Consider the following 114,474-nt stretch of genomic DNA (forward strand, 5'->3'; position numbering starts at 1 on the left):
GGACGAGAGCTGGGATTCCAACTTCCAAGTGGGGCTGGAACTGCTTCTGATAAGGTAGCTAGCCAAATCCTTCAAGCATATGGAATGAAAGGGCTCGGCTTCTGTGCAAAGCTGCATTTTAAAAACACTGAAAAAGCTAAGCAACTTCTAGAAAGGTAAAAGTATGAATTATTTTAAAATATTTTTAAAAGAGTGGGGAATTTTCTTCCTGATTATTGCATTAGTAGGTCTCAGCCGTCTCTTTCTTTGGAGCAATGTTCGTGTAGAAGGACACTCTATGGACCCTACTCTAGCTGATGGAGAAATTCTCTTCGTTGTCAAACATCTCCCTATCGATCGCTTTGATATAGTTGTCGCTCATGAGGATGAAGGGAATAAAGATATCGTGAAGCGAGTCATCGGATTGCCAGGTGATACCATCCGTTACGATAATGATAAGCTCTACATCAACAATCAAGAAACCGATGAGCCTTACCTAGCAGATTATCTCAAACGCTTTAAAGAGGATAAACTCCAATCAACCTATACCGGAGACAGCTGGGATGGGAAAAAAGGCGAGTACTTCAGAAATCTTGCTGAAAAAGCTGATGCCTTTACCTTAGATGTTAACTTCAATACTAGCTTTACCTTCACTGTTCCAGAGGGACAATACCTCCTACTTGGTGATGACCGTCTGGTATCTAGTGATAGCCGACATGTTGGTACTTTTAAAGCAAAAGATATTATTGGAGAGGCAAAATTCCGTTTCTGGCCACTCAAACGTATCGGAACATTTTAAGAACTCTAAGAGGCCGAGAAATATAAATCTCAGCCTCTTCTCATTCTATTCTGAATGATAGATTTCATTCGGGAATGTAAAGGAATTATATGGAAGTCTATTTTACAGGTACGATTGAACGTATTATTTTTGAAAATGTCAGCAACTTTTACCGTATTCTCCTTTTAGATATAGAGGATACCAACGCTGAGGACTTTGATGATTTCGAGATCATTGTTACAGGGACCATGGCTGATGTTATCGAGGGAGAAGAATACACTTTCTGGGGACAGATTGTCCAACACTCCAAATACGGAGAACAACTGCAGATTTCCCGTTACGAAAGAGCAAAACCAACTAGTAAGGGATTGGTAAAATATTTCTCAAGCAGCCATTTCAAAGGGATTGGTCTTAAAACTGCCCAAAAGATTGTAGAACTCTATGGGGAAAATACTATCGATGAAATCTTAGAACATCCTGAAAAACTTGAGACTATCTCAGGGCTGTCTTCTAAAAGTCGTGAGGCCTTTGTATCCACACTCCGTCTCAACTACGGGACTGAAATGGTCTTGGCCAAGCTTGCCAACTACGGAATCCCTAATAAATTAGCTATTCAAATTCAGGATACCTACAAAGAGGAAACTATCGATATCGTTGAAAATTATCCCTACCAGTTGGTAGAAGATATCAAGGGCTTGGGTTTTACCATCGCTGACCAATTGGCACAAGAATTGGGCATTGAAAGTCAGGCACCTGAACGTTTCCGAGCAGGACTCATTCATAGCCTTTTAAACGCTTGTATGGAAAGTGGGGATACTTATGTTGAAGCTAGAGACTTACTAGAAAAGACTCTAAATCTACTGGAATCCTCACGTCCTGTAGAACTGGAACCAAGTCAACTTGCTCAAGAATTGTCCAATCTCATCGAAGAAGAAAAAGTCCAACAAATTGACACCAAAATCTTTGATAACAGTCTCTTTTTTGCAGAAGAAGGGATTCATAATCACCTCATTCGTATCCTTGAAAAAGAAGAAACTGATAAACAAGAAACAGAACTCATCCAGGAGCAGATCGCAATTGTTGAGGAAGAATTAGGCATCCAATACGATGCCATTCAAAAACAGGCAATCTGCGATGCTATCCAAAACAAGGTCTTTATCCTGACTGGCGGACCTGGAACTGGCAAAACCACTGTTATCAATGGGATTATTGCCGTCTATGCTCTATTAGAAGGACTGGACCTTCGAAAGAAAAGTAATCTACCGATTCTCCTTGCTGCTCCAACTGGTCGTGCGGCTCGTCGCATTAATGAACTAACAGGCTTGCCGAGTGCAACCATTCACCGCCACTTGGGAATGACTGGAGATGATGACACTAGCCATTTGGAGGATTATCTAGATGCTGACTTTATCATCGTAGACGAGTTCTCTATGGTAGATACTTGGCTAGCCAATCAACTCTTATCAAATATTTCCTCTACTAGTAAAATTCTCATCGTTGGAGATAGTGATCAGTTGCCATCGGTTAGCCCAGGTCAAGTTCTGGCTGATTTGCTCCAGATTCCAAGTATTCCTCAAACACGCTTGGAACGAATTTATCGTCAGAGCGAAGAATCAACCATTGTCACACTTGCGAGTCAGATTCGTCAGGGAATTTTACCTGCAGATTTTACTCAGAAAAAAGCAGACCGTTCCTATTTTGAAATCGCTAGTAACCAGATCCCAGCGACCATTGAAAAAATCCTAGATGCTGCCATTAGAAGCGGTATCCCTGCTCATGATATCCAAGTTCTAGCTCCTATGTATCGTGGAGCAGAAGGAATCGATGCCATCAATCAACTCATGCAAGAACTGCTCAATCCTCTTCAAAAGGGACAGAATAGTTTTGAAGCAAGTCAGTTTCAGTATCGTAGTGGAGATAAGGTCATTCATTTGGTTAACGATGCAGAAGTCAACGTTTTTAACGGAGATCTAGGCTACATCACGGACCTCATTCCTGCTAAATACACTGAATCTAAACAAGATGAAATGGTGATTGATTTTGATGGGAACGAAGTCGTCTATCCACGCAACGAATGGTACAAGATTCGTCTTGCCTACGCCATGAGTATCCATAAATCTCAAGGGAGTGAATTCCCAGTTGTGTTTCTTCCCATCACCAGCGCTAGCAAGCGTATGCTGGAGCGTAACCTCATCTACACTGCTATTACTCGGGCTAAAAGCAAACTCATCCTACTCGGTGAACTTCAAGCCTTTGATTATGCGACTAAACATATCGGAACAGCTCGAAAAACCTATCTGATTGAACGTTTCAGCGACTTAACTGAAAGCTCTGAAGAAGTAAATGAGCCAATTCTCGAACCCACAAATCAGATTAACCCTCATCAACCTTACATCCTAACTGAAGATAACTGGACTAGTATCCCAGCCATGATTGGGATTAGCCAAGATGACCTTGATGAGTTTTTCGGAAAATAAAGCACAAAAAAACCACCGAATCCGATGGTTTTTTTATCTTTTCAGATTATTTTACTGTTGCAGTGCTTGTGATCAATTCAACAGCTTTTTTGATTGTGATATCGTGTTTCAACATGTCTGCTGAAAGCAAGCTTTGTACTTGGGCAACTTCCATGTTGTAATCTGCAGCCAATTGCTCGATTTCTTTTTGAATTTCTTCTTCAGTAGCGTCAAATCCTTCAGCTTTCGCAACTGCTTCGATAACAAGATTAGTCTTAGTGCGTGACTCAGCTTCTGCTTCGTATTGTTTGTGAAGGTCTTCTTGAGTAGTTCCAGTGATTTGGAAGTACATGTCAGGGTTGATACCTTGACGTTGCAAGTTTCCAAGGAACTCATTTACTGAGCGGTGAACTTCTTCGTGGATCATTTCTTCTGGAAGTTCTACGATTTCAGCGTTTTCAACTGCTTTATCGATTGCTGCACCTTCAACGGCATCATTGTAAGCTTCTTCTTTAGCAGCAGCTAATTCTTTGCGGTATTTTTCTTTCAATTCGTCAAGAGTTTCAACTTCTTCGTCGATATCTTTTGCAAGTTCATCGTCAAGAGCTGGAACTTCTTTAGCTTTAACTTCGTGGATAGTTGTTACGAATTTAGCTTCTTTACCTGCAAGGTCTTCTGCTTGGTAGTCTTCTGGGAATGTTACGATAACGTCAACAGTTTCACCAGCTGAATGTCCAACCAATTGGTCTTCGAAACCAGGGATGAATTGACCTGAACCAAGTCCAAGTGAGAAGTTTTCACCTTTTCCGCCGTCAAATTCAACACCGTCGATAGAACCAACAAAGTCGATAACAACAGTGTCGCCTTCTTCAGCAGCACCATCTTTGATAACCAACTCAGCCAAGTTGTTGCGTTCACGTTCGATACGTGCATCTACATCAGCGTCAGTTACTTCTTTATCTACATCAACTGATACTTCAAGGTTTTTGTATTCACCCAATTTTACTTCAGGTTTTGTAACAACTTCTGCAGTGATAACCCAATCCTGACCTTTTTCCATAGAAGTTACGTCAATTTTTGGTTGAGCAACTACTTCAAGACCAGCTTCTTTAACAGCTGCTTCATAAGCGTCTGGTAAAAGAGCGTTCATTGCATCTTGGTAAAGTGCTTCTTCACCAAATTTTTGGTCGAAGATAGGACGTGGAAGGTGACCTTTACGGAAACCTGGAACGTTAAGAGTTTTCTTTACTGAGTTAAAAACACGGTCCAATTCTGGTTTGATTTGGTCTTGAGAGATAGTGAAAGTCAAGACACCACGGTTTGTTTCTTTGTTTTCAAATGATACAGACATTCTGTCATTTCTCCTTAAAATTTTTAATACAGTCCATTATACCACATAGTAGCGAACTTTTTCAAGTAATGGATGCGCTTTTCGTCCATGCTTCAGTTACATCCTATGTCCCCTAAAATTCATCAGAACCCACCAGATGGTGTTGAAAAGCATAAACAGCTGCCTGGGTACGATCACTAACTTCAAGTTTGGCTAGGATATTGGAGACATGGGTCTTGACTGTCTTAAGGGAGATAAAGAGCTCATCTGCAATGCGCTGATTTTCATAGCCCTTGGCAATCAGTTGAAGGACATCGCGTTCTCGCGCAGTTAATTCTTCGTGCAGTTCGACGTGATTACGGTTATATTCTACCTTCTTGCTGACCTCTTGTTCAATTGCAAATTCACCGGCTGCTACCTTACGAACTGCGTGTAGCAACTCATCTGCGCTCGAAGTTTTGAGCATATAGCCTTTAGCCCCAGCATTTAAGACTGGCATGATTTTTTCATTGTCTAGATAAGAAGTCACAATCAAAATTTTAGCCTCCGGCCATTCTTTGAGAATAGCTAGAGTTGCGTCAATTCCGTTGACTTCAGGCATAACAATATCCATGACGATCACATCTGGACGAAGCTCCAAGGCCATGGAAATCCCTTCGGCTCCATTAGTTGCTTCTCCAACAACCTCTACATCATCTTGTAGTTCAAAATAACTTTTTAAACCAAGACGCACCATTTGGTGGTCATCTACTAATAATAGTTTCATTTTATTTCCTTTTGTTAATCAATCAAGCAAGGGGATCCGAATATCCACTGCCAAACCCTGCTTCGGTGCTGTTAGTAGTTGTACGGTCCCTGCCATATCTTCCACTCGTTCTTTGATATTCCGTAGTCCATAGCTTAGTTCATCAACATCATCTAACTGAAAACCGAGACCATTGTCTACTACCTTCAACTGCAATTCAGTTTCCGTTTGATAAAGATAAACGTCTAGACAAGAAGCTTGGGCATGACGGAGAGTATTACTAATCAATTCTTGGACGATACGAAAGACATGCTCCTCAATCTTTTTAGGCAATTCGTCTACCTGATATTTAAAACTGACTTTGAGTTCACTTTTTTCTTCCAATTCTTTGAGAAGCAACTGAATTCCCTCAACCAAACTCTTTTGTTCCAGTTCAATAGGACGCAAATGCAAGAGTAGAATACGCAAATCTCTTTGGGCTGTCTCCAAAATAGCTGTTACACTCTGGAGTTGTGTCTGCATCTTCTCTTTGTCTAATCTGGAAGCTTGTTGACTGAGTCCTGATAAAATCATATGGGCAGCAAAAATTTCTTGGCTAACCGTATCATGCAAGTCACGCGCGATTCGCTTGCGCTCCTTTTCAATAATCACTTCTTCCTTGACCAAGGCTTGATTGTCCGCTTTTTGAATGGCTTCTGTCAATAAACCAAGCTTGCCTGACAGGTTTTTAAAACTTGCGTCTAAGTCGTCATCCCCTAGACTTTTAATATCTTTACCAGCCAGCAGATTCTTAAGATTTGCTTGGATTCTTCTTCTTGAAATTTCGTCAACCATTGTCCAAAATAGGACCAATAAAAAAGCAAGGGCAAGACTAAACATCAAAGCTAGAAATAGGACTTTTTCTGTCTTTTCTATATCTTGGAAGAGAGAAGTCCACTCCAAATCTAAGACCTTAAAAATACTTCGAAACAGAAAAGCGACAAAGAGAAAAGAGGTGACACCAATTAAAATATAGGGTTGCTTTTTCATCCTCTCACCACCTCAACATCTCCAACCATCGTTGTCAAAAGAATCTTAACACTCTTGGGACTCTTGAGATAATCTCTGGTTTCTTGATGAAATTGCTCATTACGCAAAGCACGTTTAGGCTGGTCAAAAAAGGTTAAATCTCCGTACAGAGAATTGACGCTTAGGCTGACTTCTACATCCACTGGTACGATAATTCTAGTCGTACCAACCAGTTTTCTCAAGATAATGACATTATCATGATTGCTCAAAATCACGTGCTCTAGATGAATGGTATCCTTCCCCATAAGGCGAAAGAGATTGATATCATCAAAACGACAGGTCTGGTAACTTGAAAAATGGTGGAGATTTCCAAACCAGCGATTTTTCTCCCTCTTTACTGTCACAACTTCTTCAAAAACCAGATTGGTATCTTCTCTTTCCTGGTTCATCATAGGGTAAAGCAGGAACAGGCTGTAAATCAAGGCTACAAAGATGGCTAAAATGACAAAGGGATTGAGCATGATGATAAAGAAAAATAGGATGCTCACTGCTACTAAAATAAAATTGTTTCCCTGTTTTCCAGTATAATATCGAATCAGCAGTAAAAACAAGAGCAACATCAGTAGAAAACGGGAAAAATGCTCTGATACCATCATAATCAGAGCCCCTGTTAATAAACAAGCTTCAATAAATAGAAAAATTTGAAATTTTCGCATGTATCCGTCCTCTCTATTTTATTGTATCACAAAACCAAAATGTCACATCAGTCTGGGGAATGATAAAAAGACCGGGACCAAAATCCCGATCTCTTTACATTTGATCTTTTGCTTCTTTCAATTTTCCATATAGGAGATAGTCAACCTCTTGCAAATCCTCAATTTTTTTACAATTAAGGGCACACATAATCAAGCGTAGGTCTTCCTTCCAACCTTCAACAATGGAAATAACGACATCAACAGAGTAATTTTCAACCAGCTCTAACATAGTGCGTGATAGACCAACTGCCTTGGCTCCAAACACCAAGCATTTGATGATATCTAGTGGATTGCGAACTCCTCCACTAACCAAAAGTTCCATCTTGTCTTTCCAGTCTTGGGCATTGATAAGAGCTTGCATGGTCGATTGACCCCAGTCATTTAGGTAATCACGCTGTCCACTGCGACGGTTTTCGATATAGGCAAAGCTCGTTCCCCCACGCCCAGACAAATCAACGGTTCGTATTCCCATCTCATAAGCCTTAGCAATGGTTTTCACATCCATACCAAAGCCGACTTCTTTTAAAACAAGTGGCACAGAGATTTGCTCAGCATAATCTTTCAGATTATGCTGCCATAATCTAAATTGACGTTCACCCTCTGGCATGAGCAATTCCTGCATGACATTAACATGAACTTGTAATAGAAGGGGATTCATCTCTTTTACTGTTTGTAATCCTAGTTCTACAGGTTTGTCTAAGCCAATATTGGTTCCAAGAAGGAGGTCAGGGTAACTAGTTTTGACTGAAAAAGAATCATCTGAAGGATCCTTGAGTGCAGCGCTGTATGAGCCCGTCACAAATAAAATCCCACAAGCATCTGCCACCTGAGCCAGCTTTTGATTGATTTCTCTCCCCTTATCGCTTCCACCTGTCATAGCATTTATATAAAAAGGAAAGTCCCACTTTCGACCTGCAAATTCTGTCGAAAGATCAATTTCATCTAAGTCATATAAGGGGAGCGAAGAATGAATTAGTTCAACTTCATCAAAACTATTATAAGAACTGTTTTGTTCAAGGGCATAGCGGATGTGTTCATCCTTCCGATTTGTCGTCATGTTCCATCCTTTCTTGATACAAGAGCTCAATTCCTAGATCAGCCCAGCGTTTTTTCAGTAATGTGGTCGAATCTCGGTCAAAGCTAAGTGCTATCCCACAGTCTCCACCACCAGCACCACTACTTTTAGCGACAGCTTTCAAGTCTTTGCTGGCATTTTTTAATTGCCTGAGCAAAGGTGTGTAAATATCTGAACTCAAGCCTTCTAAAAGTTGGCTGGCTTGTTCCAGCAAGTCAATAATGGTTTCTTCTTGACCCACCTCCAAAGCCTTTACCAAGTTAGCCACTGTTTCTTTTGAAGCCTGTAAAAAGCTAGGATTCATATTATCCTTGATTTGCTTAACCATGTGACTTGATACAGCCACTTCCTTGGTCCAACCAACCAGAAAGTCAAATGTCAAGACCGGTTCAACACTCCTAATAGAAAAGCCCCAGTCACGTGCTAATACAGCTTGCAAGTCTTCCTTTTCTAGCCATTGTGCCACTTTCTCACGGTCAAATGACTGATAGAGGACGAGGTCTTCTGATACGATACAGGCAATGTCCCCCATGGAGCCATTGTCCCCACGTTTAAGAAGTACAGCACTCGCCAATTTAAACAAGAGTTCTCTGTCAGCTAATCTTTCATAAAAAGCAAGCATGGCCTTGATGACCAAAACAACCACACTGCCACTAGAACCCAAGCCGAATTTCTTCCCCTCACGCTCCATTTTCCCACGAACGTCTAAAGAAAAAGGCTGCAGTTCAACTCCTTGGGCAGTTAGATACTCCTCCACCAAGGCAACTGTTTCTTGAATCAAGGCATAAGAAGAATCCGGTTGCAAGTCTACACTATAGGAAAACATATCTGAGTAGAGTCGATAATCATTAGACGCTTTAATCTCAGCCGTCATATAGATGGGAATAGCCTTGATTAGCGCTAATTGACCTGGTTCTAAAATGGCATACTCACCAGCCCAATAGAGCTTCCCACAAGTTTTAACAATCGTCATCTTGGCTCAAATCCTTTGTTTTTGAAACGATTAAGCGATAGCGTTGACCTAAAAGTTTTGACAAATGTTCCAGGTCCTCTTCCAAGCAAAGAACCTTGACATTAGGGCCCGCATCCATGGTAAAGTAGCAAGATTCTTCTTGTTCTCTAAGCTGACGAACAAAATCCATAGCCTCATAACTAGCATCTGTCAGATAAGAGAAGGAGGGAGTTGCAGTTTTTGTCGTAGCATGCATAGCCAAGGCGTTTTTCTCTGTCAATTCTCCAACTTTCCTAAAGTCATTTTCCTTGAGGTAGACCAACATATCCTTGTAATCTTGTTCAGATTGACGAATCCACTCATCAAAAGTCGTAGAAGTTTCGACACAGAGCTTCATTCCATCTCGACTGGAAATTGGTTTTTTCTGGTCTTCCAAGACCAACATAATCATAGCTAGTTTCAAGTCAGTTTCGACAGGATAAATCTCTCCACTATCCTTGTCCCAGGCTGCCAAGGGACCATAAAAACTACGAGATGAAGAACCCGATGCAAACTTAGCTTCCAAGGCCAATTCTCTGCGATTCAGCCCAAGTTGGAAATAGGCGTTACAAGCTTTGACCAAGGCAGATAAACCACTGGAACTTGAAGAAAGGCCTGCTGCTGTTGGCATATTGTTCTTAGTATCGATACGAACAAACCCTGCTCCTTCCGGACGGTAGCGGTCAATGATTTTACTCATCTTGGCATGCTCAGCTTCGTTTTGCAACTGACCATTGATGTAAAAGGCATCAGCCTTTGTATCTGCTAGTAAAGGAGAAAGTGTCGTCTCCGTATACATATTTTCTAAAGTCAGAGAGATACTGCTAGTCGCAGGAACCATCTCTTTTTCTGCTTTCTTTCCCCAATATTTAATAATAGCAATATTGGCATAGGAACGCACTGTTACAGGCTTTCGATCCATGTCTGAACAGCTCCTTTCTCTTCTAATCTTTCAGCTAAATCTTGAGCTTGGTGATAGTCGGCTACTAAGGCTATGATACAGCCACCTAAACCACCACCACTCATCTTAGCACCTAAAGCTCCATGTTGAAGAGCAGTTTCAACCAAGGCATCAGCCTCAAGGCTACTAACTCCTATTTCTCTTAGATTTCCATGTGCTTTTGTTAAAATCTCTCCCAGCATCACGGCATCTCTTGCCTTTATTGCTTCTTCTGCTTGCTGGGTCAACTCTCCAAGTGCATACAAGAAAGGTAAAGCTTCCTTACCCTTGCTCTCTACAACTTGAATAGCTTCACGAGTGTGTCCATAGACTCCTGTATCTGCAATGACCAGATAAGCCGACAAGTCCATGGCTAGTTCTTCAAAACCAACATTCTTGATAAAACGAATAGGCTGGTCACTAAGACAGGTCTTGGCATCCAATCCACTAGGATTCATATGGGCAATCATCTCAGCGCGATTGACCAGAATTTCTAACACATCATGTGGAAGTTCTGCTTGGTAATAATCAAATACCGCGCGAATAGCCGCAATGCTAATGGCTGCCGAAGAACCCATTCCACGTTTTTCTGGAATTGCAGAGTCAATTTGGCAACGGATGTAAGCATTTTTGATATTCAGATACTCGAGAGAAGCATAAACTGCCATGGACAAGGTATCCTCTTCAAAAAGGCGCCATGGTGTCGTTGCCGGTACAACCCGACAGGTCACTTCAACCTCTAAAAGAGGCAAAGAGATGGCTGGATAGCCATAAACTACTGCATGCTCTCCTATTAAAATAATTTTACTATGTGCCTGACCGACACCAACTTCTCTTGTCATTTAATCCTACTATCAGACGAAAATCGTCTTTTTCTAGATAAAATTTTAGAACTTTATTCCTTTCTATTTTATTATATTTTCACAAAAAAAGCGATTGTTTCCTTCACAATCGCTTGTTTTCATTACTGTACCCATTCACCATTATAGTTGACGTAGTAGCCATCTACTTTTGTATTCACAGCTAGGACACCTGAATTATAGGCATAGTACCATTTACCGTTAACTTGGAACCAGCCTGTCTTCATATTGCCATTGCTTGCATTGAGATAGTACCAAGTTGAGCCGTCTTGAAGCCAGCCTGTCGCCATAGCTCCTGATGAACGAAGGTAATACCAATAGCCATTGATGGAAACCCAACCTGTTTTCATATCCCCATTTTCAGCGTCAAGATAATACCAAGTCGAACCTTCCTGATACCAGCCAGTTGCCATAGCTCCTGATGAACGAAGATAGTACCACTTGTTACCAAGATATTGCCAACCCGTTTGCATTGTAGCAGTTGTTGGATCTAGATAGTACCAAGTTGAATCATCGTTTATCCAACCTGCACGTCTTTCACCACCAATATAGTTTTCTCCATTAATTTCCGTTTTAGCTAGATAATACCAATTAGACTGGTCATAAAGCCAACCTGTCTCTAAAGAATGATTTTGATTAAAGTAATAGTTCGTGTAAAAACTCTTCTCTTCTTTATCTTCCGGATTTGTACGTTTTTCACCATACTTTCTTCCAACACTGTCTTTAGTTTTAATCTCTAATGCTTTCCAACCAACAAACTCTTGTAGCACTCCATTTTTATCGAAGTAGTACCACTCTGACTTTGGAAAACCTTCTAATCTGATACCATTTGGGTAAGGTCCAATTGTACTACCTTTAGATGGAAACGGTATATATTGCCAGCCGACAACCATCTCTCCAGATAAAGGATCAAAATAATAGTACTTACCATCAATCACTCGCCAGTAGGTTTCTTTGAGTTCCCCCTTCTTGTAGTAGGTTCTACCATTTTCTTGGACAAATTGCCAACCTTCTGAATCAGCATCATCCGCCAATACTGCACTAGTTGCTAATAGACTAAAGAAAAAGACTGCTAAGGCGATTTGCATCATTTTTTTCAAAAATTTCATTCTTTTATCCTCCAAAATGATTGTAGCAAAGACTAAACTATATGTCAATATATAATAATTTCAAAAAAAGCAGTTACACAAGGTAACTGCTTTTCTATTCTTGCATGGTGTAACCCACACCACGCACGGTTTTAATGTAACTTTTTTGACCTTTTACGTCAAGTTTGCTACGTAGATAGCGGATATAAACATCCACGATATTGGTTTCGGTCGCACTTTCATACTTCCAAACACTTTCCAGCAACTGCTCTCGAGTTAAAACTTTCTTGCTTCCCATAAGGGTAGCCAAAAGGTCATATTCACGACGTGTGAGGGCAATCATTTCCTCACCACGATAGACTGTATGATGTTCTACGTCCATACGCAGATTGCGATAGGATGTCGGAACCTTCATTTGACTACAGTGTTGGTCGATAAAATCCCGACCTCGGAAAATTGCTGCAATACGAGCCACCAAATCATCAATAATGACTGGCTTGTAGATATATGAAACAGCGAAACGCTGGATTGTTTCAAGTTGGTCTTGCAATTCTTCTCGATGGTCCAAGACTATAATAACCGAAGCTGGCTTAGTCCGACTCAACTGTTCTGCAAAACCCTGGGCTGTCATATCCCCTAGATGAGCATTCAGTAAAATCAAGTCATAGTCTGTCTGAAGAGCCATGGAGAGGGCTTTTTGACCCTCTTCTACCTGATCAACTCGGTATTGCTCTTTTTGGAGTTCCAGACTTAAAAAATGAGCTAGATTTCTTTCTTTCTCAAGTAATAAAATCCGTTTCCCCATGGCTGACCTACTTATTTTTCGTCATACCAAGAGTAGTGGAATGTTCCTTCTTTGTCTTTACGTTGGTATGTGTGGGCACCAAAGTAATCACGTTGTGCTTGGATCAAGTTTGCTGGAAGGTCAGCTGAACGGTAGCTATCAAAGTAAGTGATGGCAGCTGAGAAGGTTGGTACTGGTACACCTGCTTGAACAGCAAGAGCTACGATATCACGAACTGATTGTTGGTACTTAGCAGTTACATCCAAGAAGTACTCATCCAAAAGAAGGTTAGCCAAATCTGCATCACGGTTGTAGGCATCAGTGATCTTTTGCAAGAAACGAGAACGGATGATACAGCCATCGCGCCAGATAGAAGCGATGTCTGCAAATGGCAAGTTCCAGTTATTTTCTTTAGAAGCCACACGCAATTGTGCAAAACCTTGTGCGTAAGAAATGATTTTTGAGAAATAAAGAGCTTGACGGATTTTTTCGATCAACTCAGCCTTATCTCCTTCAAATTTGAAGGCAGCTGGTTTTGGAAGTACCTTGCTAGCGTGTACACGTTCTTCTTTATAAGTTGAAATGTATCGCGCAAATACTGACTCAGTAATCAGTGACAATGGCACACCAAGGTCAAGAGCTGATTGGCTAGTCCATTTACCTGTTCCCTTGTTTCCTGCAGCATCCAAGATGTAGTCTACGATTGGTCCATCTTGACCTTCATCATCTTTACGTCCAAGGATGTCAGCAGTGATTTCGATCAAGTAGCTATCCAATTCGCCTTTGTTCCACTCAGTAAAGATTTCAGCCATATCTTGAGCTGAAAGACCAAGCAAGTGTTGCATCAAATCATAGCTTTCTGCGATCAATTGCATATCACCGTACTCAATACCGTTGTGGACCATTTTCACGTAGTGACCAGCTCCATCAGGACCGATGTAAGTCACACATGGTTTACCATCTTCTGGTGCTTTTGCAGAGATTTCTTCAAGAACATCTGCTACCAATTCATAAGCTTCTTTTTGTCCACCAGGCATGATAGAAGGACCTTCAAGGGCACCTTTTTCACCACCAGAAACACCTGTACCAATGAAGTTGATACCAGAGTTCGCCAATTCTTCGTTACGACGGATAGTATCTTTGTAGAACGTGTTTCCTCCGTCAATCAAGATATCGCCTTTATCCAAGTGTGGAAGAAGGGCTTGGATGGTTGCGTCTGTACCAGGTCCTGCTTGAACCATGAGCATGATACGACGTGGTTTTTCAATTGAGTTTACGAAGCTTTCGATATCATAGCTTGGCACAAAGTTCTTTTCAGGATGGCAAGCAACAACATCTTCTGTTTTTTCTTTACTACGGTTATAGATAGCAACTGTGTATCCACGAGATTCAATATTAAGGGCAAGGTTACGACCCATTACGGCCATACCAACAACACCAAAGTTTGCTTTTGTCATGTGACACTCCTCTTATTTAATAAGTTTTATTTTATCACGTTTATCTGTGAAAAGAAAGAATTTTATAACAATTTGACTAGTAGTCTAAATCATCCGCATGGCCAGAACCATTCCCAACAAAGTATCCTGTCTTACAGTTTAGAGTGAAGAGATAAGTTCCATCTGGTTTATAAAGATTGTAATATCCATTGCCATTCACAATATTTACACGTTCCAAGATATATTGGTTTCCAGTGATATATCCACGCGCACGGGATGTCTCAAGGATCTGTTCAAGAACACCATCTGCAAAGGTCCAGGCAGGATTACTACTATCGTTTACAGCAGATTGATTATACGGTACTCGGCTAGCGCTTCTTTGCAAATTAACACCTTCGCTTGACAAGCCACTATTAGTAGATGCCGCAGTATCACTTGTTGAAGTAGATGGACTGCTTTCTGTTGTTGGGCTTGACGCTTCCTGGCTCGCTGCTGTTGTCGAAGCAGTTGTTGAGGCCGTTGTTGTACTTGTTAATTGACTCTTACCAAGGCTGATTGCTTTATCAAGCAGTTTATCAATTTCTGTATTACCAGTCTTGATTTCCGTGAATTTAGCATCCGCTTTGATTTTTGCATTTGTATCCAAGACACCATCTGTAATAGCTGGAGTTTCAAATTGAGAGTTCACTTCTTGGATAGCCTTTATTTGAGTTTCTAGACTATCATATTTTGATTTGGCTAGAGTATGTTCTCTCGCTCCTTCTAGTTTATCTAGAAGTTCTTTCAATTGATTCAGTTGACTAAACTGGCTATTTTTAAGAGCCGTTTTGTTTTCATCAGTATAAAACGTGTCGTAGAGCGTATTAAATTGTTCATAGACTGACTGATTGCTTACCAAACCTGAATCCGCCGCCTTCGTTTGAAGCTCTTGAGAAGAACGCGTAATCTGACGATAAACGTAATAGCCACCTCCAAAAATCAAGAGGAATAGCAAAATAATGGCTGACAAAATTGCCCATTTCTTTTTATTTTGTGGTTCATCATCTGCTTGAGCAGAACGAGATAATGGTTGAAGTTGATCTTCATTTTCCTCATAAACCACTGCAACTTCGGAGTTATCAACCTCAGCCATTTCCACAGCTTCCAATTCATCCTTAAAAGGTTGCTCGAGAACTCTGGTTTCCTCTTCTTCGGCTTCTTGGGCAACGATTTCAGTTGTATCTGTGGCTACTGCAAGAGCAATCGCTTCCTCTTCCGGACTTAACACATTTTCTTGTTCAGTAGTTTCTCTCACTTCTTGGATCATATCATCCAAGCTTTGAGTAGACTCCTCTTTTTTCGTTTGTAAATTTTCAAATTTGTCTGCTTCGATTTCTTCACGGTGTTGCTTGATATATTTATCTAAGATGGTATCATCTGGAGTCACACCTGCTTCAACTTCTTCGTTCTTACGAATAGCCTGACCAACCGTTAAATCTTTAGCCTCTTCAAATTCAAACTTAGATTCTTGCTCACCCTTGTGATGGCGATTGCGTCTTTTCTTACTCATTTGCATTCCTTTCTACTTTGACATCTTCTCTTTTCACTCGTTGACCAAAATATTGATATAAATCAACTTTCAAAGTACCGTTATAGAGTTTCCGTTTTTTATCTGCCTGACTACCATATTTACTTTCAAAAGCTTCATCACTGGTCAGGATAAATTTACTCCAGGTTTTAAGTGGTGCAAATACCTCTCCCATCTCAGCATAGAGCTTTGTTACTCCTGCGTCATCTGATAAGCGTTCCCCATATGGTGGATTCGAAATAATAACTCCATTAATCTTATCTGTTCGCAAATCCTGCACGCGCATCTGCTTAAAGTGGATATCCTTAGAAACCCCTGCAGCCTGAGCATTTGCCTTAGCAATTTCCACCATGCGGCCATCGATATCACAGCCCATGATGTCTAGCTCAATCTCACGATTAATCTTCTTGCTAGCTTCCGTACGAATCTCCTGAATCAAACGATCACTAACCCAATTCCATTCTTCGAAAGCAAAGGAACGGCGTAAGCCTGGCGCCATATTACGAGCAATCATAGCTGCCTCAATACAGAAGGTCCCTGAACCACAGGTTGGATCGATCAAAGATTTATCTGGATACCAGTTTGATAATTGCAGAATTGCTGCTGCCATGTTCTCTTTAATAGGAGCACCACCTTTTTCAGTACGATAACCTCGTTTGAAAAGACTAGAGCCACTTGTGTCAATCATGATAGTCGCAACATCTTTAAGAATTGAAACCTCTATTTTAAACTCTGGACCATTTTCCATCAAGGGAACGCCTTCTGGTCGAGCATAATGTTTCTGCAATTTCTTGACAACTGCCTTTTTAGAAATAGCTTGAACACTAGGTTCATTATGAAGTTTTGATTTGACACACTTAGCCTTTGAAATTGGAAAACGCGCTCCAAGTGGTAAATAATTTTCCCAATCTAAGGCAAAAACTCCTTGAAAAAGTTCTTCAAATGTTTTTGCGGGAAAAGTCCCAACAACAATCTTAATCCTGTCTGCAGCTCGTAGCCACAAGTTGGTTTCAATAATTGTCTTTACATCTCCTTCAAAGCGAACGCGACCATTCTCAACTTGACAGTCATAGCCAAGTGCACGCACTTCCCGACCTACAACAGCCTCTAAGCCTGCTGCAGCAGTCGCGATTAAATTAAATGTTTGTTTCATGTCAGTCTTTAAAGACCTTTCTCTTGTTCACCTTTAAAAAATGAGGTTGAGAAAATTTCTCAGCCCCAACCTATATGCAATTTTCTATAAGCCATGTTTTGTTCCAGAAGTGACTAGGACCACTTCTTTCGATAATCATCTGTCTACCACTAACAGCTAGAAGCTGCTAGCAGTCAGAGTACTACGTTCGTTTCCGCGCACTCCATGCCCCGACCAAAATTTGGGTTGCTAGCTTGAGGGGTTTACCGCGTTCCACTCTCTCTGTTTCCAGAGAGACTTCGTCACTGTGGCACTTTCAGAGCTACTAAAACATATCCGAAAACTTAGTCTATTCACTCGCCGTAACGATTTCTCGTCCCTAGGCTTATGGTTTCGCCTAGCACAAACACTACAGGCATCACAGCCTGTGCTAGCATGGACTTTCCTCATGAAAAGATAAACTCTCCACGCGATTATCCAAAAATTGCACAACTGTATGATTCTTAGAAATCAGAATTTTCTACGATTTGTTTTCCAAATACTTCTTTTTCAAGACGATTCAAGCGTTTCAAGATATCAAAGTTAGTCATAGAAGTCGTACTTCCAAGCTCAGCAGGCTCAGACGTTACAGATACAGGTTCCACTTGAGGTTTGTTCGCCAATTGTTCTTTCAATTCTGCGACTTCCAAGCGCAATGATTTAACCAACGCTGCATAAGTTTCATAATCCTTGATAACGTCATCTAAGAATTCATCTACCTCTGCTTTACTGTATCCACGTACTTCTCTTCCGAAATCCTGCTCAAAAATATCCTTTGCTGTAAAAATAATACTTGCCATGTCTCTCTCCATTCTCAGTTACTAGTATTATTATATAAAAAAAGGCAAACAAAAAGCAAGGTCAAAGCCTCAATTTTCGGAAAAATTTTCGGCTATTTCGTTTAAATCCTCAAATGTTAATCTTTTTGTAATATAGTTGTCTTTCTTTTTCATCAGTTCGTAAAAAAATCTCAGTTTTGTTTCGTTTTCTTGATCATAAAAAAGATAGGCTCCATCTGTATTTTCAAGTAAAAAAATCTGGTAATCTCTCAATTGGCTTTTATGCTCATAAGCCGGATAGGCATACTTGATAAAATCGACCTGTTTAAAATCACTCAATTTGATCTGATTTGCTTCATTCCAATTCGATCCATGTGTTTCAAAATCAAAAATAGTCGCTAGTTGAAATCCATAGTCATCTTTCATTTCCTTGGCGACTTCTAAAACCCAATGTTCAAAACCAAGAGAACCTGTAAACACTAGCCATTGCAACCCTTCCTCAGCCAATCTTTCCAAATCTCTTCGAATGGCTTTTTTGATAATTTTTAAGCGAATGTCCTTTTCGTTAAACACTCCCAAATCAAAAGCTGAGTATCCCAAAACCAAGGCTGTATGCATTTTTTCACCCTTTCTGAAAACCTTTGTGGTATAATAGAGTGATGTTATTGTACCAATAAGGAGGACTATGGTCAACTATCCACATAAACTTTCATCTAAACCAAGCAAAACTTCTCTACCTCAAACTAAAAATTTCGCAAATCGAGGTATGAGCTTTGAAAAGATGATTAATGCTACCAATGACTACTATCTATCACATGGAATAGCAGTCATTCACAAAAAGCCAACCCCAGTTCAGATTGTTCGGGTCGACTACCCTCAACGGAGTCGCGCTAAAATTGTTGAAGCCTATTTTAGACAAGCTTCAACTACTGACTACTCGGGTGTTTATGAAGGATTTTACATCGATTTCGAAGCAAAGGAAACCAGACAAAAAAATGCTTTCCCGATGAAGAACTTCCATTCTCATCAGATACAGCATATGGAACAGGTTCTTGAACAAAAGGGAATTTGCTTCGTCCTAATCCATTTTTCTTCTTATCAGGAAACATATTTATTACCGGCGATTGACCTTATCCGTTTTTATCAACAGGATATGGGGAAAAAATCAATGCCGCTTGATTATATTCGAGAGCATGGTTATGTGATTGAACAACAAGCCTTCCCTCAAATACCTTATCTCGATATCGTCAAACAACATTTACTAGGTGGTAAAACAATATGAACAAACAACTTATCTGGCGCATTGCTAAATATCTAGGAATTGGATTTTTAGCAGCCTTTATTGCTGCAATATTGATTGGTGGAAGTGTCTTCTTCTACTATGTATCTAAAGCACCAGAACTTTCTGAAAGCAAACTTGTCGCAACAACTTCAAGTAAAATTTACGACAGTAAAAACGAATTGATTGCTGACTTAGGAGCCGAGCGTCGTGTCAATGCTCAAAGCAATGAAATTCCTATTGAACTGGTCAATGCAATTGTCTCTATCGAGGATCACCGTTTTTTTAACCATAGAGGAATCGATAGCATTCGAATAGCTGGAGCTTTCCTGCGAAACTTAACTAGTAGAGGTGGCCTCCAAGGTGGTTCAACCTTGACGCAGCAGTTGATTAAGCTGACATATTTCTCAACTTCTTCATCAGACCAAACAATCGCACGTAAGGCCCAAGAAGCTTGGCTAGCTATTCAGTTAGAAAGAACTGCAACTAAACAGGAAATTTTGACATATTACATCAATAAGGTATACATGTCAAATGGTAACTATGGTATGCAAACTGCAGCTCAAAGTTACTATGGTAAAGATTTAAAAGACCTATCAATTCCACAACTCGCTCTTCTAGCCGGAATGCCACAGGCACCTAACCAATACGATCCTTATTCTCATCCAGAAGAAGCAACAGAACGTCGTAATCTAGTCCTATCAGAGATGCAAAAGCAAGGTTATTTAACAGCTGAACAATATGAAACGGCTATAAATACACCTATTACTGATGGTTTACAAAGTCTGAAAGGAAGCAACTCCTATCCTCCATACTTAGACAATTACCTCAAAGAAGTGATTGAACAAGTTGAAACAGAGACAGGCTACAACCTTTTAACTACTGGAATGGATGTCTACACTAACGTAGACCAAGACGTTCAAAAGCGTCTTTGGGATGTATACAACACAGATGAGTATGTTTATTATCCGGATGATGAACTTCAAGCAGCTTCTACTATCGTAGACGTTACAAATGGTAAAGTTATTGCTCAGCTTGGTTCAAGACACCAGTCAAGTAATGTATCCTTCGGACTCAATCAGGCCGTTGAAACCAACCGTGACTGGGGTTCTACTATGAAACCAATCACAGATTATGCACCTGCACTTGAATACGGAATTTACGACTCTACCGCAGCAATCATAAAAGATGCCCCTTATAACTATCCTGGAACAGATATTCCTGTTTATAACTGGGATAAAGCATACTATGGAAACATCACACTACAATATGCAATCCAACAATCGCGTAACGTACCTGCCGTTGAAACACTTGAAAAGGTTGGATTAGACAAAGCCAAGACTTTCTTGAATGGTTTAGGTATTGACTATCCGGATATGCACTATGCCAACGCTATTTCAAGTAACACGACTGAGTCAAACAAAAAGTACGGAGCAAGTAGTGAGAAAATGGCTGCTGCTTACGCTGCTTTTGCTAACGGTGGTATCTACCATAAGCCAATGTATATCAACAAGATTGTCTTTAGTGACGGTAGTTCAAAAGAGTACTCTGATCCTGGCTCACGTGCCATGAAAGAGACTACTGCCTATATGATGACAGAAATGATGAAAACCGTATTAACCTACGGAACTGGTCGTGGTGCCTATATGTCTTGGTTACCTCAAGCAGGTAAGACGGGTACATCTAACTATACAGATGATGAAATTGAAAATTACATTAAGAGATACGATTATGTCGCACCTGATGAAATGTTTGTAGGATATACCCGCAAATATTCAATGGCTGTCTGGACCGGTTATTCAAACCGCCTCACTCCAATCGAAGGAGATGGATTTAGAGTAGCGGCCAACATCTACCGATCAATGATGGAGTACCTTTCCGAGGATGATCACCCAGGTGATTGGACAATGCCTGAAGGTCTATATCGTAATGGTGAGTATGTTTTCAAAGTTGGCGCTCGTAGTAACTGGATCCCTCAAACAACCCAACAAGCTACTACAGAAGCTCCTACTACAACAACCGAAAATCAAACTACAGTAGCTGAAACTACTAGCCCAAATAATGGACAAAACCAAACTGTTCCAAATACAAATCAAAATCAAAATCCTCAAGGACAACAATAATCTTATAAGACCTAGGAAGATGTTTTCTAGGTCTTTTATTAATGAAAAAGGTGGAGTTAATGACTAACTCCACCTTTTTTTATTTTACATGGTTTGCAAGATCTTCTTGCGCTTTTTTATTAGATTCTTCTTTTTCTTTCTTCCATTTATCTTGAGCTTTTTGATATTCATCAGCAGTTACTGGTTTATCTTGAAGTTCAAGGTACTTGTACAAGAGGGCTTCACTCATACCCTTGTTACCTGAGTATGCAAATGGAAGGGTGAATGGCACCATCTTAGACAACATTGGACGTCCAGTTTGAGAAGTTGTTGGAATAATCAAAGCGCTATCTGTCAACCAAGCTTGGGCAGCGGCATATTTATCATAACGTTTTGAAACATCTGTGACTTCATTGTCAGCTTCAACAACCATCTTTTCGTAATCTTCCAAACCAACTTGTTTGGCAGCGGCGTTGTTTGTACCAGCATCAAATCCTAGATAAGTTTTAGTATTTTCACCAACAGATGGTTTGATGATATCAAGGTAAGTAGATGGGTCAATGTAGTCTGGAGACCATCCAACGTTATCTGAGAGATCCCAATCTTCTCCAGCAGCTGTTTCAGCAAAGTAGGTAACATTTAAGACTTCATCTTTTTGAAGTTGTTGAATGTCAATGACAACATTGTCAGTTCCTAATGTTGCTTCAAGTGATTGTTTCAATGACTGAACACGTTGAACTTTTGTAGTATTAGTTTGATCAACTGGCATATCCAAGTGAATTGGGAATTGAACGCCTTCTGCTTGGAGAGCTGTCTTAGCTTTAGCAAATTCTGCTTTCGCTTTTTCAGGATTGTATAGACCATCTTGAGCGTCATCTAGATTCACATCTTTCCACTCGTCACCATAGGTTACCAATTTTTCTTTAACTAATTCACCAAAGTTTTTACCATCAGCTTGTACGAAAGCTGGTGGTACGAACAAGTTACGAAGAAGTTTGCTTGCTCCACTTTCTCCATTTACTTGAGAAGCATAAGCAGTTCTATCAAAACCAAAGGCGATGGCTTGACGGAAGTCTTTGTTTAGGAGAGCTTTTTTAGTTGATGTCTTTTGTTCATCCGTAGTCTTAGAAGTGTACTTGTAAGACTGACGGTCAATATTTGTCCCAACTAAGAAAGTTGCAGAATCTTGTGGTGTATAAACGATGTTATCCTTAAACTCTTTTTCAAGTTCAGGATATCCTGCACTTGTTGGGAAGAGACGAGCCATTGAGAAGCCGCCATCCTTAAAGGTGTCTGCAAGTTTGCCTGTATCTTGACCATCCCAGAATGATAGTTTTACTTTATCAATATGAACATTGTCCTTATCCCAGTAGTTTGGATTCTTTTCAAATTCTACTGAAGATTTTGCTACCAATGATTTCAACAAGAAAGGACCATTGTAAAGAATACTGCTTGGATCAGTTGCTTTGGCAAAGTCACTTCCTTTAGAAGTAAGGAATTCTTCATTGACTGGTGCAAGAATACCCATGGTTGTCTTAGAGTTCCAGAAGGTTTCTGGTTTATTCAAAGTGTATTGAACAGTTTGATCATCAATTGCCTTGATTCCAACTTCTGAGAAATCTTTTACTTCACCTTTGACATAAGCGTCAAGACCTTTAATAGATTCTTGAACAAGATAAAGGGCTTCTGACTTATTATCAGCTGCATATTTAAGACCTGTTACAAAGTCTTGAGCTTTCACAGGTGCATACTCTTCACCTTCAGAAGTGTACCACTTAGCATCTTTACGGATTGTATAAGTGTAAGTCAAACCATCTTGAGATACTGACCAGTCTTCTGCCATAGATGGCACAAAGTTTCCATAGCGGTCATTTTCCATCAAACCGTCAATGACGTTACTAGTGATATTAGCAGTTGCAGCCTTACCTGTTGTCAGATAGTTGAGGTTGTCTGGATCTGTTTCATAAACGTAAGAAAAAGTTTTCTCACCTTTTGCACTAGAGCCTGAACCTGAACAAGCTGCCAAAACACCTGACGCTAACAGAGTCACTCCTGCTAGGGCCATTACTTTTGAAAATTTCATAATAAACTCCTTTATGACTTTTTATACATTATAGTCCCTTTTCAGCCATGTGTCAATACAATTTTCAGAATTTTTCAAATTGATTTGAAAATATTTTCTTCCTCCATTTCTAATATGAAAATCTTTTTAGGAAAATTTCAATCATTGACATTTATCAACTATATCTTTATGATATAATAAAAGAAGAAAGTTGAAAGGAAATACCATGTCAAAAGAAGTTATTGTTGAAAGTTTTGAACTAGACCATACGATTGTAAAAGCTCCTTATGTCCGATTGATTGGAGAAGAGACTGGACCGAAAGGAGATATCATTTCTAACTTTGATATCCGCTTGGTTCAACCAAATGAAGACTCTATCCCTACTGCTGGACTTCATACAATTGAGCACCTCTTGGCTAAACTAATCCGTACTCGCATCGACGGTATGATTGATTGTTCACCATTTGGTTGTCGTACAGGGTTTCATATGATTATGTGGGGACGTCATACTAGCGCTGAAATCGCTGCTGTCATCAAGGATTCACTAAAGGAAATCGCTGAGACTACAACTTGGGAAGATGTTCCTGGAACAACCATTGAGTCTTGTGGAAACTATAAGGACCACAGCCTCTTCTCGGCTAAAGAATGGGCAAAATTAATTCTCCAACAAGGAATCTCAGACGATGCCTTTGAACGTCATGTTATCTAATAATAAAAAAAGAAACCAGCTTTTGAACTGGTTCCTTTTTTTATTTTCTAAATCTTGATTTAGGCTTTTTCACGAATGACCAAGACACCATCTTCCATATCAGCTTCTAGGTGTTTAGCATCAAGATTATCCAAATGGAAGTCTGTTACTTTATCACGGATTTGTTGTTCAACTACTCGACGGAGTGGACGAACACCCATAACTTCATCATAACCTTCTTCAGTCATGTATTCTTTGGCTGCATCGCTCACTGCCAAGTCAATTTCTTTCTTAGAAAGTGTCTTATTGACATCAATCAACATCAAGTCAACAATCTTAGAAAGGTCTTCCTTGCTCAAGTGTGAGAATTCAATCACAGCGTTGAAACGGTTGAGGAATTCTGGACGGAAGTATGGTTTCAATCGATCCATGAGTTCTGGTTTATCAGCATCTTCTGTCAAGTTAGTTTCGTAACCAAAGCCCGCGTTTGAAGTTGCGATAATCACCGTATTCTTGAAGTTGACAGTGTTACCTTGACCATCTGTCAAACGACCATCATCCAAGACTTGAAGAAGAAGAGTAATGACTTGAGGGTCAGCCTTTTCAATTTCGTCGAGAAGGACGATTGAGTATGGGTTACGGCGAACACGTTCTGTCAAAGTATTGTTATTGTCATCATAACCAACATAACCAGCTGTTGTACCAATCAATTTAGAAACGGCTGTACGGTCGCTATATTCTGACATGTCCAAACGGATGATAGCATCTTTCGTTCCGAACATATCAAGAGCCAATTGTTTAGCCAACTCAGTCTTACCAACACCAGTAGGACCTACAAAGAGGAAGCTACCGATTGGACGGTTACCTTCATCAAAACCAGCACGGTTTCGACGGATCGCTTTGGCAACGGCTTCAACAGCCTTGTCTTGACCGATAACCTTAGTTTGCAAACGGTGGCCCATATCTTTCAAACGTTCAATATCAGTTGCACCCATTTGTGAAACAGGAATACCTGTCATACGTTCTACAGACTCAGCTACGTCATTTACAGTCGCTGTAACCTTGTGATCTTCTGTATGGTTAGCAATTTGCTTTTCAAGTTCTTCGATACGAACTTTTGCATTTAGAGCTGCTTCGTAATCTTCTTTTGCAGCAGCTTCTTCTTGTTTAGCTTTTTCCGCTTGAATTTCGTGCTCAACTGCATGTACATCTGTCACTGGGTGTTGTGCTGCCAAGTGAGCAGCGGTCACATCGACAAGATCAATAGCCTTATCTGGCAAGCTACGTTGTGGAATATATTGAACAGAGTAATCAACGGCAGCTTTCAAGACTTCATCTGGCAAAATAACATTGTGGTGTTGTTGATAAAGATCACGGATCCCTTGGAGAATCTTGAAAGTATCTTCAGCAGATGGAGCATTAACTTTCACCTCGTTGAAACGACGAGCTAGAGCAGCATTTTTCAAAATAGTGTTGCGATATTCATCTTGAGTTGTTGCACCAATCACTGTCAATTCCCCACGTGAAAGAGCTGGTTTCAAGATATCAGCAAGTCCTTTAGATCCTTGACCATCACCTGTGCTACCTGCACCAAGGATTTGGTGGATTTCATCGAAGAAGAGGATAATATTTCCAGCTTCTTTAACCTCGTTTACCAAGTTTTGAATGTTTTCTTCAAAGCTACCACGGTATTGAGTACCAGCTTCAAGTCCAGAAATATCAATTGAAATGATTTCTTTGTTCTTGATTGCTGCTGGAACGTCTCCATTCACAATAGCTTGGGCCAAACCTTCTACTACTGCCGTTTTACCAACACCAGCATCACCTACTAGAACTGGGTTATTCTTTGTACGACGAGAAAGGATTTCAGATGTTTCTTGAATTTCCTTGTTACGTCCAATAACCGGATCCAGCTTCCCTTCACGTGCTTCTGCTGTTAAGTTACGTCCAAGTTTTGCAAGAATCCCATCTTGTTTCATACCTTTACCTTGAACGTACTGAGCTTGTTCACTTCCTTCGCTTGGAAGTTGACCGGTTTGACGGTAAATAGCGAATTCTTCAGGTGTTACTTCACGACCGTTAATCAAGTAACGACGGTTTTCTGAACTATATCCACGCATACCACCCATTAATTGGTTAAATAAATCATCCATGTTGTTAAAGTTATTAAAGTTGTTATTCATATTTCATACCTCGTTTGTTTCAAATTTATTTAGTCAAAACATTTTGACTTTCTCTGACCTTTGTTTTAAAAAATTTAGACTAGCTATTTGCTACTCTACGTATAATTTCAGGTTTTTCTTTATCCAATACAGGTTTTTCGATTGGACTTCTAAAAATACTAATGTTAACCATAGGTTGTACCTCTTTTCTAGGTTTTACCCATACTTTGATCTTAAGATAGTATATGCAATCACCTTAAAATCAAGGTTTTCTAAGGACTTTCCTTATCCTTATGTTCTTAGTATATCACTTTGGTCAGTTTTAGTCAAGAGTTTTGACTAAATTTGACTAATTTTTTTTAAAAAATTTTTATAACAAAAAAACCAGTCAGAGTGACTGGTTTTTGATTTACTATTTATAAATCTTAGCTCAATGCATCATCCATTGAAAGAACTTCGTGGAAGACACGTTGTGTTAATTCAGTTTTTTGTTCTGGAGTGAGGTATTTAGTGTTTACACAGTATCCAGAGATACGTACGATTACGTCTTCACCTGACATGATCTTTTCGTAAACATCGTTCAAGTCCATAACGTTCAAGTTAACGTGTTGTCCACCGTTTTCGAAGTAACCATCAAGGATTGTTACCAAGTTATCAACTTGTTCGTCACGAGTTTTACCAAGAGCACGTGGTGAAACTTGAGTTGTCAATGAGATACCATCAGCTGCATAACCAAAGTCAAGGCTAGCAAGTGAGTTCAAGTTTTGCAACCATCCACCTTTAGCTTTGTTAGATGGGTTAGCACCTGGTGAGAAGAATTCAAGTTTAGACAAGTTCACAGAACCATCTTCGTTGAGGTATACACCTTTGTGGACTGGTGAGTTACCAGTTTGTTTAGAGTAAGCAACATTAGATGTGATTGTCAAAAGTGATACAGTAGCTTCTGCGTCTTTGTAAAGTTTGTGGCTACGTAGACGAGTTGTGTAAGCTTCGATCAACCATTCTGCCAATTCGTTTGAACGTGGGTCATCTTCACCCCAACGTGGGTATTCACCGATTGTTTCGTAATCGTAGATGTAGCCATTTTCGTCACGGATTGGTTTAACTGTAGCGTACTTGATAGCTGACAATGTATCAACAGTGTTCGCAAATCCACAGATACCGAATCCCATGTTAGCACGTTGTTTAGTTGGCAAGAAGGCCATTTGAACAGCTTCGTAGTTGTACTTATCAGTCATGTAGTGGATGATGTTCAAAGCATCTACGTAAGTGTCAGTCAACCAGTCAAGAGATTTTTCAAAGTTTGCTTTAACTGATTCGAATTCAAGAACTTCGTCACGGATTGGTTCGATGTCAAATACTTTATAGTCTTTATGAACATCGTCGTAACCACCGTTCAAACCAGTAAGAAGAGCTTTAAGAACGTTAACGCGAGCACCGAAGTACTGGATGTTGTGACGTTGTTCTTCGTTTTCTGGGTCAAGTGGAGACACACAACATGAGATACAGCTCATTTCACCGTATCCATCTTTAGCCATTGTTGTAACACCTTCGTATTGGATTGAAGAGTGTTTGTGGCTCATGTGCATACAGTAGCGACGGAAGTTGTATGGCAATTTGTCAGTCCAAAGAACTGTCAAGTTTGGTTCTGGAGAGTTACCGATGTTATCAAGAGTATTCAAGAAACGGTAGTCCATCTTAGTAACACGGTGACGACCGTCGTTACCCATACCAGCCATAGAAGTTGTGATGAAGGTTGGGTCACCTGAGTACAATTGGTCATAAGCTTTTGTACGAGCAAATTTAACTGTACGAAGTTTCATAACGAAATCATCAACAAATTCTTGGATTTCTGATTCAGTAAATGTACCACGAGCAAGGTCACGTTCTGCGTAGATATCCAATACGATTGGCACACGTCCTAGAGATGTAGCTGCACCGTTGATAACACGGCAGACAGCCATGAAGGCAATGTTTACCCATTGGATAGCTTCTTTAACGTTCATCGCTGGTTTGCGAACGTCAACTCCGTAAAGATCACCCAAGCGTACAACTTGTTGCAATGCTTGATATTGAAGGTTGATTTCTTCACGAAGACGGATTGTCTCTTCATCGATTTCTTCGATTGAGTTCCAATCGTTTACTTTTTCTTGCATCAAGTAGTCTGCACCGTAAAGAGCAAGACGTGCGTACACACCAATGATACGTCCACGTGAGTATGCATCTGGAAGACCAGTTACAGTGTGAGCGTGGCGAGCACGACGGATGTTTGAAGTGTAAGCACGGAAGATACCGTCGTTAACAGTTGTTACATATTTTGTGAAAATTTCGTGAACAGCTGGGTCTGGTTCATATCCATTTTCCTTCAAAGTAGTTTCAGCCATACGGATACCACCTTTTGGCATGAAGTTCAATTTGAAGAGTTCATCATTTTGGATACCATAAATAACTTCGTTTTCTTTGTCGATGAATCCTGCAGGGATATCAGCGATAGATGTTGGACGAGTGTCCATTGGGAAACGAGTTTCTTCGTAGTGTGCTTTAGTTTCTTCTACGATTTTTTTGATGTGAAGTGAACGCTCTGTTGGTCCTGCAAGGAAGCTTTCATCACCATCATAAGGTGTGTAGTTTGCTTGTACAAAGCGTGATACACTTGCTTTTTCTTTCCAGTCAACACCTTTAAAGCCTTCCCAGGCTTTGTCAAAAATGTCCTGTGCTTCAACAACTGTCTTAACAACCATGTTAATGTCCTCTTTTATCTTTCTAGTAACAGTCATCTGTTACATTCATGTATTCAGTATACCACACAGTAAACGATTTCAACAAGTGAAATCACACTTTTTAGGCACTTTCTTTTATAATACAGTTGTTATTTTAGTGTTAACTGTAGTATATTTTTGAAAAAGAAATGGCCATTTCCCATTTTTTCAGAAAAAAGGTATAATAAGGCTAGAAAATCTATCAAAGAAAGGACAGTCCATGCTGATATTTCCACTGATGAATGATTTATCCCGTAAAATTATCCATATTGACATGGATGCCTTTTTTGCTGCTGTAGAAATTCGTGACAATCCTAAACTTAAAGGCAAACCCGTTATTATTGGTAGCGACCCTAGGAAAACAGGTGGTCGGGGTGTTGTTTCAACCTGTAGTTATGAAGCCAGAGCATTCGGCATTCACTCAGCCATGAGTTCCAAAGAGGCTTATGAACGCTGTCCTCAAGCTATTTTTATTTCTGGGAACTACGAAAAATATACTACTGTTGGCCAACAGATTCGAGCTATTTTTAAACGATATACGGATAAAATTGAACCTATGAGTATCGATGAAGCTTATCTAGATGTAACTGAAAACAAGCTTGGTATCAAATCTGCTGTTAAAATTGCTCGTTTAATTCAGCAGGATATCTGGAATGAATTACAATTAACAGCTTCTGCTGGTGTATCATACAATAAATTTTTAGCTAAAATGGCAAGTGACTATCAAAAGCCTCGTGGTTTGACAGTCATTCTTCCTGATGAAGCTGAAGATTTTCTCAAACAAATGGATATCGCTAAGTTCCACGGTGTGGGCAAGAAAACAGTTGAGAAACTCCATCAAATGGGTGTATATACGGGTACTGACCTTTTAGAGGTTTCTGAAATCACTCTCATTGATCGTTTCGGAAGACTCGGTTTTGATCTGTATCGCAAAGCTCGTGGCATTGATAATTCTCCCGTCAAATCCAATCGTATCCGTAAGTCTATTGGTAAAGAAAAAACTTACAGTAAGATTCTAAGTCTAGATGAAGATATTAAAAAAGAGCTAACTCTTCTTTCGGAAAAAGTTGCTCTTAGTCTTCAAAAATATGAGAAAAGTGGTAAGATCGTCATTTTGAAAATCCGCTATGCTGACTTTTCTACTTTAACAAAACGAAAAACACTGAATCAACAAACACAAGACTCTGAAGAAATTGCTCAAAGCATTATCCAACTCTATGAAACACTGAGTGATAAAGACAAGGGCGTCCGTTTATTAGGAGTCACTGTGACAGGATTTTAAAAACCTTGAAGGAATCTACCCTCAAGGTTTTTTCTTATACAAATAATCGAACAAAGCTATAAAGTAGTAACACACTACCAAGGACAATACGGTATTTACCAAACACTGTAAAGTCGTGTTTTTTGACATAGCTAGTCAAGAAACGAATGGCAACCATGCTGACTGCAAAAGCCACTACCATGGCTACCAAGAGCAAGAAGAATTGACCAAAACTCAAGACTTCTCCCGCTTTGATAAATTTAAAAATCTTCAAAGCGCTGGCTCCAAACATAACTGGAATTCCTAGATAGAAGGTAAATTCTGTTACCACTGAACGACTAGTTCCATTTAACAAACCACCTACGATAGTTGCTCCGGAACGGCTAGTCCCTGGTAGAAGGGCCAAGACTTGGAAAAGACCGATATACAATGCTGTTTTATAAGGTAATTTATCTAAATCAGTGACTGTTGGCTCAATCGCTTGCGCTTTATTACGTTTTTCAAGATAGATGAAGGCAACCCCATAAACAATCAACATGATGGCTACTGAAACTTTATTATAGAAATGGGTTTCAAACCAATCATCAAATTTAAAAACGGCTAATAAAGGAAGTGTAGCCACAAATACTTTGGACCATAATTGCCAGGTTCTACGAACTTGAACTTTATCCTTACCTGGTTTGAAGGGATTAAGCTTGTTAAAGTAGATAACCATAACGGCTAAGATTGCACCCAGTTGAATGACGACATTAAACATAGACATAAAAGTTTCATTTTGATCTTTAAACTGGATAAACTCTTGTGCTAAAATCAAGTGGCCAGTACTTGAAATCGGCAGCCACTCCGTGATTCCTTCAACAATTCCAAAAAAGATAGCTTTTAAAATTTCAAAAAAATACATAGATTACTCCTTTTTTCTATCCTCCATTATATCATACTTTTAAAGGATGTGTTTAGTTTTCTTTAGAAAGCACCAACACTTCCACCACCGCCACCGCCTGAGAAACCACCACCAGAGCTACCGCTTCCGGATGATACAGAAAAGGTACTTGCTGTATTTGCGACTGAGGTGTACAAATTGATTTGAGTAGCAGATGTGTGAAATTGTTTATCCCACCCACAAGATACATAAAGATTCATAGCAGCATTTTCAAGTTGAATATTGTGAAGTTTCATGATTTTATTCACCTTCTTAGCGTATCCATAGAGAGTTGCATAGACCAAAAGACGATTCCAAAGTGCAATACTCTCTAGTTCAGCCTTATCAAGATGAGCAATATCCCGAAGCATATTTTCAAAACTTGTCCAAAGGTAATAGGCTTCTGCTCCCTCTTCATTTAAGACTCCATCACGAGAAGGTCCTCTAGTCACAAAATGAACCAAGGCACTGGCTAGCAATCCCATTAAACCGAGGAAAAGTAAAGGGAGTGAAAAATAACCACGCGTTCGCAGACTATAGTAAAAGATAAGAAAGCCTATTAAACCTGTTATAGCTGAACAGACTTTCATTTTTTTCACAAGATTATTTTCTTTTTCCGTTAAAGGTCGATAATAACTTGGAATTCGTAAAATTTTCACCTTGTCTCGAACACAACTTTGCATGCGTTCAAGTCGTCTCTCAAAGGAACGCTTGAGGTGCATGCCGAATTCTCGAATATGCTTCTCATCAGCTTCCTTAGCTCCATGGAACAAACCAGAAGAAACTTGATATTCAGGGAAAAGGTCTGAAAGAGCCAATTCTTTATTTGTAGAAAGGGTCATCCGCAGACACTCCTTCTCAAAATTTGACAAACCTTTTTCGCTATTAATTCTCAGCCACGGCTCTTCTTCACCCTCAAAAATAGATAAATGCCCTCGATCGACTAAATCTAATAAGGTTGCCTGAATTAGTTGTTCAAAGGTGAATTTCCCAAACTTCTGCTTATTTAGAGGACTAACTTCCTCTAAGGATGTTGAATAGATTGCTTCTGACAAAACCATTGGAGGTAGGTCCATTGGGGGTTCGTAGAGACGATGATTCTTTGGATATACCTTTTTAAGAGTCGTATGCTGACGAAATTCTCTATAATAGTGGACCGTTACTAGTAAGAGAGCCATAAAGAAGATTGGAAAAATCCATTTTATCATGACCTTAGCGTGTACTTTATCGGCCTTTATTTCTACCTCAACTCTTTTAAAGTTGCTTATATTATCTTCTTCCAGTCCTTGAGTCGGAGCGCTTGAGAAAGCCTCTCTTGGCCAATAGGCATGAAGTTCAATCTGACGATTTTTAGGAAGATTTTTCATCTTCACCCAGTAGATATCATTTACTTTTTCAACCTTTCCCTCATTGAGGAGTTGACCAGTATGGAAAAAGAGTTTCTCTGCCGGACTATCTGAAGTTACTCGAAATTCCAGATCTTTGATATTCCCTGAACTATCTGTCAGTGGTTGCCAATTCAGCTCAGCAATATCCTGATATAAGAAAAGAAGATTTTTAAGTTGCCAAGTAACAGTCACACGAACAGTATCTCCTGTTTTTCCTGGATTAAAAATGGTGACCTTGTAGCCATCCTCTTCTTCCTTAGTATATGAAAGGACATCTTGAACGATTTGCCCATTTTTAGATACGAGGACAGTTGGATCATCATCAATCTCAAATCCCTTTGGCATCTTCCCTGCTTTACCGAGCCCAATCAATTGACCATTAAAATCATCTTTAAAATGGTAGGTAATTGTTTCTTTAAAAACTGCTGTATTATCTGCATGAATATTCAAATCACCCTTATAGGACAGAATATCGAAGTCTACTGCAAAAACTAGACGAGGTACAAATAGCAAACAAGTAAATACCAGAGCAAGAAGCCATCTCTTTTTCATCTTACATTCCCTTTCATGTTTTTTCACTATTATATCATTTTTTAGAAGTTAAGGTTTACTTGTATTGAAAATCTCACCATTTTTAGATACAATAGAGGGAGCCATTTTTAGACTAGAAATAGGAGAAAACATGAAAAAATTATGCTTATCTATCCTTGCTAGCCTAGCCCTTACTCTAGGACTAGTTAGTCAGGTCCAAGCCGATGAATATTTACGCATCGGGATGGAAGCAGCTTACGCCCCCTTCAACTGGACACAAGACGATGACAGTAACGGTGCTGTCAAAATCGATGGAACAAACCAATATGCTAACGGTTACGATGTTCAAATTGCAAAAAAAATCGCTAAAGATCTGGGTAAAGAACCACTCATTGTAAAAACTAAATGGGAAGGACTCGTTCCAGCCCTTACTTCTGGTAAGATTGATATGATTATTGCAGGTATGAGTCCAACCGCTGAACGTAAGCAAGAAATTGCCTTCTCAAGCAGTTACTATACCAGTGAACCAGTACTTTTAGTCAAAAAAGATTCTGCCTATGCAAACGCCAAAACACTAGATGATTTTAAAGATGCAAAAATCACTTCTCAACAAGGGGTTTACCTTTATGACTTGATTTCTCAAATTCCAGGCGCTAAAAAAGAAACTGCCATGGGAGATTTCGCTCAAATGCGTCAAGCTCTTGAAGCTGGTGTCATTGACGCCTATGTTTCTGAGCGTCCTGAGGCTCTAACTGCTGAGTCAGCAAATGCCAAATTCAAAATGATTCAACCTGAACCTGGTTTTAAAACTGGAGAAGAAGATACCACTATCGCTATCGGTCTTCGTAAAGATGACGACCGTATCAGCCAAATCAATGCGAGCATCGAAACCATTTCTAAGGATGAACAAGTTGCACTAATGGATCGTATGATTAAGGAACAACCTGTTCAAGCTACAACTACTGAAGAAAACAGCAGTAATTTCTTTAGCCAAGTTGCTAAAATTCTAACTGAGAACTGGCAACAACTCTTGCGTGGTGCTGGAATCACACTTTTAATTTCAATTATCGGTACCATCGTTGGTCTCGTTATTGGTCTTGCTATCGGTGTTTTCCGTACTGCGCCTCAATCTGAAAATCAATTTATCTACGTCATTCAAAATATAGTTGGTTGGATTCTCAATATCTATATCGAAATTTTCCGCGGAACTCCTATGATCGTACAATCTATGGTTATCTACTATGGAACTGCCCAGGCTTTCGGAATCAACCTAGACCGTACTCTGGCTGCTATCTTTATCGTTTCTATCAATACCGGTGCCTACATGACCGAAATCGTTCGTGGTGGTATCTTGGCTGTTGACAAGGGACAATTTGAAGCAGCTACTGCACTTGGTATGACTCATAATCAAACCATGCGTAAGATTGTTTTACCTCAGGTAGTTCGAAATATCCTACCTGCTACTGGTAATGAGTTCGTCATCAACATCAAGGATACTTCTGTATTGAATGTTATCTCTGTTGTAGAACTTTACTTCTCAGGAAATACAGTAGCAACACAGACCTACCAGTACTTCCAAACCTTTACTATTATCGCAGTTATCTACTTTGTCCTCACCTTTACAGTAACACGTATCCTACGCTATATCGAAAAACGGATGGATATGGATACTTACACTACAGGTGCTAACCAAATGCAAACGGAGGATTTGAAATAATGAATCAACCCATTCTTGAAATCAAACACCTCAAAAAATCCTATGGACAAAACGAGGTCCTAAAAGATATTTCCCTTACTATCCATAAAGGAGAAGTTATTTCCATCATTGGAAGTTCCGGTAGTGGTAAATCAACCTTCCTACGTTCAATAAACTTACTTGAAACACCAACTGAAGGTAAAATCCTTTATCACGGTGAAAATGTCCTCGAAAAAGGATATAACCTCACTCACTATCGAGAAAAACTAGGAATGGTCTTCCAGTCCTTCAACCTTTTTGAAAATCTAAACGTGCTTGAAAATACAATCGTTGCCCAAACAACTGTACTCAAACGTGATCGCTCAGAAGCAGAGAAAGTTGCTAAAGAAAACCTTGAAAAAGTCGGCATGGGAGAACGTTACTGGCAAGCCAAACCTAAACAACTTTCTGGTGGGCAAAAGCAGCGTGTTGCTATTGCTCGTGCACTTTCCATGAATCCTGATGCCATTCTCTTTGATGAGCCTACATCAGCCCTTGACCCTGAAATGGTCGGTGAAGTTCTCAAAATCATGCAAGATTTAGCTCAAGAAGGCTTGACCATGATCGTCGTAACCCACGAAATGGAATTTGCTCGCGATGTATCACACCGTGTCATCTTTATGGATAAGGGTGTCATTGCAGAAGAAGGCAAACCAGAAGATCTATTTACTAATCCCAAAGAAGAACGTACAAGAGAATTTTTACAACGCTATCTTCGATAAGAGAAAAGACTGCCATTGCAGTCTTTTTTTATATTCCAAAAAATGAAAAGGCAGATTCTTTTCGAACCTGCCTATATCCAAAGACTAATCTTCAAATTTTTCATGATTTTTATTGTAGAAATCAATTAAGCCGAGGGCTGTTTCAAAGGAAATGTTTTTAACTTTTGCACGTCCTTGAGCCAAAGCAATGATAGACATCTCACGCGCATTCGTTTCCTTAGAAATACGATACCCTGTGATCTTCTTATCACGAACCCAGCTAACAACTGCTTCTACTTTTTCAAAGTTAGACTTAGCCATGTTATTCTCCTATTTTTTTCTTTACGCAACTTCATTCTATATGTTTTTATAGCATTTGTCAATTGAAACACATATATTAATAAAGTTATTGCGTTAAGATTATAATTATTTAGCTTTCAAAGCTGATAATATATGGGTTCGAATATCTTCAACTCCATTAGGATTTGCTGGCAAGAATATTGTATTATTTCCTTGTTTATCTGCAAAATTATTCAATGTATCCAAATACTGATTGGTTAATAGGATTGACATAATTTGTTCTTCAGTTAATTCGACATTGGCTCCTTTTAACTCTTTAATAGAATCAGCAAGTCCATCAACAATTGCTTTCCGCTGCTCTGCGATCCCCACACCATGGAGGCGATCTTTTTCTGCCTCAGCTTCTGCCGCTGTAACGATCTTAATTTTATCTGCTTCAGCCAATTCTTGAGCTGCCACTCTCTTACGTTGGGCAGCATTAATTTCGTTCATTGATTGTTTGACTTCTGCATCCGGCTCAACTTTGGTAATGAGCGTCTTAACGATAATATACCCATACGTTGACATTTCTTCCGCTACTTGCTTTTGAACTTCTAATGCAATTTCATCTTTTTTCTCAAACAATTCATCCAAAGTTAACTTAGGAACAGATGAGCGCAATGCATCTTCAATATAAGATTTGATTTGAGCTTCAGGTCTCATCAATTTATAGTAAGCGTCTGTAACGTTTAACTCATTTACACGATACTGAGTTGCGACATTCATAGTCACAAAAACGTTATCTTGGGTTTTGGTTTCAACCACGATCTCACTTTGTAAAAGGCGTAGCTGCACACGAGCTGCAATTTTGTCAATGCCAAATGGTGCCCGTAGATGAATACCACTATTACTTAACTTTTGATACTTACCAAATCGTTCGATAATTGCAACAGACTGTTGACGAACGACATAAACAGAGCTCACTAACATAGCTCCTACAATAAGCATTAGAATCACTAGAACAAGTAAAACTTGTAAAACCATGGGAATCTCCCCCTTTCTTCACTTACATTATAGCACTCGTATATAGGTTAGGCAAATGATATGATAAAAATTTTATAGGATATTAAACAAGCATATTATATAGAGTTTCATTCCCATTCAAGTTAATATAAGACGGATCAAATTTCTCCATTCGGTGAATCAAGCCCGCATAATCATGCTTGTTAGCAAGAGCAATACCGATTAAGACTGGTCCTGTTCCTTTGCTGGCACGTTTAATATACTCAAAACGTGTGATGTCGTCATTCGGTCCTAAAATATCATTTACAAACTCGCGAAGTGCACCTGGACGTTGTGGGAAGTTTACCACAAAGTAATGCTTGATGCCATCGTAAATCAAGGCACGCTCTTCCATCTCTGGCATACGGTTGATATCGTTATTTCCTCCAGAGATGATACAACAAATAGTCTTCCCTTTAATATAATCTGACAGTACTTCCAAGGCCGCCACACTAGCAGCACCTGCAGGCTCAGCTACAATCCCCTGTTTAGAGTAAAGATCTATTAAGGTCTCAGAGATTAAACCTTCATCCACTCCGATAAGCGTTTCAACATTTTTACGGGTTGCTTCATAGGTCAATTGTCCAACCTTCTGCACAGCAATCCCGTCTGCAAACTTATCAATTTCTTTAAGTTTAACCGGACCTCCAGCCTCAAAGGCCGCCTTCATGGAACGAGCTCCGTTGGCTTCTACACCTAGAACTTCAATATCCGGATTCGTTTCCTTTATATAAGTAGAAACTCCTGCAATGAGTCCTCCACCTCCTACAGGCACCAAGACAGTATCAAAATCAATGGATTCTTTTCGCGCTTCTTCTAAAATTTCATAAGCTACTGTTCCTTGACCAGCTTGAACATAGGGATCATCAAAAGGATCAATAAACGTACGATTTTCAGCAACTGTATAGTCTTGAGCTGCCTTGGCCGAGGCATCAAAGGTATCTCCTACCAATTTGATAGTTACAAAATCTCCACCAAAGAAACGAACCTGCCCAATTTTCTGTTGAGGTGTTGTAATGGGCATAAAGATTATTGCAGGAATCTTCATCTCGTTACAAGTGTAGGCAACACCTTGAGCGTGATTGCCCGCTGATGCGCACACTACTCCACGTTCACGTTCTTCCTTAGTCAATTGTGAGATAGCATAATAAGCTCCACGAATTTTAAAAGAGCGGACACGTTGAGCATTTTCTTTTTTGAGATAAATTTTCGCTCCGTATTTTTCGGATAAATAATGATCGTAGTCAAGTGGTGTATTGGCTACGACACCACTCAGAACCTTGTGGGCCTTCACCACATCTTTTGCACTAAGCATAATCTTCTCCTTGATTCTTTTTCAAGATAAAAAGCGGGTTAGGTACCCCCCAACTCGCCTTCTATTTTTATTCTCAAAAATTAGTTGTAGATTTTGAATGCGTCATCGTCGTTTTTACCAACAAATGGCATTGCTTTACGCAATTCTGCACCAACCTTTTCAATTTCAAGGTTAGCTGCTTGTTCACGGTAAGCAGTCAATTTTGGACGACCAGCTTTGTAGTCGTTCACAAAGTCGTTAGCAAATGTACCGTTTTGGATGTCAGCAAGAACTGCTTTCATGTTTTCTTTAACTTGCTCAGTGATGACACGTGGACCTGAAACGTAGTCACCGTATTCAGCTGTGTTAGAAATTGATTGACGCATTTTCTTGAATCCACCCTCGTAGATCAAGTCAACGATGAGTTTCATTTCGTGAAGCACTTCAAAGTAAGCCAATTCTGGAGCATATCCAGCTTCCGTCAAGACTTCAAAACCAGCTTCAATAAGGGCAGTCAAACCACCACAAAGAACTGCTTGTTCACCAAACAAATCTTCTTCAGTTTCTTCTTTGTAAGTTGTTTCCAAAAGACCAACGCGTGCTGCACCAACACCTTTACACCAATCCATGGCGATGTTTTTAGCATTTCCTGTTGCATCTTGATACACAGCGTAAAGTGCTGGGACACCAAATCCTTCTTCGTAAGTACGACGTACCAAGTGTCCTGGCCCTTTAGGAGCACACATGAAGACATCTACATCTGCAGGAACTTTGATGAATTCGAAGTGGATATTGAAACCATGCGCAAATCCAACTGCATTCCCGGCTTCCAAGTTTGGAGCAATTTCTGCTTCGTACAATTCTTGTTGGATTTCGTCTGGTGCCAAAATCATGATAACATCAGCCAATTTAGTTGCTTCTGCTACTGTATAAGTATCAAAACCATCTTCTTTTGCCTTATCAAAAGATTTACCTGGACGAACACCGATGATCACATCGTGACCTGAATCACGCAAGTTTTGAGCGTGAGCATGACCTTGTGAACCATAACCGATAACAGCGATTTTTTTACCATCAAGTGCTGCTACTTTTACATCTTTTTCGTATTCCATTTGAACTGACATAGTTTTTCTCTCTTTTCTATATTTATTGCCTGATAGGCTAGATTAACAAATTTAAGTTATTTTTTACTCAATGAAAATCAAAGAGTAAATTAGGAAGCTAGGCGCAGGCTGTACTTGAGTACGGCAAGGCAAAGCTGACGTGATTTGAAGAGATTTTCGAAGAGTATTAATCGCGGGTAAATCCAGTTGCACCCGTACGAGCGATATTCTTGATACCGTATGGTCGAATAACCCGAATCAAAGCTTCACTCTTTTCAGCATTCCCAGTCATCTGAACAGTAATGGAGCTCGGAGCCACATCAACAACAGTTGCACGGAAAGGCTGGATAATAGCTAAAATTTCTGCTCGCTTCTCAGCTGGTGCTGAGACCTTGATCAGAATCACTTCACGCTCGAGGTGTGGTTTATCTGTGATATCACGGACACGAATAACGTCGACCTGACGGTTGAGTTGTTTGATGATTTGCTCTACTTCATCGTGAGATGCAACATCAATGATAATGGTAATCCTTGACACATTAGGATTTTCTGTCGCCCCTACCGAGATACTCTCAATATTAACTTGGCGTCTAGACAAGACACCGGTAAAACGATTGAGAACTCCTGACCGGTTTTGAAGTTTGGCTGTTAACATTCTACGCATTAAACTTCACCCCCAACATCTCATGATTACTCTTACCAGCTGGTACCATTGGTAAAACATGCTCTTTACGAGAAATATCTACCTCGATAAACATTGGTACATCTTCCAAAATGACTTCCAAATCCTTTTCTAAGGTTTCAGGATTATCAAATTTATAATTCTTAATTCCATAGGCTTGAGCCATCAATTGGAAATCTGGGAGGCTGTCAAAGACTGACTCTGATGTTCGACCATCGTAGAAGGCTTCTTGCCATTGACGAACCATCCCAAGTGAATGGTTATTAAGCATGATGACCTTGATTGGAATCTTGTAGATGTTCAAGATTGCCAATTCCTGATTGGTCATTTGGAAACCACCATCACCGACAAAGAGCACGACCTCCTTATCTGGATTGGCAATTTTTGCTCCAATGGCTGCAGGAACTCCAAATCCCATGGTTCCTAGTCCACCTGAAGTTACGAGTTGACGCTCGTTTTGGTATGGATAGTATTGAGCTGTCCACATTTGGTGTTGTCCGACGTCAGTTACGACAATGGCATCACCCTTAGTCAATTCGCCTATACGTTCAATAACCGCTTGTGGTTGGACGACACGTTCCTTCTTATCATAAGAACGAACACGATTCTTATCTTTGGTAACTTTTTCAATCCATTTTTCAGTATTGTTACGAACGATTGGCTCCGCTAGTAACTGCTGTAAGGCCTTTTTAGCATCTCCGACAACTGGGATATCAACAGCGATAATCTTACCAATCTCTGCTGGATCGATATCAATATGCGCTACTTTGGCATTCTTCGCAAATGTCTTAGGATTACCAGTCAAACGGTCGTCAAAGCGACACCCAATCGAAATCATAAAATCAGCTTCTGTCATCGCAATATTAGCCGCAAAGGAACCATGCATTCCACCCATTCCCAAAAATAGTGGATGACTAGTTGCAATTGTTCCCTGTCCCAAAAGACTGGTAACAACAGGAATTTGATAACGTTCTGCAAATTCATTTAACTCCGCAGCAGCCTCTGCATAGCTAATACCACCACCAGCTAACAAAACTGGCTTCTTAGCCTTAGAGAGTTGCTTCAAGATCTTCTTGATTTGCATCTCATTAGGCTCTAGAGTTGGTTGATAACTTGGTAAATCTATCTCTGATGAATAGACAAAGTCCGTTTCAAGAGCAGAAACATCTTTTGGCAAGTCAATAACAACTGGTCCTGGACGACCGGTAGTCGCAATGTGCACAGCCTCTGTAATCACACGTGGAATATCCGCCGTCTCACGAACCTGATAGTTGTACTTGGTAATTGGCATGGTAATTCCGACAATATCTGCTTCTTGGAAAGCATCCTTACCGATTCCCGCTCTTGCTACCTGACCAGTGAAGACCAAAAGGGGAACACTGTCACTCATAGCATCTGCAATACCAGTAATAGCATTGGTAGCTCCTGGTCCACTTGTGACGACTGCGACACCAAGTTTCCCTGTTGATTTAGCATAACCTTCTGCTTCATGAAGACAACCTTGTTCATGGCGACCTAGAATATGGCGGATGCCTTTAAAATTATAAATAGCATCATATAAAGGCAATACAGCCCCGCCTGGATAACCAAAAATCGTATCGATTCCTAGGTCACGGAGCGTTTCCAAAACGAGTTCTGAACCTGACTTTGGTGAGTCTAAAATGATTTTCTCCATCGTTCCCCTTTCTCTTCTCTTAAAATGACTTGTTTCTATAATACCATTTTTTCAAAAATTTTCAAGACAAAAGAAACAATTTTCTGAATTTTCTATCTAGATACTTTACAATATCAAATAGATTAGAAAGTTTATACGTATTTTTACCTTTTAATAGAAAAAAGGTTGAGACAAAATGTCCCAACCTTTTGATTATTTACTAATTAAAGTGAGTTAACGTCAACCTTGATACCAACACCTTGAGTAGTTGTGATTGTCAAGCTTGTTACGTAAGTTCCTTTAGCAGTAGCTGGTTTAGCTTTTTGGATTGTTTCGTTGAATGCTTTGAAGTTTTCAACTAACTTGTCAGCTTCAAATGAAACTTTACCGATGATAGCTTGTACGATACCTGCACGGTCAGCACGGTAAGTGATTTTACCACCTTTAGACTCTTCAACAGCTTTAGCAACATCCATTGTTACAGTACCAGTTTTAGGGTTTGGCATCAAGTTACGTGGTCCAAGGACACGTCCAAGACGTCCAACAAGAGCCATCATGTCAGGTGTAGCGATAACTACGTCGAAGTCCAACCAACCGTCGTTGATTTTAGCAACAAGGTCGTCTTCACCAACGAAGTCTGCACCAGCAGCTTTAGCTTCTTCAGCTTTTGCACCACGTGCAAATACAAGAACGCGAGCTGTTTTACCAGTACCGTTTGGCAATACCATTGCTCCACGGATTTGTTGGTCAGCTTTTTTCACGTCAATGTTCAAGTTGTATGCAACTTCTACAGTTGCGTCAAATTTTGCAAAGTTAGTTTCTTTTGCAAGAGCTACAGCTTCTTCTACGCTGTATGCTTTTGTGCTGTCGATTTTCTCAAGAGCAGCACGAAGTTGTTTGCTTTTTTTAGCCATTTTCTATTCTCCTTGTAAGTGGTTCAATCGATTTTCATCTCCCACGTCACTTCTCGAAATGATGAAGTCTTGCGGGTTATATAGGGAAGTTATTGATTAGTCAACAACAGTGAATCCCATAGAACGAGCAGTACCTTCGATCATACGCATTGCAGACTCAATGTTTGCAGCGTTCAAATCTGGCATCTTAGTTTCTGCAATTTCTTGTACTTGTGCACGAGTAACTGTAGCAACTTTAGTTTTGTTAGGTGTACCTGATCCTTTTTCAACACCTGCAGCTTTTTTCAAAAGAACAGCAGCTGGTGGTGTTTTAGTAACGAAAGTAAATGATTTATCTTCGTATACTGAGATAACAACTGGAATGATCATACCAGCTTGATCAGCTGTACGAGCGTTGAACTCTTTTGTGAATCCCATGATGTTGATACCAGCTTGACCAAGAGCAGGTCCAACCGGTGGAGCTGGTGTAGCTTTACCAGCAGGGATTTGCAATTTTACAAGTTTTTCGACTTTTTTAGCCATTTTTAAATCCTCCTTTGTGGTTTTGGCGGTAATTTAAGATTTTTACCTCCCACAAGTATGTTTTACACATACCCTACTATTATACACTAATCTATCTCAAATGCAAGAGAAAAATTCTATTTTTAGAGAAATTTTATTACTGAATTTGGCTATTATTTCTTTCGTGAAAGAGTTCTGAACTACAAACAAAAAACCGCTCTGTTTTGAGCGATTATAAGAAATAATAAAGTTTAGTAGGAGTCCAGTTTTAAGAGCAGGCTTATCCCTTTTTCAGCACTTCCACTTTCTACAAATCCAAGGGACTCAAAACATCTTCTAGAAATCCGATTAAAAGTGTAGATTTCCTGAACTTTCAACTGTTTCCACCCCTTTTGCTGGGCTAGATCAATTAAAGCCCTTAAAACCTTGCGTCCAATACCTTGATGCTGATAAGCTGGATTGCCAATCACAATAGGAAGATTCTCCTGAGATAAGGCTACATCACCAATTGGAAGCCACTCTCCCTTTTCTCGAAATTCAATCCAGAACAAATCCCCGTGTTCCTCTAAATAGGAATACATGGCATTTAATTTTTCCAAACTATAGGGAATTCTAATGCCATCTACCAGTTCCACCAAATCCACATCTTGATACCAGGATAAAGCTGCATCACGATGATCTGCTAAAAAATAGGGAACTAGACGTAGGGAATCATCTATCTGAATAATCTTTGGCATCTTTTTTTACTCCTAACAACTGCTTCGCTGCTTGATTAAAACCATCACACCAGTTATACCATTTTGCTTCATACTCATCTTGGGCTAAGATATGATTTTTTAAATCCAGAACAGAGTATATCTTTCTTTCCTCGCAAACTTGCGCATAAAGATGATATAGTTCATCACCACCGTCTTTATCCCACTCAGCAGAAATCGTAGTTCGACCTGCTAACAAAGCTTGGTATGCTCTGTGTTGCCCATCTGTAATCAGCAAGCGATCTCCAATCGCAAGAACACTGATTGGATTTATATTTGGATTCTCTACCGACTGATAAAGCATCTGAATATCTTGCAACTTCTTTTCTGATAAGTATAGTTGAGTCGGATGAAGATCTTTTATCTTGACTTCCATTTTTATCTCCTCAAGAAGGGCTAAACCCTACTTTTGCTTGCCTGTAAAGCGCCATTGAAAGCGAAGTTTGTCATAAAATGGAAATTCAATGAATAGAATTCCAAGACCCAGACAGAGACTGGCAAGAACATCTGATGGGTAATGAACTCCCAGATAGACTCTGGAAATGATTACACTTACTAGATAGATTCCCAGTAAAATCTGGAGAATGAGCTTTACTGTCCTATATTTCACTCTCTGTCCCACAATGATAATTAGAGAACCGATTAAGAGGGTTACTGCTAGCGAGTGACCACTAGGGAAAGAAAATCCTTTTTCTTCAACCAAGTGTAAAATTTCAGGTCGCGGACGTTGATAGAGGTGTTTTAAGGACACAATTAAAATTCCAGCCAAACTAAGATTGCCAGCTACTAAAAGGCTTTCTGACTTCCACTTTTTCAGATAAAAAATAACAGTCAATAGAATTGCCCAAGAAATAACGATTGGTAAGTCAATCAGACGAGTAATCCCACGAAATATAGTTGTCAATATAGCTGGTAAATCTCCACGAATTGCTGTCTGGATAGACGAATCAAATGGTATCAATTGTTCTGGATAAAACTTAACGACATAACCCAGAATTACAAATAGTAAAAGGGCAAAAGAGCCCTTTGTTAAATATGTTTGTTTATCTTTCATAGTATTTCAAAGTTGGTTTCAAGAGGACAATTAATAACCAGAATGAGATGGCAAAGATGACTCCTTCAATCAAATTAAATGGTAAGACCATTGCCAACAAGTAATTACTAAGTCCTAGGATATTCTCTATATCAAAGTTAGCAAATTTTGCGTACAAAGGTACAGCATAAACGTAGTTTAGAACTAACATGACTAAAGTAAGACCAATTGTCCCTGCTAGTGAAGCCAGGACAAAACGCATGGTTGTACGCTCTTTTTTCCAAATCAGACCAAAAGCAAGAACAAAGACTCCTAAGGCTACGATATTCATCGGCAAACCAATGTAAGTACTAACTCCTTGATTGTTCAGAAGGATTTTCAGCAAGGACCGAAGGAATAGTACTCCTAAAGCCGCTGGTAAATCCAAGACTACCAAACCTACAAGAACTGGTAAGATACTGAACTCAATCCTTAAAAAAGGTGCTGCCGGTAGAAGCGGAAAGTCAAAGTACATCAACACAAATGAAAGTGCTGATAAAATTGCAATGGTCGAAAGTCGACGTGTGTTTGTCATAACAGGTTCCTCCAATTTTCTATAAAATCAGAAGAAGTTGGAAAGTTTCTCTCTATCTACTCTCTTAACTATCTCAAAAAATAACCTAAGCTAACAAAGAAACTGGTTTTATTTCTATTATAATGAAGCAGAATAGACAAAGCCATCCTTTCGTCTTCTCCCATCCAGACTATACTGTCGGTTGTGGAATCTCACCACATCAGCTTGCGCTCGCGGACTTATTTGGCTAAGATATTTTAGATTTATCTAGACGTCGCAGTCGAAGATAATACTTAAAGTATATCGAGACAAGACAACGAAGAGAAAGCTAAAATAGCTAGTCAAATTTACCGCCGGTCGGGAATCACACCCTGCCCTGAAGACCCTTTTATGATAACAAAAAAAGCTTGCAAGCGCAAGCATTTTATCTCTTCTCAGTATCTATTTCAACTTATCCGTTTCGTAAGTATGAACCAGTTCGAGACCCGCAAAATTTTGTTGACGAAGGGCCTCATAGACAATCATACATACTGTATTGGATACATTGAGACTACGGACATGTTTATCATTCATAGGAATTCTGAGAGCTTTTTCAGGATGTTCCCGCATAAATTCCTCAGGCAAACCTTTATCTTCACGTCCAAAAAGGAAATAATGATTTCCTTCTATCGTGAAGTCAGCATCTGAATAGACCTTTTCTGCAAACTTGGAAATCAAATAGACTTGACCATCCATTTTTTTCATAAATTCATCTAAACTATCATAAAAATAGATTTCAAGTTTGTCCCAATAGTCTAGCCCGGCTCGCTTCATTTTACGATCATCAATCGGAAAGCCCATCGGTTTGATAATATGAAGGGGCGCATTCGTCGCTGCACAGGTACGTGCAATATTTCCCGTATTTTGTGGAATTTGTGGTTCAAACAATACAATATGATTAGCCATGCCTTGCTTCCTCTCACTAGTGCAAAAAAATAGCCACACTGCCCGGAGTCAAGCTCAGCAAACAGCGTGGTTAAGGCATCGTTAACTTACCTCACAACAGGTTTGAAGTAAATCAGCGAAACTACTTTTTTAGTATAACACTTTCAGCTTGATTGTCAATAGAAATGACTTGATTTTTTCATTTTTTTTACAAGCATATTTACAAAAGTTAAAATTTCAACTTTCAGCAAGCAATATCATAGAATTTACATAGATTAAGAATTTTCGGAACAAGTTTTTTCATAAACATATGATGTTTAAATCAAAATATTTATTCGAATTCCCCTAATCCCTTTATTAAAGAAGGAAACAGTCGGTTGTTGAGTGCATTTTTTTCTAAAAAAAGGTATGATAGAGACATATTGAAAAAGTAGGTTAACTAACTATGAAGATTATTCTTGTCGGAGGGGGAAAAGTAGGTTCTGCCCTCTGTCGTTCACTGGTTGCTGACAACCATGATGTTGTCTTAATTGAACAGAACGAAACTGTTCTAAAATACTTGACCAGCCGTTTTGATATTATGGGAATCGCAGGTAACGGAGCTGACTTTGCTATGTTAGAAGCAGCCAATGTTCAAGATTGTGATATTTTCATTGCCATGACTCAATACGACGAGGTCAATATGGTTTCGGCTGTTTTAGCCAAAAAAATGGGAGCAAAGGAAACCATTGTTCGTGTACGAAATCCTGAATATTCCAACCCTTACTTTAAAGAAAAAAATATTCTTGGATTTTCACTCATTGTAAACCCTGAACTCCTAGCAGCTCGTGCTATCGCTAATATTATAGACTTCCCCAATGCTCTTTCTGTTGAGCGTTTTGCAGGTGGATTAGTCAGCTTAATGGAATTCAAGGTACGAAATTTCAGTAATATTTGTCAGATGTCTATTGCTGATTTCCGTAAAAAGTTTGGTAATGTTATTGTCTGTGCTATCGAACGCGACCACAAACTCATGATTCCTAGTGGAGATATGATTTTAGAAGATAAAGACCGTATCTTTGTGACAGGACATCGTGTCGATATGATGCTCTTCCACAACTATATCAAATCTCGAGTCGTTAAGAGTTTACTCATCATAGGAGCTGGGAAAATTGCTTACTATCTCTTAGGTATGTTAAAAGACAGTCGTATCGATACCAAGGTTATTGAGGTCAATCCTGAAAGAGCTGCCTTTTTCAGCGAAAAATTCCCTAAACTCTATATAGTCCAAGGTGATGGAACAACTAAGGACACCCTCTTAGAAGAAAGTGCCCAAAACTACGATGCTGTTGCCACTTTGACAGGAGTCGACGAGGAAAATATCATTACCTCTATGTTCTTGGATAATGTAGGCGTTCAAAAGAATATTACTAAGGTAAACCGAACAAGCCTATTGGAAATCATTCATGCGACAGATTTTTCAAGTATTATCACGCCTAAGACAATCGCTGTTGATACCATCATGCACTTTATCCATGGTCGTGTAAATGCCCAATATTCCGACCTTCAAGCCATGCACCACCTTGCAAACGGACAGGTAGAAACCCTTCAGTTCTTGATTAAGGAAGCCAATAAAATGACTGGCAAACCTTTGTCTCAACTGAAGCTCAAAAAGGATGTCTTGATCGCTGCTATTATCCGCAATGGAAAAACAATCTTCCCAACTGGAGAAGACACACTCCAAGTCGGTGATAAGCTTGTGGTTATCACTTTGCTATCAAACATCACCAAGATTTATGATTTGTTAGAGAGGTAAGCTATGAATAGAAGTATGGTACGCTTTCTTCTTGCAAAGCTACTCTTAATCGAGGCTGCCCTTCTCTTGGTACCAGTCAGTATCGCTCTTTACTATCGAGAATCTAGTCAAGTGTTTACAGCTCTTTTCTCTACTATCGGGATTCTTGTCGTCCTAGGTCTTCTTGGTATCATCAGCAAGCCAAAAAAACAAAGAATCTATGCAAAAGAAGGGGTCTTGATCGTTGCTCTTTGTTGGATCCTCTGGTCTTTCTTTGGCTCCCTTCCCTTTGTCTTTTCAGGTCAAATCCCCAATTTTATCGATGCCTTCTTCGAAACTAGTTCCGGCTTCACTACTACGGGAGCAACTATCTTAAATGACGTTTCTGTATTAAGCCGTTCGCTTCTGTTTTGGAGAAGTTTCACCCACCTCATCGGAGGTATGGGGGTGCTAGTTTTTGCCCTAGCTATTATGGACAATGCAAAAAATAGTCACCTTGAGGTTATGAAGGCTGAGGTTCCTGGACCAGTATTTGGTAAGGTGGTATCTAAGCTAAAAAATACAGCACAAATCCTCTACATCCTGTATCTGGCAATGTTCGCCCTCTTTGTAGTGATTTATTATCTTGCCGGTATGCCACTCTACGATAGTTTTGTCATCGCTATGGGAACTGCTGGGACTGGTGGTTTCACTGTTTACAATGATGGAATCGCCCACTATAATAGTTCTCTCATTACCTATCTGACGAGTGTTGGGGTCTTGATGTTTGGTGTCAATTTCAACCTCTACTACTATCTCATGCTTCGTCGAGTCAAGGAATTCTTTTTCGATGAGGAGCTTCGTGCTTATCTCTTGATTGTCGTCGTTTCTACCGGCTTAATTACTCTCAATACACTCCACCTTTATAGTGGCATTTCACAAAGTTTTGAGATGGCCTTCTTCCAAGTTTCTAATATCATCACTACAACTGGTTTCGGTTACGGAAACATAACCAATTGGCCTTTGTTTTCACAATATATTTTACTGATGCTGATGGCGATTGGTGGTTCTGCTGGATCTACTGCTGGTGGTCTCAAAGTAATGCGTGGAGTTATTCTAGCTAAAATTGCTAAAAATCAATTTTTGTCTACCATATCCCCTCACCGTGTTTTAACTCTCCATGTTAATCAAACGGTAGTCGACAAGGACACCCAACACAAGATTCTCAAGTACTTTGTAGTTTACGTCATGATTCTACTCAGCTTAATGTTCATTATCAGTTTAGATGCTGACAATTTAATGATTGTTACGAGTGCCGTTTTCAGTTGCTTTAACAATATCGGCCCAATTCTCGGAACAACTGCAAGTTTCTCAATTTTTAGTCCATTTTCAAAACTCCTCCTATCCTTTGCAATGATTGCAGGACGTCTTGAAATTTATCCAATCATATTACTCTTTATGAAGCGAACCTGGTCTAAGCGTTAGCAATGTTATTATCAAAAACCACATCCCTCATTTTTGAGGGATGTTTTTTTCTGTTGATAAGATTTTAAAAGACAGTTGAGAGTCAAAAAATAACACTTGGGAAAAAGATGATTTTTCATGAATCATTTTAGTTATAATTTTTAAAAAAACGTAGGGGTTTTATATGGAAAAAATGAACAAATCAATCCAACTTCTTTTATTGATTTCCTTGGTATATTTAGGTTGCTGTAGTTGCTTAGTTTGGCCTGGTATTGCTTTAACACTCAAACAATCCTGCTTTTACTTTTTACTTCTCTTAATGTTATTAGCAAGTATCTGTACATTTATCCACTATCTTTCAGGACATGATCATGTGAATAGTCAGCTACACAATCGTAGTCGATCCTTCTTTTTATTGTATAGCAGCATGGTTATCATTAACGTTGCTGGAGTCTGTTTTATTTTATTTGAAAGCATAAGCACTGACACTCTACTACAAAAAGAAATCGTTGACTTGTTACTCATCTCTTTCTTTTTCCTTTTCGGACTTGATATTGCTACCTTTCTGCCGTTAAACAAATGGAGAAAATTACCAACTCATAAAAAGACAGGCAGGCTAACAACCCTTATCTTTCTTAGTTTATTTTTTCTGCACAATCCTTTAACCATACTTTCTGTCAGTTTTTATATCCTTTTGGGAGTCAGCTTTCTAAACTTTTTATTTCCTAAAACATTAAGACAAGATTTATCATTTTATAGTCATTTAATTCGAAACATCTTACTTGTATTATCGACACTTATGTTCTGGTAGTTAATAGAATTCCTATCCAAAGTATGCTATAATGAAATAAATTTTTTAGGAGATATATGAATGAATTTTTTTAAAGATTATCGTAAACGATTGATTTGGCTAGGAATCTTTATTGTGGCAATGGCCCTATCGCAAGTTCCTATCGTGACTTTAATGTTACTTCAAAAAACGCAACTTGGATCTATCTGGTCATCTCTAATAGTGGGGCTTGTCTCTACCGCTATTGTTACACTCTTTTTATATGGTGCTCACAAAAGTAAGTTATTAAATCTAAAATCGAAACTCTTTACTATTAATGACGCCCCTCGAATTGCTCTTAGTTATGTAGCCATTGTCACAGGAAATCTGATTGGTGCGATTTGGTTACAACTTCTGAAGCAAACAACTACTTCGAATCAAGAGGCTATCAATAGCATCATGTCAGAAAGCTCTCTAATTTCCAGCATTTTCGTGGTTGCAATAGTGGCACCTATTTGTGAGGAAGTTATCTGTCGAGGTATCATCCCTACTAAACTCTTCGAAGGATACGAGAAAATTGGATATATTTTCGGTTGGTTTCTCTTCACTATAGCCCATATACCAAATAATCTTCCTTCTTTCTTGATCTATGGCTGGATGTCTGCAGTCCTAACTTGGACTGCCTATCGCACCAAACGACTAGAGATGTCTATCTTACTGCACCTAGTGAATAATGGAGTCAGCATTCTATTGCTTATCCTCCTTACATTCCTTATCAAGGTTGTTGGTATAGATGCCATTCAATAAATGAAGGTTCCACTACTAAAAAAAGACTAGGAATTCAATAGTTTCCTAGTCTTTTTGTTTATTCTTTGAGTGATTCCAAACTAAGTTAATGAGGCAGGTAGCTAGACTACTTTCTAACTATTACGACACGAAGAGGCGAAAACGATTATTTTTCGCCGATGAGTTAGTGAGGCAGTTAGGCAAGTCTTATAGGACTTGCCGTAGTCTACTTAGATTGCTTTGCAATCAAGTAGACTTACTGAATCACATCTTCTCTTCCAACTCCACATCTGGATACTTGTCCGCAAACCAGCGGAGGGCAAAGTCATTTTCGAAAAGGAAGACAGGTTGGTCAAAGCGGTCCTTGGCCAAGATGTTTCGACTTGAAGACATGCGTTCATCTAAATCTTCTGGTTTAATCCAACGCACTGTCTTTTTACCCATTGGAGTCATGACAACTTCAGCGTTATACTCGCCTTCCATACGGTGTTTAAAGACTTCGAACTGGAGTTGTCCAACAGCACCTAGCATGTACTCGCCTGTTTGGTAATTCTTATAAAGCTGGATGGCTCCTTCTTGCACCAACTGTTCCATTCCCTTGTGGAAGGATTTTTGTTTCATAACGTTCTTAGGCGAAACTTTCATGAAAATCTCTGGAGTAAAGGTTGGCAGTGGTTCAAACTCAAACTTATTTTTCCCAACAGTAAGCGTATCTCCAACCTGGTAGGTACCTGTATCATAAACTCCGATGATATCTCCTGCTACGGCATTGGTCACATTTTCACGACTTTCCGCCATAAATTGGGTGACATTAGAAAGTTTAGCTCCCTTACCAGTACGAGGGAGATTGACACTCATACCACGCTCAAATTCGCCCGATACAATACGAACAAATGCGATGCGGTCACGGTGTCGAGGGTCCATGTTGGCTTGGATTTTAAAGACAAATCCCGAGAAGTCCTTGTCATAAGGATCAACAATTTCTCCGTCTGTTTTCTTGTGTCCATGAGGTTCTGGAGCAAACTTGAGGAAGGTTTCAAGGAAGGTCTGCACCCCAAAATTAGTCAAGGCTGAGCCAAAGAAGACTGGTGTCAAATCACCTGCAAGAATGGCTTCCTCTGAGAATTCATTTCCTGCTTCATTCAAGAGTTCGATATCCTCTTTCACTTGTTCGTAGAATGGGTTGCTGGCAAAGAGTTTATCGCCATCTTCTAGGCTGGCAAAACGTTCATCACCTTTATAGAGTTCCAAGCGTTGGTTATAGAGGTCATAGAGCCCCTCAAAGGCTTTCCCCATACCGATTGGCCAGTTCATTGGATAACTTGCAATACCCAAGACTTCTTCCAATTCTTGCAAGAGGTCTAGTGGTTCACGACCATCACGGTCCAGCTTGTTCATAAAGGTAAAGACTGGAATCCCTCGGTGTTTGACAACCTCAAACAATTTCTTGGTTTGGGCCTCGATACCCTTGGCAGAGTCCACTACCATGACCGCAGCATCCACCGCCATCAAGGTCCGATAGGTATCTTCTGAAAAGTCCTCGTGCCCTGGAGTGTCTAGGATGTTTACCCGTTTTCCATCATAGTCAAACTGCATGACAGATGAGGTTACCGAAATCCCACGTTGTTTCTCGATATCCATCCAGTCAGATTTTGCAAAGTTTCCTGTTTTCTTCCCTTTTACAGTACCTACCTCACGAATCTCTCCTCCAAAATAGAGCAATTGCTCAGTGATGGTTGTTTTCCCCGCGTCCGGGTGAGAGATGATGGCAAAGGTACGGCGTTTCTTAATTTCTTCTTGAATACTCATAAGTTCTCTTTCTTTCTACTTTTTTAATTATTTCAATTTATAATCACTCTTTATTACATCGGACCCTAACATTCCTTTCAACACTCCATTATATCGGATTTTAGAGAGTTTTTCAATTGCTTACACAAGAAAAAGCAGGTCAAGATACTAGACCTGCTCATAAGATTCTTTTATTCATTATTTATTTTGTATCGCTAGTTACAATCTCTTCAAAATTTAATTTTTTCTAGAGCAATTTTCTTTTGCCAACGTTTCTTAAACAAGATATCAAAGAGCACTAGGGCTGCAGATAGAATGATTGAAACCAGAAGATACTTTATCCATATAGGGGCATTTGGAATAAACGGCGTCGTATTCAAGAGTCCGTAATTCCCACCTGTTACTTGATTGACCCCAACTAGGAAAAGGTTGAGAATAAAAGTGTAGGCGATAATTCGATACTTTTTCAGCAAGGTCTTATCATAGTGATTCATGAGATAAACCAGGGAATTTACCAGGAGAGCATAATGTCCAATCAGGAATGAAAAACTAGTAATATGCGAAAAGTCATATGGATCAAAAACCGGATAACCCAAGGCAAATACTGCTCCACTAGCTCCCATAAGGGCAAAATACTGTTTGGTTTCCCATTTATCTGGCAAGAAAACTACTGCAAACATGGCCAAGCGGCAATGGTAAAGAGGCAGGCTGTTCGAAAATGGAATGCTAAAACCTATATACCAAGTATAAAGAGCTAGCAATTGCGCTATTTGAATCCACTTAAACAATCGAACAAATTTGGGGTTTTTGTAGTAAGTAAGAGAAGCATAAATAGACAAGGCAAGAAGGCCTATCATGACACCGTACCAAAAAATCGGAATAGGCGGTGGCGTCGTTTGGGTTCTTGTAATAAAATGATGCATAAAGTCTCCTTAAGGTAACGAATTCAGTTGTATATTAACTATTCTTATATTTATATTTAACAAGTTGATTGATAAGGATGAGAATACCTGTCATCAAACTGGTCACTATCAAGTAGTTAAGCAAACTACCATGATCCCCAATCACAGGTGGCTTGCTCATAAAGCCATAATTCCCTCCTGTCAAGAAGTTGGCAAAAAAGATAATGGCATTGACTCCAAAAGTCATCTGGCATATTTTCCAAGTATCCCCTTTTTCAACTTTATAATATCTAACAAGATAAATCAAGCAGTTAGCCAAGAGGGCCCAATGTCCGAAAACATTGTTCACAGACGAAACATGAGGGAAAGGAAAAGGATAAAAGACTGGATAAACCAAGGCCATGATAGAACCAAAAACTCCAACCAGGGCAAAATATTGTTTAAAAAAGGTCTTATTAGGGGCAAAAAGAATTATCCACATAGCCATGCGACTATGGTAAAAAGGGAGAGCCTCAGATAGGGGCAGGCGTGCAGCAATATACCAAGCGTTGATAATGAGCAACTGAATCAATTGTCCCCAATACCAAAAGTTTCTGTAACCTTTAGATGATGCGAAACGAATCGATAAAACAGCTATAATTACCAAAGAAGTAGGTAATAAAAAGTACCAGGCTCCCAAATGGGGAGGAACTGTCTTCTTACTGGTAAAAAGCAACTCCCAAATTGTCATATTTCACCCCTAATGTTTTTTAATTTGATCAATCATCAATCTTATTTGCCAACTAAAAACGACTGTTATTCTTTCTTCTAATTTCAACCATTATATCGAAATAAAAAGTATTTTTCAATTTCTGTTTCTTTTTAGCTTGGCTTGCCTTATTTATAGGAAAATATGGTAAAATAGAACAGATAAAGAATCATCATTTCACGAAAGGATATCCGATGAAAATTACGCAAGAAGAGGTAACTCACGTTGCCAATCTTTCAAAATTAAAATTCTCAGAAGAAGAAACTGCTTCATTTGCGACAACACTCTCAAAAATTGTTGATATGGTCGAATTGCTCAGTGAAGTCGATACAACTGGTATCGCACCTACTACAACTATGGCTGACCGTAAAACTGTTCTCCGACCTGATGTGGCTCAAGAAGGAACAGACCGTGACCGCTTATTTAAAAATGTACCTGAAAAAGATAACTACTATATCAAGGTGCCAGCTATCCTAGATGATGGAGGAGATGCCTAATGACTTTTAATAATAAAACCATTGAAGAGTTGCATAATCTCCTTGTTTCTAAGGAAATTTCAGCAACTGAACTAACTCAAGCAACGCTTGAAGATATCAAATCTCGTGAGGAAGCCCTCAATTCTTTTGTTACAATCGCTGAAGATCAAGCTCTTGCTCAGGCTAAAGCTATTGATGAAGCTGGAATCGATGCTGACAATGTCCTTTCAGGAATTCCGCTCGCAGTTAAGGATAACATTTCTACAGATGGTCTCTTAACAACAGCAGCTTCAAAAATGCTCTATAACTACGAACCTATCTTTGATGCCACAGCTGTTGCGAATGCAAAAGCCAAGGGCATGATCGTTGTTGGGAAAACCAACATGGACGAATTTGCCATGGGTGGATCAGGTGAGACTTCTTACTACGGTGCTACTAAAAATGCTTGGGACCATAGCAAGGTTCCTGGTGGATCATCAAGTGGTTCTGCTGCAGCTGTAGCTTCAGGGCAAGTCCGTTTATCACTTGGTTCTGATACTGGTGGTTCTATCCGCCAACCTGCTGCCTTTAACGGGATTGTTGGTCTCAAACCAACCTACGGAACAGTTTCACGTTTTGGTCTTATTGCCTTTGGTAGCTCATTAGACCAAATCGGACCATTCGCCCCTACGGTTAAAGAAAATGCTCTCTTGCTCAATGCTATTGCCAGCGAAGATGTCAAAGACTCGACTTCTGCTCCTGTCCGCATTGCCGACTTTACTTCAAAAATCGGTCAAGACATCAAGGGCATGAAAATTGCTTTGCCTAAAGAATATCTTGGTGAAGGGATTGACCCAGAGGTTAAGGAAGCCATTCTGAATGCTGCTAAGCACTTTGAAAAACTTGGTGCTATCGTTGAAGAAGTTAGCCTTCCACACTCTAAATACGGTGTTGCAGTTTACTACATCATTGCTTCATCTGAAGCTTCATCAAACTTGCAACGTTTTGATGGTATTCGTTACGGCTACCGTGCAGAAGATGCAACTAATCTTGATGAAATCTATGTAAACAGCCGCAGCCAAGGTTTCGGTGAAGAAGTTAAACGTCGTATCATGCTAGGTACTTTCAGCCTTTCATCAGGTTACTATGATGCCTACTACAAGAAGGCTGGACAAGTTCGCACCCTTATCATCCAAGATTTCGAAAAAGTCTTTGCGGATTACGACTTGATTTTGGGACCAACTGCTCCTAGTGTTGCTTATGACTTGGATTCACTCAACCACGATCCAGTTGCTATGTACTTGGCTGACCTCTTGACAATTCCTGTCAATTTGGCTGGTCTACCGGGGATTTCGCTTCCTGCTGGATTTGTTCAAGGTCTACCAGTAGGACTCCAATTGATTGGTCCTAAATACTCAGAAGAGACTATTTATCAAGCTGCTGCTGCGTTTGAAGCAACAACAGACTACCACAAACAACAACCCGTGATTTTTGGAGGTGATAACTAATGAACTTTGAAACAGTCATTGGACTTGAAGTCCACGTAGAGCTCAACACCAATTCAAAAATCTTCTCACCTACTTCTGCCCACTTTGGAAATGACCAAAATGCCAATACAAACGTGATTGACTGGTCTTTCCCTGGAGTACTACCAGTTCTCAATAAAGGCGTTGTCGATGCTGGTATCAAGGCTGCACTCGCTCTTAACATGGACATCCATAAGAAGATGCACTTTGACCGTAAGAACTACTTCTATCCAGATAATCCTAAAGCCTACCAAATTTCTCAGTTTGATGAGCCAATCGGTTACAACGGCTGGATTGAAGTGGAGCTAGAAGACGGTACAACTAAGAAAATTGGGATTGAACGCGCCCACCTAGAAGAAGACGCTGGTAAAAACACGCATGGTACAGATGGTTACTCTTATGTTGACCTCAACCGTCAAGGGGTGCCTTTGATTGAAATCGTATCTGAAGCAGACATGCGTTCACCAGAAGAAGCCTACGCTTATCTAACAGCCCTCAAGGAAGTTATCCAATACGCTGGTATTTCTGACGTTAAGATGGAAGAAGGTTCTATGCGTGTGGATGCCAACATCTCCCTTCGCCCTTATGGTCAAGAGGAATTCGGTACTAAGACTGAGTTAAAAAACCTTAACTCCTTCTCAAATGTTCGTAAGGGGCTTGAATACGAAGTTCTACGTCAAGCTGAAATCCTTCGTTCAGGTGGTCAAATCCGCCAAGAAACTCGCCGTTATGACGAAGCTAATAAAGCTACTATCCTCATGCGTGTTAAGGAAGGAGCTGCAGACTACCGCTACTTCCCAGAGCCAGACCTACCACTCTTTGAAATCTCTGATGAATGGATCGAAGAAATGCGTACGGAATTACCAGAGTTTCCAAAAGAGCGCCGTGCACGCTATGTCTCTCAACTCGGATTATCAGACTACGATGCTAGCCAGTTGACTGCCAATAAAGTCACTTCTGACTTCTTTGAGAAAGCTGTTGCCCTAGGTGGTGATGCTAAACAAGTCTCTAACTGGCTCCAAGGTGAAGTCGCCCAGTTCTTGAATGCTGAAGGTAAGACGCTTGAACAAATCAAATTGACTCCAGAAAACTTGGTTGAAATGATTGCTATCATCGAAGATGGAACGATCTCATCTAAGATTGCTAAGAAAGTCTTTGTCCACCTAGCTAAAAATGGTGGAGGTGCTCGTGAATACGTTGAAAAAGCTGGTTTAGTTCAAATTTCAGATCCTGATGTTTTGATTCCAATCATCCATCAAGTTTTTGCGGATAATGAAGCTGCTGTTGCCGACTTCAAGTCAGGAAAACGAAACGCTGACAAGGCCTTCACCGGCTTCCTCATGAAGGCAACCAAAGGCCAAGCCAACCCACAAGTAGCCCTCAAACTGCTTGCCCAAGAATTGGCTAAGTTGAAAGATAGTGAGTGAAATATACTTTCGTTAATAACCCTTTCTACTAAAAAATAGAATACGGAGAATAAATGAACAAATTTTTACGGGTACTATTTATTTTAGTTATTGTCGCCATGTTGGGTGCTTCTGTTCTACAAATCTTTCTCCCATCATATATGGGAGAGCATTCTGGTTACGGTATTTCTGCAGGATGGCAAAAAGAAATTGGAATTTGGAATCTAGCCGTTTTAATTATTATTCTTGCTGTTAATATTAAATACGATTGGTTTTACCTGAGAATTGCCCTTCTTGCCCTCATCATTGGTGGTATAGGAATAGGAACAAATCATTTGTTAAATTTTATTGAATATCATTCTCCTGTTAATGCGATTGGTGCTATCGAGAATTATTTACTCGTATTTGGTTGGATTATAGGATGGTTTATTGAAAATAAAACTATAAAACTCAAAAACTCTTTATAGACATAAAATTTACCAAAAACTATTTTTGTACTCACATAGTTAGGAGACATATGAAAAAGTTATATACTCTTATCGCTACCTTCTTGCTTCTTATCTTTGTGACACCCCTACAATCCATCGATGCAGGTGTCGGACATTCTCGAAGTGGTAGCTCTAGCCGCAGCAGCTCTCGAAGTAGTAGCAGTAGCCGAAGTCGTTCTAGTAATAGTTCTTCTTCACGAAGCAGTTATCATTCTAACAATAGATACTCAAGTTCAGGAGGTTCTCTAGGGACCGGAATGAACATTCTTATCATGTTTGGTGTTGGGGCTTTCCTACTCTTCATGCTCATCAAATATTTGAGTGACCAAAATTCGTCATCTGGTAAATCATATGGAAACTCAACTGGATACAATGTTGAACCAACACTTCACCGTCGAGTTGAAAATAACACCTTGGCTATTAATCGTGTACACCATGGTGATCCAAACTTTGATGCGGATGCTTTCACTTCATGGGTTAGAGAAGTTTACATCCAATTACAGGCAGCCTGGACTAAAAAAGATTGGAATTTGGTGCGCTCACTTGAAAGTGCTAGCCTCTATTCTCAACACAGTGCTCAACTGGAAGACTATATCCAATCTCAAACAACGAATGTTTTGGAACGTGTTTACGTTGAAAATGTTCGAATCAAAGATTTCTACGAAAATCCAGATGGAAATGATACTTTAGTGGTTATCCTTTCATCTACTTTGAGAGACTATGTCATCGAAGATAAGACTCGTAAGGTTATCGAAGGAGATCCTCAACAAGATCTATTTACAGTTTATCAAATGAACTTCATCCGCAAACATGGTAGCCAAACTGAAAACAATGTTCAAGATGAAGCTGTTAGCGACCACTGTCCAAACTGTGGTGCTCCACTTAGAATCTCAGCTATAAGTCAATGTGATTATTGCGGAGCTGAACTCACACGTAGTCCAAATCAATGGGTTCTTGATACCTATGAAGTTGTGGATGAAGACGAACTTTATAATTAGGAGGAAATTATGGGATTTATTCGTGCTGCCCTTTCAGCTGGGCTAAATAGTTTTAATGATAGCAAATTCAAGGAAGCCGTTGTACTTCCAGACCACATCTCTTCAGACGTCATGGCCATCAAGGGACAATTGCTTACAAAAGATCCTGACGGTGGTTCAAGACAAAGCAACCAAAATACTGGTCTTTTAACAGACGGTTCTGTTGTTATTGTCCCTCAAGGATATGTTGCTGTCCTTGTCAATAACGGTACCTTCCTAGGGGATGTACTTGAAGCTGGAAGCCATGAATGGCGTGCAGGTGATAACGCTTGGCTCCTTGAAAAAGGTGGAATCAAGGGTACTTGGGAAAACTTTAAAAACCGCTTCTCTTTTGGTGGACAAGTTATTACTCGACAAGAAATCATCTTTATCCGTATGCAACCAATTGCAGGGAATAAATTTGGTACCCAAAATGCTGTAGAGTATTTCAGTGAACGTTACCAACAATTGCTCAACATTCGTTTTTACGGATTATTTGATATCAAGGTTGCTGATCCAGTTCTTTTCTATGTTAGCTCTATCAGCCAACAAATTGAAGATCATAAACCATTTACAATCCAAGATATTGCTCAAGGAACACTTCGACAAAATATCTCTCCAAAAATCGCAATTGCTATCGCTAAGTATACCAATGAAAACGGAGTTGATATCTATAGCCTAAATGCTAACCAAGACACTTTCAATGAAGTAGCTAAACAAGAAGTTAATAAGGTTTGGACAGGACTTTATGGTATTGAAGCAACCAATATCTTGCTTGAAGACCTCAGCTATGACCAAGAAAGCCTAGAAATTGTTCGTAAACTTGATAGCGAACTTGTTGCTATGAAATATAATACCATTGAGATTGAAGAACGTCGTGCTCGTAACGAAGCTCTCATTGCGGCAGCCAATAACGAAGGTAATGGCAATGGTATGAACATGTTTATGGGTATGAATCTTGGTCAAACTCTCGGTGGCCAACTCACCCAACAAGCTCAGAATCAAGCTCCGGTTCAAAACAATGGACAAGCTCCAGCTCAAAACAATGGACAAGCCACAAGTAAGAACTTTTATATCGAGGTCGATGGCAAGTACGTATTAGTAACCAAAGATGAAGAAGGAAACATCGTTCCTGTCAACTAATCTCACTTCCCTGATATTTGAGAAATCTTACGACTTATGATACAATAAAGAGTAAATTATTTTATTAAAGAGGTAAAAACATGATTGAAGCAAGTAAATTAAAGGCTGGTATGACCTTTGAAACAGCTGACGGAAAATTAATCCGCGTTTTGGAAGCTAGCCACCACAAACCAGGTAAAGGAAACACTATCATGCGTATGAAATTGCGTGATGTCCGCACTGGTTCTACTTTTGAAACAAGCTACCGCCCAGAGGAAAAATTTGAACAAGCGATTATCGAAACTGTACCAGCACAATACTTGTACAAAATGGACGATACAGCTTATTTCATGAACACTGAAACTTACGACCAATACGAAATTCCTGTTGTAAATGTTGAAAATGAATTGCTTTACATCCTTGAAAATTCTGAAGTTAAAATTCAATTTTATGGAACTGAAGTAATCGGTGTAACAGTACCTACAACTGTTGAATTGACAGTTGCTGAAACTCAACCATCTATTAAAGGTGCAACTGTTACCGGTTCTGGTAAACCAGCTACAATGGAAACTGGACTTGTCGTTAACGTTCCAGACTTCATCGAAGCAGGACAAAAACTCGTTATCAACACTGCAGAAGGAACTTACGTTTCTCGTGCCTAATCTCTAGAAAGAGGTCATTCTATGGGAATTGAAGAACAATTAGGCGAAATCGTTATCGCCCCACGTGTACTTGAAAAAATCATTGCAATTGCTACAGCTAAAGTTGATGGTGTCCACTCTTTTTCAAACAAATCAGTGTCTGACACCCTTTCAAAACTTTCACTCGGCCGTGGCGTCTATCTAAAAGAATCTGATGAAGAACTAATAGCTGATATCTATCTCTATCTTGAGTATGGTGTCAAGGTTCCTAAGGTTGCAATGGCTATTCAAAAAGCTGTAAAAGATGCCGTTCGTAATATGGCTGATGTAGAACTCAATGCTGTGAATATTCACGTTGCTGGTATTGCACCAGATAAAACACCAAAACCAGCATTAACAGATTTGTTTGATGAGGACTTCCTCAATGACTAGTCCATTATTAGAATCTAGACGCGAACTACGAAAATGTGCCTTCCAAGCACTGATGAGTCTTGAATATGGTTCTGATATTGAAACTGCTTGTCGCTTCGCTTATACTCATGATCGAGAAGACGACGAGGTAAAACTCCCTAGCTTCCTAATCGATCTTGTATCTGGTGTTCAAGCTCAAAAAGAGGAACTAGATAAACAAATCACTCAGCATTTAAAGGCTGGTTGGACGATTGACCGTCTAACCTTAGTAGAAAAGAATCTATTGCGTTTAGGAGTCTTCGAAATTACTTCTTTTGATACTCCTCAACTCGTAGCTGTGAATGAAGCTATTGAGCTTGCAAAAAGCTTTTCAGATAAAAAAACAGCCCGTTTCATCAACGGACTGCTCAGTCAATTTGTAACTGAAGAAAATTAAATATAAGAAGTGTTTGATAGATATCAAACACTTTTTTATTTGTCACCTCAAATTTCTATCTAAAAAAACGATCATAGATTAAATTAGAGAGAAATAACCAGATGAAATCTGCATGAATGAGAAAGTTAATAAAACTATGGCACAGGATGGTGATTTTTAAATTCTTTGTCCAACGGTAGACTAAAGCAAAGAAAAGACCAGAAAAACTATAAACCATCAAGCTGATGGGATCGCGATGGGACAATACCAAATGACTAAGCCCAAATATAAGAGCTGATAAGATGACATCCAAATAGTATTTGGACTTAGGAAAGAAGGAATTCATAAAATATCCTCTATGAACTAGTTCCTCCAATATAGGGCCCAAAATGACAACTGAGATAAAAGAGAAGCAAGTCGTTAAAATAGTAGATTGCTCACTGAAGGATAGGACCGAAAGAAGGTCTTCAAAGATATAGTTGTTATTAATGAAGCGACTAAACTGTAAGTAAAAAGCACTTAACAACTGACGGACAAAATAAGCAGCCACTAAACTAACTAAAAGGTAAAAGAATCTGGATTTCTTCGAGCCCTTTTTTTCAAAAATATAGAGCATTCTTTTCTTTTTAAGCCAATAGATAAATAGTCCTAAAAGAGCTAGTTGCTCTACTGCTACAATAATAGAATAGCCATCCATACCCCAGACAAACATCTTAGCCAGATAAAGACTACTGAAATCTAGTAGATAAATTGATAGGAATACCAGTAATGTATAGATTCCCAAATGACCTAGTTTTTTCATACTTACTCCTAAAAAGCTTTGTTGACTTATTTTTATAGCACACGTATCCCTTGTTATATTAACAGATATTTTTACAAGAGTCAATTTTTCATACTGAAATGTATTTTATAGAATCGAAAAAGCTAGAACTATATCTTAGTCCTAGCTTACTTTTTAGTATTTTCTAAAGCGTTGGTAACGTTCCTCAATGAGCTGCTCTAGTGGCAGTTTACCAAGTTCATCAAGTTCTGCTCGGAGTTGTTCTTTGACTTGCTTGATCAGATCTTTACTTGATAGACCTACCTCAGAGATAACCTTATCAACAATTTTCATATCTAGCAATTCGAAAGAAGTAATTTTCATCAACTCTGCAGCTTCCATAGCACGACTGCCATCCTTCCAAAGAATAGACGCAAAGCCTTCAGGACTGAGAACTGCATAGATCGAGTTTTCTAACATCCAAACACGGTCAGCTACTGCAAGAGCTAAAGCCCCTCCTGAGCCACCTTCACCGATAATAATGGCAATAATTGGCACCTTAAGATCACTCATCTCCATAAGGTTACGAGCAATAGCTTCACCTTGACCACGCTCCTCTGCTCCGACACCAGGATAGGCACCAGCCGTGTTGATAAAGGTTACAACAGGACGACCAAATTTTTCAGCCTGCTTCATCAAGCGAAGGGCTTTTCGATAACCTTCAGGATGAGGTTGTCCAAAGTTACGGTTAAGATTATCCTGTAAGCTTTTACCTTTTTGAATTCCAACAACAGTTACTGCTTGGTCTCCCAACCAACCGATACCACCAATAACAGCACCATCATCTCGGAAAGAGCGATCACCATGTAGCTCTACAAAGTCATCAAATATTCCTGTTGCGAAGTCCAAGGCAGTTAAGCGGGTTTGTTCACGTGCTTCTCTGACGATTTTTGCAATATTCATCAACAATCCCCCTTATGTAACCTTACTAATCGAGCAATCATATCTGGCAATTCTCTCCGTTTAACAATCGCATCCACAAATCCATGTTCTAACAAAAACTCTGCCTTCTGGAAATCCTCTGGCAAATCTTCCCTTACGGTATTTTCAATGACACGACGTCCAGCAAATCCTACCAAACTTTGAGGCTCTGCCAAAATAATATCCCCTTCCATAGCAAAGGAAGCTGTAACACCACCAGTTGTTGGATCAGTAAGGATTGTTAGGTAAAAGAGACCTGCATTGGAATGACGTTTGACTGCTGCAGAGATTTTAGCCATCTGCATCAAACTCATGATTCCTTCTTGCATACGTGCTCCACCAGATGCTGTAAACAAGACGACTGGTAATTTTTCAGCTGTCGCATATTCAAACAAACGAGTGATTTTTTCACCAACTACTGTTCCCATAGACGCCATGATAAAGTTAGAATCCATGATTCCAAGAGCAACTTTTTCACCCTTAATCAAAGCAGTTCCTGTAACAACAGCCTCATCAAGACCTGTTTTTTCACGCATAGAGGCTAATTTTTTCTGGTAGCCTGGAAATTCCAATGGATCTTGTGTCTCAATTCCTGTAAACATCTCTAGGAAGCTTCCCATATCAATGGTTAAAACAAGACGCTCTTGAGCTGAAATACGGAAGGTATAGCCACAGTGAGGACAAATACGGTCACTCCCCAAATCCTTTTGGTAAATGGTATGTTTACAACCTGGACATTTTGAGAAGAGTTCGTCTGGAACCTCAGGCTTGGCTTGGGGCTTTTCTCTAAGTGAACGATTGGGATTAATTCGTATATATTTATCTTTTTTACTAAATAGAGCCATACATCCCCCTTTTCAGTCTCATATTCTTTTTACATTATTCTTTTTCTTGATAGTGTGGTAAGAAAGTTTCCATCAAGAATGAAGTATCGTAGTCCCCTGCTATCACCCGACGATCTGAAATCAAATCGAGTTGAAAATCAGCATTGGTGACCACCCCTTCAATTTCGAGTTCATAAAGAGCTCTTTGCATTTTCATGAGTGCATCAAAACGATTTTCACCATGAACAATAATTTTAGCAATCATACTATCATAGTATGGTGGAATGGTATACCCCGGATAAACTGCAGAGTCAACACGCAAGCCAACACCACCGCTTGGTAGATAAAGATTGGTAATCTTACCAGGGCTCGGTGCAAAATTAAAGGCTGGGTTTTCTGCGTTGATACGGCACTCAATAGCATGTCCTTTTAGAACAATGTCTTCTTGTTTCAGAGTCAAAGGTTGACCTGACGCAATACGGATTTGTTCCTTGACAATATCCACACCAGAAACAAATTCGGTTACTGGATGTTCTACTTGGACACGAGTATTCATCTCCATAAAGTAGAATTTCCCAGTTGCTTCATCTAGTAGAAATTCGATGGTCCCCGCATTTTCATAACCAACAGACTCCGCTGCACGGACTGCTGCAGCACCAATTTCATTACGCAGTGTTTTCCCGATAGCAATCGAAGGACTTTCTTCTAAAACCTTTTGATTGTTCCGTTGAAGCGAACAGTCACGCTCACCTAGGTGAATCACATGTCCCATCTGGTCAGCAAGAATCTGTACCTCAATGTGGCGAGCAGGATAAATCACACGCTCGAGGTACATAGCCCCGTTACCAAAGTTTGCTTTAGCTTCACTAGAGGCTGTTTCAAAGGCTGATACAAGGTCTTCTGCCTTTTCAACCTTACGAATTCCTTTACCACCACCTCCAGCTGAAGCTTTCAGCATAACTGGATAACCAATTTTTTCGGCAACAGCAAGCGCTTCTTCTGCAGTATGGACTTCTCCATCTGATCCTGGAATGACAGGCACATTAGCCTTAATCATTTGAGCACGGGCGTTAATTTTATCTCCCATGACATCCATTACTCGAGCTGATGGCCCGATAAATTTGATACCGACTTCTTCACACATAGTTGCAAATTTGGAATTTTCACTTAAAAAACCAAATCCAGGGTGAATAGCTTCAGCTTCAGTCAAGACCGCAGCTGATAGGATGGCATTGATGTTCAGATAAGATTCTGTAGCCTTCCCAGGGCCGATACAGATAGCCTCATCAGCCAAAAGCGTGTGGAGAGCTTCCTTGTCAGCAGTCGAATAGACAGCGACTGTTGCGATTCCTAACTCTCGTGCCGCACGAATAATACGAACAGCAATTTCACCACGATTGGCAATTAAAATCTTACGAAACATGGAAAACCTCCCTAGTTTCCAATAGCAAAGGTCAGAGTACCGCTTGCTGCAAGCTTACCATCTACTTCTGCCTTCGCTTCTACTACTGCAATTGTGCTACGACGTTTGACAAAAGTTGCTGTCATGACAAGCTGATCACCAGGAACAACTTGTTTCTTAAACTTAACCTTATCCATACCAGCATAGAAGACAAGCTTCCCTTTGTTTTCTGGTTTAGACAATTCCAAAACACCTGCTGTTTGTGCCAAGGCTTCCATAATGAGGACTCCAGGCATAACTGGGTATTGAGGAAAATGGCCGTTGAAGAAAGGTTCATTAATTGTTACATTTTTAATAGCAACAATTGTATCTTCACTAACTTCTAAGACACGATCTACTAAGAGCATGGGATAACGGTGTGGCAAAGCTTCTTTAATTCCTTGAATATCAATCATTTGATACGTACCAAGCCTTTCCCAAACTCAACCATTTCTTCATTTTCAACAAGAATTTCTGTTACGACACCGTCTTTAGGTGCTGGAATTTCGTTCATAACCTTCATAGCTTCAATGATGACCAAGGTTTGGCCTTTTTTAACAGTATCACCGACTGAAACAAAATTAGGTTTGTCTGGTCCGGCAGCTAAGTAAGCAACTCCGACAAGTGGACTTTCTACAAGGTCCCCCTCCGCTACAGATTCAGTAGCGCTTGTTTCTGAAACTGCTTCTACAGCTGGTGCAGTTTGAGCTTGTGGTGCAACTGTAGGTACAGCTGCTGGAACTACAGGTTGAGGTGCTGGACTTGTTTCTGCCACAAGTTTCGCTTCATTCTTACTGAAGACCAACTCGTCCGTTCCATTTTTATAAGAAAATTCTTTCAAGCTTGATTGGTCAAATTGTGCCATCAAGTCTTTGATTTCATTTAAATTCATTTTTACTTATTCTCCCAACGTTTGAAAGCAAGAACTGCATTATGTCCACCAAATCCAAAAGTATTTGAGATAGCATAAGGAATTTCATGTTCCAAGCCTTGTCCATAAATAACGTTTGCTTCAATGTAGTCTGACAATTCTGTAGTTCCAGCTGTCATCGGTACATAGTTGTTACGGATTGCTTCAATTGTTGCAATAGCTTCAACTGCACCTGCTGCACCGAGCAAGTGGCCTGTAAATGACTTGGTTGAAGATACAGGTACTTCCTTACCAAGAACTGCTACGATAGCACCACTCTCTCCCTTTTCATTAGCAGGAGTTGATGTACCGTGAGCATTGACATAAGCTACTTGGTCTGGTGTGATTTCAGCTTCCTCCAAAGCAAGTTTGATAGCTTTAATAGCACCTTGGCCTTCTGGATGTGGTGAAGTCATATGGTAGGCATCACAAGTGTTCCCATAACCAACAACTTCCGCTAGGATAGTTGCTCCGCGTTTTTCAGCATGCTCTAAACTTTCAAGGACTAACATCCCTGAACCTTCACCCATGACAAATCCATTACGGTCTTTGTCAAATGGAATAGAAGCACGAGTTGGATCCTCTGTTGTTGAAAGAGCTGTTAAGGCTTGGAAACCAGCGATCGCAAATGGAGTAATTGAAGATTCTGATCCACCAACCAACATGATATCTTGGAAACCAAATTTGATAGAACGGAAGGCATCTCCGATAGCATCATTTGATGAAGCGCAAGCTGTGTTGATAGATTTACAGATACCATTAGCACCAAAGCGCATAGCTACATTTCCTGCAGCCATATTTGGCAAGGCTTTTGGAAGTGTTAATGGTTTAACACGTTTTGGTCCTTTTTCGTGAAGTCGAAGGACTTGGTCTTCGATTTCTCTGATTCCACCGATACCTGATGCAACGATGACACCAAAGCGGTCTTTATCAAGTGCTTCTACGTCAAGATTAGCATGGTCAACTGCTTCTTGAGCAGCATACAAGGCATACAAAGAATAATCATCGAAACGATTGGTATCTTTTTTTACAAAATATTTGTCAAAAGGAAAATCATTAATCTCTGCTGCATTATGGACGTCAAAAGCACTGTGATCAAACTTGGTGATTTCACCAATCCCAATCTTTCCATTCTTTAAACTGTTCCAAAATTCTTCTGGCGTATTCCCAATTGGAGATGTTAATCCATAACCTGTTACTACTACACGATTTAGTTTCATTTTCATACCTCTATTTTAACTCTTATTGCATGGTAAGTCCACCATCAATTGCAATGACTTGTCCCGTTAGATAATCTTGGCTTGCAAGAAAGGCTGTGACCTCTGCCACTTGCTCAGCTTGGCCAAATTGTTTCATCGGAATTTGTGCTAGCATGGCATCTTTTACCTTATCAGATAGGACTGCAGTCATATCTGATTCGATCATTCCTGGTGCAATGGCATTGACACGCACATTACGATTAGCCACCTCACGTGCTACTGATTTGGTAAATCCAATTAGACCAGCCTTAGAAGCAGCGTAGTTTGCTTGACCGATATTTCCCATCAAACCAACGACACTAGACATATTGATAATGGCACCTTCACGTGCTTTTATCATCTGTTTCAAGACTGCTTGCGTCATGTTGAAGGCTCCCGTTAGATTGACTTTCAAGACCTTCTCAAAATCTTCTTCTGTCATCTTCAGCATGAGAGTGTCTTGAGTAATCCCAGCGTTATTCACTAGGACGTCAACTGAGCCTAGCTCTTCAATGGCTTGGTCTACCATACGTTTTGCATCTGTGAAGTCTGAGACGTCACCAGAAATAGCAAGAACCTTCACCCCGTAAGGTTTAAAATCGTCTAGAAGCTCCTCGGAGATTTCACCACGACTATTCAAGACAACGTTGGCTCCCAAGCTGGCAAATTTATGAGCAATGGCGAGACCAATTCCTCGACTTGAGCCTGTAATAAAGACATTTTTCTGTTCTAGTTTCATTTTTCTCCTTTCAGAACTTCTACTATTTTGGTCTAATTTTCTAAGAGTGCTAGCAAACTTGCTTGATCTTCCACATTAGCAAGTTGAGCAGTTTTATCAATCTTTTTGACGAATCCTGACAAGACTTTTCCAGGGCCAATCTCGATAAAACGAGTGACTCCCGCTTCTTGCATGACTGCAATGCTCTCATAAAAACGAACAGGTTCCTTAACTTGACGAGTCAAGAGTTCTGCAATTCGTTCTTTTTCCATGACCTTTGCTTCTGTATTACCAACAAGTGGACAAGCAAAGTCATTAAACTCAACATCTTCTAGAGCTTGAGCTAATTTTTGACTAGCAGATTCCAATAAGCCTGTATGGAAAGGTCCAGAAACATTTAGCGGAATCAAACGCTTTGCTCCTGCTTCTTGCAAGAGTTCGACTGCACGATCTACCGCCACTACCTCTCCACCAATAACAATTTGACTGGGGGTATTGTAGTTAGCTGGAGTCACAACACCAAGTTGAGAAGCTTCTTTACAAGCTTGTTCAATAACTTCAACTGGAGTATTGAGTACGGCTACCATTTTACCAGACCCAGCAGGTGCCGCTTCTTCCATATAAGCTCCACGTTTAGCAACTAGTGCCACTGCATCTTCAAAATTCAAAGCGCCACTAGCTACAAGGGCTGAATATTCTCCAAGAGACAGACCTGCCACCATATCTGGTTGGTAAACCTTCTCCTTTAGTAGTCGGTAAATGGCAACGGATGTAGCCAAAATAGCTGGTTGTGTGTAACGAGTCTGATTTAGCTTCGTTTCATCGTTATCAATCAAGTCACGAAGATCATATCCTAAGACCTGGCTAGCTTGATCGATTGTTTCCTTGACGATAGCATATTGGTCGTATAGCTCACGTCCCATTCCAAGGTACTGGGCTCCTTGACCTGCAAATAGAAAGGCTGTTTTAGTCATTTCTTGTAACTCCTGCCCAACGAGCGGCTTCTTCCTGTATTTTCTTAGCTGCACCGTAGTAAATATCTTTTAAGATTTCTTCAACAGTTTCTTCTTTCGAAACCAGACCTGCAATCTGACCAGCCATCACTGAACCACCATCCACATCACCATGGACAACAGCCTTAGCTAAGGCTCCAACTCCCATTTGTTCAAAGATTTCTAAGTCTGGATTTTCTTGTTTAAAGGCATCTTTTTCAGCTTGCTCGAAATCACGAGTCAATTGGTTTTTGATGGCACGAACTGCGTGTCCAAAATGTTGTGCTGAAATCGTTGTATCAATATCACGAGCTTTTAAAATCTTAGCTTTGTAGTTTGGATGAGCATTTGATTCTTTAGCAACTACAAAACGAGTTCCTACTTGCACAGCTTCCGCACCAAGCATAAATCCAGCAGCAGCTCCCTCACCGTCTGCAATACCACCTGCAGCGATTACAGGAATTGAAACAGCCGCCGCAACTTGGCGAACCAAGGTCATAGTTGTTAATTTACCAATATGTCCGCCGGCTTCCATACCTTCAGCAATGACGGCATCTGCACCGATTTTTTCCATGCGTTTAGCCAAAGCTACACTTGGGACTACAGGAATAACGGTGATTCCTGCTTCATGAAATCGCTCCATATATTTACTTGGATTTCCTGCGCCAGTTGTGACTACCTTAACCCCTTCTTCAATCACAAGGTCAACAATATCATCAACAAATGGAGACAAGAGCATGATATTGACACCAAAAGGCTTGTCTGTTAAAGATTTAATCTTATCGATGTTGGCTTTAACCACTTCCTTAGGTGCGTTTCCTCCACCAATGATACCGAGACCACCAGCTTTTGAAACAGCTCCAGCCAAATCGCCATCTGCTACCCAGGCCATTCCACCTTGGAAGATAGGATATTTAATATTTAATAGTTCAGTGATACGTGTTTTCATATTGCCTCCATAAGTCTTGCTTACGTAATAGTTCGACTTTATTATAATTTGACGGTCAAACTATTACCTAAACAAGAGGGAGCGGGTCTCCCCTACTCCTTCTTTATTTATTCTAATTATTTAGTTTGCTCTTCAACGTAAGCAACCAAGTCGCCAACTGTTTTCAAGTTGTCTTCAGCTTCGATTTGGATATCAAAAGCGTCTTCAATTTCTGAGATTACTTGGAACAAGTCCAATGAATCTGCATCCAAATCATCAAAAGTAGATTCAAGTGTTACTTCTGATGCATCTTTTCCGAGTTCTTCAACGATAATTTCTTGTACTTTTTCAAATACTGCCATGATAGACTCCTTTAAAATAAATAGTTTTTTTATAACAATGTGATCACCACATGATTACCTAAATTGTAACAATAAGTGTGCCCCATGTCAAACCTCCACCGAAACCTGACAAGAGAATTTTTTGGCTACCATCCAAATGGATGAGTCCTTCTTCTACACACTCAGAAAGTAAAATCGGGATACTTGCCGCACTAGTATTTCCATACTTCATCATATTAGCAGGAAGCTTGTCACGATCGACACCGATTTTTTTAGCCATCTTATCTAAAATTCGAATATTCGCTTGATGAAGCAAGAGATAATCGAGTTCATCTGCTGATATTGGACTTTTTTCGATGGTCTGTTTAATAGATTTAGCCACGTCTCGAATTGCAAAGTCAAAAACTGCTCTCCCATCCATTTTCAAGAAAACATCTGGTTCTTCTTGAATCGAAAATGGTGAAATCAATCCTGTCTGTCCATAAGTGAGACACTCACCACGAGAACCATCGCTATTGAGACTTTCAGCTAAGAAATGTTTTTGGTCACTTGCCTCAAGTAGTACACCACCAGCTCCATCTCCGAACAAGACAGCTGTTGAGCGGTCAGACCAATCCAAAGATTTTGACATGGTCTCACTACCGATAACCAACCCCTTACGATATGTTCCTGAAGAAATGAACTTTTCTGCAGTCGATAGGGCAAAAACAAACCCACTACAAGCAGCTGTTAAATCATAGGCAAAAGCCTTATGAGCGCCAATCTTTGCCTGAACACGAGCTGCGGTTGAGGGCATCATTGAGTCAGGTGTCATAGTCGCTATAATGATGAAATCTAGCTCTTCAGCAGAAATCCCTGCCTTCTCTAGAAGTTGTTTTGCAACCTCTGTAGCCAAATCTCCTGTTGATTCTGTCTTAGAAATATGGCGTTCTTTAATCCCTGTCCGACTTGAAATCCATTCATCACTCGTATCCATGACCTGAGCCAAGTCTTCGTTAGTGATAATCTGCTCTGGAGCATAATGAGCGACCTGGCTTATTTTTGCAAAAGCCATTACTTCAAATCCTCCAAAAAGTGATAAAGATTAGTTAACCCTTTTCCCATAACTTCAATCTCTTCAGGACTCATGCCCTCGATAATTCTTTCGACCATGGCCTTATGGAAACGTTTATGAAGACGGTGAACGAGACGACCTTTCTTTGTCAAATGCAGATGTACTACACGACGATCTTGATCTGAACGGATACGTTCGATGTATCCTTTTCTCTCCAAATTGTTTAAACTCGTTGTCACAGTCCCTAGAGTTACCATCAACTCTTTGGAAACTTGACTCGGAGTCACTTCTGGATACTTACCGATAACATCAATCGTGTGCATTTCTTTGATAGAGATGTCTTTGAAACGACTACCTCGCAAACTTACTTCCTCGATCACTAGGACGTTGTTAAAAATTGATGTTAAATAATCATTGACTTGTTGGTAGTCCATTTCTCTTCCCTCCTTTATCAAAAAAAGTTTAATAATCAAAACATTTGACAAGAAAAGTATATCAAACTTCAAAGAATAGTGCAAGTATTTTTTATTTCCCGATAAATTTTGGACGTCTTCTTTCAGAATGTGCACGAACACCTTCTTTAAAATCTTCCGTATAGGATAGTGATTTTTGTAGTTCCAATTCAAGCTGAGCATATTCATGCCACTGCTTGAACTCACTTTCCCAAACAAGTTTCTTAATCGCAGCATAGGAATTTGAAGAACCACGTCTCAACTTCTTCAACAATTGTTCTCTAGTTTTCTCTAATTGTTCACTAGTACATAGACGATATAGAGCTCCTGCCTCCATTGCCTTTTCAGCGGTGAAAGCTTCTCCAGTCATAGCTAATTGAGTTGCTCTAGTTGCACCGAGCGATCTTGTCAGCAAGAATAATCCACCCGCGTCAGGAGCCAATCCTACACCTACAAAAGCCTGGATAAATTTAGACTTGTCAGATGCGATACAGAAATCAACTGCCAAGGCCATATTGGCTGCAGCTCCAGCAACTGCTCCATCCACCTCCATGATAACAGGTTTAGGAATCTGTTTAATCTTATAAGAAATAGTATTGACCAATTCAGCAATTCGAGTTAAGGAATCAATATCATCCTCATCTACAGCACGTTTCATTTCAACTAAATCGCCACCGACAGAAAACACCTTACCAGCAGCATTGATGAGAATAAATGAAACAGAATCGTCTTTTTCAGCTAATTCCAGTGCTTCTAAAATTTCTTCACACATAGGAATATGGAAACCATTTGCCACCTCGGGACGATTTAAAGTAATCACCGCTAAATCGTCTTGAATTTGAAAGATAATATGATTCATAGCCACTCCTTTAATTTAAAAAGCTGATTAAATTATTTTATCTTCAAAGTATATCTTTTTCTTTTTAGTTATACAAGTAAAAATTGTATAAAAGTGTATCAGCCGATTTTTAAAGGGTATTTTCTATACTAAAAATAACTAAGTTAAGCTAATCAGGTCCAGACCTCTAATAAGATGTAGCCTTTCCTATTGTAGATTGAAAAAAGCCCTTCTTTCTGCTATAATCGTATAAAATACTAACTGAGGAGTTCTTATGAAGGTTGTAAAATTTGGAGGAAGTTCACTCGCCTCTGCAAGCCAATTGAAAAAGGTTTTAAACATTGTAAAAAGTGACCCTGAACGTCGTTTTGTAGTTGTATCTGCACCAGGAAAGCGCGATGCTAAAGATACCAAGGTTACGGATGCTTTGATTAAATATTATCGTGATTATGTAGCAGGAAATGATATCAGTGCTAGTCAAAATTGGATTATCGATCGTTACGCTGCAATGGTTAGCGAACTAGGGCTTAAACCAGCTGTTTTAGAACGAATCTCTAAAAGCATCCGAACTCTCGCTACCCTTCCAATTGAAAACAATGAATTTCTTTACGATACCTTCCTTGCTGCAGGGGAAAATAACAACGCTAAACTCATTGCAGCTTACTTTAACCAAAATGGATTAGAAGCTCGCTATGTTCATCCGCGAGAGGCTGGTATTGTTGTTACAAGCGAACCTGGAAATGCTCGCATCATTCCTTCAAGTTATGATAAAATCGAAGAGCTCAATAATGGTACAGAAGTTCTAGTTATCCCAGGATTCTTTGGCGTGACCAAGGAAAATCAAATCTGTACCTTCTCTCGTGGTGGATCAGATATTACTGGTTCAATTATCGCAGCTGGAGTTAAAGCTGACCTTTATGAAAACTTTACTGATGTTGACGGAATTTTTGCTGCCCACCCTGGTATCATTCACAAGCCACACTCAATCCCTGAATTGACTTACCGTGAAATGCGGGAATTGGCCTATGCAGGTTTCTCTGTACTACATGACGAAGCACTCCTTCCAGCCTACCGCGGAAAAATCCCTCTTGTTATCAAAAATACCAATAATCCTGACCATCCAGGTACTCGCATCGTTCTGAAACACAGCAGTGATGAATTCCCAGTAGTGGGGATTGCTGGTGATTCTGGTTTTGTCAGCATCAATATGTCCAAGTACCTGATGAACCGCGAAGTTGGTTTTGGTCGTAAAGTACTTCAAATTCTAGAAGACCTGAATATTGGTTGGGAACATATGCCAACTGGTATCGATGACCTATCTATCATTTTACGTTCACGAGAATTAACTCCTATTAAAGAAGAAGAAATCCTTCGTCAATTAGTTCAAAAAGCAGAGGTCGACCACGCTGAAATCGAACATGACCTGTCTATCATCATGATTGTTGGCGAAAAAATGAAGCGCCATATCGGTGTAACTGCTACAGCCACTCGTGCCTTATCTGAAAACAATATCAACATTCAAATGATGTCACAAGGTTCTAGTGAAGTTTCTATCATGTTCGTTGTTCACAAAGACCAAGAAAAAGCGGCTCTTAAGGCTCTCTACCAAGCATTTTTCGGTGAAAGTAAGGAAGACTAATCATGGCACAATCTCTCAACAAAGTCGTTGACTTACAAACTACTGGAACTTCTTACCTCTCTATACAAGGAAAAGTTGGAAAATTTCTGGTAGGAGACCAAGCCTTGGAGTTTTACTCGGATCGCAATATTGAGGATTATATTCAAATCCCATGGTCTAGCGTTAATCAAATCGGAGCCAATGTTTCAGGCCGTAAGGTTAGTCGTCATTTTGAAGTTTTTACAGACCAAGGAAAATTCCTCTTTGCCTCAAAAGACTCCGGAAAAATTCTTAAAATTGCTCGGGAAAAAATCGGAAATGAAAAGGTTGTGAAGCTTCCAACCTTACTCCAAATCATCGGTCGTAAAATCAAAAATCTATTTGCAAAAAAATAGAAAGTTTAGTATAATCATAGAAACGGATAAGTAGGTTATCCTCTCCTTCCAGAAAGTCTGCGGGTGCTGTGAGCAGATAGGAGAGATAGGTGAAATTCTACCGTTGTTTTAAATCAAATACAGAATCAAGTGCACACCTGTGAAGTTGGATGGAACCGTGGCTCTGCCACTCCAACGCTTTGTCAGGTGTGCTTTTTTCATAAAGGAGTTTATATGCTAGATATCAAACGTATTCGTACAGACTTTGATGCTGTCGCAGAAAAATTGGCTACACGTGGTGTAGATGCTGCTATCTTGAACGAGATGAAAGAAATCGATGCTAAACGTCGTGACATCTTGGTTAAGGTTGAAACCCTCAAGGCAGAGCGTAACACGGTTTCTGCTGAAATTGCTCAAGCTAAGCGCAATAAGGAAAATGCCGATGATAAGATTGCTGCCATGCAAACCCTATCTGCCGAAGTCAAAGCACTCGATGCAGAATTAGCTGAAATCGATGCTAAATTGACAGAATTTACCACTACTCTTCCAAACATCCCAGCTGACAGTGTTCCTATTGGGGTAGACGAAGATGATAACGTAGAAGTTCGCCGTTGGGGAACTCCTCGTGAGTTTGACTTTGAACCAAAAGCCCACTGGGATCTCGGAGAAGATCTTGGTATTCTTGACTGGGAACGTGGTGGAAAAGTCACTGGAGCTCGTTTCCTCTTCTATAAAGGCCTCGGAGCTCGCTTGGAACGTGCCATCTACAACTTTATGCTAGATGAGCATGGTAAGGAAGGTTATACTGAAGTCATCACCCCTTACATGGTTAACCATGATTCTATGTTTGGTACTGGCCAATATCCAAAATTCAAGGAAGATACTTTTGAGATCAGCGATACCAACTATGTCCTCATTCCTACAGCTGAAGTACCTTTGACTAACTACTACCGTGATGAAATTATTGATGGTAAGGAACTGCCAATCTACTTTACTGCTATGAGTCCATCATTCCGTTCTGAAGCTGGTTCTGCTGGTCGCGATACTCGCGGTTTGATTCGTTTGCACCAATTCCACAAGGTAGAAATGGTGAAATTTGCCAAGCCTGAAGAATCATACGAAGAACTTGAAAAGATGACAGCCAACGCTGAAAACATCCTTCAAAAACTCAACTTGCCATACCGTGTAGTTGCTCTTTCTACAGGAGATATGGGCTTCTCAGCTGCTAAGACTTACGACTTGGAAGTTTGGATCCCAGCACAAAATACCTACCGTGAAATCTCAAGCTGTTCCAATACAGAAGATTTCCAAGCACGTCGTGCCCAAATCCGTTACCGTGATGAAGCCGATGGTAAGGTTAAACTTCTACATACCTTGAACGGTTCTGGACTTGCCGTTGGACGTACCGTCGCTGCTATTCTTGAAAACTATCAAAACGAAGATGGTTCTGTTACTATTCCAGAAATCCTTCGTCCATACATGGGTGGAGCTGAAGTTATCAAACCATAAAATAAACAAGAGGAAGCATAACTTCCTCTTTTGCATTTCATGTAAAAAAACAGGTAGAAAATCTTTCATCTCTACCTGTTATTTTTATATTCTCTAGTAACCACCCATCATTGATGGGTCCATAGCTGGAGCTGGTGCTACAGGTTCTGGTTTGTTAGCCACAACTGCTTCTGTTGTCAAGATAAGACTTGCTACTGAAGCTGCGTTTTGAAGGGCTGAACGGCTAACCTTAACAGGGTCGATAATACCTGCTTCAATCATGTTCACCCATTCACCTGTCGCAGCGTTAAAGCCTGTACCAGCTTCTGCATTTTTCAAACGATCGATAACGATTGAACCTTCATAGCCTGCATTGTAGGCAATTTGGCGAACTGGTTCTTCCAAGGCACGAAGAACAATGCTACGTCCTGTTGCTTCGTCACCTGTCAATTCTAAGGCCTCAACAGCTGGAATGACATTCACTAAGGCAGTACCACCACCTGCAACAATTCCTTCTTCTACTGCTGCACGGGTAGCGTTAAGGGCATCTTCGATGCGGAGTTTCATTTCTTTCAATTCAGTTTCAGTTGCAGCACCGACCTTGATAACTGCTACTCCACCTGATAATTTAGCCAGGCGTTCTTGGAGTTTTTCACGGTCGAATTCTGAAGTTGTTGTTTCGATTTGAGACTTGATGACAGCTACACGGTTAGCAATCGCTTCAGGATTTCCTGCACCTTCAACAATGACTGTGCTATCTTTATCAACAGACACTTTAGATGCTTGACCTAAAGCTTCGATAGTAGCATCTTTCAACTCAAGTCCAAGGTCTTCAGTAATAACGGTTCCACCTGTCAAAATTGCAATGTCTTCCAACATAGCTTTACGTCGGTCACCAAAACCAGGAGCCTTAACAGCAACTACGTTGAAAGTACCACGAATCTTGTTCAAAACAAGGGTTGGCAGTGCTTCACCATCAACATCATCTGCAATAATCAAGAGCGGACGACTGCTTTGAAGAATACTTTCTAGAAGTGGCAAGATTTCTTGGATATTTGAAATCTTCTTGTCAGTGATTAAAATGTATGGATTTTCAAGGTCTGCAACCATTTTTTCATTATCAGTAACCATGTATTGTGAGAGGTAACCACGGTCAAATTGCATTCCTTCTACCACTTCAAGCTCGGTTTCCATACCACGTGATTCTTCAATAGTGATAACTCCGTCTTTCCCAACTTTTTCCATGGCTTCAGAAATGTATTCACCAACTTTTTCAGAACGAGATGAAACGGCGGCGACCTGCGCAATCGCTTCTTTGTTAGCAACAGGGATAGCCGTATTCTTCAAAGCTTCTACTGCTGCAGCAACTGCTGTTTCAATCCCTCGGCGGATACCAATTGGATTTGCACCGGCAGTTACGTTTTTGATTCCTTCACGAACGATAGCCTGAGTCAATACTGTTGCAGTAGTAGTCCCATCACCAGCAATATCATTAGTCTTAGAAGCTACTTCTGATACCAATTTGGCACCCATATTTTCAAAATGGTCTTCCAATTCAATTTCTTTGGCGATTGTTACACCATCATTGGTAATCAATGGAGAACCAAATGATTTTTCAAGCACAACGTTACGACCTTTAGGTCCCAAAGTTACTTTAACAGTATCTGCTAGAATATCAACGCCACGAACCATAGCTGAACGTGCATCAGATGAAAATTTAATGTCTTTTGCCATACTTACTTTCTCCTATTATTCTTTAACGATTGCCAAGATACTAGCTTCACCTACGATGAGGTATTTTTCATCCCCATCTTTAACATCAATACCCGCATGAGCTTCAACTAAAACATGATCTCCAGCTTTTACACTTGGAGCGACTAACTCACCGCTCAAGGTACGAACACCTTGTCCAGTAGCCACTACAGTAGCTGTTTTCGTTTCTTCTTGGGCTGATCCTGCCAGGACAAAGCCTCCGACAGTTTGTTCTTTTTCTTCAATTTTCAAGACCACACGGTCTCCTAATGGTTTCAACATCTGCTTTCCTCCATAAGACAATCATATTATTAGCACTCTTTATCTATGAGTGCTAAACCATAGTTCTATTGTATCACTTAGTCAGAAATAGTCAAGAAAAAAACACCTCTAAAGTGAAAGAGATGTTCCTTTAATATTAATTGAGAATCGTCAATTTTTGATTGAAATCATCGATAACCTTTTGGAGATTGATCCGCCCGCGATAGATACCATATCCAAAAACCACCATTCCTAATATTCCAATCAAGGCAAGTAAAATTCCGAAAATTAAGAGTGGGAGGAAGGTTTTATGAAAAAGATAAATCAATACCACACCAATACTAGCAGTGATAAAGAGCAAACTGAACCAACGACCCAAATTTTCAAGCATGTGGCGTTGATACTTAATTTCTATTTCATATCCATTAACAAGTTCTTGTTTTGTAACCATGAAAATCCTCCTGATAAAAATTGAGAATGAAGTGTAAGAGAAGGAGATTAGTCTACTTCATTCTCAAAATTTTTACTAGTAAATATTGGGGTCTCTTGACCTTAGTAATTAAGATGTGGGTCAAAGATACCTAGAGCAACACCAATTAAGGCAACAACAACTAGAATTAACATGACTTTGTTTGGTGATACTTTTTTCTTAGACATCAACCACCAGCAAATAGTGATGAAGGTTGCTGTCAAGAGACCTGGATAAACACCATCAATCTTTTCTTGAATTTTAAGGAAGGCTTCTCCGTTAGCATTTTTGAATTCGAGTGCTGTTGTAACAGAGACCCAAGTCGCTGCTACGGCACCAATAACCATACCACCAACAACGCTGATCGCTTTACGAAGAGCTTGTCCTTTTGGTCCTACAAGAAATTCAACGGCTTTATCCCCTAATTGATACCCTTTAAAGAAGGCAAAGCGCATACCAAAGTAGACTAGGAAATTCCACACGACGATGTAGAAGATAGCACCAGCGACGTTACCACCTTTTGAAAGACCAAGTGCAATCCCCAAAAGAACTGGAATCAAGGTACCAACGATCAAAGAGTCACCAATACCAGCGATTGGTCCCATTAAACCGGCACGCATCCCATTGATGGTTTCACCATCTACTGCATCTCCATTTGCACGTGCTTCTTCCAAACCAGCTGTAATCCCTACAACAAGAGATCCAAGTTGTGGTTCAGTATTGAAGAAGGCAGTATAGGTTTGCATAGCATCTTTTTGTTCTTCTTTTGTATCATACATTTCTTCTACGATTGGAAGCATAGAAGTCAAGTACCCAAAGGTTTGCATGTGTTCTTGAGAGAAACAAGTCAAATGACCATAATACCAATGATGAAATGCTTTTGCTAATGTTTTCTTTGAAATTTTCTTTCTATCAGCCATTTTAAATATCCTCCTCATCATCGTCTACGTAAACAGCCCCAGCTGGAACAGCTTTCATAGATTTGATTACTTCAAGTTCATAGTAGATTACTGCAAAGATCAATGAAACAACCGCACTAGCTACTAAGTTCAAGCCGAGAGATTTAGCCAAGGTAAATCCAACAAAGAATGGAATGAAGTCAGTTGCTTTTGTAACAATTTGTTTCAACAAGATAGCAATACCGACACATGGGAGAAGAGCTCCGACTGTAAAGAGAGCTTTCATCCAGAAACCATCCATAGGAAGGTAAAGTTTCATCAAATCAACCATGTTTTCACCATATTTAGTGATAATCATAGTTGGAAGGAAAGAGAAGAGGAAGTGAGAGATCCATGGGTAAACCCAGTCAACTGCGTAGAGTTTTTTGAAGTTTCCTTCTTCAACGGCTTTCCAACCAATGTGTTGCCAAAGCAAGTTCATGGTAGCTGTTCCGTAGAAAAGAACTGTACCGATTGTTCCAACGGCCGCACCGATTGGGGCTGCAGCTGCTGCAATTCCAGCTTCATCTGTGATGTGATTTGCATGCACAAACAAGATAGCAAGAGGAACACCGATATAAGAGATGGCACGAACATCGGCAGATACGGTTCCACCAGGTGTTACCAAGGCGATATAAACGACTTGAAGGGCAACCCCGACCATAATACCGGTTGTCACATCTCCAAGAATTAAACCTGAAATCAACCCACCGATCAAGGGACGACCGAGTGTATAGTTCCCGATACTGGAACCTCCCATACCAGGCATTGAAGACAAGCTGGCGAAAACAGCAAGCAAGATTGCTTGAATCCATGAAATTGTCATAACAAACGCTCCTTTTTGTTTGTAAATTTATTTAACAGTTGAACTGTTAGTTTTAAAAACCAAATTTTGATTTGAAATCATCCCAATAACCGATCGAAACATCAGGCAACAACTGGAATTTCACCTTATATCCTGCTGCTTGAATGGCTTGGAAGGCTTCTGCTTCTTCCTGTGTGATGGATTGGTTATTACCCAATTTCACTGCACCAGGTCGATCATTTGCAGGGCCAACAATGATTTCTTTAACATCTCCTGGGACAAAACCTTGATCCACCAAAATTTCCTTCATATCAATTGGGTTTTTGGTAATCAAGAAGTACCGACTGTCAGATTCCGTTACTTTTGCTGATTTTTCTTTAAAGGCTTCCTTTGTCCATACAAAGGTTTTCTTGTCTGACGCACCCTTGTATGCTTGAATTAAAACCTTGTTTGATGCTGCTGCATCGTTTACGGCAATCAAACCATCACATGGTTTTTCCTTTGCCCAGCGTGTGACTGTTTGACCGTGAATCATGCGGTCATCAATCCGTACAAATGTTACTACCATAAGGTACCTCCCTATTAAATATCGTCATCATCTTCTTCAGCACTAGTGGCTGAAACTTCAAAAGGCTGTAGTGCAGATTGTGCTTCTGATAAGATGGTGGCTGACAAATCCTCTCCATCCAACACATCCTTCATCACAACTGCTGTCAAGGCCATGGTGAGGTTCATCCCACCAAGGATCAAAGCTCCATCTAGCTTTCCAGCTTCTTCTAGGACAGTGGCTGCCGTGGTTAATGGACTACCACCTACAATATCTGCCAAGACCAGCACAGAATCATCTGCTGTCAATTCTGAAATGCTTTCTCTAAAATCAACTGCAAAATCATCGACCGATTTTCCTTCTTTTAGTCCAACTGCGATGACCTGGCTCATCTTATCACCAGCAAACATAGCTAGTGATGTTTTTAGGCCTTCTGCCAATCCTCCATGACTGACTAAAATGAGGTATTTCATTTTGCTACGCCTCCTTTATTTGACTCTATTGTAGATTATTTGAAAGCGTTTTTACATTGTCAAATGTCACATTATAAACATGACATTTAGCAATAAAAAAATGACATCTGTCACTTGACACGATGTCATCTTTTTTTCTTTAAAATCCTACCTGAAGACTACTTTCAATCTCCCTTTGAATTTGCGGCAGGCGGTTCTCAACATCTTGATTGCGCAAGGCATTGCCAATCAAGTAGTCTAGCTTTTCTAACACCTCTTTTGAGACATTCTTGGGACTACTTTCAACAGCTTGTTCCATAATCCGGTTCAAGGTCTGATTGGTTAAGGAATCTACCCCAAAATCATCCACTTGCAGAAGATCTTTACTAGAACGACTCTTGACTACATCAGGCATGACAGAAATCCCTTGAGATTCAGCAAAAAGAGTTTGTTGGATTTCTGGATCCTCTGTCAACACTTGCATCAACTCCCAAGCCAACTTTGAATGAGGAGTCCGAGCAGACATGGCAAAAGAAGTCGTCGTAACCAAGGTCGCCTTGGTGGTTTTTGACTTAGCAGGCATAGGAATACAGGTCCAGGTGAAGTTTGAATATTTGGAAACATGATAGGGATAAGGTTTATAAGTCCTATATTGAGCCAAGGTCATGGGGTAAAACGCTACTTTCCCCTGGTCAAAATCTTTGAAACTAACCTTATAATTTTTATTTAACTCTTCCAATTTTTGCAGAAAAGTCAAAGATTCTTTGACTTCTGGAGCTGTGAGCTTGAGCATCCCTCCTTGAAAGAGACTGCCTCCATTTGCTGCCAAAGCTTCTTTCCAGGTGTATTCTGTACTCCCAAATTGGTCCAATTGCCCATCTCCATTGGTATCTTTGGTTAGTTCCTTACAAATCTCATAAAATTCTTCAAGACTCCAACCTTCTTTGGGAACCTCAATACCTTCCTTATCCAGCAAATCTTTATTGACACACATTAAAATAGGATTGCTTTCGTAAGGTAATGCATAGGGTTGTTCCTGATAGACACAGGATTCAAATGCAGCGGTATAAAAAGTAGCCTGATCTTTTTGACTCATATAACCATTCAAATTTTCTAAAACGCCACGCGCTGCCAATAAAGAAATATCTTGTTCAGAGACCATAAAGACATCCGGTGTCTTTCCTGAAACAATTTTTTCTGAGAGCCAGTTTGAATATTCAGACTGTGGAATTCCATTTTCATACTCCACACGGACATTGGGATGGGATTTTTCAAATTTTTCAATTGCTCGATCCAAAGCATGCGAACGTTGACTGGTTGGTACATCCCAACTAGAACCTGCATAAACTCCTATATGAAGCACGGTTGGTTGCTGTTTCCACCCATAAACCCCCGCACTTACACAGAGCATAATAAGGAGCCCAATCCCAAAATAAAGATGCTTTCGCTTTAATTTCATTCCGTATTCCCTTTTGAAAAATCGCGTCTGGTCACTCCTGTTTGGACTGACCAAATCGCTAATTGCGTTCGATCACGTAGGTTTAATTTTGCCAAAATCGTTGATAAGTAATTGCGCACGGTTCCTTCTGACAAGAAAAGTTTGGCGGCAATTTCTTTGTTAGACTCGCCATAACCAATTTCTTGAATAATTCGCCATTCCGTAGTGCTTAAATCTTTGACATTATCTTCATCCACAGTAATAGAAAAGTTGGATTTAGCCATCTGCGAGAAAATTTGAAAGACTTTGCTAGCGATATTAGGGTTAATCATAGCTCCACCCTGATACACCACCTTAATAGCTTCATAGAGCTCATCTGTCGAGGTCCCTTTTAAGAGATATCCTGAAGCACCATATTTGAGCGCACTATAGATAAATTCATCATCATCAAAGGTCGTTAAAATAATAATTTTGATATCCGGATAATGCTCTTTTACTTCTTTTGTAGCCAAAACTCCATCCATACCTGGCATCCGAATATCCATCAAAATTAGATCAGGATGAGTTTGTGGGATGCTCGACAAGACATGATTCCCATCTTCTACTGTTGCTACCACTTCGATATCGGAGTGAGCTGACAAAATAATTTTCAGAGATTCTCGAATCAAAGACTGGTCATCTGCCACCATTACTTTTATCACCATCTCTTATCTCCCTTCTTTTTATTTCGGTAAACTGACTCGTGTGAAAAATCCATCGCGACTTTCAAATTGGAGCTGTCCTCCTAGGATAGAAATACGCTCCATCATCTGCTTGAGCCCATATCCATAAGTCAAGGTTTCAAACCCAACTCCATTGTCCTGCAACTCTATTATGTAATCTGCTTCATCCTCAAAAAAATGAAGTTCCATTAGACTAGCATGGCCGTGACGAACCGCATTGGTCATAGACTCTTGAATCACACGAAAAATCGTATCTTCAATCATGACGTCCATATCGACATCAACCCATTCATAGATTAAATCAACCTGTAAATTTGAAAGATTCTGATACTCATGAATCATCTTTTCTAAAGCATCTTTGAGAGTTCGTCCCTCAAGAGCTCCTGGCCGAAGGCGATTGAGAGAGCCTCTCACATCTTGAATACCTTCGCGGACGACTTCTGACACATTTTTTACCTGTTCTTTTGCCCGATTAGGATCGATATCAATCAAGACTCCAACTGCATCTAAACCAGCTGAGATTCCTGTTAACGCATGCCCCAAGGTATCGTGAATCTCACGAGCAATCCGCTTACGCTCCCGATCCTCTGCAATTTTCTCAGATAAGGCCATATAGTTGTTCAACTCCGTATTAACTTTGGATACCATGGCCAATTCCTCTTCCACTTCGTGGTTCTCCGCAAGGACATTCATAATATAAAACAAAAGCGAAATAATGAAGAACACCAAATTTGAGGCATAGAGAGAATTCTTCAGAAAAAAGGCCAAAATTCGGAGGGAGGACGGATAAAACTGAATATACGTATCCAAGGACGGAATCGGAAAGAAAAGTGAAAAAACGTCTGAGTTGGTCACAAGAAGCATCAGGAAACTCACTAGTATAAACGCAAACCAATACTTGCGGTCTCGTTTAGTATTCAACTCTTTAGAACCATAGAAAATATCCGCAAAAACCAAGAGAATAATCCCATTATAAGCTATATTTTGAACCCACATCAAGAGCAACATCAGGAGAATCTCTAGAATATTTCGTTTATCAAAGATAGACCATCGGCTCGTTTGAGGACGATAACGAGCCATCGATATCAAGGCAATCCCAGCAAATAAGAGCGCAGACAACCAAAAGGTCAGAGAAGGCGCAAAAGGAACGCGATCTAAGCGTTCTACTAACAAAGAAGCTTGTCGTTGGACGATGATATAGTTGGTTGCTTGAAGATAGATAATACTATTGAGCATGACTGCAATAAAATTCACGATCATCAGGAGGATCAAACTGTATCGCACACCTCTAAATTTTCTCATCACTGCCACCCATTCACATCGAATCGATCGATGTTTTCCTTTGTCATTATTTGAACTGGAATGGTTACTTCTTCAGAGTAGCTCTTCCCATCAACAATATCCTGGATGACTTCCATCACGCGATCTCCCATCTGCAAAGGAGACTGAGCAACTGTTCCCACAACATCATCTGTTGAATGCAATAAAGATTTCATATCTGGTGAACCATCAATTCCATAAATCGCAATGGGGTAGCTAATTCCTTTCTCCTTAATAGCAGCTAAAGCTCCTATAGCTGAACGGTCATTTAAGGCAACCAAGGTATCGATCTCAAATTCTAGTTGCAAGAAGTTGCGTACAGTTGGCATCGCAATTTCTGTCTGTCCCTTAGTTTCTAGTTCCGAGACAATCTGATAAGATTCGTGTCCTTCGATAGTATCCTTAAATCCCTGAATCCGTGTATCTGCTGAAATTGTTCCTTTATGCTCCAAGAGGAGTATCCGAGCACTAGAAGAGCGTTTCATCAGCTCTTTCGCAATCAATACTCCTGCTTGGTAGTTATCGGATACAATACTAGCATCAGGCTTAAAATTCTTCAACTGAGTATCTACTGCAATAATCTTAATCCCTTGTTTTCTAGCTTTTTCAAGAGCCCTTAAAATTAGTTGACTATCCCCCTTGACCGGATTAATCACAATCACATTGACTTTTTGAGCGCAAAAATCATCGATTTGTTGGCACTGTCTTTCTTCGTCCAATTCTGGATCTCGGACATAAACCAGAGCTCCCCTCTCGTCAGCAATTCGACTAATTTCCGAATGAATACTTTTATAGAACTCATTATTCATGGTCATATAGGTGACACCAATCTTAGTCTTTTCATTCATACTAGTCGTTTGACAAACTGTATAGACCCAGAAGAGAAGACAGGCCACTGGAATCAGCAGTAATATCCGTTTTATCAACCATTTCAACTGTTCTTTTCTCTCTTTGTTTCCCTTCAAGCTTCGTTCCTTTTTCTGAAAATTTTGAATATACTTTACTTTATTTTACTATTTTTTCAAAAAAAGTGCTTGATTTTATTGTACTATTGCATTTAACTATTTTATTTCAAAGAAATAATTCCCGAATCATTTGACTATTATAAACCAAAAAAGCTGGTCTATTGACGAACCAGCTTTCTTTATTATTACTAGAAGGGAAGTTCCTCTTCTTCTAAAACTAAATCTGCTAAGTCTTGGCCTGCATTATTTTCACGCATAGCACGTTGGGCACGACTTTCTAAAAGTTGGAAGCCTGTAGCGAGAACTTCGGTCACATAGTTGGTCTGACCATTCTTCTCGAACTTACGGGTACGAAGCTCCCCGTCTACAGAAATGAGACTACCTTTGCTTGCATAGCTAGCCAAAGTTTCAGCAAGTTTCCCCCAGATAACAATATTGATGAAGTCAGCTTCACGTTCCCCATTTTGGTCCTTGAAACGACGGTTAATGGCAATGGTCGCACGAGCCACTGACTTGTCGTTGTTGGTTTTGTGCAATTCTGGTGTAGACGTTAAACGTCCAATCATGATAACTTTATTATACATTTTTAATCCTCCTACTTATCTATTCGAAGGAAATTAAAAAAAGTTACAAGATTTGTAACTTTTTTAAAAATAATATTAATCTCTATGAATCATAAATCCAGTTGCTTGTTGATTGGCCATGATGGTCATATCTGTGATTTGTACTCGTCGTGGTTGACTGGTTACATAGACAACAGCATCTGCAATATCTTGCGCCTGCAAGGCTTCAAGTCCCTGATAGACCATCGCCGCCTGTGCCTCATCTCCATGGAAACGGACCTTAGAAAAGTCAGTCTCTACAATACCAGGCTGAATAGTGGTCACCTTGATATCTGTCGCAATGGTGTCAATCCGAAGCCCGTCTGAAAAAGTTTTGACTGCAGCCTTGGTTGCTGAATAGACTGCTGCACCTGCATATGCGTAAATCCCTGCAGTAGATCCCATATTGATAATATGCCCTTGATTAGTTGCTACCATGGAAGGCAAGAGACAGCGTGTAACAGCCATTAAACCCTTGACATTGGTATCCAGCATGGTCAACATATCCAACTCTTCATAGTCCTGATAAGGCGATAAGCCTAGAGCCAGTCCAGCATTATTGACCAAGATTTCAACCTGACCTACTGTCTCTAAAATTTCTGAACAAACAGTCTTTACCATGCTCATATCTGTAACATCTAACGGAAAGGTCCAGATTTTTTGATTTGGAAAGGCTTCTGCGAATTCAGTTTTTAGAGTTTTGAGCCTTTCTGTTCGACGCCCTGTGAGTACAACATTCTCACCTTTTTCTAGATATGCACGCGCAATGGCTTCACCGATACCTGATGTTGCACCTGTAATCACTACATTTTTTGCCATCTTACTTTCTCCTATCTAGTTTAATAGATACTAGTTAGCAATTAAGCTGTCCAGTGTTTAGCCGGATCGAATGGAGTTCCAACAACTTGGTCGTCTGACAGTTCAATGACACCACGTTTTTGTGGTGCATTTGGCAAATGCAATTCACGAGGACTACACATCATACCAAAGCTCTTTTCCCCACGAAGTTCCCCTGGGAAAATGAGATTGCCTTTTGGCATCATAGCTCCTGGAAGAGCTACAATAGTTTTCAAACCGACACGTGCATTGGGAGCACCTGCCACGATTTGTACTGTTCTGTCATTCTCAACAGAAACTTGACAGATATTGAGGTGGTCACTATCTGGATGTGCCACCATCTCTACAATCTCACCAACCACAAATTTTGGTTCCTTATCATTGATGATTTCTTCAGCAAATCCTTCTTCTTGCAATTCTTGGTTCAAACGTGCTACTTGGTCGTCAGTTAAAAAGACTTGACCGCGCTCAGCGATTTCAAACATGCTAGAAACTTCAAAAATGTTCCAAGCGACAGTCTCACCAGTTTCTTTTAGGAAAACACGCGCTACATTACCTTTACGCTCAACATCTAGTTTGGCATCTCCACTGTTTTTCACGATGACCATAAGGACATCGCCGACATGTTCTTTATTATATGTAAAAATCATTCTTTTCTCCTATTTCAAACTTGCTAAAAAGTCATTGATTTGCCCCTTGGTTTTACGGTCACGATTGACAAAACGTCCAATCACCTTGTCCTTGTCTAAAACAACAAGACTTGGAATCCCGTATACATCCCAAAGTTTAGCAAGTTCCATGTACTCATCTCGGTCTACCCGTATAAAAGTGAACTCTGGATTTGCCTCTTCAATCTCTGGCAAGGCAGGATAGATATAACGGCAGTCGCCGCACCAATCCGCAACAAAAAGGAAGACCTTCTTCCCATCCTGCTCTACTAGATTTGCTAATTCTTCTAAGCTATTAGGAGAAATCATAAGACTTCCTCCTCGTAGATGAGATCTTCATCTTCATAGACAAAGGTATAGTGACGACCATCTTCAAAAATGACACCACCAACAAGACGTTCTAGGCTACTTTCGTATACTTGGACATAAAGAGTCCCAATCTCACCCATTTCTGAGAAATAGTCACGCACAATAGCGGTTAACTCTTCCTGTGTCTTCATGAGTTTGTGATCATCAGCTACTTTCTTAGTACCAAAGGCAAGTGCTCCAAGCCCTGCCACGACTAAACCTGTTTTAATAATATTTTTCGTTTTCATGCTAACATTGTAACACAAAAAGGCTCAAGGAACAATGAAAAAGAGAGTGGGACAGAAATCGGTAATTCGGTAGAATTCGATTTCGTCGTCCCACCTCCGCACAGTTGAGTAGGGCTGTAAAAGCTGATGAAATCAGCGTAGTCGAGCCCACTCAACCACTGCGTCTTGCTCGACACTCCAAAGACAATTGAGAGGCTAGGACTTTTGTCCCAGCCTCCTTTCTAATTTCTAAACATTAATAATTTCTCTCGCCAAACAAACCTTCTGGTAAATCATGGAATCCCTTGCCTGCCTTGAAGTTTTCAAATTTACCTAGTAAGAACTGGTAGGCATCCAAGCGACTCTCGTAGCGAATCATGGCATCTTTAGCGCGCTCATCTTGATCTTCTTCATAGACCTTTTGACTTTCCTTAAGAGCCATATCGTTGATCATAATCTGGGTATTAATCCAGGTTTCAAATTCCTTCATAAATTCTTGCTCGTAACTCATTTTTTCTCCTTATTCTAATCCACGGAAAAAGTCTGTATCAATCTCACGGTAGGGTTGGATGTCCTGAACATATTCCAAGACTCCTTGAAACTCTCCTGCTTGATCGTGGACAGCTGCGTAAGTGACATGGACAAACTTTCCACGTGATTCTGACTTGAACCACATCTCGTACTTGTCTTTTTTCCCTTCACGAAGACCTTGCATAATCGCTTTGACTTTCTCCAAATATTTTGGTGGATGGCATAGTTCGACATTTCGTCCAACTTGGGACGGTGCCCGCTTGAAAATCATTTCATCTGCTGGCCGTATGTCATTGTAATACTGGAAAATATCATCCTTATTAACAAAGGTAATCTCCATCGGCAAATGATTAAGGATAAGATTCGCCTGTTCAACTGAGAGATAGCCATTGCCAAAAGCCTGTTGACTATGACGGTCTTGCACTGTTTCCTTTTCCTTAGGTGTAAAGGTAATGGTAAACTGACCTTCTGGCGTATCAATGATCTTCTGAACTTGGCCATCTACAGTTTCTGGATGAGTTGGTTCTTCTACAATTTTTTCCTCAACAAAACGTTGACGTTCAGGAACCCATTTCTCAGACGGACGGATAATAGCATATCCATAGGCATCACTTTCCTCAGCAATCTGAATCCAGTCATCCTGGGTAAAGGATTCAAGCAGAATCATGAGAAGGATTGATTCTTCCTTAAAAATCATACTTTCAAACTCTGTCGCAAAAGCTTCAAAAGCTTCCTTTACGGTGGAAATTGGCACTTCTGGGAGCGACTTAGCTGCCGCTAAAGCTGTTTGAAAGAGATCCCTAATCTGATCATCAACTCCCCACATGACTTTGGGAGGTGAATCATGTCCATAACGTTCCATGATAGGAAAAAAGAGCTCTTCCTTGCGCTGGTAGTGGATATCAAATTGACCAACAAGCCCCATCTGACGCACCAAGCCTTTGCGCATCTCCGCCAGCATTTCCTCATCGTCCACAGATTCATAAGTCGAGAGCAATCTACGGACCCGAATCAAGGCAGCACGGAGAGCTAGATTTTCATCCTTAAAGACACGCACAGGGTGACCAGGATGCTCGGTATCTTCAACTTCGACACCCTTAACAGCATTTTTAAAGAGATTAGCATGCACATCACAGAGTTCCATGACATCTTCAAAGGTAACGCCTGAGTCAGAGTTCATCAACTCGTGCTCCATGAGGGAAATCTCAATAGCAGATACACCTGTAAAAGTAGCATCAAATCGTTCCTGAACGGACTCTGGAGAGGCTCCATTATGCAATTCTAATAAAATATCCCTCAGGATATGAATACGTTCATCTGTCATTAGTCTAACCCGATCACTTCGTAACCATTTGCTTCAAGCGTACGCACAATCTTATCCATAGGAGTCCCTTCAAGCTTCGATCCTTGTTTGAGCGATACTTTTCGCCCTACAGTATTACGCATCAAGGGATTTGCAAGAGGTTTAAAACCAAGCTCAACCAAAATATCTAAAACTTCTGGATGCTTATCCACCACTTCCGCAACTGGAATTGATACATCGATTATATTGTCCATGAGAACCTCCATGAGTCTATTTCTAATCATTTAACTGCTTTTATTATACCATAAGGAATGGGATTAAAAAAACTAGCAACACAAGACTTGCTAGTTTCATCATATCAGTCAGCTTCGATTACCTCAGTCTCTTTTCGAATAATTGCCATATCATTTTGATATTGCACTTCAGAATAGTTCACTAATTTGGACAATTCTTTTTGCAATCTTTCGCCCATGGGTTTCATAGTCGCATAGGTTAATCCCCCTGAAATAACCCCACCTAGAATAGGAATCGCTTTTCCCATTCCCTTTGCCAAGCCTCTCCTTGTAAGAGTAACCCCAAAAATTTTCATAACCTTTTTTAAAATAGGGTACCAGCCAGCTTTGGCTACGGCTTTCTGAGGTACTGTGGTCATTACATGTTTAGCGACTGTAACACCACCAGAACGAAGCAAGGCACCCGCTCCGTTTACCCCAAGCATGACCCCTAGATAAAGTAATAGTGTGTTTTTAGCTTCTTCACTTAAGTCATTTCTTGATGCCCAAAGATCATTAAATCCATAAATATATCCCAATTCTTGGGCTAATTTCAAGGAAAAAGCATAAAACTGAGCTACATCCGTTGGAATAGTAAGCGCCATTAGAATACCTCCAGGTAGACCTGCTAGAACAGATGTCCCACTCGCTCGTAAAACATTATCCTTTATGCAGGACCTGGCTACCCTATCTAAGGTTTCCTGAGGTAATAATGAAGGAGGACCTTGTTCTAACAATTTGGCAATATCCCTCTTATCTAATTCTTTAGAGAACTTCTCCACTAAAAATTTTTCTCTATTTACTTTCACGACAGGAAGCTTTACAACTTGTTGTAAAACTTTTATAGCTAGATCTTGTTTAGCCATCTATATCTCCATTTTATATTCAAGTTAAGCTTTATCATATCATACTATTAGAGATTTATACATTTTTTTAACCGACTTTTAAGAAGGGCAACTAATTAATCTATCATCATGTTTAAAGTAACAAAAAAGAGGGTTGCCCCTCTTTCTTATTTCTTATCCAGATTGCGTAACATTTCGTCAATCTTGTTTCCATACTCGATGGATTCGTCTTTGACAAAGGTCAAGTCTGGAATTTTATACAATTTCAAATTGTGACCAAGCTCACGTTTGATAGTTCCGGTTGCTTTTTCAAGCCCGATTTGAGCTTTTTGATTATCTGAAGCAAGATTACTCAAAATGGTGTAGTAAACCTTAGCTACAGACAAGTCACCTAGCATCTGAACATCTGTGATGGTCACTCCTTGGACACGGGGATCACGGACTTTCTTTTGCAAAATCTCATTGACTTCGCGTTTGATTTCCATGCCCACACGATCCGTACGGAAATGATTTCCCATGCTATTCCTTCCTCTCTATTGAATCAAAAGCTAGGCCAGCAGACCTAGCTATTTTTAAAATTATTGATTTTCAATTCAAATTGAAACGAAGTTCAATTTGAAATTATCTGCTTCTTTCGCCGTGGTGAAAGTGATTGGGCTGATCATTCAGTACAATCACTGGGGATTTTTGAGACTCTAGGCTCAAAAATAAGCAATGAAACCTTGGGTTTGCTTGCGTCCCTCATCACTTAAGAAAGGAGCAAAAATCTTAGCGTTTAATTTCTTCCATGACATATGCCTCAATCACATCATCCATCTTGATATCATTGTAACCATCAATCATGAGACCACCTTCACGGCCGTTTGTAACTTCTTTGACGTCATCTTTATAGTGTTTCAAGCTTGCAAGTTCACCATCGTAAATAACGACACCGTCACGAATAACACGGACTTTAGAGTCACGGGTAACTTTACCGCTAGTAACCATAAATCCACCGATTGTTCCGACTTTAGACACTTTGAAGGTTTCACGGATAATCGCTTCACCGATAACTTTTTCTTCAAATTCTGGATCAAGCATACCTTTCATGGCTTCTTCCATCTCTTCGATAACCTTGTAGATAATGCTGTGGAGACGGATTTCTACATCGTCGGCTTCTGCTTGTTGGCGAGCTTGTGGTGTAGGACGTACGTTGAAACCAACGATAAAGGCATTTGAAGCTTCCGCAAGAGTCACGTCAGATTCGTTGATGGCACCAACTGCTGAGTGGACGATGGTAACTTTTACACCTTCCACATCAATCTTTTGTAGTGAGGCAGAAAGGGCTTCAACCGAACCTTGTACGTCGGCTTTGATGATGACGTTAACAGACTTGAGTTCACCAGCTTTAAGAGTATCAAAGAGATTTTCAAGACTTACACGTTGTGTAGCTTGACGTTGTTTCATAAGAGCACGTTTGGCACGTTCTTCACCAGCTGCACGAGCAGACTTCTCATCTTCATAAACAGCAAAGTGATCACCCGCCATCGGTGCTTCGTTCAAACCTGTAATAGATACTGGTGTTGATGGTCCTGCAACCTTAACACGACGTCCAAGGTCATTGGTCATGGCACGGACACGTCCGAAAGTATTACCAACAACGATTGGGTCTTGAACGTTCAAGGTACCTTGTTGAACAAGGAGGGTTGCAACCGCACCTTTTCCTTTATCCAAACGGGCTTCGATAACGGTACCGATGGCGCGAACTGTTGGGTCTGCTTTGAGCTCTTGAATTTCAGCTACAAGAAGAACAGTTTCCAAGAGTTCATCGATATTTTGGTTGAATTTAGCTGAGATTTCTACAAACTCAGAATCTCCACCCCAAGCTGTTGACATAACACCGTGTTCAGCCAATTCGCCGATAACGCGTTCTGGGTTTGCACCTGGCTTATCAATCTTGTTAATGGCAACGATGATTGGAACATTAGCCGCTTTTGAGTGGTTAATGGCTTCGATAGTCTGAGGCATAACCCCGTCATCTGCCGCTACGACTAGGATAGTAATATCGGTAACAGAAGCACCACGTGCACGCATGGAAGTAAAGGCCGCGTGTCCTGGTGTATCAAGGAAGGTAATCTTCTTACCATTTTCCTCAATCTGATAGGCACCGATATGCTGAGTGATACCACCAGCTTCTCCTGTAGCGACACGAGAATTACGTAGAGTATCCAAAAGGGTTGTTTTACCATGGTCAACGTGTCCCATGATGGTCACAACTGGTGGACGTTCCACTAGTTGGTCTTCATTCAGATAATCATCTTCTACGAAGAAACGTTCGATATCGGCATTGTCCACTTCAACCTTTTGTTTAGCTTCAATTCCATAATCAACCATGAGGAGTTCGATTGTTTCTCCATCCAAGGATTGGTTTTGAGTGGCCATAACGCCCATCATAAATAGTTTCTTAACAATCTCAGCTGGTTCACGTTTGATACGTTTTGCGATTTCCGCAACAGTCATACCATCTGTATACTCAAATTCTGTTGGCAATTCATGGAATTTACGTTCTGTAATAGGTTTTGGAGCCTGATTACGATTGTTTTGTTTGTTGCCTTTTTTATTTTTCTTATTGTTATTCCAGTTACTATTTCTTTGATTTCTCACTTGATTCTGACTACTTCGATTCTTTTGTTGTTTTCTAGGACCATCTTCTTCACGATCGTAATCATCACGATCTTTGTCTGGTCGAGCTTGCTTTTTACGACGTGTATCCACTATAGCCTCTTTGACTACAGGAGCTACTTCAACTACAGGCTGAGTTTGTTCAGCTAGTTTAGCAGCTTCCTCAAAAATTTCCTCTGGCTCCTTGCGTTTATTAGCTTGAGCCAAGGCTTCTTTGGCAACTTGAGACTGTTTGAAGCGTTCCTCGCTTGAGCGTGCGTATTCTGCATTTTGCTCAGCCTTCAGAGCTGCTGCTCGAGCTTTAAAGTCAATACGAGGACCAGCTTGGTTTGGACGATTATCAGTTTGTTGACGATAATCATTTCCACGATTTCCTTGGCCTTGTGGTTTCTTCCCTTGGTCGTTAAAACGACGATTGTCACGGTTCCCTTGACCAGGTTTCCCACCATTACGGTTATCGTTCTTTTGACGGTTACCGTTTTGTTGTTGATCGCGGTTGTTACCCTTGTTTTGCTTGCGTCGTTCCGCTTGCTCTTTGGCACGCGCTTCACGTTCCGCCTTAAAGTTTCGACTCTGCGGTCTTGCAGCTACAACTTTTTCTTCCTTAGGAGTTGCTGGCGTAGTTGGTTTACTTTCCACCTTCGCTTCACTTGCTTTTGGTGCTACAGGTTTTGCTTCTGTTTTTGGAGTAGCAGGCTTAAAGCTAGCTACGATTTTTTCAGCAGCAGCAGCCTCTACGCTTGAAGCATGGCTTTTCACTTCCAAGCCCAGCTCTTTTGCACGCGCTACAACATCCTTACTTTCTTTTCCAAGTTCTTTTGCGATTTCGTACAATCTTTTCTTAGACAAATCATGTCCTCCTCTTCTATTCCATAAGAGACCTCATTTTCTTTGTAAATCCAGCATCTGTTACAGCCAGAACCTTTCTCGATTTTCCGACTGCTATGCTTAATTCCAGTGTTGAAAACACGGTAATAACTTCTACTTGATAATAGTGGCTTTTATCCTGAATCTTCTTGGTTAGATTTGGGCTAGCATCATGAGCTAGAAATACCAATTTAACTTTCCGGTCTTGAATGGCTTTGACAACCATTTCTTCACCCGAGATGATTTTCCCTGCTCGCTGAGCCAATCCCAAGAGATTACTTACTTTTTGCTTATTCAAGTCCTAACTCTCTTCTTTTTACTTTGTGATCAACATAGGCGATCAACTCGTCATAAAAGCTTTCTTCAACTTCCATATTAAAGCTACGGTTAAAGACTTTTTTCTTTTTAGCCTCTAGGGCTTCTGCATTGTCTAGCTTGATATAAGCGCCCCGGCCATTAGCCTTGCCTGTCGGGTCGATAAAGACCTCACCTTCTTTGTTCTTGACAATACGAAGTAAATCTCGCTTGTCAATCACATCGTTGGAAACAACAGACTTGCGCAAAGGGATTTTTCTTGTTTTCATCTTTCCCTCCTCTAGCAGATCTTATTCTTCAGTCAATTCGTCTGTTTCAGCGTAATCCACTTGACCTGCTTCTTCCATAGCTTCAAATTCACTTGCAGACTTGATATCGATACGGTATCCAGTCAAGTGAGCTGCCAAACGAACGTTTTGTCCACGACGACCGATTGCAAGAGATAGTTTGTTATCTGGCACAACGACTAAGGCACGTTTGCTATCATTTTCATCAAAGATAACTTGGTCAACTTCGGCAGGAGCAATGGCATTGTAGATAAACTCAGCTGGATCTGCTACCCACTCGATAACGTCGATGTTTTCTTCTACCGGTACCATGCGGTCACTCTTAGCATCGTAGCGAGCTGGGTGGAATTTGCTAGTGATTTTCTTGATGTTTGCACCACCACGTCCAACGATTGTTCCGATAGCATCCACGTTAGGATTGTGGCTACGAACAGCAACTTTCGTACGATCACCTGCTTCACGGGCTACACTCATGATTTCAACGGTTCCATCGTAAACTTCTGGAATTTCTTGCTCCATCAATCGTTTGATCATCTCTGGGTGGCTACGGCTAACAAAGACGTTAACTCCACGAGGGTTGTCTTCCACTTTGTAGACATAAACTTCGATACGGTCATGAGAAGCAAAAACTTCTCCAGGAATTTGGTCTTGTTTTGACAATTGGGCTTCAATGCTACCAAGGTTAACATAAATGAAGCGGTTGTCAAAACGTTCTACTGTACCTGACATGATTTCTTGTTCATGCTCTTTGTATGTATTGTAGGTAATGGCACGTGTTTGCTTACGCATTTTTTCCATGATTGTTTGTTTAGCAGATTGGGCTGCTACACGACCAAACTCTCCTGGTGCTTCTTCAAATTTGATTTTGTCACCAAGCTCATAGGCTGAATTAATAGCAAGGGCATCTTTTAAACTGATTTCCAAACGGCTATCAAATACTTCATCAACAACTTCACGAACTGTGTAGACTGTAAAGTCACCTGTTTTTTCGTTGAAGTCGATAGCTACGCTGTCTGATTGACCATAGCGTCTACGGTAAGCAGAGCGAAGTGATTCTACGACTGCATCGATGATATCTTCTTTCTTGATTCCCTTGTCTTCTTCCAAAATGCGGAAGGCCTCTAGCATTTCTTTACTCATGTTCTTTTTACTTTTGAATTCTCAAAAGCTATCCTTTCTTTTCTATAATTTTACTGCTAAACGTGCTTTTGATACCAAATTATATGGAATTTGGACTGTTTTCTTGCGTGTTTTATCCATATATTCCATAGTCAACTCATCCTCTTCAAAGGACAACAAGGTTCCTTCAAAAACCTTTTGCTTATCGATGGCTTGATAGAGCCCGACATGGATGTATTTCCCAACCGCTCCAGCGACTGCTTCCTTGGTTTTCAAAGGACGCTCCAATCCTGGACTTGTAATTTCTAGGAAATATTGTTCTGGGAAGGGATCCGGCTTGATAGTATCTAGGACAGGACTGATAATTTCAGTCAAGTCTGCCGTATCATTCAAGGTGATTCCTTCAGGCTTGTCTACAAAAATACTAAGAATCATGTCACTGCCAATCTTTCCATACTCGATATCTACGAGTTCAAAAGGAGCTTCAATAACAGGTTCTACGATTTCTCTGACTAATTCAACGATCGTTGCGATTGCGTCCACCTCCTCATAAGCAAGAGGCGAAGATATCTCCCCGCCTCTCTTTCTTATATTCTTGTTATTAGTATAACACAAATCAATCAAACCTGCAAGGATTTGACCTTTTCACAACCAATAGAAAGCTTTCCTTCTAAGGTTTCTGCATGATTTTATAAATGACATTTCCTTTTACTGAGACGTATCGAATAATCCCAAGTCATATTTCCATGCTAAAATACGTCTTACAGACTCATCAATACGTTCTTCTGTCAAATCCCCAGAAGAAATTTTCTTTAATAGATAAGGAATCTGAGTTTGGTAGGAAGAACCTAGGATGAGATCATTTCCAGCTAATATTACCTGGAGAGCAGCTTCATCCTGACTGACAAAATCGGCTAATCCTGCCATATCTAAATCATCCGTCATTATGACCCCTTTAAAATTCAGCTCCTTGCGAAGAATTTCGTTGATTTTTGGCGAGATAGATGACGGCACTGTATCAATTTTAGTCAGGATGTTGTGAGAAACTAAAATACTATCCGCACCTGCATCTATGCCAGCTTGAAAGGGTAGAAAATCTGCTTGTCTTAAATCATCCAAATAGCGGTTGTCTCGGATAATGTCGGTATGACTGTCTCCATTATCACCATATCCTGGGAAATGCTTCAAGGTTGAACCGACCTTATTCTTTTGAAGTTCTTCTACAACTTGCTTAACATAACTTGCAGTTGTTTGGGCATCTTGTCCGATGGTCCGATCGTAAATAAAGGCTGATGAATCACCTGCAAGATCCGCAACTGGAAAGAGTCCAGCATTGATACCAACAAATTTCAGCACCTCTGCCTTTTTCCTAGTATCAGAAAGAACAGCCTCCATCCCTCCTTGATGATAAAGGGTCATAGGAGATTGGAAAGGAGTATCCAAAATCGAACTAATACGAGTTACTGTTCCTCCTTCTTCATCGGAACCAATTAACAAAGGTGTCTTGGAAGCAGCCTGGTAGCGACTTGTCAAAGCCTTCATATCCTCTATAGTTTGTCCTTCAAAATCTCGTCCAAATAAAATATAACCAGACAAATGATAGGATTTGAGATCTTCTATTTGATGATCGGCAGGAACTCTGGCCCAGAATAATTGCCCGACTTTCTCCTCCAAGGTCATTGTGGCTAATCTATCTTCAACAACCTTTTGCTTATCTGTTTCACTGGTTTGAGTAGTTTTCTCAGTTTTTTCTACTTGCACATCTGCTTGTCGATGATGTTGATGATCCAAAAAAATCAAACCACCTATCACAAAGAGAAAGAAAAAATAGACTACAATAGGTTTTATGCTTCTTCTCATAACCCCTTCATTATACCACTTATCAGGGCACAAGTACACACTTATCAAAATCCCAAATCTATTAAAAAAACTCAAGGATTTAGTCCTGTCCAAGACAGAACTAAATCCTTGAGGTACATGTTTCCATTCCATTTGAGTGAACGACAGTTTTTTACTAACAAGTCTTCACATTAAAACTGAGCTTCAACTCTATAAATGACTTGACCCTTACTTGAAAACTTTTGCTCATACTCAGTCATGACATTTCCTTCAAAGTCGCTGGCATGTAAATCTAACCAAACGCCCTTGAGTTTCATGCCATATTGCGAAAAGCTCACTAAGCTATATTCAAACAAACCACGATTATCTGTCTTGAAATGAATTTCACCATGTTCAGGTAAGATTCGTTTGAAAGTGTCCAAGAAGCTCTTATAAGTCAAACGACGCTTCTCATGGCGTTTTTTAGGCCATGGATCCGAGAAATTCAAATACAAACGGTCAATTTCACCATCTTCAAAATAATTTGTCAATTCTGAACCATCAACCCATAGAATTTTGATGTTGGGAACTCCAACTTCTAAGACCTTGTCTAATGCATAGCTTAATACAGACTTCTGAATATCAATTCCGATATAGTTGATGCCAGGGTTTTGTTTGGCCATTCCTGTTACGAAAGCACCTTTGCCACTACCAACCTCTACATGGATTGGATTGTCATTGCCAAACAAATCTCGCCACTTACCTTTAGCTTCTGCGGGGTTTAAGACAACATACTGCGGATTAGCCTCTAACAGTTCTGTTGCCCCTTTACGATTTCTAACTCTCATTTTTTCTTTCCATACTTTTCTCGGAAGCTACGCAAAGCATAGATTTCCCGATTTACATTATCCAAATCTTGATTTTCATAGTATTTGGTAATGAGGCTCAAAAATGACAGTTGAGCATACCAATATAACTTATTCAAGACAGTTTGATTATACTTATAGCCATAATTAGCTAGCCATTCTTGCCACTGATACTCTGGAATATAGTGACAGAGCAGATAGGCCACATCAAACATACGATCAGTCAAGCGAACGGAATCCCAATCTACTAAATAAATCAAGCCACTCTCTGTCTCAAACCAGTTGCTATGACGAACATCCCCATGGACTATGGTTGCATAGTCTTCCCTAAAGCCAGGAAGATTCTCACGCAAATCACCTAAAACCATACGTAGATACTGGTTGTTTTTTAAAGCATCCGGAGCCTTGTTTACCCATGACTGAAGTAAATCCGAAGGTGTTTCCATTGCATATCCCAATCGTGTCAACTGGGTCATTAAGGGACGTGAACAGTGTAAACGTGTCAAAATATCGATAATTTGTTTACGGTTCATATCACTTGGCGTCAAAATTTTTCCTGTCAACCATTCCTGAGCGGACATATCACGGCCGTCTGGTAAACGACGGCTCCAGAGCAATTGTGGTGCAATTTGCTCTCTAGCTAAACCAGGCAGGATTGGAGAAGTATTCATTTTTATAAAAACACGTTTTCCATCAGGATAACTTCCCATATAAGCTTTTCCGCTCTTCCCAGATATCGGGGTTAGCGTTAGCTCAATATCACCCAAGTCCATTTCTTTCCTCCGAATAAAGTTTCCTTATTATTCTACTAATTTTTATGCTATTCGTCAACCAATCTTCTCAGTTGATATGGCAAATAAAGAAATTGCAAGACAAGACTTGCTCCCACAAGTGCTAGAACAAGAATTTTGTCCTTAAAAATAAGCAATCCTATGAGACTTTCCAAGATTAAGACAAATATTCCAATCGCTCTCAAAATTTCCTTCAAACCTTTCTCTTTTTGCCCCTTACCTACTGGGAATAATTGCGTCAAATATTGATAGTCAAAGGCATGATAGAGGGATAGAAGCTGGAATAACAAAAGATAATTGAATAAAATTACAATTGCGACTGCAATCCAAGATTGCTCAATGAAGATAAGAGCAGTCAAAGATAGGATTATGAGTCGCAGACTAAGGGCGAATAAATCTCCATTTCTCAGATAGGAGCGGAGATAAAGGTTCTGCCAGATTTTCCCTGGTACTTTCTGAACTCCCTTGAGGATAAAGTCCAGATAAGCTCGGCGCTTAACACTATTTGAAATCCCCTTGACCTGTGTAAAGAGGGCAAAGAATCGAAGCAAGAACTGCTTACGTTTACTTTCTTGTGCAATGACATAATCCCAGTCAAGTCCATTTCCAAGGAAAAAGTTGCTAGACTTTTGGCGAAAAATCACATATTTTACTATCCCCAAGACAAGGAGATAGACTCCAAAAATCGGCAAACCAAGACCCATGGCTAAGAATAAAGGCGCAAACAGGAGCAAAAAGAGAGTCTGCACACTGACCCAAAAGATGAAAGAAATCAGACTTTGCTTCTGGATGTGTTCTCTCACTTCTTCTTCAGCAACTAAAAGAAATAATTTGTCAGGCGCTTCTAGATAGGTCGCAATACCACCCCAAAGCAAAAGCAAAATAGATATCATCCCAATCAAAATTAGGATTGGGAAATGATTCTCAGGAAAGTGTTGGAGCAACTGGTTGTACTGGTAGGCCAAAAATCCTAACAACACCAACAAAAATAAGACAAAATGGTCATTGAGCACATAACGGAGATAGCCCAAGCATTCCTTGCGAAATTCCTGCTTTCGTTTTAAAAACAAGTCCTTCATAGCTCCTCCTCTTTGGTCAGAGCCAAATAGATATCATTGAGGCTTGCTTCTGGCATATCAAAGGCTTCTCGGAGTTGTTGGAGATTTCCTTTGGCTCTTACTTGACCTTTGTGAAGAATGACAAAAGAGTCACACATCTTTTCAGCAGAATCAAGAACGTGGGTACTCATAAGGATAGACTTTCCTTTTTTCTTTTCCGCTTCTAGAAGTTGAATCAAATCTGAAATCGCCAAAGGATCAAGACCAAGGAAAGGTTCGTCTACGATAAAGAGACTAGGATCCACGACAAAGGCACAGATAATCATAACCTTTTGCTTCATCCCTTTGGAAAAATGAACCGGGAACCAATCCAATTTTTGATCCAAACGGAACATTTTTAAAAGCGGCTCTACACGTTCAAAAGCTAGATTTTGCTCGATACCATAGGCCATAGCAACCGTCTCAATATGCTCTCTGAGAGTCAATTCCTCGTACAAGCTAGGAGTTTCAGGGATATAACCAATTTTCTTGCGATAGCTCGTAGCATCCTCTCCTAGAGTCGATCCGTCAATCTTAATCTCCCCACTATATGGCGTCAAAAGACCAATAATCTCATTGATAGTCGTAGATTTCCCCGCACCATTCAAACCTATCAAACCTACCAACTGTCCGCTCTCAACTGTAAAGGACACATCTTTCAAGACAGGGACATGAACATAGCCTCCTGTCAGATTTTTAATTTCTAACATATTTTCTCCGAATCTGGTATAATGTAGCTATATTATATCAAAATTCAATACACTAGAGGTGGTTTTTATGTCAGATTGTATTTTTTGTAAGATTATCGCAGGAGAAATCCCTGCAGCCAAAGTTTATGAGGATGAGCAAGTCCTTGCCTTTCTTGATATTTCTCAAGTTACCCCAGGCCATACCTTGGTCGTACCCAAAGAACACTATCGCAACCTTTTAGAAATGGATTCGACGAGCGCTAGCCAACTCTTTGCTAAGGTTCCATTGGTAGCACAAAAAGTCATGACTGCTACTAAAGCCAAGGGTATGAATATCATTACCAACTGCGAAGAGGTAGCTGGACAAACCGTTTTCCATACCCATGTCCATCTCGTCCCTCGTTATGGTGCCGAGGATGACCTAAAAATTGACTTTGTTGCCCATGAACCTGACTTTGACAAACTTGCCCAAGTCGCTGAAACGATCAAAAACGCTTAAGGAGTTCCTATGAAACTATCAAATTTACTACTTTTTGCTGGATCAGCAGTCGGATCTTACCTCCTCGTTAAAAATCGTGAAGTTATCACTGAAGAAGTCTTAGATACAACTGATCGAGTTGAAGCAATCAAAGGCGATTTAGATGTTATCCAAAATAGCTTACAAATTATCAATCAACAAAAAGAAGTCATCAAAGAGTATCAAGAAGACCTCACTTACAAATTTAAAGTCTTAGAGAAAGACCTCCAAGCAAGACTTGCTGTCATAAAAGAACTACGAGAAACTGAAGAAAACTAAAAAAGAAAGCATCCAACTTTCCTCACATCCCCTTAAATCCATCTTGGATTACCAGCTCCTAACAGAAAAGGGAGGGACTAAAACATGAAACAGTTTTTAAAAGTCATCTTGATTATTTCTGGTTGCTTCTGTCTTTTTGTAACCCTAGCATTTCTACTTGTGACCAATCTTTTCAAGGCTTCATCAAGTGACATCCGAGAAGGAAATGAAACCTTAAAACAAATCTTTATCTCCCTTGACCTGCCTCCTGAGAAAGTTGAATCAAATGGACACTATCAATACGAGGGGGGAGGATTAGATTTTTATGTCACTTTCTCGGATGAGGTTATCAATAGCCACGCTGTCCTTAAAGAAAGTCCTAACCTCACTAAAAACCGACTCAAAGTCTATGTCCTACAGACAGGAGATATTTCTTACTATAAAGTAGGGGATAACTTGTTCAATCATGGTTTAATACAATTTTTAGAGGAGGAAGGCGAGAAGCATTTCCGAGAAAACGGAAAGAAATCACATTCTTCTTACACAATTCTAACTTTGAATGATGCGGAAAGCATGAAAAAGGGAATCGCATTCTACGAAAAGGCGTTGACCTTGGTAGATATCCAGGATAATTCGGCGATTAAGCACATTGATACCGTAACTGTGAAACCTGGCAAAGAAGCGGAACTCAAGCAACTCATCCAGGAAATGGATAAAGCCGGCTTGCTCATTCAAAAATATCAATAGCAGATCAGTCAGAGAATCTTTTCTCCGTTACTGACTACAAACAAAAAGAGCCTTATGGCTCTTTTGTTTTATTCACCCTCAAAGGCATCTTTTATATGGTCAAAGAAGCCTTTTTTCTTTGGATTGACTTTCAAATCACCTGCAGCTGCGAATTCTTTCAAGGCTGCTTTTTGGCGATCGTTCAAACCTGTTGGAGTCACGACATTAACAGTGACGTATTGGTCACCAACAGCACCACCACGAAGACTCGGTGCTCCCTTACCACGTAGGCGGAATTTCTTGCCAGTCTGAGTTCCCTCTGGAATCACCAATTCAACATCACCGTGAACGGTTGGGATATCGACAGTATCACCAAGAGTTGCTTGGACAATATTGAGGTTTAACTTGTAGAAAATAGTTGTTCCTTCACGCTCAAATTTATCGCTCGGCTCAACATTAACAACGACATACAAGTCACCATAAGGTCCTCCGTTAAATCCGGCCTCCCCTTGACCAGCTAGACGAATTTGTTGACCAGTTTCGACACCTGCTGGAATTTTCACATGGACACTGTGGGCTTGTTTTTCATGACCTGTTCCATGACAAGTTGTACATGGATCTTTGATTTCTTTTCCGCGACCATGACAGACATCACAGGTTACTTGGCGACGCATCATACCAAGCGGTGTTTGAGTATCAACGTTGATAACACCAGAACCGTGACAGCGTCCACAAGTAACTGGACTTGTTCCAGGTTTAGCACCTGATCCGTTACAAGTACGACAGCTTGATTCACGATTGTATTTGACTTCTTTTTCGGTACCAAAGATGGCTTCTTCAAAAGTCAAATTGACGCGATACTGGAGGTCATCACCTTGACGAGGAGCATTTGGATTGCGAGAAGAACCGCCTCCGCCGAAAAAACTTGAGAAGATATCTTCAAATCCACCAAAACCGCCTGCACCATCGAAGCCACCGAAACCGCCTGCACCACCAAAGCCACCGTTGGCTCCAGCCGCACCGTATTGGTCATAGGCAGCCCGTTTCTGTTCATCGCTCAAAGTCTCATAGGCTTCTTGAACTTCCTTGTACTTTTCCTCAGCACCAGGCTCTTTATTGATATCTGGGTGATATTTTTTAGATAATTTCCGATAGGCTTTCTTGATCTCATCTTGAGATGCATTCTTTGAAACGCCCAAACGGTCATAAAATTCAGTATTGTTCATTTAAGATACCAAGACCGTAAAATTCGACTGAAAAATAGGAAATCTGACGCAGGAGCGATGCTCCTAGACAGATTTATCTTTTTTCCGAGAATTTAGGTCGGGTTCAATTCCTTTCTTTCATATTGAGTAAGAAACTTTAGAACTCGTGTTCAATTTCCTGAACACACTTGTTCCTTTCTATTATTTTCATGTAAATCTTTAGAGGCTGTTTTCTATACTTTGCTTCACTTGATCAAACTCTTCATCTGATAGAGTAAATATCAAATCCTCTTCTGCATACTCGTTTTGTTCTTTAAAATAGTTGTCCGTATTCTCTGCCAGCCCTAAACTTAGAATCACTTTTCTAGCAAACTCTTGATGTGCAAAACCGATAGCCGTAATGATTTGTTTATCTTGCACAAGAACTTTCGGTTGGAAATTCTCACGTGGAAGAAATTCAAAATAGTCAAAGAAGTTTTGCCAAATTCCACCTGTAAATTTCGTGTCCTTCAACAGACCTGCTTTCGCTAATAAAAGAGGCGCTGAAGAAATGGCTGCAATTAGGATATCTTGCTCACCAAGATCCCTCAAAAACGAAATCAATTTCTCATCCTTTAGAGCAGGTCCAATGTTAACCATTCCGGGCAAAATCACACAAGAATACTCTTCTATACGGATTTGATCCAATGTTTTCGTCGGTTGACAGGGCAAACCATCCTCAGAGACCACCATCGAATGCTCAGAAGCTACATAATCAATCGTGATGTCAAAAGACAGAGCTAAAGTACTCGTTAAAGCAGTTATCTCATAAAGAGAAAAATTAGGATAAATCAAGCAAAGTACTTTTTTCATACGCAACATCCTCTATTTTACCGAAAAACAGAGGCTGGGTTGCAACCTCTGGATTTCTTCCTATCATTACGACATTCTAAAACAAAGTCGATTATACTTTGTTTTTGAACTAGTAAGGCTGAATTGAGTTTCGGATTAAAGGAATCCTAAAATCTCGGAACCTTTCTTTATTTCAAGAGATTCCGCTAAAACAATCCACTGGATTGTTTTACTTCTCCGTAAACTCTCCGTCTACGACGTCATCGCCTGCGTTTCCTGTTGCTTGTGCGCCTTCTGCTCCTGATTGAGCTTGTTGCGCTGCTGCGGCTTGTTCGTAGAGTTTAACAGCAAGTCCTTGTGCTTTTTCATTCAATGCTTCAAGTTTTGCTTTCATTTCGTCCAAGTTGTTGTCTTCTTGAGCTTTCTTAAGATCATCAAGGGCAGCTTGTGCAGCATCACGTTCTGCATCGAAGCCTTTACCTTCAGTTTCTTTGATTGTCTTTTCAGTCGCAAAGATAGCTTGGTCTACTTCGTTACGAAGGTCAACTTCTTCTTTACGTTTCTTATCTGCTTCAGCATTTGCTTCTGCATCTTTCATCATGCGGTCGATTTCTTCGTCCGTCAAACCTGAGTTAGATTGGATAACGATTGTTTGTTCCTTTTGAGTTCCAAGGTCTTTAGCTTTAACAGATACGATACCGTTCTTGTCGATGTCAAAGGTTACTTCGATTTGTGGGATACCACGAGGTGCAGCTGGGATGTCAGTCAATTGGAAGCGTCCAAGAGTCTTGTTATCTGCTGCCATTGGGCGTTCACCTTGAAGAACGTGTATATCAACAGCTGGTTGGTTGTCTGCTGCAGTTGAGAAGACTTGTGATTTAGAAGTTGGAATTGTAGTGTTGCGGTCGATGAGTTTTGTAAAGACTCCACCCATTGTTTCAATACCAAGTGACAATGGCGTTACGTCAAGAAGGACAACGTCTTTCACATCACCAGTGATCACACCACCTTGGATGGCAGCACCCATAGCAACAACTTCATCAGGGTTTACTGATTTGTTTGGTTCTTTACCAGTTTCAGCTTTAACAGCTTCAACTACGGCAGGGATACGAGTTGAACCACCAACAAGGATCACTTCGTCGATTTCTGACAAGCTCAAACCTGCATCTGAAAGGGCTTGACGAACTGGAGTTTTAGTACGTTCAACGAGGTCACGAGTCAAATCGTCGAATTTAGCACGAGTCAAGGTCATTTCCAAGTGAAGAGGTCCAGCCTCACCAGCAGTGATAAATGGCAAGCTGATTTGAGTTGAAGTCACTCCAGAAAGGTCTTTCTTCGCTTTTTCTGCTGCATCTTTCAAACGTTGAAGAGCCATCTTGTCGTTTGACAAGTCGATACCATTTTCTTTCTTGAATTCTGCTACTAAGTAGTCGATGATTTTTTGGTCAAAGTCGTCACCACCGAGTTTGTTATCCCCTGCAGTTGCCAATACATCGAAGACACCATCACCCAATTCAAGGATAGATACGTCGAATGTACCACCACCAAGGTCGAATACCAAGATTTTTTCTTCTTTGTCAGTCTTATCCAAACCGTAAGCAAGAGCTGCTGCAGTTGGTTCGTTGACGATACGTTCTACTTCAAGACCAGCGATTTTACCAGCGTCTTTAGTTGCTTGACGTTGAGCATCGTTAAAGTAAGCTGGAACTGTGATAACAGCCTTGGTTACTTTTTCACCAAGGTATTCTTCAGCGTAACCTTTCAAGTATTGAAGGATCATAGCTGAGATTTCTTGTGGTGTGTATTCTTTGCCGTTAGCAGAAACTTTTTCAGAAGTACCCATCTTAGATTTGATAGAGATAACTGTATCTGGGTTTGTTACTGCTTGACGTTTTGCAGCGTCACCAACGATGATTTCACCGTTTTTGAAAGAAACTACAGATGGAGTTGTACGGTTCCCTTCTGGGTTTGCGATGATTTTTGATTCAGTTCCTTCAAGAACTGCAACTGCTGAGTTTGTTGTACCTAAGTCAATACCGATAATTTTAGACATATGTTTTTCTCCTTAAATTTTATCTTTTTTTCTTTTTGATACTCTTCTTAAGTGGCGACGCCGTCAGAGCTTGACTTCGTCAATCTCTTTGACTAAACTTTGATCCTAAGGCCTCAAAGTTTGCGCAAATAGCGCCACGGCAAAGAGTATCGCCTTTGGTTCGCTTCGCTCACTATTGGCAAAGCTGAACCAATTTTAGTCTTTCTTTCATAGTTTAGTGTCGTTTCGGACAAGGTTTTTAAGTTCTTTAGACTAGTTATAAACCACTACCATGGCTGGGCGTAGGATGCGGTCATGGAGTTTATAGCCTTTTTGGAAGACTTGTGCGATGGTGTCTGCTGGGTGTTCGTCATCTGCTGGAACTGTTTGAATAGCCATATGGTAGTTATGGTCAAATTCTCCATCTGCTGGAATTTCTTCAACCCCTTCTTCTTTCAGAGCATGAATCAAGCTTTCTTGGACCATTTCTAGTCCTTTTTTGACATCATCTGTCAACCCTTCAACGGCAAGGGCGCGTTCAAGGTTATCAAGTGATGGCAAGATTGCTTTTGCCAAATCTTGGCTACGATAGCGTTGCAAGAGTTGGCGCTCTTCATTGGCACGACGCTGAATGTTTTGCATTTCTGCGTGGGCACGAAGATATTTGTTTTCAAACTCCTCGGCACGTTCATTAGCCAAGTCCAATTCTGACTTCTCGGGAGTTGTTTCTTCTACTGGTTCAACAACTTCCTCTTCTTTTACTTCTTTATTTTTTATATCTTGGGCCATTTTCGCCTCCTTTAATGATTTCAATCTTAATTCACTTCATAGTGATTGCTGCTGAGATAGCGGTAAAAATCCGTCAACTTCATAGTTAAAACTCGATTGACAACGTTGAGTTGATTAACCAATTGTTGATAATCCAGATTTATCGGACCAATAATCGCCAGAATTCCAAACCCACGATAGGGAATCAGGAACTTACTACTAATCACTGCTAAGTCAGCAAGACAAGATTCTTGGCTATCCGCAACTCGGACACTTTGCATCTGATCGCCAATCAGATTCTCTCGAATTTCCAAAGCCACCTTTTGTGGTTGATCAAAGAATTGATAGGCAGCTAGATTAGCAAAATTCAAGAGATTGACTTTCCCAGAAACTACGATATTTTCATTGAACATTTCTTTGAAGATATGCTCAATAAGATCCATGACGTTATCTGTTGTTGTGAAGTAACGTTGGATAATTTGCGGAATCTCTGTCCGAATCTTGTAGTGAATATCCAAAACAGTCTGATCCAGGAAACGTTCTTGAATCATGGTCTTGAGGCGATTTAAATCCTCCTGCAAGAAATTTCTTGGAATCAAAAACTGACTGGTAACTGTTCTAGACTCATCAAGCGTAAAAACCGCTAGAGCTGTATGTTGTCCGAGGACAACAATATCAAAAGCTGTTAGCTTCTGCCTACTTGGTTCTACATCCAGCGCTACAACCGTACAACCACTCAAGTCTGACAAAATTTTCGTCGCCTCTTGAAGAATATCCTCTAGCTTGAAGAATTCTTGATCAAAGGCTTTTACAATCTCATAAACTTGATTTTCAGCTAAACGGTCAAAGGATAGGGAGTGTTTGACATAGTATTGAAAACCAGCCACACTCGGCATCCGACCACTGGAAGTATGAGCCTTTTCAAGTAAACCTTGCTTTTCTAGAGCTGCCATGTCATTTCGAATGGTAGCACTACTAGAGTTGATAGACTCTTGCAAGGCTTTGGATCCAACAGGTTCGTGCGTTTTGGTAAAGATGTCAATAATCAGATTTAAAATATTCTGCTGACGTTCTGTAACCATCTCGCTACTCCTCTCTGATAGATCTTTTTAGCACTCGAGGCATCCAAGTGCTAACTTATGATTCTATTATACACCCTTAGAAAAGAATGTCAAGACAAAAACTCAAAAAATTAGCACTCTTTTACCAAGAGTGCTAAAAATCGGTCTGAGGACCTAGAAAATCATCCTACATTCTCAAGATATTTCTTTTTAAGTCTGTAAAAACTATAGATTAGATAGGAAATCATGAGGGCATAAAGGGCGAAAATAAGGAAGAAAGATTGAGAGAGACTTTCTCGAAACAAGCTCATACAAATAACTAGACCGCCAGAGATAGAAACTGTAGATGTACGAAGTCTAGATTTCACATCAGCCCATTGAAAACGATTGTCCATGAAAGATTGATCATTTAAATCTACATCACAAGTTGCTTTTCGAAAAACAGTATAAGAACAATTTTCCACAAATTCCCATCCTCTGTCCTTAATACTTTGTAAATCTACCTCATTTTTTCTAAGGTAGCTGGTATTCCACACACGGTAAATCACATCATCTGGTCGGCATTGTTCAAAATAGAAAAAGCCAAGACGATTCGATTTAAATTTCCAACCTTTTAAATGCATCTCATGCAAATAATCTTCTACCTTATCCAAATCAAAAATGGTAAACATTCGAAATTGTACTTTGCTATTCATTGTCTAACCTCCAAAATGGTTTTATTTATCAGATAATTCTTTCCACTTTTGAAACAATCTCCAAAAAATATAAGAAATCTGAATCACGCAAACTATCAATAAAGTACAGTCTATGATAACAATCAAAAACATTCCCCAACTGAAATAACCTCTTCCACTGAGTAACTTTGAGAAAACCGGTAGTAGCGCTGAAAAGAGAAGCAAAATGGGAAGCATCCGCATTGTTAAAATCTTCTTGACCATTGCTAATTTCCCAGCCGCGTCATTATAAATTTCAAACTCGGCATCCAACTCAACTCCAGAATAAGGCTTTCTAAAGTAGGAAAAACCATTAAAGTCTGTAATATGTTCCCACCCACAATCTTTAAATAGTTGTAAATAGGAAGCTCTCTCTGACTTTTTCATAGGATAAAAGTCCAACTGATAAACCACCTGCTCCGGTTGGCACTTTTCAAAAGTATACTTAACCGCAACTACTAAGTTAGAATAACTTACTTCCTTAAGTTTCCAGCCCTGAGCATGCATTTCTCCGAGATAGAGAGCCTCTCTATCATAATCCGCAATGGTAGCAATTCTATAAACAACTTCCTTTTCCATCAAAGCTCCTCCCGACTGTTTCTATAGAGCCGCTCAATACGTTTCAACTCAATCTCTAAAACTTTTCGACCCAAGTCTGTTATGTGATAGATTTTACGTTTTTCCTCTTCTCGGACAAAGGAAACCAAACCATCCTTTTCCATCTTTGATAGGGTTCCATACATGGTCCCAGGACTAATGGAAACCTGCGAATCTGTCATCTCTTTAACCTTTTGCGTAATACCATAGCCATGGTTCTCCTTTTGCAGACAGAATAGAATATAAAAACCCGTTTCAGTCATGGGAAGGTAAACCCGCCTAATCTTATCTGTTAATTCCATTTAATCAGACCTCCTATTTAGTTCGATATATCGCACCTCGTTATATAAAATATATCACACCTCGATATAAAATGCAAGAAAAAAAGATTGTCCTCACGGACAATCTTTCTGATTTATCATTAGTATAGATCTAGGTAGTTATCAATTTCCCATTGTGAAACGAAGGTTGCATAGCTTGCCCACTCAATTCGTTTGGCTTCAAGGAAGCTAGTGTAGATGTGTTCACCTAGAGCTGCTTTAACCACTTCGTCTTCTGTCATGGCCTTCAAAGCGTTGTGAAGAGTTGATGGAAGGTCTGTGATGCCAGCCTCTTTACGCTCTTCTGCAGTCATGATATAGATGTTTTCTTCGATTGGCGCTGGTGCTTCGATTTTGTTTTCAATACCGTGCAAACCAACTTCCAAAAGCACAGCCATAGCGATATATGGATTTGCCATTGGGTCTACTGAGCGCAACTCCAAACGAGTTCCCATTCCACGAGTAGCAGGAACGCGCACCAACGGTGAACGGTTACGACCAGCCCAAGCGATGTAAACAGGTGCTTCATACCCTGGAACCAAACGTTTGTATGAGTTAACGGTCGGGTTCATGATAGCTGTGTAGTTGTAGGCATGCTTGATCAAACCACCAAGGAAATGATAGGCTGTTTCTGACAATTGCATTCCTTTTGGATCATTTGGATCAAAGAAAGCGTTGTTCCCTTCATCATCAAACAAGGACATATTGCAGTGCATTCCTGAACCAGCGATACCAAATTTAGGTTTAGCCATAAAGGTTGCATACAAACCATGTTTACGCGCAATTGTCTTTACAACAAGTTTAAAGATTTGAATCTTATCACAAGCACGAAGAACTTCATCGTACTTAAAGTCAATCTCATGTTGACCTACGGCAACTTCGTGGTGACTGGCCTCTACTTCAAATCCCATCTTGGTCAAGACATTCACAATCTCACGACGAGTATTGTCGGCAAGGTCAGTAGGTGCCAAGTCAAAGTAACCGCCCTTGTCATTTACTTCAAGAGTTGGGTCTCCATTTTCATCAAGCTTAAATAGGAAGAATTCTGGTTCCGGACCAAGGTTGAAAGATTTGAATCCAACTTTCTCCATGTGATGAAGAGCTCGTTTAAGGTTGCTTCGAGGATCTCCAGCAAATGGCTCTCCTTCTGTTGTATAGACATCACAGATTAATCCTGCAACACTACCGTTCTCATCTCCCCAAGGGAAGACAGTCCATGTGTCCAGGTCAGGGTACAAGTACATATCTGATTCATTGATACGAACAAACCCTTCAATAGAAGATCCATCAAACATAGCCTTGTTTGACAAGACCTTGTCTAGTTGTTCATCTGTAGCAGGAATTTCGACGTTTTTCATTGTTCCCAAAATATCTGAAAACATGAGACGGATAAAGGTTACATTTTTTTCCTTAACTTCACGACGAATATCTGCAGCTGTGATTGGCATGGTTTTTCTCCTTATATATGACGATTTGCGGTTGCCTAACCGCGACCAAAAGGTGATTGTTGAGAAGCAAAGCGACTTTGTTGAAGAACTTCATTCCGAAGGGCCCGACGAACCTCAGTTTGACTAACTGGTTTCTTGGCTTTCGCCTCACGTTCGGCATATTTTTTCTTGATAGCAGCAATGTTCAGACCTTCAGAGATATAGTCCTTAATCTCAAGCAACCGATCCATATCATTTAAAGAATACATCCGGCGGTTACCTTCGTTTCGATCAGGTTTTATCAACTCCTGATCTTCATAATAACGAATTTGACGCGCCGAAAGATCGGTCAGCTTCATAACACTACCAATGGGGAAAACTGCCATATTGCGACGAAATTCTTTTTCCTTCATGTGCACTTCCTCTTCTTTCTGTCTATTATAGTCTAAAAAAAATCAATCGTCAATTGTTAATGTCATATCTTGTGACATTATTTTATTTTTTCTGTATGAGACTCCGCAAGCGATCAATATCATAATTTACTAGAATTGCTACAAAAACTCCCATAAAAGTCTCAAAAACTCGAGCAAACACGTACAAAACAGTCTCTCCGCTCGGAATTGATAGGGTAATAATCAGCATAGCTGCAACTCCCCCAATGACTCCCGACTTATTGTTCATGGCAACATTTGTCATGATGGTTAACATGGTACATATCGGAACCACAAGGAGAGTTACCCAAAAGGCTCCATGGAAAAAGTTGTTCAAGAGAAAGAAAATCAGCGCATAAAAACCACCGATACTATTCCCTAAAATACGTGATGTCCCAAAGTGGACGCTCTTATCAAAGTCTTCTCTCAAGCTAAAAACGGCTGTAAGAGCTCCAATCTGAAGTCCCTTCCATCCAAAAAAACCAAAAATCATGAGGACCAAAAAAACAGCGATTCCTGTTTTAAAGGTGCGCATCCCTAACTTAAACTTAGATTTATCAAATGTATACTTTTTAAAATAACTCATCATTTCATCTTTCTTTTTTTCCATTTTATCATAATTTTACTTTTTTGAGAAAAGGATTCGTCAAATGAAGAAAATAAGAACTAAAAAGAGAAGGGAATAAACCCTTCTCTTTTCCAATTCGATATTCTATTTTAGAATAAATACATGAAAGCCAAGGTGACGAGACTAGCAATCAAGCCAACTCCCCAGAAGAAGAAATCGACCTTCCACTCACTCCAGGCTTGGCCTTTACCAGAAAACCCACCCAACTCAAAATGGTGGTGAACTGGCGTCATCCGGAAGATACGTTTTCCTCCAGTCAACTTAAAGTATGCAACTTGCATCATGACAGATGTTGTTTCAAAAACATACACTATCCCAATCAGGAGTAGCGTCCATTCTTGGTGCAACGCCATAGAAATAGCGGCCAACATTCCTCCAAGAGCAAGACTTCCGACATCTCCCATGAAAACTTTAGCAG

120 protein-coding genes, 1 other RNA gene and 1 riboswitch (2 of these 122 running past the window's edge) are annotated in these 114,474 nt (G+C 40.1%); of the genes, 27 read left to right on the plus strand and 94 right to left on the minus strand.

The annotated features are described in order from the left end of the window. From rnhC to recD2, 3 genes are all read left to right on the plus strand, one after another. Positions 1-159, plus strand: partial view of a ribonuclease HIII gene (gene rnhC, locus AB2B47_RS04735; RefSeq protein WP_320693742.1) — the 3' portion only. Its footprint begins 723 nt before the window's first position; 159 of the gene's 882 nt are visible here — the last part of the coding sequence; its start codon lies beyond the left edge, outside the window; its stop codon occupies positions 157-159. A gap of 4 nt (positions 160-163) precedes the next feature. After that, positions 164-778, plus strand: a complete 615-nt coding sequence (gene lepB / locus AB2B47_RS04740) for a signal peptidase I (protein WP_320693743.1) — start codon at positions 164-166, stop codon at positions 776-778. An 89-nt stretch (positions 779-867) separates the two neighbouring features. Continuing rightward, on the plus strand, positions 868-3,234 hold the full coding sequence (recD2, locus tag AB2B47_RS04745; RefSeq protein ID WP_320693744.1) for an SF1B family DNA helicase RecD2: 2,367 nt from the start codon (positions 868-870) through the stop codon (positions 3,232-3,234). Between the two features lie 46 nt (positions 3,235-3,280). On the opposite strand, the gene tig is transcribed toward recD2, so the two are convergent. From tig to AB2B47_RS04825, 16 genes are all read right to left on the minus strand, one after another. Then, the gene (tig, locus tag AB2B47_RS04750) at positions 3,281-4,564 is read right to left on the minus strand and encodes a trigger factor (protein ID WP_006151789.1); all 1,284 of its coding nucleotides are present in this window, start codon (positions 4,562-4,564) and stop codon (positions 3,281-3,283) included. Positions 4,565-4,676: 112 nt separating this feature from the next. Continuing rightward, the gene (locus AB2B47_RS04755; protein WP_006152074.1) at positions 4,677-5,309 is read right to left on the minus strand and encodes a response regulator transcription factor; all 633 of its coding nucleotides are present in this window, start codon (positions 5,307-5,309) and stop codon (positions 4,677-4,679) included. A gap of 18 nt (positions 5,310-5,327) precedes the next feature. Further along, on the minus strand, positions 5,328-6,317 hold the full coding sequence (locus AB2B47_RS04760) for an envelope stress sensor histidine kinase LiaS (RefSeq protein ID WP_320693745.1): 990 nt from the start codon (positions 6,315-6,317) through the stop codon (positions 5,328-5,330). Continuing rightward, positions 6,314-7,012, minus strand: coding sequence for a cell wall-active antibiotics response protein LiaF (liaF, locus tag AB2B47_RS04765; RefSeq protein WP_004252029.1), 699 nt, complete (start codon positions 7,010-7,012; stop codon positions 6,314-6,316). Before liaF ends, AB2B47_RS04760 begins: the two co-directional genes overlap by 4 nt. Positions 7,013-7,106: 94 nt before the next feature. Further along, positions 7,107-8,108, minus strand: coding sequence for a type 2 isopentenyl-diphosphate Delta-isomerase (gene fni, locus AB2B47_RS04770; protein ID WP_320693746.1), 1,002 nt, complete (start codon positions 8,106-8,108; stop codon positions 7,107-7,109). Next, positions 8,086-9,099, minus strand: a complete 1,014-nt coding sequence (locus tag AB2B47_RS04775; protein WP_320693747.1) for a phosphomevalonate kinase — start codon at positions 9,097-9,099, stop codon at positions 8,086-8,088. The genes fni and AB2B47_RS04775 overlap by 23 nt, the downstream gene beginning before the upstream one ends. After that, entirely contained in the window at positions 9,086-10,039 is a 954-nt protein-coding gene (mvaD, locus tag AB2B47_RS04780) for a diphosphomevalonate decarboxylase (RefSeq protein WP_006151944.1), read from the minus strand. The genes AB2B47_RS04775 and mvaD overlap by 14 nt, the downstream gene beginning before the upstream one ends. Then, positions 10,021-10,899: a mevalonate kinase gene (gene mvk / locus AB2B47_RS04785; RefSeq protein WP_320693748.1), complete on the minus strand. Its 879-nt coding sequence runs from the start codon at positions 10,897-10,899 to the stop codon at positions 10,021-10,023. Before mvk ends, mvaD begins: the two co-directional genes overlap by 19 nt. A 122-nt stretch (positions 10,900-11,021) precedes the next feature. Then, complete coding sequence (gene cbpJ, locus AB2B47_RS04790; protein WP_320693749.1) at positions 11,022-12,026, minus strand: choline-binding protein CbpJ; 1,005 nt, start codon at positions 12,024-12,026, stop codon at positions 11,022-11,024. A gap of 94 nt (positions 12,027-12,120) precedes the next feature. After that, entirely contained in the window at positions 12,121-12,810 is a 690-nt protein-coding gene (locus tag AB2B47_RS04795) for a response regulator transcription factor (RefSeq protein ID WP_006147978.1), read from the minus strand. An 11-nt stretch (positions 12,811-12,821) separates the two neighbouring features. After that, positions 12,822-14,246 (minus strand): NADP-dependent phosphogluconate dehydrogenase, encoded by a 1,425-nt coding sequence (gndA, locus tag AB2B47_RS04800; protein WP_006151777.1) that lies wholly within the window; start codon positions 14,244-14,246, stop codon positions 12,822-12,824. Between the two features lie 76 nt (positions 14,247-14,322). Then, on the minus strand, positions 14,323-15,774 hold the full coding sequence (gene mapZ, locus AB2B47_RS04805; protein WP_320693750.1) for a cell division site-positioning protein MapZ: 1,452 nt from the start codon (positions 15,772-15,774) through the stop codon (positions 14,323-14,325). Next, positions 15,767-16,945 (minus strand): THUMP domain-containing class I SAM-dependent RNA methyltransferase, encoded by a 1,179-nt coding sequence (locus AB2B47_RS04810; protein ID WP_006151949.1) that lies wholly within the window; start codon positions 16,943-16,945, stop codon positions 15,767-15,769. Before AB2B47_RS04810 ends, mapZ begins: the two co-directional genes overlap by 8 nt. An 82-nt stretch (positions 16,946-17,027) precedes the next feature. Then, positions 17,028-17,409, minus strand: an RNA gene (gene rnpB / locus AB2B47_RS04815) — RNase P RNA component class B. 18 nt (positions 17,410-17,427) lie between these two features. Next, entirely contained in the window at positions 17,428-17,763 is a 336-nt protein-coding gene (gpsB, locus tag AB2B47_RS04820; protein WP_006152068.1) for a cell division regulator GpsB, read from the minus strand. Between the two features lie 69 nt (positions 17,764-17,832). Continuing rightward, positions 17,833-18,360 carry an SLOG family protein gene (locus AB2B47_RS04825; RefSeq protein ID WP_006152179.1) on the minus strand — a complete coding sequence of 176 codons (528 nt, stop codon included), beginning with the start codon at positions 18,358-18,360 and terminating at the stop codon, positions 17,833-17,835. A gap of 67 nt (positions 18,361-18,427) precedes the next feature. Between AB2B47_RS04825 and recU the strand changes: the two genes are divergently transcribed. Together recU and pbp1a are read left to right on the plus strand one after the other, a co-directional pair. After that, the gene (gene recU / locus AB2B47_RS04830) at positions 18,428-19,024 is read left to right on the plus strand and encodes a Holliday junction resolvase RecU (protein ID WP_006150093.1); all 597 of its coding nucleotides are present in this window, start codon (positions 18,428-18,430) and stop codon (positions 19,022-19,024) included. Next, complete coding sequence (pbp1a, locus tag AB2B47_RS04835) at positions 19,021-21,144, plus strand: penicillin-binding protein PBP1A (RefSeq protein ID WP_320693751.1); 2,124 nt, start codon at positions 19,021-19,023, stop codon at positions 21,142-21,144. Before recU ends, pbp1a begins: the two co-directional genes overlap by 4 nt. Positions 21,145-21,223: 79 nt before the next feature. Here pbp1a and AB2B47_RS04840 read toward each other — a convergent pair whose 3' ends face one another. After that, on the minus strand, positions 21,224-23,206 hold the full coding sequence (locus AB2B47_RS04840) for a peptide ABC transporter substrate-binding protein (RefSeq protein ID WP_320693752.1): 1,983 nt from the start codon (positions 23,204-23,206) through the stop codon (positions 21,224-21,226). A gap of 205 nt (positions 23,207-23,411) precedes the next feature. Here AB2B47_RS04840 and AB2B47_RS04845 point away from each other — a divergent pair, with 205 nt between their 5' ends. Continuing rightward, positions 23,412-23,894 (plus strand): S-ribosylhomocysteine lyase, encoded by a 483-nt coding sequence (locus AB2B47_RS04845; protein WP_006151868.1) that lies wholly within the window; start codon positions 23,412-23,414, stop codon positions 23,892-23,894. Positions 23,895-23,953: 59 nt separating this feature from the next. Here AB2B47_RS04845 and AB2B47_RS04850 read toward each other — a convergent pair whose 3' ends face one another. Together AB2B47_RS04850 and pflB are read right to left on the minus strand one after the other, a co-directional pair. Beyond that, complete coding sequence (locus tag AB2B47_RS04850) at positions 23,954-26,056, minus strand: AAA family ATPase (protein WP_006151750.1); 2,103 nt, start codon at positions 26,054-26,056, stop codon at positions 23,954-23,956. Between the two features lie 404 nt (positions 26,057-26,460). Then, positions 26,461-28,776 carry a formate C-acetyltransferase gene (pflB, locus tag AB2B47_RS04855; RefSeq protein ID WP_006151871.1) on the minus strand — a complete coding sequence of 772 codons (2,316 nt, stop codon included), beginning with the start codon at positions 28,774-28,776 and terminating at the stop codon, positions 26,461-26,463. Positions 28,777-29,014: 238 nt separating this feature from the next. Here pflB and dinB point away from each other — a divergent pair, with 238 nt between their 5' ends. Then, a complete protein-coding gene (dinB, locus tag AB2B47_RS04860; RefSeq protein ID WP_006151678.1) occupies positions 29,015-30,076 on the plus strand; it encodes a DNA polymerase IV in 1,062 nt (353 codons plus the stop codon). Between the two features lie 34 nt (positions 30,077-30,110). On the opposite strand, the gene AB2B47_RS04865 is transcribed toward dinB, so the two are convergent. After that, entirely contained in the window at positions 30,111-30,956 is an 846-nt protein-coding gene (locus AB2B47_RS04865; RefSeq protein ID WP_006152099.1) for an undecaprenyl-diphosphate phosphatase, read from the minus strand. Positions 30,957-31,018: 62 nt separating this feature from the next. After that, positions 31,019-32,914 carry a DUF2207 domain-containing protein gene (locus tag AB2B47_RS04870; protein ID WP_320693753.1) on the minus strand — a complete coding sequence of 632 codons (1,896 nt, stop codon included), beginning with the start codon at positions 32,912-32,914 and terminating at the stop codon, positions 31,019-31,021. A gap of 130 nt (positions 32,915-33,044) precedes the next feature. On the opposite strand from AB2B47_RS04870, the gene AB2B47_RS04875 reads away from it, so the two are divergent. Continuing rightward, a complete protein-coding gene (locus AB2B47_RS04875) occupies positions 33,045-34,610 on the plus strand; it encodes an ABC transporter substrate-binding protein/permease (protein WP_036756961.1) in 1,566 nt (521 codons plus the stop codon). Then, positions 34,610-35,350, plus strand: a complete 741-nt coding sequence (locus tag AB2B47_RS04880) for an amino acid ABC transporter ATP-binding protein (RefSeq protein WP_004251965.1) — start codon at positions 34,610-34,612, stop codon at positions 35,348-35,350. Before AB2B47_RS04875 ends, AB2B47_RS04880 begins: the two co-directional genes overlap by 1 nt. Before the next feature lie 84 nt (positions 35,351-35,434). Here the strand turns inward: AB2B47_RS04880 and AB2B47_RS04885 are convergent, their stop codons facing one another. From AB2B47_RS04885 to AB2B47_RS04945, 13 genes are all read right to left on the minus strand, one after another. After that, the gene (locus AB2B47_RS04885) at positions 35,435-35,650 is read right to left on the minus strand and encodes a capsule biosynthesis transcriptional regulator (protein WP_004251963.1); all 216 of its coding nucleotides are present in this window, start codon (positions 35,648-35,650) and stop codon (positions 35,435-35,437) included. A gap of 105 nt (positions 35,651-35,755) precedes the next feature. Continuing rightward, the gene (locus tag AB2B47_RS04890; protein ID WP_004251962.1) at positions 35,756-36,652 is read right to left on the minus strand and encodes an SPFH domain-containing protein; all 897 of its coding nucleotides are present in this window, start codon (positions 36,650-36,652) and stop codon (positions 35,756-35,758) included. Between the two features lie 82 nt (positions 36,653-36,734). Next, positions 36,735-37,985, minus strand: a complete 1,251-nt coding sequence (gene ilvA, locus AB2B47_RS04895) for a threonine ammonia-lyase IlvA (protein WP_320693754.1) — start codon at positions 37,983-37,985, stop codon at positions 36,735-36,737. An 80-nt stretch (positions 37,986-38,065) separates the two neighbouring features. After that, positions 38,066-39,088 carry a ketol-acid reductoisomerase gene (gene ilvC, locus AB2B47_RS04900; RefSeq protein ID WP_320693755.1) on the minus strand — a complete coding sequence of 341 codons (1,023 nt, stop codon included), beginning with the start codon at positions 39,086-39,088 and terminating at the stop codon, positions 38,066-38,068. A gap of 166 nt (positions 39,089-39,254) precedes the next feature. After that, positions 39,255-39,731, minus strand: coding sequence for an acetolactate synthase small subunit (ilvN, locus tag AB2B47_RS04905; RefSeq protein ID WP_004251957.1), 477 nt, complete (start codon positions 39,729-39,731; stop codon positions 39,255-39,257). Further along, the gene (locus tag AB2B47_RS04910; RefSeq protein ID WP_006152123.1) at positions 39,724-41,424 is read right to left on the minus strand and encodes an acetolactate synthase large subunit; all 1,701 of its coding nucleotides are present in this window, start codon (positions 41,422-41,424) and stop codon (positions 39,724-39,726) included. The genes ilvN and AB2B47_RS04910 overlap by 8 nt, the downstream gene beginning before the upstream one ends. Before the next feature lie 203 nt (positions 41,425-41,627). Further along, on the minus strand, positions 41,628-42,317 hold the full coding sequence (rplA, locus tag AB2B47_RS04915; protein WP_001085672.1) for a 50S ribosomal protein L1: 690 nt from the start codon (positions 42,315-42,317) through the stop codon (positions 41,628-41,630). 96 nt (positions 42,318-42,413) lie between these two features. Next, positions 42,414-42,839 carry a 50S ribosomal protein L11 gene (rplK, locus tag AB2B47_RS04920; protein WP_001085808.1) on the minus strand — a complete coding sequence of 142 codons (426 nt, stop codon included), beginning with the start codon at positions 42,837-42,839 and terminating at the stop codon, positions 42,414-42,416. Between the two features lie 230 nt (positions 42,840-43,069). Then, entirely contained in the window at positions 43,070-43,555 is a 486-nt protein-coding gene (locus tag AB2B47_RS04925; protein ID WP_320693756.1) for a GNAT family N-acetyltransferase, read from the minus strand. Further along, positions 43,530-43,949, minus strand: coding sequence for a ParB N-terminal domain-containing protein (locus AB2B47_RS04930; RefSeq protein ID WP_320693757.1), 420 nt, complete (start codon positions 43,947-43,949; stop codon positions 43,530-43,532). Before AB2B47_RS04930 ends, AB2B47_RS04925 begins: the two co-directional genes overlap by 26 nt. Positions 43,950-43,976: 27 nt before the next feature. Continuing rightward, the gene (locus AB2B47_RS04935) at positions 43,977-44,627 is read right to left on the minus strand and encodes a phosphatase PAP2 family protein (RefSeq protein ID WP_320693758.1); all 651 of its coding nucleotides are present in this window, start codon (positions 44,625-44,627) and stop codon (positions 43,977-43,979) included. Continuing rightward, positions 44,617-45,180 (minus strand): ECF transporter S component, encoded by a 564-nt coding sequence (locus AB2B47_RS04940; RefSeq protein ID WP_320693759.1) that lies wholly within the window; start codon positions 45,178-45,180, stop codon positions 44,617-44,619. The genes AB2B47_RS04935 and AB2B47_RS04940 overlap by 11 nt, the downstream gene beginning before the upstream one ends. Positions 45,181-45,328: 148 nt before the next feature. After that, positions 45,329-45,547: riboswitch (FMN riboswitch) on the minus strand. A gap of 53 nt (positions 45,548-45,600) precedes the next feature. Beyond that, complete coding sequence (locus tag AB2B47_RS04945) at positions 45,601-46,104, minus strand: tRNA (cytidine(34)-2'-O)-methyltransferase (protein WP_320693760.1); 504 nt, start codon at positions 46,102-46,104, stop codon at positions 45,601-45,603. Positions 46,105-46,528: 424 nt separating this feature from the next. Here AB2B47_RS04945 and trkA point away from each other — a divergent pair, with 424 nt between their 5' ends. The 3 genes from trkA to AB2B47_RS04960 all read left to right on the plus strand — a co-directional run bounded on the left by trkA (position 46,529) and on the right by AB2B47_RS04960 (position 50,876). Beyond that, complete coding sequence (trkA, locus tag AB2B47_RS04950) at positions 46,529-47,878, plus strand: Trk system potassium transporter TrkA (RefSeq protein WP_320693761.1); 1,350 nt, start codon at positions 46,529-46,531, stop codon at positions 47,876-47,878. Positions 47,879-47,881: 3 nt separating this feature from the next. Further along, positions 47,882-49,321 (plus strand): TrkH family potassium uptake protein, encoded by a 1,440-nt coding sequence (locus AB2B47_RS04955; protein WP_320693762.1) that lies wholly within the window; start codon positions 47,882-47,884, stop codon positions 49,319-49,321. Between the two features lie 850 nt (positions 49,322-50,171). Next, positions 50,172-50,876, plus strand: a complete 705-nt coding sequence (locus AB2B47_RS04960) for a CPBP family intramembrane glutamic endopeptidase (RefSeq protein WP_036756939.1) — start codon at positions 50,172-50,174, stop codon at positions 50,874-50,876. A 243-nt stretch (positions 50,877-51,119) separates the two neighbouring features. Here the strand turns inward: AB2B47_RS04960 and AB2B47_RS04965 are convergent, their stop codons facing one another. The 3 genes from AB2B47_RS04965 to AB2B47_RS04975 all read right to left on the minus strand — a co-directional run bounded on the left by AB2B47_RS04965 (position 51,120) and on the right by AB2B47_RS04975 (position 54,275). Beyond that, positions 51,120-52,664 carry a peptide chain release factor 3 gene (locus AB2B47_RS04965; protein ID WP_320693763.1) on the minus strand — a complete coding sequence of 515 codons (1,545 nt, stop codon included), beginning with the start codon at positions 52,662-52,664 and terminating at the stop codon, positions 51,120-51,122. A 209-nt stretch (positions 52,665-52,873) separates the two neighbouring features. After that, a complete protein-coding gene (locus tag AB2B47_RS04970) occupies positions 52,874-53,566 on the minus strand; it encodes a YwaF family protein (protein WP_320693764.1) in 693 nt (230 codons plus the stop codon). Between the two features lie 34 nt (positions 53,567-53,600). Beyond that, entirely contained in the window at positions 53,601-54,275 is a 675-nt protein-coding gene (locus AB2B47_RS04975) for a YwaF family protein (protein WP_320693765.1), read from the minus strand. Positions 54,276-54,487: 212 nt separating this feature from the next. Between AB2B47_RS04975 and gatC the strand changes: the two genes are divergently transcribed. The 9 genes from gatC to nusB all read left to right on the plus strand — a co-directional run bounded on the left by gatC (position 54,488) and on the right by nusB (position 61,794). Then, on the plus strand, positions 54,488-54,790 hold the full coding sequence (gatC, locus tag AB2B47_RS04980) for an Asp-tRNA(Asn)/Glu-tRNA(Gln) amidotransferase subunit GatC (RefSeq protein ID WP_320693766.1): 303 nt from the start codon (positions 54,488-54,490) through the stop codon (positions 54,788-54,790). Further along, entirely contained in the window at positions 54,790-56,256 is a 1,467-nt protein-coding gene (gene gatA / locus AB2B47_RS04985) for an Asp-tRNA(Asn)/Glu-tRNA(Gln) amidotransferase subunit GatA (RefSeq protein ID WP_320693767.1), read from the plus strand. The genes gatC and gatA overlap by 1 nt, the downstream gene beginning before the upstream one ends. After that, positions 56,256-57,701, plus strand: coding sequence for an Asp-tRNA(Asn)/Glu-tRNA(Gln) amidotransferase subunit GatB (gene gatB, locus AB2B47_RS04990; RefSeq protein ID WP_320693768.1), 1,446 nt, complete (start codon positions 56,256-56,258; stop codon positions 57,699-57,701). Before gatA ends, gatB begins: the two co-directional genes overlap by 1 nt. Positions 57,702-57,754: 53 nt before the next feature. Further along, on the plus strand, positions 57,755-58,147 hold the full coding sequence (locus AB2B47_RS04995; RefSeq protein WP_320693769.1) for a hypothetical protein: 393 nt from the start codon (positions 57,755-57,757) through the stop codon (positions 58,145-58,147). A gap of 50 nt (positions 58,148-58,197) precedes the next feature. Beyond that, a complete protein-coding gene (locus tag AB2B47_RS05000) occupies positions 58,198-59,166 on the plus strand; it encodes a zinc-ribbon domain-containing transport protein (RefSeq protein WP_320693770.1) in 969 nt (322 codons plus the stop codon). Between the two features lie 9 nt (positions 59,167-59,175). Continuing rightward, positions 59,176-60,327 carry an SPFH domain-containing protein gene (locus tag AB2B47_RS05005; protein WP_320693771.1) on the plus strand — a complete coding sequence of 384 codons (1,152 nt, stop codon included), beginning with the start codon at positions 59,176-59,178 and terminating at the stop codon, positions 60,325-60,327. 80 nt (positions 60,328-60,407) lie between these two features. After that, positions 60,408-60,968, plus strand: a complete 561-nt coding sequence (gene efp, locus AB2B47_RS05010) for an elongation factor P (protein WP_004251910.1) — start codon at positions 60,408-60,410, stop codon at positions 60,966-60,968. Between the two features lie 21 nt (positions 60,969-60,989). Continuing rightward, entirely contained in the window at positions 60,990-61,379 is a 390-nt protein-coding gene (locus AB2B47_RS05015) for an Asp23/Gls24 family envelope stress response protein (RefSeq protein ID WP_006152170.1), read from the plus strand. Then, a complete protein-coding gene (gene nusB, locus AB2B47_RS05020; protein WP_006152273.1) occupies positions 61,372-61,794 on the plus strand; it encodes a transcription antitermination factor NusB in 423 nt (140 codons plus the stop codon). Before AB2B47_RS05015 ends, nusB begins: the two co-directional genes overlap by 8 nt. A 55-nt stretch (positions 61,795-61,849) precedes the next feature. Here nusB and AB2B47_RS05025 read toward each other — a convergent pair whose 3' ends face one another. From AB2B47_RS05025 to AB2B47_RS05090, 14 genes are all read right to left on the minus strand, one after another. After that, positions 61,850-62,575, minus strand: coding sequence for a CPBP family intramembrane glutamic endopeptidase (locus AB2B47_RS05025; RefSeq protein ID WP_006152011.1), 726 nt, complete (start codon positions 62,573-62,575; stop codon positions 61,850-61,852). Between the two features lie 153 nt (positions 62,576-62,728). Continuing rightward, on the minus strand, positions 62,729-63,496 hold the full coding sequence (locus AB2B47_RS05030; RefSeq protein WP_004251895.1) for an acetyl-CoA carboxylase carboxyl transferase subunit alpha: 768 nt from the start codon (positions 63,494-63,496) through the stop codon (positions 62,729-62,731). After that, entirely contained in the window at positions 63,496-64,359 is an 864-nt protein-coding gene (accD, locus tag AB2B47_RS05035; RefSeq protein WP_006151790.1) for an acetyl-CoA carboxylase, carboxyltransferase subunit beta, read from the minus strand. The genes AB2B47_RS05030 and accD overlap by 1 nt, the downstream gene beginning before the upstream one ends. Positions 64,360-64,393: 34 nt before the next feature. Next, positions 64,394-65,761: an acetyl-CoA carboxylase biotin carboxylase subunit gene (gene accC, locus AB2B47_RS05040; RefSeq protein WP_000488670.1), complete on the minus strand. Its 1,368-nt coding sequence runs from the start codon at positions 65,759-65,761 to the stop codon at positions 64,394-64,396. 11 nt (positions 65,762-65,772) lie between these two features. After that, positions 65,773-66,195 carry a 3-hydroxyacyl-ACP dehydratase FabZ gene (fabZ, locus tag AB2B47_RS05045; protein ID WP_006151514.1) on the minus strand — a complete coding sequence of 141 codons (423 nt, stop codon included), beginning with the start codon at positions 66,193-66,195 and terminating at the stop codon, positions 65,773-65,775. Then, entirely contained in the window at positions 66,192-66,671 is a 480-nt protein-coding gene (gene accB / locus AB2B47_RS05050; RefSeq protein WP_006152160.1) for an acetyl-CoA carboxylase biotin carboxyl carrier protein, read from the minus strand. The genes fabZ and accB overlap by 4 nt, the downstream gene beginning before the upstream one ends. Before the next feature lie 2 nt (positions 66,672-66,673). Further along, entirely contained in the window at positions 66,674-67,909 is a 1,236-nt protein-coding gene (gene fabF / locus AB2B47_RS05055) for a beta-ketoacyl-ACP synthase II (RefSeq protein ID WP_320693772.1), read from the minus strand. A gap of 22 nt (positions 67,910-67,931) precedes the next feature. Then, positions 67,932-68,666 carry a 3-oxoacyl-[acyl-carrier-protein] reductase gene (gene fabG / locus AB2B47_RS05060; protein ID WP_006151891.1) on the minus strand — a complete coding sequence of 245 codons (735 nt, stop codon included), beginning with the start codon at positions 68,664-68,666 and terminating at the stop codon, positions 67,932-67,934. A 32-nt stretch (positions 68,667-68,698) separates the two neighbouring features. Further along, positions 68,699-69,619 carry an ACP S-malonyltransferase gene (gene fabD, locus AB2B47_RS05065; RefSeq protein WP_006152016.1) on the minus strand — a complete coding sequence of 307 codons (921 nt, stop codon included), beginning with the start codon at positions 69,617-69,619 and terminating at the stop codon, positions 68,699-68,701. After that, positions 69,612-70,586 (minus strand): enoyl-[acyl-carrier-protein] reductase FabK, encoded by a 975-nt coding sequence (fabK, locus tag AB2B47_RS05070; protein WP_006152294.1) that lies wholly within the window; start codon positions 70,584-70,586, stop codon positions 69,612-69,614. Before fabK ends, fabD begins: the two co-directional genes overlap by 8 nt. A gap of 116 nt (positions 70,587-70,702) precedes the next feature. After that, positions 70,703-70,927, minus strand: coding sequence for an acyl carrier protein (locus tag AB2B47_RS05075; RefSeq protein WP_000257840.1), 225 nt, complete (start codon positions 70,925-70,927; stop codon positions 70,703-70,705). Positions 70,928-70,985: 58 nt separating this feature from the next. Continuing rightward, complete coding sequence (locus AB2B47_RS05080) at positions 70,986-71,960, minus strand: beta-ketoacyl-ACP synthase III (protein WP_006151802.1); 975 nt, start codon at positions 71,958-71,960, stop codon at positions 70,986-70,988. Continuing rightward, on the minus strand, positions 71,960-72,394 hold the full coding sequence (gene fabT / locus AB2B47_RS05085) for a fatty acid biosynthesis transcriptional regulator FabT (protein ID WP_004251873.1): 435 nt from the start codon (positions 72,392-72,394) through the stop codon (positions 71,960-71,962). Before fabT ends, AB2B47_RS05080 begins: the two co-directional genes overlap by 1 nt. A 91-nt stretch (positions 72,395-72,485) precedes the next feature. Beyond that, complete coding sequence (locus AB2B47_RS05090; protein ID WP_025170321.1) at positions 72,486-73,271, minus strand: enoyl-CoA hydratase; 786 nt, start codon at positions 73,269-73,271, stop codon at positions 72,486-72,488. 253 nt (positions 73,272-73,524) lie between these two features. On the opposite strand from AB2B47_RS05090, the gene AB2B47_RS05095 reads away from it, so the two are divergent. From AB2B47_RS05095 to serS, 3 genes are all read left to right on the plus strand, one after another. After that, positions 73,525-74,889, plus strand: coding sequence for an aspartate kinase (locus tag AB2B47_RS05095; protein WP_006151997.1), 1,365 nt, complete (start codon positions 73,525-73,527; stop codon positions 74,887-74,889). Positions 74,890-74,891: 2 nt separating this feature from the next. Then, the gene (locus AB2B47_RS05100; RefSeq protein ID WP_004251868.1) at positions 74,892-75,263 is read left to right on the plus strand and encodes a DUF956 family protein; all 372 of its coding nucleotides are present in this window, start codon (positions 74,892-74,894) and stop codon (positions 75,261-75,263) included. Positions 75,264-75,476: 213 nt separating this feature from the next. Further along, positions 75,477-76,751, plus strand: coding sequence for a serine--tRNA ligase (gene serS, locus AB2B47_RS05105; RefSeq protein ID WP_006152109.1), 1,275 nt, complete (start codon positions 75,477-75,479; stop codon positions 76,749-76,751). 93 nt (positions 76,752-76,844) lie between these two features. Here the strand turns inward: serS and groL are convergent, their stop codons facing one another. From groL to AB2B47_RS05260, 31 genes are all read right to left on the minus strand, one after another. Beyond that, a complete protein-coding gene (gene groL / locus AB2B47_RS05110) occupies positions 76,845-78,464 on the minus strand; it encodes a chaperonin GroEL (protein WP_320693773.1) in 1,620 nt (539 codons plus the stop codon). Between the two features lie 15 nt (positions 78,465-78,479). Continuing rightward, on the minus strand, positions 78,480-78,764 hold the full coding sequence (gene groES / locus AB2B47_RS05115) for a co-chaperone GroES (protein ID WP_175860247.1): 285 nt from the start codon (positions 78,762-78,764) through the stop codon (positions 78,480-78,482). A 136-nt stretch (positions 78,765-78,900) separates the two neighbouring features. Continuing rightward, positions 78,901-79,194, minus strand: coding sequence for a hypothetical protein (locus AB2B47_RS05120; protein WP_016466771.1), 294 nt, complete (start codon positions 79,192-79,194; stop codon positions 78,901-78,903). Positions 79,195-79,295: 101 nt separating this feature from the next. Further along, the gene (locus tag AB2B47_RS05125; RefSeq protein WP_029689583.1) at positions 79,296-80,150 is read right to left on the minus strand and encodes a PTS system mannose/fructose/sorbose family transporter subunit IID; all 855 of its coding nucleotides are present in this window, start codon (positions 80,148-80,150) and stop codon (positions 79,296-79,298) included. Continuing rightward, complete coding sequence (locus AB2B47_RS05130; protein ID WP_000156207.1) at positions 80,134-80,976, minus strand: PTS mannose/fructose/sorbose/N-acetylgalactosamine transporter subunit IIC; 843 nt, start codon at positions 80,974-80,976, stop codon at positions 80,134-80,136. Before AB2B47_RS05130 ends, AB2B47_RS05125 begins: the two co-directional genes overlap by 17 nt. 52 nt (positions 80,977-81,028) lie before the next feature. Then, on the minus strand, positions 81,029-81,523 hold the full coding sequence (locus AB2B47_RS05135) for a PTS sugar transporter subunit IIB (protein WP_000261775.1): 495 nt from the start codon (positions 81,521-81,523) through the stop codon (positions 81,029-81,031). 14 nt (positions 81,524-81,537) lie between these two features. Next, complete coding sequence (locus tag AB2B47_RS05140; RefSeq protein WP_016466772.1) at positions 81,538-81,975, minus strand: PTS sugar transporter subunit IIA; 438 nt, start codon at positions 81,973-81,975, stop codon at positions 81,538-81,540. A gap of 139 nt (positions 81,976-82,114) precedes the next feature. Beyond that, a complete protein-coding gene (locus AB2B47_RS05145; protein ID WP_016466773.1) occupies positions 82,115-83,413 on the minus strand; it encodes an ABC transporter substrate-binding protein in 1,299 nt (432 codons plus the stop codon). Continuing rightward, complete coding sequence (locus AB2B47_RS05150; protein ID WP_025173290.1) at positions 83,410-84,093, minus strand: response regulator transcription factor; 684 nt, start codon at positions 84,091-84,093, stop codon at positions 83,410-83,412. Before AB2B47_RS05150 ends, AB2B47_RS05145 begins: the two co-directional genes overlap by 4 nt. Positions 84,094-84,114: 21 nt before the next feature. Then, entirely contained in the window at positions 84,115-85,416 is a 1,302-nt protein-coding gene (locus AB2B47_RS05155; protein WP_320693774.1) for a sensor histidine kinase, read from the minus strand. Then, positions 85,416-86,399, minus strand: coding sequence for a substrate-binding domain-containing protein (locus AB2B47_RS05160; protein WP_320693775.1), 984 nt, complete (start codon positions 86,397-86,399; stop codon positions 85,416-85,418). Before AB2B47_RS05160 ends, AB2B47_RS05155 begins: the two co-directional genes overlap by 1 nt. A gap of 188 nt (positions 86,400-86,587) precedes the next feature. Further along, a complete protein-coding gene (locus AB2B47_RS05165; protein ID WP_320693776.1) occupies positions 86,588-86,983 on the minus strand; it encodes a single-stranded DNA-binding protein in 396 nt (131 codons plus the stop codon). A 75-nt stretch (positions 86,984-87,058) separates the two neighbouring features. Continuing rightward, positions 87,059-87,820 (minus strand): SDR family NAD(P)-dependent oxidoreductase, encoded by a 762-nt coding sequence (locus AB2B47_RS05170; RefSeq protein WP_320693777.1) that lies wholly within the window; start codon positions 87,818-87,820, stop codon positions 87,059-87,061. Between the two features lie 41 nt (positions 87,821-87,861). Further along, positions 87,862-88,488, minus strand: coding sequence for a YtpR family tRNA-binding protein (gene ytpR, locus AB2B47_RS05175; protein WP_320693778.1), 627 nt, complete (start codon positions 88,486-88,488; stop codon positions 87,862-87,864). Positions 88,489-88,497: 9 nt separating this feature from the next. Continuing rightward, the gene (locus tag AB2B47_RS05180) at positions 88,498-88,815 is read right to left on the minus strand and encodes a thioredoxin family protein (RefSeq protein ID WP_320693779.1); all 318 of its coding nucleotides are present in this window, start codon (positions 88,813-88,815) and stop codon (positions 88,498-88,500) included. Then, positions 88,812-89,102 (minus strand): DUF4651 domain-containing protein, encoded by a 291-nt coding sequence (locus AB2B47_RS05185; RefSeq protein ID WP_006152279.1) that lies wholly within the window; start codon positions 89,100-89,102, stop codon positions 88,812-88,814. The genes AB2B47_RS05180 and AB2B47_RS05185 overlap by 4 nt, the downstream gene beginning before the upstream one ends. A 235-nt stretch (positions 89,103-89,337) precedes the next feature. After that, on the minus strand, positions 89,338-89,592 hold the full coding sequence (locus tag AB2B47_RS05190; protein ID WP_006151743.1) for a DUF1912 family protein: 255 nt from the start codon (positions 89,590-89,592) through the stop codon (positions 89,338-89,340). A 9-nt stretch (positions 89,593-89,601) separates the two neighbouring features. Beyond that, positions 89,602-90,936, minus strand: a complete 1,335-nt coding sequence (locus AB2B47_RS05195; RefSeq protein ID WP_320693780.1) for a DUF438 domain-containing protein — start codon at positions 90,934-90,936, stop codon at positions 89,602-89,604. Continuing rightward, on the minus strand, positions 90,936-91,169 hold the full coding sequence (locus tag AB2B47_RS05200; protein WP_000368732.1) for a DUF1858 domain-containing protein: 234 nt from the start codon (positions 91,167-91,169) through the stop codon (positions 90,936-90,938). The genes AB2B47_RS05195 and AB2B47_RS05200 overlap by 1 nt, the downstream gene beginning before the upstream one ends. A 104-nt stretch (positions 91,170-91,273) precedes the next feature. Continuing rightward, positions 91,274-92,053 carry a hypothetical protein gene (locus tag AB2B47_RS05205; RefSeq protein WP_320693781.1) on the minus strand — a complete coding sequence of 260 codons (780 nt, stop codon included), beginning with the start codon at positions 92,051-92,053 and terminating at the stop codon, positions 91,274-91,276. Between the two features lie 146 nt (positions 92,054-92,199). After that, positions 92,200-92,550, minus strand: a complete 351-nt coding sequence (gene rbfA / locus AB2B47_RS05210) for a 30S ribosome-binding factor RbfA (protein ID WP_004251823.1) — start codon at positions 92,548-92,550, stop codon at positions 92,200-92,202. Between the two features lie 250 nt (positions 92,551-92,800). Then, positions 92,801-95,542, minus strand: a complete 2,742-nt coding sequence (gene infB / locus AB2B47_RS05215) for a translation initiation factor IF-2 (RefSeq protein ID WP_320693782.1) — start codon at positions 95,540-95,542, stop codon at positions 92,801-92,803. A gap of 16 nt (positions 95,543-95,558) precedes the next feature. Then, positions 95,559-95,858: a YlxQ-related RNA-binding protein gene (locus tag AB2B47_RS05220; RefSeq protein WP_004251819.1), complete on the minus strand. Its 300-nt coding sequence runs from the start codon at positions 95,856-95,858 to the stop codon at positions 95,559-95,561. Further along, complete coding sequence (rnpM, locus tag AB2B47_RS05225; protein ID WP_004251817.1) at positions 95,851-96,144, minus strand: RNase P modulator RnpM; 294 nt, start codon at positions 96,142-96,144, stop codon at positions 95,851-95,853. The genes AB2B47_RS05220 and rnpM overlap by 8 nt, the downstream gene beginning before the upstream one ends. 21 nt (positions 96,145-96,165) lie before the next feature. Next, positions 96,166-97,302 carry a transcription termination factor NusA gene (gene nusA / locus AB2B47_RS05230; protein WP_006147911.1) on the minus strand — a complete coding sequence of 379 codons (1,137 nt, stop codon included), beginning with the start codon at positions 97,300-97,302 and terminating at the stop codon, positions 96,166-96,168. Positions 97,303-97,344: 42 nt separating this feature from the next. Beyond that, complete coding sequence (gene rimP, locus AB2B47_RS05235) at positions 97,345-97,824, minus strand: ribosome maturation factor RimP (protein WP_320693783.1); 480 nt, start codon at positions 97,822-97,824, stop codon at positions 97,345-97,347. A gap of 165 nt (positions 97,825-97,989) precedes the next feature. After that, positions 97,990-99,141, minus strand: coding sequence for a glycoside hydrolase family 3 protein (locus tag AB2B47_RS05240; RefSeq protein ID WP_320693784.1), 1,152 nt, complete (start codon positions 99,139-99,141; stop codon positions 97,990-97,992). A gap of 170 nt (positions 99,142-99,311) precedes the next feature. Beyond that, entirely contained in the window at positions 99,312-99,947 is a 636-nt protein-coding gene (gene trmB / locus AB2B47_RS05245; protein WP_320693785.1) for a tRNA (guanosine(46)-N7)-methyltransferase TrmB, read from the minus strand. After that, a complete protein-coding gene (gene ccrZ / locus AB2B47_RS05250; RefSeq protein WP_006152316.1) occupies positions 99,944-100,738 on the minus strand; it encodes a cell cycle regulator CcrZ in 795 nt (264 codons plus the stop codon). Before ccrZ ends, trmB begins: the two co-directional genes overlap by 4 nt. Before the next feature lie 47 nt (positions 100,739-100,785). Further along, on the minus strand, positions 100,786-101,835 hold the full coding sequence (locus AB2B47_RS05255) for an ABC transporter permease (RefSeq protein ID WP_320693786.1): 1,050 nt from the start codon (positions 101,833-101,835) through the stop codon (positions 100,786-100,788). After that, positions 101,832-102,563: an ABC transporter ATP-binding protein gene (locus AB2B47_RS05260; protein WP_247912798.1), complete on the minus strand. Its 732-nt coding sequence runs from the start codon at positions 102,561-102,563 to the stop codon at positions 101,832-101,834. Before AB2B47_RS05260 ends, AB2B47_RS05255 begins: the two co-directional genes overlap by 4 nt. A 67-nt stretch (positions 102,564-102,630) precedes the next feature. Here AB2B47_RS05260 and AB2B47_RS05265 point away from each other — a divergent pair, with 67 nt between their 5' ends. The 3 genes from AB2B47_RS05265 (at position 102,631) to AB2B47_RS05275 (ending at position 104,064) form a co-directional block, all read left to right on the plus strand. Continuing rightward, a complete protein-coding gene (locus tag AB2B47_RS05265; protein ID WP_247912799.1) occupies positions 102,631-103,041 on the plus strand; it encodes an HIT family protein in 411 nt (136 codons plus the stop codon). Between the two features lie 9 nt (positions 103,042-103,050). Next, the gene (locus AB2B47_RS05270) at positions 103,051-103,338 is read left to right on the plus strand and encodes a hypothetical protein (protein WP_004251799.1); all 288 of its coding nucleotides are present in this window, start codon (positions 103,051-103,053) and stop codon (positions 103,336-103,338) included. 84 nt (positions 103,339-103,422) lie between these two features. Further along, positions 103,423-104,064, plus strand: coding sequence for a hypothetical protein (locus tag AB2B47_RS05275; protein WP_320693787.1), 642 nt, complete (start codon positions 103,423-103,425; stop codon positions 104,062-104,064). Between the two features lie 68 nt (positions 104,065-104,132). Here AB2B47_RS05275 and dnaJ read toward each other — a convergent pair whose 3' ends face one another. The 12 genes from dnaJ to mraY form a co-directional block, all read right to left on the minus strand. Further along, positions 104,133-105,269, minus strand: a complete 1,137-nt coding sequence (gene dnaJ, locus AB2B47_RS05280; protein WP_006151411.1) for a molecular chaperone DnaJ — start codon at positions 105,267-105,269, stop codon at positions 104,133-104,135. Positions 105,270-105,467: 198 nt separating this feature from the next. Beyond that, positions 105,468-106,100, minus strand: coding sequence for a DJ-1/PfpI family protein (locus tag AB2B47_RS05285; protein WP_006151561.1), 633 nt, complete (start codon positions 106,098-106,100; stop codon positions 105,468-105,470). Between the two features lie 208 nt (positions 106,101-106,308). Next, positions 106,309-108,132: a molecular chaperone DnaK gene (dnaK, locus tag AB2B47_RS05290; protein WP_320693788.1), complete on the minus strand. Its 1,824-nt coding sequence runs from the start codon at positions 108,130-108,132 to the stop codon at positions 106,309-106,311. Between the two features lie 252 nt (positions 108,133-108,384). Next, on the minus strand, positions 108,385-108,900 hold the full coding sequence (gene grpE, locus AB2B47_RS05295; protein WP_320693789.1) for a nucleotide exchange factor GrpE: 516 nt from the start codon (positions 108,898-108,900) through the stop codon (positions 108,385-108,387). A 26-nt stretch (positions 108,901-108,926) separates the two neighbouring features. Beyond that, the gene (gene hrcA, locus AB2B47_RS05300; protein ID WP_006155718.1) at positions 108,927-109,961 is read right to left on the minus strand and encodes a heat-inducible transcriptional repressor HrcA; all 1,035 of its coding nucleotides are present in this window, start codon (positions 109,959-109,961) and stop codon (positions 108,927-108,929) included. A 161-nt stretch (positions 109,962-110,122) separates the two neighbouring features. After that, entirely contained in the window at positions 110,123-110,635 is a 513-nt protein-coding gene (locus AB2B47_RS05305) for a DUF2812 domain-containing protein (protein WP_320693790.1), read from the minus strand. 21 nt (positions 110,636-110,656) lie between these two features. Next, the gene (locus AB2B47_RS05310; RefSeq protein WP_320693791.1) at positions 110,657-111,232 is read right to left on the minus strand and encodes a DUF2812 domain-containing protein; all 576 of its coding nucleotides are present in this window, start codon (positions 111,230-111,232) and stop codon (positions 110,657-110,659) included. Further along, positions 111,232-111,552 carry a PadR family transcriptional regulator gene (locus AB2B47_RS05315; RefSeq protein WP_061862652.1) on the minus strand — a complete coding sequence of 107 codons (321 nt, stop codon included), beginning with the start codon at positions 111,550-111,552 and terminating at the stop codon, positions 111,232-111,234. The genes AB2B47_RS05310 and AB2B47_RS05315 overlap by 1 nt, the downstream gene beginning before the upstream one ends. A 119-nt stretch (positions 111,553-111,671) precedes the next feature. After that, positions 111,672-113,018 (minus strand): type I glutamate--ammonia ligase, encoded by a 1,347-nt coding sequence (gene glnA / locus AB2B47_RS05320; RefSeq protein WP_004251784.1) that lies wholly within the window; start codon positions 113,016-113,018, stop codon positions 111,672-111,674. Positions 113,019-113,053: 35 nt separating this feature from the next. Then, positions 113,054-113,410 carry a transcriptional repressor GlnR gene (gene glnR / locus AB2B47_RS05325; protein ID WP_000659542.1) on the minus strand — a complete coding sequence of 119 codons (357 nt, stop codon included), beginning with the start codon at positions 113,408-113,410 and terminating at the stop codon, positions 113,054-113,056. Between the two features lie 82 nt (positions 113,411-113,492). Continuing rightward, positions 113,493-114,014, minus strand: coding sequence for an FUSC family protein (locus tag AB2B47_RS05330; RefSeq protein ID WP_247912809.1), 522 nt, complete (start codon positions 114,012-114,014; stop codon positions 113,493-113,495). Between the two features lie 131 nt (positions 114,015-114,145). Beyond that, on the minus strand, positions 114,146-114,474 hold the end of the coding sequence (gene mraY / locus AB2B47_RS05335) for a phospho-N-acetylmuramoyl-pentapeptide-transferase (RefSeq protein WP_281137688.1). The gene runs 652 nt beyond the window's last position; only the last 329 of its 981 coding nucleotides appear in the window; its start codon lies off the right edge, out of view; the stop codon is at positions 114,146-114,148.

It is taken from the genome of Streptococcus wuxiensis, from assembly GCF_040888245.1.
Classification (GTDB): Bacteria; Bacillota; Bacilli; order Lactobacillales; family Streptococcaceae; genus Streptococcus; species Streptococcus wuxiensis.

What these genes read in the sequence shown, in the direction of transcription:
- AB2B47_RS05240 (WP_320693784.1), bottom strand. Translation starts at nt 99,141, where the DNA reads ATGAGAAGAAGCATAAAACCTATTGTAGTCTATTTTTTCTTTCTCTTT.
- AB2B47_RS05125 (WP_029689583.1), bottom strand. Translation starts at nt 80,150, where the DNA reads ATGAGGAGGATATTTAAAATGGCTGATAGAAAGAAAATTTCAAAGAAA.
- fabT (WP_004251873.1), bottom strand. Translation starts at nt 72,394, where the DNA reads ATGGACTACCAACAAGTCAATGATTATTTAACATCAATTTTTAACAAC.
- AB2B47_RS05260 (WP_247912798.1), bottom strand. Translation starts at nt 102,563, where the DNA reads ATGTTAGAAATTAAAAATCTGACAGGAGGCTATGTTCATGTCCCTGTC.
- AB2B47_RS05315 (WP_061862652.1), bottom strand. Translation starts at nt 111,552, where the DNA reads ATGGAATTAACAGATAAGATTAGGCGGGTTTACCTTCCCATGACTGAA.
- AB2B47_RS05165 (WP_320693776.1), bottom strand. Translation starts at nt 86,983, where the DNA reads ATGTATAATAAAGTTATCATGATTGGACGTTTAACGTCTACACCAGAA.
- ccrZ (WP_006152316.1), bottom strand. Translation starts at nt 100,738, where the DNA reads ATGGACTTGGGTGATATTGAGCTAACGCTAACCCCGATATCTGGGAAG.
- AB2B47_RS04910 (WP_006152123.1), bottom strand. Translation starts at nt 41,424, where the DNA reads ATGGAGAAAATCATTTTAGACTCACCAAAGTCAGGTTCAGAACTCGTT.
- AB2B47_RS04930 (WP_320693757.1), bottom strand. Translation starts at nt 43,949, where the DNA reads ATGGAAGTCAAGATAAAAGATCTTCATCCGACTCAACTATACTTATCA.
- mapZ (WP_320693750.1), bottom strand. Translation starts at nt 15,774, where the DNA reads ATGAGTAAGAAAAGACGCAATCGCCATCACAAGGGTGAGCAAGAATCT.
- AB2B47_RS04810 (WP_006151949.1), bottom strand. Translation starts at nt 16,945, where the DNA reads ATGAAACAAACATTTAATTTAATCGCGACTGCTGCAGCAGGCTTAGAG.
- AB2B47_RS05030 (WP_004251895.1), bottom strand. Translation starts at nt 63,496, where the DNA reads ATGAATATTGCAAAAATCGTCAGAGAAGCACGTGAACAAACCCGCTTA.
- AB2B47_RS04760 (WP_320693745.1), bottom strand. Translation starts at nt 6,317, where the DNA reads ATGAAAAAGCAACCCTATATTTTAATTGGTGTCACCTCTTTTCTCTTT.
- AB2B47_RS04925 (WP_320693756.1), bottom strand. Translation starts at nt 43,555, where the DNA reads ATGCCAAAGATTATTCAGATAGATGATTCCCTACGTCTAGTTCCCTAT.
- dinB (WP_006151678.1), top strand. Translation starts at nt 29,015, where the DNA reads ATGCTGATATTTCCACTGATGAATGATTTATCCCGTAAAATTATCCAT.
- gatA (WP_320693767.1), top strand. Translation starts at nt 54,790, where the DNA reads ATGACTTTTAATAATAAAACCATTGAAGAGTTGCATAATCTCCTTGTT.
- AB2B47_RS05100 (WP_004251868.1), top strand. Translation starts at nt 74,892, where the DNA reads ATGGCACAATCTCTCAACAAAGTCGTTGACTTACAAACTACTGGAACT.
- AB2B47_RS04885 (WP_004251963.1), bottom strand. Translation starts at nt 35,650, where the DNA reads ATGGCTAAGTCTAACTTTGAAAAAGTAGAAGCAGTTGTTAGCTGGGTT.
- gpsB (WP_006152068.1), bottom strand. Translation starts at nt 17,763, where the DNA reads ATGGCAAGTATTATTTTTACAGCAAAGGATATTTTTGAGCAGGATTTC.
- AB2B47_RS05180 (WP_320693779.1), bottom strand. Translation starts at nt 88,815, where the DNA reads ATGATTTCTCCTAATAGCTTAGAAGAATTAGCAAATCTAGTAGAGCAG.
- AB2B47_RS04755 (WP_006152074.1), bottom strand. Translation starts at nt 5,309, where the DNA reads ATGAAACTATTATTAGTAGATGACCACCAAATGGTGCGTCTTGGTTTA.
- groL (WP_320693773.1), bottom strand. Translation starts at nt 78,464, where the DNA reads ATGGCAAAAGACATTAAATTTTCATCTGATGCACGTTCAGCTATGGTT.
- glnR (WP_000659542.1), bottom strand. Translation starts at nt 113,410, where the DNA reads ATGAAGGAAAAAGAATTTCGTCGCAATATGGCAGTTTTCCCCATTGGT.
- AB2B47_RS05195 (WP_320693780.1), bottom strand. Translation starts at nt 90,936, where the DNA reads ATGACAGATGAACGTATTCATATCCTGAGGGATATTTTATTAGAATTG.
- mvaD (WP_006151944.1), bottom strand. Translation starts at nt 10,039, where the DNA reads ATGGATCGAAAGCCTGTAACAGTGCGTTCCTATGCCAATATTGCTATT.
- gatB (WP_320693768.1), top strand. Translation starts at nt 56,256, where the DNA reads ATGAACTTTGAAACAGTCATTGGACTTGAAGTCCACGTAGAGCTCAAC.
- AB2B47_RS04940 (WP_320693759.1), bottom strand. Translation starts at nt 45,180, where the DNA reads ATGACAAACACACGTCGACTTTCGACCATTGCAATTTTATCAGCACTT.
- fabD (WP_006152016.1), bottom strand. Translation starts at nt 69,619, where the DNA reads ATGACTAAAACAGCCTTTCTATTTGCAGGTCAAGGAGCCCAGTACCTT.
- recU (WP_006150093.1), top strand. Translation starts at nt 18,428, where the DNA reads ATGGTCAACTATCCACATAAACTTTCATCTAAACCAAGCAAAACTTCT.
- AB2B47_RS04995 (WP_320693769.1), top strand. Translation starts at nt 57,755, where the DNA reads ATGAACAAATTTTTACGGGTACTATTTATTTTAGTTATTGTCGCCATG.
- AB2B47_RS05075 (WP_000257840.1), bottom strand. Translation starts at nt 70,927, where the DNA reads ATGGCAGTATTTGAAAAAGTACAAGAAATTATCGTTGAAGAACTCGGA.
- rplK (WP_001085808.1), bottom strand. Translation starts at nt 42,839, where the DNA reads ATGGCTAAAAAAGTCGAAAAACTTGTAAAATTGCAAATCCCTGCTGGT.
- recD2 (WP_320693744.1), top strand. Translation starts at nt 868, where the DNA reads ATGGAAGTCTATTTTACAGGTACGATTGAACGTATTATTTTTGAAAAT.
- gatC (WP_320693766.1), top strand. Translation starts at nt 54,488, where the DNA reads ATGAAAATTACGCAAGAAGAGGTAACTCACGTTGCCAATCTTTCAAAA.
- AB2B47_RS05000 (WP_320693770.1), top strand. Translation starts at nt 58,198, where the DNA reads ATGAAAAAGTTATATACTCTTATCGCTACCTTCTTGCTTCTTATCTTT.
- AB2B47_RS04840 (WP_320693752.1), bottom strand. Translation starts at nt 23,206, where the DNA reads ATGAAATTTTCAAAAGTAATGGCCCTAGCAGGAGTGACTCTGTTAGCG.
- fabG (WP_006151891.1), bottom strand. Translation starts at nt 68,666, where the DNA reads ATGAAACTAGAACAGAAAAATGTCTTTATTACAGGCTCAAGTCGAGGA.
- AB2B47_RS05275 (WP_320693787.1), top strand. Translation starts at nt 103,423, where the DNA reads ATGAAACAGTTTTTAAAAGTCATCTTGATTATTTCTGGTTGCTTCTGT.
- AB2B47_RS04960 (WP_036756939.1), top strand. Translation starts at nt 50,172, where the DNA reads ATGAATTTTTTTAAAGATTATCGTAAACGATTGATTTGGCTAGGAATC.
- pflB (WP_006151871.1), bottom strand. Translation starts at nt 28,776, where the DNA reads ATGGTTGTTAAGACAGTTGTTGAAGCACAGGACATTTTTGACAAAGCC.
- AB2B47_RS05190 (WP_006151743.1), bottom strand. Translation starts at nt 89,592, where the DNA reads ATGAGTTACGAGCAAGAATTTATGAAGGAATTTGAAACCTGGATTAAT.
- AB2B47_RS05270 (WP_004251799.1), top strand. Translation starts at nt 103,051, where the DNA reads ATGAAACTATCAAATTTACTACTTTTTGCTGGATCAGCAGTCGGATCT.
- fabZ (WP_006151514.1), bottom strand. Translation starts at nt 66,195, where the DNA reads ATGATTGATATTCAAGGAATTAAAGAAGCTTTGCCACACCGTTATCCC.
- AB2B47_RS05265 (WP_247912799.1), top strand. Translation starts at nt 102,631, where the DNA reads ATGTCAGATTGTATTTTTTGTAAGATTATCGCAGGAGAAATCCCTGCA.
- AB2B47_RS04825 (WP_006152179.1), bottom strand. Translation starts at nt 18,360, where the DNA reads ATGCATACAGCCTTGGTTTTGGGATACTCAGCTTTTGATTTGGGAGTG.
- ytpR (WP_320693778.1), bottom strand. Translation starts at nt 88,488, where the DNA reads ATGATTTTTACATATAATAAAGAACATGTCGGCGATGTCCTTATGGTC.
- accC (WP_000488670.1), bottom strand. Translation starts at nt 65,761, where the DNA reads ATGTTTCGTAAGATTTTAATTGCCAATCGTGGTGAAATTGCTGTTCGT.
- AB2B47_RS04955 (WP_320693762.1), top strand. Translation starts at nt 47,882, where the DNA reads ATGAATAGAAGTATGGTACGCTTTCTTCTTGCAAAGCTACTCTTAATC.
- AB2B47_RS04970 (WP_320693764.1), bottom strand. Translation starts at nt 53,566, where the DNA reads ATGCATCATTTTATTACAAGAACCCAAACGACGCCACCGCCTATTCCG.
- fni (WP_320693746.1), bottom strand. Translation starts at nt 8,108, where the DNA reads ATGACGACAAATCGGAAGGATGAACACATCCGCTATGCCCTTGAACAA.
- AB2B47_RS05200 (WP_000368732.1), bottom strand. Translation starts at nt 91,169, where the DNA reads ATGGACAATATAATCGATGTATCAATTCCAGTTGCGGAAGTGGTGGAT.
- AB2B47_RS05135 (WP_000261775.1), bottom strand. Translation starts at nt 81,523, where the DNA reads ATGGTAGTAACATTTGTACGGATTGATGACCGCATGATTCACGGTCAA.
- AB2B47_RS05205 (WP_320693781.1), bottom strand. Translation starts at nt 92,053, where the DNA reads ATGGCTAAACAAGATCTAGCTATAAAAGTTTTACAACAAGTTGTAAAG.
- ilvC (WP_320693755.1), bottom strand. Translation starts at nt 39,088, where the DNA reads ATGTCAGTTCAAATGGAATACGAAAAAGATGTAAAAGTAGCAGCACTT.
- cbpJ (WP_320693749.1), bottom strand. Translation starts at nt 12,026, where the DNA reads ATGAAATTTTTGAAAAAAATGATGCAAATCGCCTTAGCAGTCTTTTTC.
- AB2B47_RS04875 (WP_036756961.1), top strand. Translation starts at nt 33,045, where the DNA reads ATGAAAAAATTATGCTTATCTATCCTTGCTAGCCTAGCCCTTACTCTA.
- tig (WP_006151789.1), bottom strand. Translation starts at nt 4,564, where the DNA reads ATGTCTGTATCATTTGAAAACAAAGAAACAAACCGTGGTGTCTTGACT.
- grpE (WP_320693789.1), bottom strand. Translation starts at nt 108,900, where the DNA reads ATGGCCCAAGATATAAAAAATAAAGAAGTAAAAGAAGAGGAAGTTGTT.
- AB2B47_RS05015 (WP_006152170.1), top strand. Translation starts at nt 60,990, where the DNA reads ATGGGAATTGAAGAACAATTAGGCGAAATCGTTATCGCCCCACGTGTA.
- ilvA (WP_320693754.1), bottom strand. Translation starts at nt 37,985, where the DNA reads ATGCTTAGTGCAAAAGATGTGGTGAAGGCCCACAAGGTTCTGAGTGGT.
- AB2B47_RS05330 (WP_247912809.1), bottom strand. Translation starts at nt 114,014, where the DNA reads ATGAGTTATTTTAAAAAGTATACATTTGATAAATCTAAGTTTAAGTTA.
- AB2B47_RS05155 (WP_320693774.1), bottom strand. Translation starts at nt 85,416, where the DNA reads ATGAGAAAATTTAGAGGTGTGCGATACAGTTTGATCCTCCTGATGATC.
- trkA (WP_320693761.1), top strand. Translation starts at nt 46,529, where the DNA reads ATGAAGATTATTCTTGTCGGAGGGGGAAAAGTAGGTTCTGCCCTCTGT.
- AB2B47_RS05080 (WP_006151802.1), bottom strand. Translation starts at nt 71,960, where the DNA reads ATGGCTTTTGCAAAAATAAGCCAGGTCGCTCATTATGCTCCAGAGCAG.
- rplA (WP_001085672.1), bottom strand. Translation starts at nt 42,317, where the DNA reads ATGGCTAAAAAAAGCAAACAACTTCGTGCTGCTCTTGAGAAAATCGAC.
- rbfA (WP_004251823.1), bottom strand. Translation starts at nt 92,550, where the DNA reads ATGGGAAATCATTTCCGTACGGATCGTGTGGGCATGGAAATCAAACGC.
- fabK (WP_006152294.1), bottom strand. Translation starts at nt 70,586, where the DNA reads ATGAAAACACGTATCACTGAACTATTAAATATTAAATATCCTATCTTC.
- ilvN (WP_004251957.1), bottom strand. Translation starts at nt 39,731, where the DNA reads ATGCGTAGAATGTTAACAGCCAAACTTCAAAACCGGTCAGGAGTTCTC.
- AB2B47_RS04865 (WP_006152099.1), bottom strand. Translation starts at nt 30,956, where the DNA reads ATGTATTTTTTTGAAATTTTAAAAGCTATCTTTTTTGGAATTGTTGAA.
- AB2B47_RS04945 (WP_320693760.1), bottom strand. Translation starts at nt 46,104, where the DNA reads ATGGCTAATCATATTGTATTGTTTGAACCACAAATTCCACAAAATACG.
- serS (WP_006152109.1), top strand. Translation starts at nt 75,477, where the DNA reads ATGCTAGATATCAAACGTATTCGTACAGACTTTGATGCTGTCGCAGAA.
- AB2B47_RS05170 (WP_320693777.1), bottom strand. Translation starts at nt 87,820, where the DNA reads ATGGCAAAAAATGTAGTGATTACAGGTGCAACATCAGGTATCGGTGAA.
- efp (WP_004251910.1), top strand. Translation starts at nt 60,408, where the DNA reads ATGATTGAAGCAAGTAAATTAAAGGCTGGTATGACCTTTGAAACAGCT.
- AB2B47_RS05255 (WP_320693786.1), bottom strand. Translation starts at nt 101,835, where the DNA reads ATGAAGGACTTGTTTTTAAAACGAAAGCAGGAATTTCGCAAGGAATGC.
- trmB (WP_320693785.1), bottom strand. Translation starts at nt 99,947, where the DNA reads ATGAGAGTTAGAAATCGTAAAGGGGCAACAGAACTGTTAGAGGCTAAT.
- rnpM (WP_004251817.1), bottom strand. Translation starts at nt 96,144, where the DNA reads ATGAAAACAAGAAAAATCCCTTTGCGCAAGTCTGTTGTTTCCAACGAT.
- glnA (WP_004251784.1), bottom strand. Translation starts at nt 113,018, where the DNA reads ATGCCAATCACAGCTGCAGATATTCGTCGTGAAGTTAAGGAAAAAAAT.
- nusB (WP_006152273.1), top strand. Translation starts at nt 61,372, where the DNA reads ATGACTAGTCCATTATTAGAATCTAGACGCGAACTACGAAAATGTGCC.
- AB2B47_RS04935 (WP_320693758.1), bottom strand. Translation starts at nt 44,627, where the DNA reads ATGAAAGATAAACAAACATATTTAACAAAGGGCTCTTTTGCCCTTTTA.
- groES (WP_175860247.1), bottom strand. Translation starts at nt 78,764, where the DNA reads ATGTTGAAACCATTAGGAGACCGTGTGGTCTTGAAAATTGAAGAAAAA.
- AB2B47_RS05185 (WP_006152279.1), bottom strand. Translation starts at nt 89,102, where the DNA reads ATGAAAACGAAAAATATTATTAAAACAGGTTTAGTCGTGGCAGGGCTT.
- AB2B47_RS04890 (WP_004251962.1), bottom strand. Translation starts at nt 36,652, where the DNA reads ATGGTTTTACAAGTTTTACTTGTTCTAGTGATTCTAATGCTTATTGTA.
- AB2B47_RS04965 (WP_320693763.1), bottom strand. Translation starts at nt 52,664, where the DNA reads ATGAGTATTCAAGAAGAAATTAAGAAACGCCGTACCTTTGCCATCATC.
- liaF (WP_004252029.1), bottom strand. Translation starts at nt 7,012, where the DNA reads ATGCGAAAATTTCAAATTTTTCTATTTATTGAAGCTTGTTTATTAACA.
- nusA (WP_006147911.1), bottom strand. Translation starts at nt 97,302, where the DNA reads ATGAGTAAAGAAATGCTAGAGGCCTTCCGCATTTTGGAAGAAGACAAG.
- accD (WP_006151790.1), bottom strand. Translation starts at nt 64,359, where the DNA reads ATGGCTCTATTTAGTAAAAAAGATAAATATATACGAATTAATCCCAAT.
- gndA (WP_006151777.1), bottom strand. Translation starts at nt 14,246, where the DNA reads ATGACAAAAGCAAACTTTGGTGTTGTTGGTATGGCCGTAATGGGTCGT.
- AB2B47_RS04880 (WP_004251965.1), top strand. Translation starts at nt 34,610, where the DNA reads ATGAATCAACCCATTCTTGAAATCAAACACCTCAAAAAATCCTATGGA.
- AB2B47_RS05285 (WP_006151561.1), bottom strand. Translation starts at nt 106,100, where the DNA reads ATGAAAAAAGTACTTTGCTTGATTTATCCTAATTTTTCTCTTTATGAG.
- mvk (WP_320693748.1), bottom strand. Translation starts at nt 10,899, where the DNA reads ATGACAAGAGAAGTTGGTGTCGGTCAGGCACATAGTAAAATTATTTTA.
- AB2B47_RS05310 (WP_320693791.1), bottom strand. Translation starts at nt 111,232, where the DNA reads ATGGAAAAGGAAGTTGTTTATAGAATTGCTACCATTGCGGATTATGAT.
- AB2B47_RS05120 (WP_016466771.1), bottom strand. Translation starts at nt 79,194, where the DNA reads ATGGTTACAAAACAAGAACTTGTTAATGGATATGAAATAGAAATTAAG.
- AB2B47_RS05025 (WP_006152011.1), bottom strand. Translation starts at nt 62,575, where the DNA reads ATGAAAAAACTAGGTCATTTGGGAATCTATACATTACTGGTATTCCTA.
- AB2B47_RS04850 (WP_006151750.1), bottom strand. Translation starts at nt 26,056, where the DNA reads ATGAATAACAACTTTAATAACTTTAACAACATGGATGATTTATTTAAC.
- AB2B47_RS05095 (WP_006151997.1), top strand. Translation starts at nt 73,525, where the DNA reads ATGAAGGTTGTAAAATTTGGAGGAAGTTCACTCGCCTCTGCAAGCCAA.
- AB2B47_RS04795 (WP_006147978.1), bottom strand. Translation starts at nt 12,810, where the DNA reads ATGGGGAAACGGATTTTATTACTTGAGAAAGAAAGAAATCTAGCTCAT.
- hrcA (WP_006155718.1), bottom strand. Translation starts at nt 109,961, where the DNA reads ATGGTTACAGAACGTCAGCAGAATATTTTAAATCTGATTATTGACATC.
- accB (WP_006152160.1), bottom strand. Translation starts at nt 66,671, where the DNA reads ATGAATTTAAATGAAATCAAAGACTTGATGGCACAATTTGACCAATCA.
- AB2B47_RS04870 (WP_320693753.1), bottom strand. Translation starts at nt 32,914, where the DNA reads ATGAAAAAGAGATGGCTTCTTGCTCTGGTATTTACTTGTTTGCTATTT.
- AB2B47_RS04775 (WP_320693747.1), bottom strand. Translation starts at nt 9,099, where the DNA reads ATGACGATTGTTAAAACTTGTGGGAAGCTCTATTGGGCTGGTGAGTAT.
- AB2B47_RS05140 (WP_016466772.1), bottom strand. Translation starts at nt 81,975, where the DNA reads ATGAAATACCTCATTTTAGTCAGTCATGGAGGATTGGCAGAAGGCCTA.
- AB2B47_RS04975 (WP_320693765.1), bottom strand. Translation starts at nt 54,275, where the DNA reads ATGACAATTTGGGAGTTGCTTTTTACCAGTAAGAAGACAGTTCCTCCC.
- AB2B47_RS04845 (WP_006151868.1), top strand. Translation starts at nt 23,412, where the DNA reads ATGTCAAAAGAAGTTATTGTTGAAAGTTTTGAACTAGACCATACGATT.
- pbp1a (WP_320693751.1), top strand. Translation starts at nt 19,021, where the DNA reads ATGAACAAACAACTTATCTGGCGCATTGCTAAATATCTAGGAATTGGA.
- AB2B47_RS05005 (WP_320693771.1), top strand. Translation starts at nt 59,176, where the DNA reads ATGGGATTTATTCGTGCTGCCCTTTCAGCTGGGCTAAATAGTTTTAAT.
- AB2B47_RS05305 (WP_320693790.1), bottom strand. Translation starts at nt 110,635, where the DNA reads ATGAATAGCAAAGTACAATTTCGAATGTTTACCATTTTTGATTTGGAT.
- AB2B47_RS05145 (WP_016466773.1), bottom strand. Translation starts at nt 83,413, where the DNA reads ATGAAATTAAAGCGAAAGCATCTTTATTTTGGGATTGGGCTCCTTATT.
- dnaJ (WP_006151411.1), bottom strand. Translation starts at nt 105,269, where the DNA reads ATGAACAATACTGAATTTTATGACCGTTTGGGCGTTTCAAAGAATGCA.
- AB2B47_RS05090 (WP_025170321.1), bottom strand. Translation starts at nt 73,271, where the DNA reads ATGAATCATATTATCTTTCAAATTCAAGACGATTTAGCGGTGATTACT.
- AB2B47_RS05130 (WP_000156207.1), bottom strand. Translation starts at nt 80,976, where the DNA reads ATGACAATTTCATGGATTCAAGCAATCTTGCTTGCTGTTTTCGCCAGC.
- lepB (WP_320693743.1), top strand. Translation starts at nt 164, where the DNA reads ATGAATTATTTTAAAATATTTTTAAAAGAGTGGGGAATTTTCTTCCTG.
- dnaK (WP_320693788.1), bottom strand. Translation starts at nt 108,132, where the DNA reads ATGTCTAAAATTATCGGTATTGACTTAGGTACAACAAACTCAGCAGTT.
- fabF (WP_320693772.1), bottom strand. Translation starts at nt 67,909, where the DNA reads ATGAAACTAAATCGTGTAGTAGTAACAGGTTATGGATTAACATCTCCA.